Here is a 112696-nt window from a genome sequence, read left to right as displayed (position 1 = left end):
ATCAGGCGCGAGCGCAACGTCCATCAGACCACCTTGCCCCCGGGCGCTGACTTCGGGGACGCCGGCGATGGGGGCAGAGAGCTTGCCGTCGCGTATGATGCGCAGCCGTCCCGGTCGTTCGGTAACGAGATAGGAACCATCAGGGAGCACCTCCACGGCCCAGGGGTGCTCGAGGCCTGTTGCAATGGTGTCGACTTGAACCTCGACCGTCTTCGTCTTGACGATGTCGGCAGAAAAGCTTGGGGAGGCGGCCAATACCGCGGTTGCGAGAAAGAAGCCGAATGGAAGCCGTGCAAGTGTCGTCATGGTCTGTCCCAATGCCTATCGTCTGGTCAACGTGGAGCGTCGTCCACCGGCTTCAACCTCATTCGCGTGGGATAACGGCTTTGTGTTTGCCGATGGCGAGGCGACGATCGGTCGCGGGTAGACGAGTGGGGACCTCTGCTTCGGTGGCGAGATCCGCCCACGGTCAAGGCCTGGTGTCTTCGCCACGAAGTTCGGCGGCAAAGGAGTGCTGCGAGAGAATTTGCGACAGTTCGGCCTTGGCCTTGATATAGAGCCCGCCGGCGATCAGCACCGTTCCGTAAAGCGCAAGAGCGGCGATGCTAACGACAATTGCCTTCTCGATGACGGAGAGACGGGGCAGGCGCATACGGTTTTCCTGCGCTGTATTCGCGTCGTAAGCGGTTGCCGCCGCCGTCGCCATGGCGAGCTCGATATAGGTCGGAAGCGGGCCGAATTCATCCGCCTCGTGGTTTCGAACTCTGGGTCCCGAATTCACGGGCGTCATTGGCTGGCTCCGGCAAAGACGCCGTGTAGTCGCCGGCGCCAGATGGCCAGCCCGCATGTCGCGACCAGTGCGGCTAGAAGCATAAGGCTGCCGCGGGTGATCCGTTCGTCAGCGCCTGTCGCCCTTTGCGGCAGCTTTACCGACACGGAATTCTGTGCGCCCAGCCCCACTGCCTTTACCGTTGGCGCGGCTGCCATGTGCGATGTGGCTGACTGTGCGGACACCTGCTGGCTTTCTTCGGCGTAGACCGTCGTTACCAGCCCGAAGGTCATAAGGATCGACGCGGCGAAAGCCACAACTGCAACCAGTAGTGAGATGGATACGCGACGGGCGCGAAGGCGCCTGATGACAAACTCGTCTTCCAGAAACATGGGTATGCCCTCAATAACCAATGCCGGATGCAACAAAATGGGGCTTCGATCTCGGCGTGCTCGCGACCGAATTGCGGCAGGCCGCGGCATTTGTTGCGACCAATTCGTGGCAAGGGGCAAAAGTGCCGAGGATTTTGATTTCCGGGCGTAAATCGCGCTCTCTTCAGAAACTGATTCAAGCACTTCGCAAAATGATTCAGCCATCCAAACGCGCGAGCTCGCGAATCAGGACGCTGGGTCAGGCGATTGATCACGAAGAATCATTGGCACCATCACGCCTTTGCGCTTGAAATGCCTGCCTACATTGGACATAGAGCTTAGCGCAGAATTCCGGTCCCGGCTTTTCTGCCCAAATCAACCGTATAGGACCGATATCATGGCCTTTCTTGCCGATGCTCTTTCCCGTGTGAAGCCTTCAGCCACCATCGCCGTTTCCCAGAAAGCGCGCGAGCTGAAAGCAAAAGGACGCGATGTGATCGGCCTCGGCGCCGGCGAGCCGGATTTCGATACGCCTGATAATATCAAGAAGGCTGCCATCGACGCGATCAACCGCGGCGAGACGAAGTACACGCCGGTCTCCGGTATCCCTGAACTCCGCAAGGCGATCGCCGCGAAGTTCAAGCGCGAGAACGGCCTGGAATATTCGTGGGAGCAGACGATCGTCGGCACCGGCGGCAAGCAGATCCTTTTCAACGCCTTCATGGCGACGCTGAACCCGGGTGATGAAGTCGTCATCCCGGCGCCGTACTGGGTATCCTATCCGGAAATGGTCTCGCTGTGCGGCGGTACGCCCGTCATCGTTTCGGCGACGCAGGAAAACAACTTCAAGCTCCAGGCCGCCGACCTCGACAAGGCGATCACGCCGAAGACGAAGTGGTTCATCTTCAACTCGCCGTCCAACCCGTCGGGTGCTGCCTATACGCATGACGAACTGAAGGCCCTGACGGACGTGCTGCTGAAGCATCCGCATGTCTGGGTGCTGACAGACGACATGTACGAGCACCTGACCTATGGCGACTTCAAGTTCGTCACGCCTGTCGAAGTCGAGCCGAAGCTCTACGACCGCACGCTGACCATGAACGGTGTTTCGAAGGCCTACGCGATGACCGGCTGGCGTATCGGCTATGCAGCAGGCCCGATCCAGCTGATCAAGGCCATGGATATGATTCAGGGCCAACAGACCTCAGGTGCGACCTCGATCGCCCAGTGGGCTGCCGTGGAAGCGCTGAACGGTACGCAGGATTTCATTCCCGCGAACAAGAAGATCTTCGAAGGCCGCCGCGACCTCGTCGTGTCGATGCTGAACCAGGCAAAGGGCATCACGTGCCCGTCGCCGGAAGGCGCCTTCTACGTCTATCCGTCCTGCGCCGGCCTGATCGGCAAGACCGCGCCGTCGGGCAAGGTGATCGAGACCGACGAAGACTTCGTTTCTGAACTGTTGGAGAGCGAAGGCGTTGCCGTCGTTCATGGCTCGGCATTCGGCCTCGGCCCGAACTTCCGCATCTCCTACGCGACGTCGGAAGCGTTGCTCGAGGAAGCCTGCAAGCGCATCCAGCGCTTCTGCGGCGCTTGCAAATAGTCAGAACTATCGTCGAAACAAAAGCCCGCCGGAGACGGCGGGTTTTTTGTTTGCAGAATTGGAGTTGGCGGTGTCAGAGATCCAGCGCCGACAGCATCAGGAACGTTGCAAAAAGGATGAAGTGCGTCATGCCTTCGATGGCGTTGGTCTCACCGTCGTTGAGGTTGATGGCCGCCGCAATCAGCGTAATCGCCACCATCACGGTCTGCACCGGCGTCATCGCCATGATGAACGGTTGGCCGGTGTAAAGGGCAATAGCCTCCATGACCGGAACCGTGAGGATGACGGTCGATAGCGACGCGCCCATGGCGATGTTCACGGTCGCTTGCATGCGGTTTCGCAGCGCCGCGCGAAGGGCCGTCAAGATCTCGGGCGACGCCGAGATCGCTGCGACAACGATGGCGGTCAGGACAACGGGAGCGCCAGAATCCCGCAGGCCTTCCGTCATGAAGGTCGACATGAATTCCGCGAGCAGGCCGATGATGACGACCCCAACCAGGATGGTTGTGATCGACGCGGTCGTGGAGTCTTCGATCGAGTGCTCATCCGGATCGCCTTTCCGCTCGCTGCGAGGATAGGCGTAGCTGAAGAAGTAACTGTGCTGACCGACCTGCATGCGCAGGAAGAGTGCGTAGAGGGCGATCATCGCCAGGATGGTGAAGGCGGAGTAGTAGTGCCACTTTTCCGCCGGCACGAATTCCGGAACGATCATCGAGATACCCATGGCGGTCAGGATCATCACGCCGTAGGTCTTGCCCGAATTGTCGTTGTACGGCTGCTCGCCGTGCTTCAAGCCGCCGAGCAGCGCGGCGAGGCCGAGTATGCCGTTGATGTCGAGCATCAGGGCTGAATAGATCGTGTCGCGCACGAGCGTCGGAGAGCTTTCGCCGGTCATCATGATCGCGAGGATGATCACTTCCACTGCAACTGCCGACAGCGTCAGGATCATCGTGCCGTAGGGGTCGCCGACCTTGATCGCGAGAATCTCCGCATGGTGGGCGACACGGATTGAGGCAAGGACGATGGTGGCGACGAGCCCGGCAGCGGCGATCAGCGATATCTCACGCCCCATTTCAAGAAATGCATGTTCCGACACATAGGCGATAGCCGCGACGCCTATCGCCAACACCAGGAACGTTTCGTCTTTCAGCCGCGACGCGATTTTCACGGAAAGCTCCGAGTTTGATTCATCCGACAAGTCTAAAACGATGATTTTGCATGGCAAGCTAGTGAGCGGAGGGAGTAAGTTTGCAGTCTTGAGAATTTAATGGAATACTAACGCATCGGTCAGCCGGAAGCATATCGCGGCGCCCTCTCGTTTCCTCCAACGCGGCCCGCGCACTGGATGCCATCCGGTCAGTATTCGAGCGCGAAACAAGAAGAAGAGGAGTGAGAGGCATGGTCAAGGTGGTCTACGAGGTCGTTCCTCACGACGGAGGCTGGGCCTACCGGTTGGGCGGTGTCTACTCCGAAGCATTCCCGACACACTCCGAAGCGCTTGAGGCAGCCCGTATCGTTGCAGCTGAACAGCAGGTTGGCGGTGATTCCGCCGAGATCAGCTGGCAGGATGACAAAGGTAAATGGCATGAGGAGTATGCCGAAGGCGGAGACCGGCCGGAGACTGAGGTTGTCGACGGCACCTGGAAAAGCCATTCCAGCGAAGCCTCGCCGCGCGCATGAGCACAGGGGTCATCATCCATGTGATGATCAACCCCGGCGTTTATGCACAGTTCCCTTGGTGTAATTCAACAGGCCGTCTACCAGCGCGTCGAACGTGACGCGGTAGCGGCGTGCCGTTTTGATCCCTTCGTGCATGACGACCCACGTGTCGAGGGGTATCCGGAAAAGTTCGGGCAGAACCGGCAACAGATCTGGGTCCTGCGCGGCGATGCCCATCTGGCAGATTCCAATCCCCAGACCCGCACGAATGGCCGAGATTTGCGCGAGCGGGTTGTCGCTCTTGAACGCAAAGACGAGATTGTCTGGCAATGGAAAGCGCGCCATCATGGTCCTGATATAGGCTGTCTGCCGGTCGAAGCCGACGAGGCGATGTCGTGCGAGGTCGGCCATCCCCAGTGGTGCGCCGTGTTGCGCCAGGTAGCGCCGGTGGGCGTGAAAGCCGAGCGGTATCTCTCCGATGCGGCGGCCGACAAGATGATCCTGGGTCGGCTCTGCCATCCGGACGGCAATATCCGCCTCCCGATTGAGAAGGTCCTCGATCGCGTCGGACGCCGAAAGCTCGATGTTGAGATCGGGATGGGCAGCCATCAGCGGTGCAAGGATGGGAGGCAGTACCTCGACGCCGATGACCTCGCTGGCGCTTATCCGGACGGTGCCGGCAACCTGATCTCGATGTCCCGAGGCAGTTCGCAGCAGGGCGGCGGATGTCGCTGCGAGCGTTTGGGCATAGGGTTTCAGTTCAAGGGCTGCATCGGTTGGCAAGAGACCGTTCGGCGAGCGGACGAAGAGTTGCGAGCCGATTGAATTCTCGAGCGCATCGATGTGCCGTCCGACGGTCGGCTGCGTCAGGCCGAGGTCACGTGCCGCCGCAGAAAGCGACCCGTGTTCCAGCACAGCCAATAGCGTCCGGTAGAAATGCCAGTCCGGTTCTCTCCTCATGCATTTATGTATATCTGCGACACGAGATTCGTCAATTTCGTTTATCTGAAAATGCCCGCATGATTGGCTCAGTTCAAATTGACGGAGATCATCATGACTGGGCAGAACGGACAGGTTGCTCTGGTACTGGGTGCAACAGGCGGGATCGGAGGGGAGGTCGCTCGGAAGCTCGCCGCGTGCGGTTGGCATGTGAGGGCGCTGAACCGCGATGCAGCGAAGGCTCGCGCGAAAGCGCCCGACTTCGAGTGGGTCCAAGGCGACGCGATGAACGCCGAGGATCTCGTGACCGGGGCGCGCGGCGTCAGCCTTATCATTCATGCTGTCAATCCGCCGGGCTACCGCGATTGGGAAAAGCTCGTTCTCCCGATGCTCGACAACACCATCGCCGCTGCACATTCGGTTGGTGCGCGCATCGTTCTGCCGGGCACGGTCTATAATTTTGGACCGGATGCCTTTCCGGTTCTTCGGGAGGATAGTCCACAGCAGCCCGTGACGATGAAGGGAGCGATCCGCGCCGAAATGGAACGGCGACTGGAGATTGCCTCGCGCAGTGGTGCGCGCGTCATCATCGTTCGGGCCGGCGACTACTTCGGGCCGGGGGCTGCCAACAGCTGGTTTTCGCAAGGCATGGTCACGCCGGGAAAGTCGGTCGAGGCCGTCAAGAACCCGGCCCGGCCGGGTGTCGGACACCAGTGGGCGTACCTGCCCGATGTTGCTGAGACGATGATCCGTCTGGTCGAGCGTGGTGATCGCCTTCCGCCCTTCGCCGTGTATCACATGGATGGCTTCTGGGATGCCGATGGCAGCCAGATGGCCGCTGCAATCAAGCGGGTTGTCGGCAGTAGGATAAAGACGCGGGCCTTCCCGTGGTGGATCGTGCCTCTGGCCGCCCCGTTCGTCACCTTCATGCGCGAGTTGAAGGAAATGCGGTACCTTTGGCGCGAGCCGCTGCGGATGTCGAACGAACGATTGGTTGCCGAACTCGGCAGCGAGCCTCATACCCCGATCGACGACGCTGTTCGTAGCTCCCTGGTCGCACTCGGGTGTCTGGCGGCTGAGCCGAACGAACTCGAGGCTCGCGCGTCCGCGCAGGCGGTGTATTAGTGTTGTTTTTGCCTGCCTCGGCGAGGCTCCTACGGCGTGCCTATCCCTGCTGTAGTTCGGCAAGCGCAATGCGCGCGACTGCGAGGGGGCTTTGGGCCAGTTCCGTCGATCCGCCGCCCAGAAACCAGGCCGCCGACAAGCCGGAATAGGCGACTATCCATTGCAGCAGCCGTTTCGGCTCTAGGCCAGTTTCGGTCGCGACGATCCGGAGTTGCCTCTGCAGACGGCCCGGGGAAGTGACTGTCGGAAGATCTGGGTTGGCGAAGATGTTGGCGTAGTCGAAGCCACGCTCGCCGATGAGGCCTTTGGGGTCGATTGCCAGCCAGCCGTCCTCGCCGAAATCGAGGATGTTGCTGTGGTGAATGTCGCCGTGCAGGACCACGGGATCGCTGATATTTCCAAGCAGTATTCCAGCGATGTGGTTGCACTCGGCCAGAATGCCGTCATGGGCACGTGCTGCCGGCTCCAGGTCACGAAACCAGCGGGCCAGTGGAATGAGGTCCGGCAAAGGCTGTTCGCGTGGGGCGTGAAGTTCTGCGACGGTGCGGCACATGATGCGGGTCGCCGTATCGTCCGCGCCGTCCATTGCCATTCCCAACAGCGAGCGATGGCCCATTGCACGCTCGAGCAGAACTGCCTCGTTGTCGTGGGCGTAGACTTTCGCTGCCCCGATGCCGCCCCACCATTGCATCAAAGCGCCGCCAGCCCGCTCGGCCTCGTCCTTGGAGATTTTCAACATGGCGGGTTTGCCGTCCCGGAGAACGGGCAGGAGGTGGCTGGAATGAGTGATGATCGGTTCGCCGTCGACGGTCAGTCGCCAGCGCTTGATGTACGACTCGAACATGCCGCCATGTTAGCTAGGCGCTAGAAGAAGAAAATCCCGCCGAATGGCGGGATTCCGTTGGCACTTGATGGTTCAGGCGGCCTTTTCGATCACGGGATAGTCGATGTAACCCTTTGGTCCGCCGCCGTAGAAGGTGGCCTGCACGGGCGTATTCAGTGGCAGGTTCTTTTCCAGACGTCCCACGAGATCCGGATTGGCGATGAATGGCTTTCCGAAAGCGACGAGATCGGCGCGGCCGCTCTCGACGGCATCAATCGCCAGGTCCCGGTCGTAGCCGTTGTTGACCATCCACTTCGCCTTGCCGCCAGCCTTTTCATAGGCCTGGCGCAGAGCCTTATAGTCGAAGGCGGCGTTGGTGCCCTGCTTGAAGTCGCGGTCGCCGCCGGTCTGGCCTTCGATGACGTGAATATAGGCAAGATCATATTTCGCCAGGCCTTCGATGACATGGGTGAAGAGCGCTTGCGGGTTGGAGTCGTAGCTCTCGCCCGAAGGCGTGACAGGCGAAATGCGAATGGCTGTACGGCCTGCGCCGATTTCCTTGGTCACGGCGTCTACCACTTCGAAAGTGAAGCGGGCGCGGTTTTCGATCGAGCCACCATACTGATCGGTGCGGTCGTTGACGCCGTCGCGCAGGAACTGGTCGAGCAGGTAGCCATTTGCACCGTGAATTTCCACACCGTCAAAGCCAGCGTCGATCGCGGCGCGCGCGGCTTTGCGGTAATCCTCGATGATGCCCGGGATTTCCGAGGTTTGAAGGGCGCGCGGCTCGGAGGTATCGGTAAAGGCGCCAGTGCCATCGTCATTGACGAGGTACGTCTTGGCCTTGGCGATGCGGTTCGTCGAAGAGACGGGCTTTCCGCCGTTCGGCTGCAGCGTCGTATGCGAGATACGGCCGACATGCCACATCTGCACGACGATCTTGCCTCCTGCTGCGTGGACGGCATCAGTCACTCGCTTCCAGCCGTCGAGCGCTTCCTTCTTGTAAAGCCCGGGAACGTCCGCGTAACCCTGACCCTGATGTGTGATGGCCGTTGCCTCGGTGATGATGAGGCCGGCCGTCGCACGCTGGCGGTAGTATTCGACGTTCAGGTCGTTCGGAACGGCACCCGGCGAGCGGTTGCGCGTCAGCGGCGCCATCACGATATGGTTCTTGATGGCAATGTCGCCAACCTTTGTCGGTTCGAAAAGCTTGCTCATGAGAGTCCTTTCTTGGTGCGGGAGGATCACTCGGCCGAGGCCGAAGATGGGGGAGGAGGTTACGATGCGAGCCCAATTAGGGCCGCAGCCGCATACGCTACAGATCCTTCGAAAGTTGCTTGAGGAAAGCCGCGATGGTCTCCTCATTGCGCTTGTAGAAGATCCACTGGCCAACGCGTCTCGTCGTCACAAGCCCTGCTCTGTTCAGGGTCGCGAGATGCGCTGATACGGTCGACTGAGACAGGCCGCAGCGCTCAAACTGGCTGGCGCAGACGCCCATCTCAAACGGATGTTCCTGTGTGGAGAAATGCTCCTCAGGTTTCTTCAGCCAGTTCAGAATTTCCATCCGGGTCGGATGGGCGATCGCCTTCAGGATCTCGTCTTTTTCCATCGTCGTTCTTCGAATTATAAATCGTCCGTAGACGATATATGGATCGGCAACAGTCGATATGCAAGACACGACGGCGTGATTTGCTGCTCTTTCGGATCTGGCTAAATTCTGGGCAAAAAAAGAGGGCCGCCGAAAAATCGGGGCCCTTTAAAGGTGTGAAGGTCAATAAACCTCCAGAGGGGAACAGCTAACGCGGTGGCACTGGGAGAGAAGCCACGAAATGCATCAGCTGAGTGGGATATGCTGCTTCAAGAGGCAGATTGCAATGCATGTTTGCGCATGCCTGCTATGCGCTGCACAATTTTCTGCTGCAATGCAAAAAAATCGGGCAAAAAAAGAGGGCCGCCGAAAGATCGGGGCCCTTATAGGTGTGAAGGTCAAAACCTCCAGAGGGGAACAGCTAATGCGGTGGAACTGGGAGGAAAAGCCACCGTGTGCATCAGCTATGTGCGATATGGTGCTTTAATGAGCAAACGGCAACCCCAGTTTATGCATGCCAGACATGCGCATATTGCACAGCTTGTATTTCTAGGGTGAGCAACTAGAAGTTCCAGTTGCGTGCCTTGCTGACGATGAAGTCGCGGAAAGCCTTCAGCTTGGCGGCATTTTTCATTTCGTCAGGATAGCAGAAGTACGTATCAAACGACGGAACGTCAGCGTTAATCGGCAGCTGGATGAGGCCAGGATCTCGTCCGACGATGTAGTCGGGCATACAGGCAACGCCCATGCCGAGCAGGCACGCGCGCTTGATCGAGGTCTGGCTGTTGATCTGCAGATGCGGGATGCGCTTGTTGTCGGACGAGCGTCCGGCGACCTCAAGCCAGTTGACATCGAGCAGGTAGCTCGGCGCGGGCTCGCCAAAGGTAATGATGCGATGGTTGTCGAGGTCCTCGACCGTCTGCGGCTCGCCATGGCGGTTGATGTAGGAGGGGGCCGCATAGACGTGCATGTGAACGGTGAACAGCTTGCGCTGGATCAAGTCGGATTGCACCGGCTGGCGCAGGCGGATGGCGCAATCCGCGTAGCGCATGTTCACATCCACTTCCTCGTTGTCGAGGATCAACTGGATCTGGACATCCGGGTAGAGCTGCATGAACTCCTGGATCTTGTCGGTCAGCCAACCCTGGCCAAGGCCGACCGTCGTCGTTACGCGCAGCTTTCCGGTCGGCGTTTCCGTCGTCTCGGTTAGCTGCATCTTCACGGTTTCGAGCTTCAGGAGCACGTCGTGGGCGGTGCGATAAAGCAGTTCGCCCTGTTCCGTCAGAATCAGACCGCGCGCATGGCGGTGAAAGAGCTTTGTGCCGACATCCTGCTCGAGTGCGCTGACCTGACGGCTGATCGCGGACTGGGACAGATGCAGTTTATCCGCCGCATGCGTGAACGAACCCGCTTCGGCAGCTGCGTGAAAGATACGCAGCTTGTCCCAATCCAATGGCATTCCCCCACCCCTCATAGCCGGTCCTACTCTGCGGCCACGGCGACGGGCATATGGCCCGTCAGATATCGTTCGGCTTCGAGAGCTGCCATGCATCCCAAGCCGGCGGCGGTGATCGCCTGGCGGAACGTGTCGTCGGTCACGTCACCGGCGGCATAAACGCCTTCGAGGCTGGTCGCCGTCGAATCCGGTGCGGTCCAGAGATAGCCATTATCCTTCAGCTTCAGCTTGCCCTTGAAGAGCTCGGTTGCCGGGGCGTGGCCAATAGCAACAAAGACGCCGTCGACCGCAACCTCGGTGATCGCACCCGTGCGCGTGTCGCGCAGGCGAGCGCCCGTAACGGACGGCGGCATGGGCGGCTTGGCCGGCGTGCCGGTGATTTCAGCTACCTCGGTGTTCCAGAGGACCTTGATGTTCTCCTTCGAGAACAGCCGTTCCTGGAGGATTTTCTCCGAACGGAAGCTGTCGCGGCGGTGAACGACCGTCACCGACTTCGCGATGTTGGAGAGGTATAGCGCTTCCTCCACGGCACTGTTGCCGCCGCCGACGACGATGACGTCCTTGTTTCGGTAGAAGAAACCGTCGCAGGTCGCGCAGGCCGAGACGCCGAAGCCCTGGAAATGCTGCTCGCTCTCGATGCCCAGCCACTTTGCCTTGGCGCCGGTCGCGATGATCAGGGTATCGGCGGTCCAGACTTGGCCGCTGTCGGTGCGGGCCACGAACGGGCGCTGGTTCATCTCGACTTCGGTGACGATGTCGTTGACGATTTCGGCGCCGACATGCTTTGCCTGCTGCAGCATCTGATCCATCAGCCAAGGTCCCTGGATGGGATCGGCAAAGCCCGGATAATTCTCCACATCCGTGGTGATCATCAGCTGTCCGCCTTGCTCCATGCCGGCGATCAGCACTGGCTTCAGCATTGCACGGGCTGCATAGACGGCAGCCGTGTAGCCGGCAGGGCCGGAGCCGATAATGAGCACCTTGGTGTGGCGGGCGGACATGGGTATTTCCTTTCGACTGTCGGGAGAGCGGCGGCTAAGAGGCGAATGAGGCCGTTTCGCGATCCATTCGCCATTTATGAACGTCCAGTGCTTTTATTCAAGGGTAGCCCTGCGTTACCAACAAGGCTTTCTCGGCGCGCTGTGCAACAATCCATCGCCGTGTTGAAACTTTCTTGCGAATTCCGTCGCTTTATATAGAAGCTGGCGATCAGGAATTAAAGGAAGGGCAGGATTGTGCTTCGCGCCGAACTCGATGCCATCGATATAAAGATACTGCGTGAGCTGCAGGCAGACGGACGTATGACCAATGTCGAGCTCGCCGACCGCGTCGGGATTTCGGCGCCCCCGTGCCTGCGTCGCGTGCGGAAGCTCGAAGAGACTGGCGTCATCGAAGGCTATCACGCGATGTTGAACAGCCCGAAGCTCGGCTTCGACCTTGTCGCCTTCTGCATGGTCGGCCTCAAGCATCAGTCGGAAGCCAACCTCAAGGCTTTTGCCGCCGCCACCGCGCAGTGGCCTCTCGTACGGCAGGCCTGGATGGTTTCCGGGGATAGCGATTTCCTTCTGCACTGTGTTGCAGAGAACCTGACGCGCTTCCAGGATTTCGTTATCGAGGTACTGACGGCGAATGAGCATGTGGATACCGTGCGGACGATGCTGACGATCCGACAGGTCAAGCGGGTGGGCCTGGTCGAAGTCTGAGCGGCCAAGAGAAGCAGCAATGCTCTATGAATGAAACGGCTTATGCCGTAGTGAAGGCGCTTTGCTAGCTGTGCCGCGGACAAAGACACGAAGATCATTCCAATGACCAAATTGCCCATTTCCGCGTTCATTATTTGCTTGAACGAAGAAGCGTATCTCGGCAATTGCATCGAGAGCCTGGATAAGTGCGCGGAGATTGTGGTCGTTGACTCCGGTTCGACGGACGGGACGATTGCTCTGCTGGAGTCCTATATCGAGAATGGCTGGCCGATCCGGGTGTTTCACGAGAATTGGCGCGGTTACGCAGGGCAGAAGCAATTCGCACTCGATCAGTGTACGCAGCCTTGGCGCTTGAATATCGATTCCGATGAACGGCTCGATGCACCCCTGCGGAAGCTTTTGCCGGAGCTCATTGCCGCTTCCGAGGCTATTGTCGGGTGGCGGCTGGCGCGTCGCCCCTATCTGGTCGGTTACGGCTACACCCCTGTGCACGTGCACGAGCGCAGGAACCTGCGGCTGATCCGCAAGGGCAGGGGCGCATATGATCTCACGCAAGCTGTTCATGAAGGCATAGTGCCGACGGGGCGTGTCGAGGACGCAAAGTCCGGCAGCCTTCTTCATTACCGGCCACTGATCATCGATGATCAGATCCTCAAGGAAAACAAGTATTCGACCCTGAAGGCCGATCAGCACTTCGCCTTAGGCGAGGGGACGACCTTCCTCAGACTGATTTTCAGCCCGGTGCTCTATTTCTGGCGCCTTTATTTTCATAACGGTCTATGGCGTTGCGGGCCGTCGGGCTTCATAGAAGCTATGACAGGTGCTGTGTACGCCTTTCTGACGCAGGCGAAGCTGTATCAGCGTAAGGCAGCCGAGCGGTATCCGAATTTTGATGATGCGGGAAGGCACTAAGGTCCAAAGGTTCAATCATGAAAGTGATGCATTATCATTTCGGCAAGGATGGCGGTGCTGAGCGTTTCTTTGTTCATCTGGTCAACGCCCTGGCACGCCGGGGCGTCGAGCAAACCGCGGTCATCCGTCCGAACCGGCTATGGCGGAAGGACATCGAGCAGTCGTCGCGCATCATCGAAAGCAAGTTTCGAAATCTCTCACCCGACAGGATCCTATTGCCTTTGCGGGTCAAACACATGGCGCGTATGGAGAAGCCCGATGCGCTGTTTTCTTGGGCGACCCGTGGCAGCCGACTGATGCCGAACTATAAGGGATGTATCAAGCTCTCCCGTCTTGGGGATTACCCGACAAACCTCAGCTACTTTAAAAACTCCGACATTCTCGTTTGCAATACGCCTGGTATCGGCGAGCATGTGCGTAATAAGCTGGGCTGGACACGCGGCGTCGAGGTGATCTCGAACTTCACGAATACTGAACAAGTGGCGCCCGTCGATCGCGCGTCGCTGAACACGCCGGTTGATGCGCCCGTCGTGATGTCGATGGGCCGTTTCGTACCACGCAAGGAATTTGCCTTGCTGACGGCGGCGGTGGCGAAGCTGCCTGATGTCTATTTGTGGCTTGCGGGCGAAGGCGAAGAATTGGAGAACGTCAAGAAGGTCGCAGCCGACCTTGGCGTTACGGACCGCGTACGTTTTCTCGGTTGGCAGAAGGATACGCGGCCGTTCGTCGCCGCTGCCGATATTTTCGTGATGCCGTCAAAGCACGAGCCGCTTGGCAATGTCATTCTAGAGGCCTGGGCGCAGGGCAAGCCTGTTGTCTCCAGCCGCTCCGAGGGACCCTCGTGGTTCATGCGTGACTGTGACAATGGGCTACTGGTTGACATCGGCGATGCCGATGGTTTCTCGCACGCCATCGAACGGCTGATCAACGATCCGGTACTGGCCGCGAAGGTTGCTGCGGGGGGGCGGGAGACGCTGATGAAGCAGTTCTCCGAAGACGCAGTTGCCAACGCCTATCTCGAGCTTTTCAAGCGCAAGCCTTGATGTCGTCGCTTAAAGCGACCGATAAATGGCGCCAAGCTTCCGTGCTTCGCCTTCGATACTGAAGGTATTCATCGCATGAGTTCGGGAGCGGGCCGATGCCTGCTGTCGGCGGCTTTCGTCATCCATGAAGAGACTGGACGCTTGAACCATTGTACCGAGATCGTCGCGCGGGACGATGAGGCCGGTTTCGTTGGCGCCCGTTACCAGCAGTTCAGGAAACGCACCGACGTCGGTAGCGACCACGGGTACCGCCGTTGCCATCGCTTCGAGCGGTGTCAGACCAAAGCCTTCCCAGCGTTGTGGAGCAATGAAGAGGTCGAGCGTCCGATACCAGTCATTGATATTGGTGTGCTCGCCGACGAATAGAATGCGATCGGCCAGGCCCGCGGCTGCAGCGCGCGCCTTCAGCTCCTTCTCGAACTCGACGTGCTGGGATGTTGCGCGTCCGGCAATAACGGCGATCCAGTCCGGTCGGGTCGGCAGCAGGCGGATCATGCTGTCGACAAAAAGATCCGTGCCCTTCTGGTGACGAACGCGACCGAAACAGCCGGCGATCCTCTTCGTGGCGTCAAGACCAAGCAGCTGTTTGGCTGTTGCCTTGTCTTCCGCCGGAGAGAAGCGGGCCGTGTCTATTCCGTGCAGAACAACGGTGTTCGGCACTTCTAGATAGTTTGCCGTCTTGCCGCTCGTCGCGATCACGGCGTCCATTCTAGAGATAAGCCATTTCGTCCAGCCGGTGTGGCGGCGCTGAGAGGCCGACGTGAAGACAATCTTCAGGGGCATGCGCAGGACATCGCGCATGAGAATGGCCGGCAGCATCTCGATGTTGCGGCGGGCGTGCCATATGCGGAAGGGCTGACTGCGCGGCGCGCGCCAAAGCTTCGGCAGGTCGCGAAAGCGAATGTGCGGCAGAGATGCTGGAAGGCCCGGTCCGAGGGTCGCAATCTTCTCGCCGAGTACGCGCTGGACCGGGATCAGCTGAATGATGGTGGAGGTGACGCCGGAGAGCCGTTTTTTGAAGTTCGGCGCAATAATCTCGACGTCACTGACATTGACGATAGCCGGTTGGCCGCGACTTTCCACGGATCAATCAGCCCCAGGAAATGGAAAGGACTTCGTAGGCCTTGGAGCCGCCGGGTGCGTTGACTTCGATCGAGTCGCCGACTTCCTTGCCGATCAGCGCGCGAGCGATCGGCGACGAGATGGAGATCCGGCCGGCCTTAACATCGGCTTCCTGATCGCCGACGATCTGATAGGTCTTTTCTTCTTCAGTGTCTTCGTCGACGAGCTTCACCTTCGCGCCGAACTTGATCTTGTCACCGGACATCTTCGACAGGTCGATGACCTCCGCGCGTGCGGTCAGGTCTTCAAGCTCGCTGATGCGGCCTTCGTTGTGGCTCTGCGCTTCCTTGGCCGCATGGTATTCGGCGTTTTCCGAGAGGTCACCATGGGCACGGGCCTCGGCGATTGCCTCGATGATGCGGGGGCGCTCCTCCTGCTGACGCCAGCGCAGTTCTTCCTGCAGCTTGACGAAACCACCCTGCGTCATCGGTACCTTATCAACCATTTTTCTGTCCTTCACTCCCCGTGTCCGCTTAGCCGCAGACACAAAAGAAAACAGGTCCCGAAGGGGAACTTCGGAACCGTGTAACAATCCTAACTGTTGTGGTTATAGCAGATCGCCACCGCTGATTTCCATAAAATTCGTATCGCTACCCGGAGGCGCTCCGTTACGACCGCAAACCTGAGCAATATTGACTTTGAGGTAGACGGTTCGCTGAGAACGCCTCTGAAGGACTGACTGGCAATTCTCTCGATGGCGCAAAAAATGATGCATATTTCGCCGTTCCCTCGGGATCGCAAAGCGTGATTCGACCGTTGGTACAGGCTCCAATGGGCTGAGGCGTCGTTGTTGGCTCTATCGCCGTCAGGAAGAACGCCGGCCGAGATATTGCCCGCATCGGCGCTGCATTGGCGTCTTTGGGTTGAATCTGTAAGCTGATACGATCGTCTTGGGCGTAGGGCTTGTTGGCGCAGGAGGGGAAGATGGGCGACAACTACATCATCAGTGCCAGAAAGCGAACGGGTGATGCATTGATCGCGGAACCCGGGCCGATCAAGTTCCTGAAGGTGCCTGATGTGCTCGACAGCTACGATGCGCGCCAGGCAGTATCGAGTGCGAAGGATTGGGTCGCCGAGGTGCAGGGGCTCGCGGATGGCGACGAGAATCCGAATTCGATCGGTCCGCGGGGCGATGTGCTTATTTTTGTGCATGGCTACAACAATGACATTCCGACCGTTCTAAAGCGCATCAGGCAGTTGCGTGCGGACATGCGAGCAGAGGGTTGGCGTGGTGAGATCGTTGCCTTCGACTGGCCGAGCGACAACCAGACGCTCAACTATCTCGAGGATCGCTCGGATGCGGCGGCTGTTGCACGCGAACTCGTGACGAAGGGTATTCGACTTCTGAAGCAGAGCCAGCAGGCCGGCTGCGAAACCAATGTGCACCTGCTTGGTCATTCTACAGGCTGCTATGTGATCATGGATGCCTTTGCGCAGTCGGACAAGCAGGGCGATCTCTTCAAGGCGGACTGGCGCGTCGGCCAGGTGTCGTTCATCGGCGGCGATGTGTCCACGGATAGCCTGTCGCTTGCGAGCGACTGGAATCAGCCGATGTTCCGCCGGATCATGCGGCTCACCAACTACTCCAATCCTTTCGATTCCGTCCTTGCCGTATCCAACGCGAAGAGGCTCGGCGTTGCGCCGCGCGTCGGTCGCGTTGGGCTGCCGGCGTTGGTCAACGCTAAAGCGGTCGACGTCAATTGCGGGGAGTATTTCAATACGGTCGATCCAGCTTCGCAGCCCCAGATTGGTTCATGGACCCACTCATGGCATATCGGCAATCGGGTTTTCGCCCGCGACCTTGCGATGACTCTGGAAGGCGCTATCGATCGTCACGCCATTCCGACGCGGCGTGAAGAAGGCGGAAAGCTGATTTTGCAGGATCGGCGGCGACCGGCCTTTCAGGATGCCTGGAACGTCAAGGCGGACGCGCAGGATGCAAGGGCGCGAATCTAACGGCTCCGACGCCTCGAGAGCGGACCGGCGCGGATGGCGCGCCGGTCCAATTCTTTATTAGAAGTAGCTTTGCAGCGGACGAACTTCGAGGTTGCCAGCCCGCAGCGCCTTGATCGCCTGGGCGGCCGCCTCGGCGCCGGCCATCGTGGTGTAGTAGGGGACCTTCTGCATCAGCGTTGCGCGGCGCAGCGACTTGGAGTCGGAGATCGCCTTGTTGCCGTCCGTCGTATTGATCACGAGCTGGACCTGGCGGTTGCGGATCGCATCTTCGATGTGTGGGCGACCTTCCAGGACCTTGTTGATCTTCGTAGCCGCGATGCCGTTCTCAGCCAGGAAGCGCTGCGTGCCCCCGGTTGCCAGAACCTTGAAGCCTTCGCCGACGAGAACGCGGATGGCCGGCAGAACGCGCGGCTTGTCCTCGTCGCGGACCGATACGAAGACCGTTCCGTCACGCGGCAGTTCAACGCCGGCGCCGAGCTGCGACTTCGCAAAGGCCAGCGCGAAATCGGTGTCGAGGCCGATGACTTCGCCGGTCGAGCGCATTTCCGGGCCGAGCAGCGTGTCGACGCCGGGGAAGCGGGCAAACGGGAAGACGGCTTCCTTGACGGCGATATGCTTGAGGTTGCGCGGATCCGGCTTCTGGCCGTAGGTCGAGAACAGCGCGTCGAGCTTCTCGCCGGCCATGGCGCGGGCGGCGATCTTGGCGATTGGGGCGCCGATGGTCTTGGCGACGAAGGGAACGGTACGTGAGGCGCGCGGGTTCACTTCCAGCACGTAGACGGTGCCGTCCTTGATGGCGAACTGTACGTTCATCAGACCAACGACGTTCAGCGCCTTGGCCATCGACTTTGCCTGACGCTCGAGTTCGTCGATCATCTCGTTCGAAAGGGTGCGCGGCGGCAGTGAGCAGGCGCTATCGCCCGAATGGATGCCAGCTTCCTCGATGTGTTCCATGATGCCGGCGATGAAGGCGTCGTTGCCGTCGGAGAGGCAGTCGACGTCGACTTCGATGGCGTTCGAGAGATAGCTGTCAAACAGCAGCGGGTTCTTACCGAGCAGGGTGTTGATCTGGCCGGTCTTGTCGTTCGGGTAGCGCTGCTTGATGTCTTCGGGCACCAGTTCCGGCACGGTGTCGAGCAGGTAGGTCTGCAGCTGGCCTTCCGAATGCAGGATCTGCATGGCGCGGCCGCCGAGAACGTAGGACGGGCGCACGACCAGCGGGAAGCCGATCTCGGTGGCGACCAGGCGAGCCTGCTCGACCGAGTAGGCGATGCCGTTGTTCGGCTGGGTCAGGTCGAGCTTGATCAGGAGCTTCTGGAAGCGGTCGCGGTCTTCGGCAAGGTCGATCATGTCGGGCGCAGTGCCGAGGATCGGGATGCCGTTCTTCTCAAGCGCTTCGGCAAGCTTCAGCGGGGTCTGGCCGCCGAACTGGACGATGACGCCGACGACTTCGCCCTTTTCCTGCTCCGTGCGGAGGATCTCGATCACGTCTTCAGCCGTGAGGGGCTCGAAATAGAGGCGATCCGACGTGTCGTAGTCGGTCGAGACCGTTTCCGGGTTGCAGTTGATCATGATAGCTTCGTAGCCGGCGTCACGCAGCGCGAAGGCGGCATGGCAGCAGCAGTAGTCAAACTCGATGCCCTGGCCGATGCGGTTCGGACCGCCGCCGAGGATGACGACCTTCTTGGCGGCCGAGACTTCGGCTTCAGAGCGCAGTTCACCGACAAAAGGCGTTTCGTAGGTCGAGTACATGTAGGCGGTCGGCGAGGCGAACTCGGCAGCGCAGGTATCGATGCGCTTGAAGACCGGGCGGACGTTCAGGCTGTTGCGCAGCTCGGCGACTTCCTTCGGGCGCTTGCCCGTCAGCGTGGCGAGGCGGGCGTCGGAGAAGCCCATTGCCTTCAGCGTGCGCAGGTTCGTGGCGTCTGTCGGCAGGCCATGCTCGCGGATGCGGGCTTCCGTATCGACGATCGCCTTGAACTGGGCGATGAACCAAGGGTCGATCTTGCAGCCCTCGTGAACCTCTTCGGGGCTCATGCCCTGGCGAAGCGCCTGGGCCACCATGCGCAGGCGATCCGGCGTCGGCGTGCCGATCGCGGCGCGGATGGCGTTCTGGCTGGATTCACCTTCTTCAACACCGGGGATTTCGATTTCATCGAGGCCGGTCAGGCCGGTTTCGAGGCCGCGCAGCGCCTTCTGCAACGATTCGGCGAAGGTGCGGCCGATCGCCATGACTTCACCGACCGACTTCATGGCGGTGGTGAGAACCGGCGAGGCGCCCGGGAACTTCTCGAAGGCGAAACGCGGGATCTTGGTGACGACGTAGTCGATCGACGGTTCGAAGGAGGCGGGCGTCGCGCCGCCGGTGATGTCGTTGTCGAGCTCGTCGAGCGTGTAGCCGATGGCGAGCTTGGCGGCGACCTTGGCGATCGGGAAGCCGGTGGCCTTCGAGGCAAGCGCCGACGAACGCGAGACGCGCGGATTCATTTCGATGACGACGAGGCGGCCGTCCTTCGGGTTGACGGCGAACTGGACGTTCGAGCCGCCGGTTTCCACGCCAATCTCGCGCAGGACCGCGATCGAGGCGTTGCGCATCATCTGGTATTCCTTGTCGGTCAGCGTCAAAGCTGGCGCGACGGTGATCGAGTCGCCCGTGTGGACGCCCATCGGGTCGATGTTTTCGATCGAGCAGATGATGATGCAGTTGTCCGCCTTGTCGCGGACGACTTCCATTTCGTATTCCTTCCAGCCGAGAACCGATTCCTCGATCAGAACTTCGGTCGTTGGGGAGGCATCGAGGCCACCCCCGATGATTTCGAAGAACTCCGAGCGGTTGTAGGCAATGCCACCGCCGGTGCCGCCCATGGTGAAGGAGGGGCGGATGATGGCGGGCAGGCCGACGACGTCGATCGCCTGGGCGGCAATCGCCATGGCGTGGCTGATGTAGCGCTGCTTGCGGTCGGTCTCGCCGAGGTTCCACTGGTTTTCCAGTTCGTCGAGCGCCTTGTCGAGTTCGGCGCCGGAGAGGCTTTCCTTCAGCTTGTTGCGCTCGGCTTCATGCGTCTTGCGGTCGGCATCCTTGATGTCGGTGGCGTTGGCGAGCATCGAGCGCGGGGTTTCGAGGCCGATCTTTTCCATCGCCTCGCGGAACAGGGCGCGGTCTTCGGCCTTGTCGATAGCGGCGGGCTTGGCGCCGATCATTTCGACATTGTAACGGTCCAGGACGCCCATTCTCTTCAGGGAAAGCGCGGTGTTGAGCGCGGTCTGGCCGCCCATGGTCGGCAGCAGCGCGTCGGGGCGCTCCTTGGCGATGATCTTGGCGACGACTTCGGGGGTGATCGGCTCGACGTAGGTGGCGTCGGCGAGGCCCGGGTCGGTCATGATCGTCGCCGGGTTGGAGTTGACGAGGATGACGCGGTAGCCTTCCTCCTTCAGCGCCTTGCAGGCCTGGGTGCCGGAGTAGTCGAATTCGCAAGCCTGGCCAATGACGATCGGTCCTGCGCCGATGATGAGGATCGATTTGATATCTTGGCGCTTCGGCATGGGCGTTTTCCGTTTCCTAGCTGCGCAGAAAGCCGGCCAGGGTGGGAGGCACCGGCCGGGTCGCGCATATGATGGTCTTTTCAGGCTAGAAGCGGCTTATAGGCAAATGTATTTGTAAACGGAACCCCATAATTTGCGGAATCGACAGGAATTGGCAGCTCTTGTGAGAGCCTAGTCGATGCCCGGTACGACAAGTGCCCGGATCTCGCCTTTCCGGGCGGGATTAGAGATCGCTTCCACGCCCTCCTTGAAACCGATCCGGCGGGAGATCAGTGGCTCGACTTGGATCGTTCCCGACGCGATCAGTTCGGCCGCCCGCCGGTGAGTGAACGGGTTGATAAATGAGCTTACCAGCTTGATCTCTCGGAAGAGGAGATCGAACGGCTCGATTGCGACCTTCACACCCTGCGGCATGACTCCGAGGATCACGACCGTGCCGCCGCGCCGCGCAAGCCCAGGTGCCTGTTCGATCGTTTCCGCGACGCCCGCGCATTCGATGACGACATCGGCGCCTCCCGGCAACAAACCGTCGTGCGCGGTCAAGCGGGACACGATATCGCCGACCGAGGGATCCGCATTCGCGGTCGCTCCCAGCCTTTCGGCGACCCTCCGCTTCTCTTCGCTGCGGGTAACGAGAACAACCTTTGTCGCTCCCGCCAGGCGGGCCAACTGGACGACCAGCAAGCCGATCACGCCGCCGCCAAGGACGACAACCGACGAGCCCGTTCGGATTTCCGCAAGGTCGACACCGTGGATGCAGCAGGCGAGAGGTTCGCAGAAGGCGCCATGCAGAGGCGGCAGTGCCAAGGGCAGCTCGAAAGCCTTCTGCTGCGGGATGCAGACATATTCCGCAAAGCCACCGTCGCGATGGATGCCGGTCGCCTGCAGGTTATGGCAGAGATTGACGCGGCCGCGCTGGCATTCTGGACACTGACCGCATGCGATATTCGGATCGCCGGTGACGCGCATGCCTTCGCGAAAGCCGCTCACGCCATCGCCCACTCTTTCGATGATGCCGCAGAACTCATGGCCGAGCGTAACGGGCGGCTTGGAAGGAAACTCTCCGAGGAACAGATGCCGGTCGGTGCCGCAAATGCCACAAGCCTCCACACGAACCAGCAACTCGCCAACACCCGGGTCGGGACGCTCTACCTCGCGCAGAGCCAGCTTGCCCGTCGCTTCGAGCCGAAGTGCCTTCATGTCTCTCCTCCTCAGACTTCGTCTCGCAAGGAGGCCCGAATGTCGATGTCTCGTCAAGCTGGTCCACAGTGGTGTACGGGTTCTCTCAGGTTAACTGGAATTTCCCGATCATCGAGATATATACCTACCGATCGAAGGTTTAGCCCAGGGGAACCGTCATGGAGTGGAAAGGCCGGCGTCAGTCCGACAACATCGAGGATCGTCGTGGCGATCCTTCCATGGGCGGATTGGGCAGAAGTGGAGGCTTCGGCTTTCCTACCGGCGGCGGCATGGGCCGGCGCGGCGGCGGCCTGAGCATCGGCACCATCATCTTTCTTGTTGTCATCTATTTTATCCTCAAGGCCATGGGCATAGACCTGCTGCAGGTTATGGATGGCGGCATGACGACCAACGGCCCCGGCTATGAGCAAAGCGAATCGGGAAGTCAGACACCTGCCAACGATGAAATGACCGCATTCGTTCGTACCGTTCTTGCCGAGACCGAGGACACGTGGAACGGGATCTTCAAGTCCCTTGGTCGTCAGTACGAAGAGCCTCGCCTCGTTCTCTTTTCCGGACAGACGCAGTCTGCCTGCGGCTTTGCCTCGGCGGCGACCGGTCCTTTCTACTGCCCGAGCGACCACAAGGTCTATCTCGACACTGCCTTCTTCAACCAGCTCAGCCGCCAGTTCGGCGCCTCCGGCGATTTCGCCGAAGCCTACGTCGTTGCGCATGAAGTCGGCCATCATGTTCAGAACTTGCTCGGCATCCTGCCGAAATTCAACGAGGCGCGTCAGCGGATGAGCGAGGCGGAGGCCAACAAGATGTCCGTCCGCGTTGAACTGCAGGCCGACTGCTTCGCCGGCATCTGGGGCAAATTTACCGATCAGAAGGGCATTCTCGAAGCCGGTGATCTGGAGGAGGCGCTGAACGCAGCCCAGCAGATTGGCGACGACAGGCTGCAGAAGCGCAGCCAGGGCTACGTCGTGCCCGAGAGTTTCAACCACGGCACTTCGGAGCAGCGGGCGCGTTGGTTCAAGCGCGGCTTCGACAGCGGGCAGTTGTCGGCCTGCGATACCTTCTCAGGCCCCGTGTGATTTGAGGCAGCCTCTCCTTATGTGGAGAGGCTGGCCAGCATCACTTTTCACTGTCCATATGTCTGATCTGTGCGTCAGGGTAGCGTGCACCCGCCGCGGCGTCCTTCGGCACGGCGCGTTCGATGGCCGCCATATCCTCGGTGGACAATTGCACAGAGCGCGAACCGAGCGCTTCGGTAAGCTGGTCACGTCGGCGCGCGCCGACGAGGGGCACGATGTCCTGCCCGCGGGCCGCCACCCAGGCGATGGCGATCTGAGCGACAGATACCCGCTTCTCGTCCGCGATCTTTCGCAGTTCCTCGACGAGCGCGAGGTTCTGATCGATGTTGCTGTCCTGGAAGCGCGGGCTCATGCCGCGGAAATCACCGGAGCCGGTTGCCTGTCCCTTATGCCAATGTCCGCTGATCAGGCCGCGGGAGAGAACACCGTAGGCGGTGATTGAAATCCCGAGCTCACGGCAGGTTGGCAGGATCTGGTTCTCGATGCCGCGCGAGATCAGTGAATACTCGATCTGCAGATCGCAAATCGGATGGGCGCTGGCTGCGCGGCGTATGGTATCTGCGCCGACTTCCGAAAGGCCGACATGCCTGACGTACCCTGCCTTGATCATGTCACCGATCGTGCCCACCGTTTCCTCGATGGGAACGTTGGGATCCAGGCGGGCGGGGCGGTAGATGTCGATGTAGTCGACGTCGAGACGCTTCAGCGTGTAGGCGAGGAAGTTCTTGATCGCGGCGGGCCGGGAGTCGTAGCCGCTCCAGTTGCCGGCTGGATCGCGCAGGGCGCCGAACTTGACGCTGATGACGACGTCGTCCCGCTTGCGGCCCTTCAACGCTTCGCCGATCAGCATCTCGTTGTGGCCCATGCCGTAGAAGTCGCCGGTGTCGAGCAGGTTGATGCCGACGTCGAGAGCAGCATGAATCGTGGCAATGCTCTCGCTGCGGTCGGATGGCCCGTACATGCCGGACATGCCCATGCAGCCGAGGCCGATGGCCGATACCATTGGGCCGGTTTCTCCCAAACGATGCTTTTCCATTTCGTTCTCCTTCGTCACGCCGATGTTGATCGCCGGGAATAGTTTTATCGCGCCCCGGCCTCGTGCGATAATCCATATGAATGCGAACGAGCTGTACGGGGAAATGCACAATGGAAGACCTTCCTCTCAATGATCTGGATGCCTTCACGGCCATTGCAAGGGAGCGCAGCTTTCGCGCCGCTGCCCGCAAGCGCGGTGTCTCCGCTTCTTCACTGAGCGACTCGCTGCGGCGGCTGGAGGAGCATGTCGGTGTTCGCCTGCTCAACCGGACGACCCGCAGCGTCACGCCGACGGAGGCTGGGGAGCGGCTGCTCCAACGCCTGACACCTGCGCTTAGCGAAATCTCCTTGGCGCTCCAGCAACTCGACGTTTTCCGTGATAGCCCGAGCGGAACCCTCCGCCTCAATGTGCCGATCATCGCCACGCGGCTTTTCCTGCCTGATCTCGCCAGCCGTTTTCTGAAGCGTTACCCGCGGATCTCGCTCGAGATCGTCGGAGAGGATACGTTCGTCGATGTGCTCGCAGCCGGGTATGACGCCGGCATCCGCTATGACGAGCGGCTTGATCGCGACATGATCGCAGTGCCGATCGGGCCGCGCCGTCAAAGATATGTCACGGCGGCCGCGCCTGACTACCTCGAGCGCCGCGGTATCCCTGGTCACCCGCGCGACCTGCTCGAGCATGAGTGTATCAGGCATCGTTTCCTCAGCGGAGCTGCGTTGCCCTGGGAGTTCGAGCGGGCAGACGAGACTCTAGTGATTACGCCGAAGGGGCCGATCATCGCCAACACGATCGAAATGCAAGTCTCGGCTGCGGTCACCGGGCTCGGCATCATCAGGACCTTCGAGGAGGTTCTGATGCCCGCCATCGAGAGGGGAGAATTGGTGCCGATCCTCGATGATTGGGTGACGGAATTCTCAGGTCCGTTTCTCTACTATGCGAGCCGCAAACACATGCCGCCTGCGCTTCGGGCGTTCGTCGACTTCGTCAAAGGCGAACCGCGGAAAGAGGGGTAGAATCCCCGTTTGTTCCGGTTCTCGATCAACTTAACTCGTGAGCCTATCAAAAGATTTGAAATGTTCACGGATTGTTTCGCTAATATACGTGAGCTATGTAACAAATGCCGGCGACGAGATCGTCTTTTCAGAAATAGCCTGCTGTAGAGATGCCTCATGCTTGATCCGAAATTCGTTCGTCGCGGCTTGTTCCTTGTCTTCATGATCCTGTTTCTCGACGTGATCGGGATCGCGATCATCATGCCTGTGCTGCCCGCTTATCTTGAGCAATTGACCGGTGGGTCCGTGAGCGATGCAGCTCTCGATGGTGGCTGGCTGCTTGTCGTCTATGCGGTCATGCAGTTCCTGTTTGCGCCGTTCCTGGGCAATCTCAGCGACCGCTTCGGGCGGCGCCCCATTCTGCTTCTGTCGGTGCTGACCTTTGCGATCGACAACTTCATCTGCGCAGTGGCGACGAGCTTCTGGATGCTTTTTATCGGTCGTGCGCTGGCTGGCTTCAGCGGCGGCAGCTTTGCGACCTGTTCCGCCTACATCGCCGACATCAGCAATGATGACAATCGGGCCAAGAATTTCGGCCTGATCGGCATTGCGTTTGGCGTCGGTTTCACGATCGGCCCTGTCATCGGCGGCTTCCTCGGCGAGTTCGGCCCCCGGGTACCGTTTTTTGGGGCAGCGGCGCTCTCGTTCCTCAATTTCGTTGCCGCCCATTTCATGCTTCCCGAGACATTGGAGGCAAAGAATCGCCGGACGTTTGAGTGGAAGCGTGCCAATCCTCTTGGCGCGCTGAAGCAGATGCGAAACTACCCCGGTATTGGGTCAATCTGTGCGGTCATGTTCCTTTTCTGGCTGGCGCATGCCGTCTATCCGGCGGTCTGGGCCTTCGTATCGACTTTCCGTTATGGCTGGAGCGAGGGCCAGATCGGCCTGTCTCTCGGCATCTACGGCATCGGCGCAGCCTTTGTCATGGGCGTCATTCTGCCGAAGATCGTGCCGGTACTCGGCGAGTGGAAGACGGCAGTGCTGGGCTTGTGTTTTTCCGTCGTCGGACTGACGGGTTACGCCTTCGCCTGGGAGGGCTGGATGGTCTACACGATCATCGTGCTGACGGTGATGGAAAATGTCGCCGATCCGCCGCTGCGAAGCATAGCAGTCGCCAAGGTGCCCCCCTCTGCTCAAGGAGAATTGCAAGGGGCGCTCACCAGCCTCAGCAGCATCACCACGATCGTCGGGCCGCTGATCTTTACGCAGCTGTTCGGCTACTTCACTGGACCCGAGGCGCCGGTGCGTTTCGCCGGGGCGCCATACCTGCTGTCGGCCATCATCATCCTGATCGCGGCCATTGTGTTCTTGACGAAGGTACGCACGGTCAAGGTCGCAGATGCCGTCGAGCAGCCGGCCGAGTGAGCCATCAGAATTCGTGATGCGATGATGAATTTTTCATCATTTGCCTAGTTTTGAATGGCTCTTTGCGGAGCTTTGATCTAATTCCTCTTGATGTTTTGCCGCAACTTGCGGCCGTCAGCGATTCAATCACAGGACTGGTGTCATGGACACGCCGATCGACGCGCGCAAGCTAGCGCCGAAAAACGATAACCATTGGGCTGCGCATTTCCGCGCCACGCTGGCGCTCGGAGTCCCGTTGATTGGCGCGCAGCTGGCCCAGCTCGGCATCAACACGACCGACGTGATGATTGTCGGCCGTCTCGGTGCTGAAAACCTCGCTGCCATGGTGCTATCGGCGCAGTTCCTGTTCACGATCCTCGTTTTCGGCTCGGGTTTCGCCATCGCGGTCATACCTATGGTTGCGCAGGCCTACGGGAAGGGCGACGTCGTCAGCGTGCGCCGGTCGCTGCGCATGGGCCTTTGGGTCGTGCTGGCCTATTGGGTGATCATGCTGCCAGCGTTCTTCAATTCCGAGCGGATCCTGCTTGCCGCTGGACAGAAGCCCGAAGTGGCTGCACTCGCGCATGGCTACATATTGATCGGTCAATTCGGCGTGCTGCCGGGGCTGCTTTACAATGTCATGCGTGCGCTGGTCAGCGCGATCGGCCGCGCGGCGGTCATTCTCAACGTGACGATCGCGATGCTGGTGCTGAACGCCTTCTTCGCATATGCGCTGGTGCTCGGCCATTTCGGCTTCCCGGCAATGGGCCTAGAGGGAGCGGCGATCGTTTCGGTCGTCGTGCAGGCCGCCGGCTTCCTGTTTATCATTGGCTATGTGCAGAGCAGGGCGGAGACGCGGCGCTACGAGATATTCGTCCGGTTCTGGCGTCCCGACTGGAAGGCCTTCTGGGAAGTCGTGCGTCTCGGCCTGCCGATCAGCGTGACGATCCTCGCCGAAGTGAGCCTCTTTACCGTTGCCTCGCTGCTGATGGGGCAAATCGGAACGATCGAGCTCGCCGCTCACGGCATCGCGCTGCAATGGGCGTCGATTGCCTTCATGATCCCGCTTGGCCTGTCGCAGGCGGCCACCGTTCGGGTCGGCGTCGCGCACGGGCAGGGCGACTACACCGCAGTCGTTCGGGCTTCGATCGCTGTCGTCGTCATCGCCTGCCTGATCGCGGCGGCCGGCAGCATTCTGTTTGCTGCCGTTCCCGAGTTCCTGGGAAGCTGGTTCCTTGATACGACCCTGCCGGAGGCACCTCAGGTGCTTGCCTATGCTGGGCCGCTGATCGTTGTGGCAGGGCTCTTCCAGTTGGTCGATGGCTTGCAGGCAATCGCCAATGGCCTGCTGCGCGGCTTGAAGGATGCGCGGGTACCGATGATCCTGGCGCTGATCGCCTATTGGCCGATTGGCTTCTTCCTCGCCTGGGCCTTTGCGTTCCCGCTTGGCTTCGGTGGAATCGGCATCTGGTTCGGCTTCTTGGTCGGGCTGGCGGCGGCAGCCGTGATGCTTTGCGGACGCTTCTACCTGCTTGTCCGCCGCGAAAAGAACATGGCCGGCGTCTAGCCGGCCATTCGGATCAAGCCGCGATCGGCTTGTAGTTGGCAATGTCGGCGCGAATGCCTAGGCGTTCGAACAGCGCCTGCGGATCGAAGTTTCTGGCGCGATGGGCTGCCTGCACCACCGCTTTGACCCGGTCGATCACCTCGGCACTTTCCCATTGCGCGATCGTCACGAAGTTGAACTCGCCAGGCCCTGAAACCTGCTCCAGCACCTGATGGCTGATGAAGCCCTCCTGCGCCTGCAAGACCTCGTGCGTCTTCAGCACGTTCATGAGGAATTCCTCCCGCGCAGCCTCCGGAACAGCAAACTTGTCGATCCGGTAAAACGCTCCGTTCATCCCTGTCTCCTTTGCTTTGGATGTCACAAGCACGGGTGTAATTCCTCAAGTTAAGTTGAGGTCAATAGGTCGACACAAATGGCCACTGTAGGTGACCCGTGGGTGGTTAGGGCCGGTCTGCCTTGTGCGTAGAGGTTGGAAGGGAGCTCTAATTTGGTCGCACCAACCAAGCGACGTCAGATTGTAAGCAAATTCATTTCTGCGTAGCATCGGTCGGACCGTTGTGAGGAACTTGGGAGGAGGTCCTGCAGCATGTCCAAGCTCGTGTTCGCTTTGAACCAGTCCCTGGATGGTTATGTCGACCATATGGAATTTGGGCCGCCCGATCCCGTGCTCTTTCGTCATTTCATCGACGACGTGCGCGGCCTTGCCGGAAGCGTATACGGTCGCCGCATGTACGAGGCGATGCGGTATTGGGACGAAGACCATGCCGAATGGGACGAGGCGGAGCGCGACTACGCAGCGGCGTGGCGGCGCCAACCGAAATGGGTCGTGTCGCGCTCGCTGCAATCAGTCGGCCCGAACGCCACGCTTGTCGCGGACGACATCGAAGCGACCATCCGCGGGTTGAAGGCTCAGCTGGACGGAGTGATTGAAGTTTCCGGACCTGAACTGGCGCGAAGTCTTGGTGACCTCGGTCTGGTCGATGAGTATCGAATGTATCTCCATCCCGTCGTGCTTGGTCGCGGCAAGCCGTTCTTCGCCGGCCCGCGGCCGCCGCTGCGCCTCGTGGCGAGCGATCGAATTGGCGGGGACGTGATCAGGTTGACATACGTTCTGGCATAGTCGCGCGACCGACCCGCCTCAGTCCGGCGGTGGCCGCGCGCTTATAATCTGCGACCTAGTAATTATACATCGACATTGGATCGTTGATGCAGGCGTAGTCCAGGAGGCACTGCTTGCCCGTACGGTCACGCAAGCTGGCGGTGCTCAGCTTGTCGCCTGGGCCGCATTGAGCTGGCGGATAGCGAAAGTTGCGGCCTCCGAAGCCGAGGCGGACATAGACCTTCTTGGATTGGCGGATAATCTGCGCGAGCTGTGCGCAGCTGTAGTCTTTCGCATCGACCTTCACAGGCCCGGCGGCAAAGGATACCGTCGGGAGCAAGCACGCAACGACTAGAACCAAGCATCTCATGGCTGGCGGCCTCCTGACCGAAACTCAGTAAATCAGCACTCTCGACGCTATTCAAACGGATATCGCGTGGCGGCAGCCGCGGATGCGCGCAATAGCTAAAAACGAGAAAAGCCCGCTGGGAAGCGGGCTTTCGAATTGCGTGAAGGGATCCGTCTCAGCGCTCGGCGAGAGCTTCCTCGCCCTTCTTCGCGCGCACCAGATTGATGAAGCGACGGAAGAGGTAGTGGCTGTCCTGCGGGCCGGGGGAGGCTTCCGGGTGATGCTGCACCGAGAAGATCGGCTTACCAGCGACACGCAGGCCGCAGTTGGTGCCGTCGAAGAGGGAAACGTGAGTCTCTTCAACGCCATGGGGCAGAGACTTCGTGTCGACCGCGAAGCCGTGGTTCATCGAGACGATCTCGACCTTGCCTGTGGTGTGATCCTTGACGGGGTGGTTGGCGCCATGATGGCCCTGGTGCATCTTTTCGGTCTTGGCGCCGAGCGCGAGGCCGAGCATCTGGTGACCGAGGCAGATGCCGAAGACCGGGATGTCGGTCTTGATCAGCTTCTGGATAACAGGAACGGCGTATTCGCCTGTTGCGGCCGGGTCGCCCGGGCCGTTCGACAGGAAGATGCCGTCGGGCTGCATGGCAAGCACATCCTCGGCACTCGTCGTTGCCGGCATGACGGTGACCTTGCAGTCGAGGCCGGCAAAGAGGCGCAGGATGTTGCGCTTGACGCCGTAGTCGAGGCAGACGACGTGATACGTCGCATTTTCCGGGGTAAGCTCGCCGTAACCTTCGTTCCAGATCCACGGGGTCTGCGCCCACTGCGACGTTTGGCCTGACGAAGCGATCTTGGCGAGGTCGAGGCCTTCGAGGCCGCTCCACGCCTTGGCTTCCGCCTTCAGCGTCTCAACGTCGAACACACCGTTGGGGTCATGGGCGATAACGGCGTTCGGCGAGCCGTTTTCGCGGATCCAAGCCGTCAGCGCGCGTGTGTCGACACCGCAGAGGCCGATGATGCCGCGAGCCTTCAGCCAGGCATCGAGGTGCTTGACGGCGCGGTAGTTGGACGGATCGGTGATATCGGCCTTGAAGATGACGCCGACGGCGCCGTGGCGTGCTGCTGGCGTCAGGTCCTCGATGTCTTCGTCGTTGGTGCCGATGTTGCCGATATGCGGGAAGGTAAAGGTGACAATCTGGCCGAGATAGGAGGGGTCCGTCAAAATCTCTTCGTAGCCAGTCAGCGCCGTGTTGAAGACCACCTCAGCCTGGACCTTGCCGGTCGCGCCGATGCCCTTGCCTTCGATGACGGTTCCGTCTGCAAGAACGAGCAGGGCAGTCGGCTTTTCGGTTGTCCAGGGTGCTGTCGCGGTCATCTTCATCCCGTTTCCGGCAGCCACACGTCCTTGGGCAACGTTGGCCGGCCATTTGGTTCGCAAGCATATGCGCGCGGCAAGGCGCGCGCTCTCAGGCCTGATCACGAATTTTGGTGCAGGTGGCGGTAAATAGCCATGCTGTTGCGCGAGGTCAATCTTTGTAGCGCACATTCTGCGGGTTTTCTCGCGCTTTCTGCCGTCATTTTCCGCAATTTATTTGATCCCATGCATTCGCGTGGTTTATGAAGCGGCATTCAAACAGGAGTGATTATGATGTTGCGCGATCAACTCGCCGCCGCCCTCAAGGATGCCATGAAGTCCAAGAATGCCGAGCGGCTCTCGACCGTTCGCCTGATTCAGGCCGCCATCAAGGACCGGGATATTGCCAATCGTGGCGCCGGCAAGGAAGAAGCGAGCGACGACGAAGTCCTGCAGATCCTCGCCAAGATGGTGAAGCAGCGCGACGAATCGGCGAAGATCTACGAAGAAAACGCGCGCCCCGAACTGGCCGCTAAAGAGCGTGCCGAAATTGCGGTGCTCCATGATTTCCTGCCGAAACAGCTTTCGGATGCGGAGGTTCGCAGCAACATCGCCGCGATCATCGCGGAAATCGGCGCCGCCGGCCCGAAGGACATGGGCAAGGTGATGGCCGTCCTGAAGGAGCGCTATGCCGGCCAGATGGATTTCTCCAAGGCCTCCGGCGCCGTCAAGGAACAGCTGAACTAATCAGCGCAGGCTCGCCGTCTTTCTGGCGGCGAGCCCCAGAACCGCTTCTGCGGCAGCATCGACAATGGCGAATTTCGCGGCCTGATAACCCCAATACTCCATGATAAACGCGCGCGAAATCCAGGTGTCGCCCTTATAGGGCGGTTGTGTCCAACCCACGCTTCCCATTTCGGATGCCGTCGTCAGCAGGCGCTTCAAATGCGTGTTGGAGATCATGAACTGGTCACGGATTTCCTTGAGCGACACGGGGCCGATGTGGGCCCGTTCCGAGTTGCGATCGAAGTTGTCGATACTGATCATAAGGTAGTCCATGATCAGGCCGCCGGAGTTTGCCCAGTTGAACAGATTGTATGTAGCGCCTGGGTCGCGCACGGCATCGCTATCGATAATCCCCTTGGAGATCAGCGGCTGCATCCTCGAGAAGGCCGAGGGGTCGGCATTCATCCGGTCCAGCCGATTGCCGCCGTCAAGACTGTCGAGAATAAAAAGGTGGGTGGCGAGCCACCTGTAAAAGTGTTCGTGAGCGGTTTCCGTCGGCTCCAACAGGCGCGTGCGCTTGTCGCTGGTACTCAAGACCGGACTAAGGAACCGGTAGGCTAGCATTTCCTGGATAAAGGCTGCGGCGGTATTGCGGCTCGCAATCTTGTTCGCAACGGCAAAGGCGATGAAACGGCGCGAATAAAGGCCGAGCTTCGGTTCGCCGGGATAGCCGAAGTGGAGTGCAAAGCCGGCATGGGCCATCAACCAGCGTTGCTGCGCGGCAAAGATCGATGCGATGCGCGGGCTCTCGCGGTAGATCGTCAGCATTTCGCGGGCGCAGTTCAGCACGGCCACGAAAAAGGCGTCGCTTTCTAAAAAATCCTCAACTCTATGTGGCATTCGATGATCCCGGTAGGATACTTTCATTGGGCATCGAAGGAGAACTGTCAATGCCATCCACTGCCCGCAGCGGACATGAAGACATCGAAGATAAAACTTTAGGTGAAATTATAGAAGGCAGGAGCTGGGGGTGCTCCTGCCTTCTTGCTCTTTGCTTCCGGTGGCGACGCAGGACCGAGATCCAAGCCACCGGTTACTCGCAAAGACACCCTTGCGAGGCGGCGCCGGGGGTAGGGATGGTGCCTCGCTTGGGGATCGCTTCTTTCCCATTGAAGTTATTGCGACGCGGCAACTGATTCAAATTACAAAAAAATAATGATTGGCGACGGGGCTGCCTTAGGTGTGGCAACCGCGATGGAGGCTACTGCGCGCCGACATGAAATTCGTCGGTCGGAGCAAGTCGGAAGCCGTTGTTCCGAAATCGGTTTTTGACGATAGTCAGAACTGAGACGGTCGGGACGCCTGCTTGCATACACGCAAAACGTGGGGTTATTGCCATCAGTGTCGCACCCCCTGTCGCAGGGGCGGTAACGCAATTTTGAACACTCATTTCGGGAGAATTTTGAGCAGGCAATGGTCCTGTGAATAGCGCGGCTTTCGCCCAAATGCCGTGGCATGTGCGGATGAACCTGCTTATATGGACCCAATCAAGAGGTTCACATGCGCTTTTCCAATTCCTTTCTCGACGAGATACGCGATCGCGTGCCGATTTCGGACGTGATTGGCCGTCGTGTGAGCTGGGACAAGCGCAAGACCAACGTGTCGCGCGGCGACTATTGGGCCTGCTGCCCGTTTCACGGCGAGAAGTCGCCGAGCTTCCACTGCGAGGACCGAAAGGGGCGCTACCACTGCTTCGGCTGCGGCGTCACCGGCGATCACTTCCGCTTTCTCACAGATCTGGAAGGGTTGAATTTTCCGGAGGCGGTGCAGCAGATCGCCGACATGGCGGGCGTTGCCATGCCGGTTGCCGATCCGGTTATGGAGAAGCGCGAGAAGGAGCGCACTTCGCTTCTCGACGTGATGGAGCTTGCGACCAAGTACTTTCAGGATCAGTTGCAGACGGCAAACGGCGCGCGGGCGCGGGCTTATCTTCGCGACCGCGGGCTGACGGGACGCACGATCGAGACCTTCCGGCTCGGCTTTGCCCCCGATAGCCGAAACGCACTCAAGGAGTTTCTGGCGGGCAAGGGCATTGCCAAGGAACAGATCGAAGCATGTGGGCTCGTGGTCCATGGTCCCGAGGTGCCGGTCTCCTACGATCGCTTCCGCGACCGCATCATGTTCCCGATCCTGTCATCTCGCGAGAAGGTAATTGCGTTCGGGGGGCGTGCCATGTCGCCTGATGCGCCCGCGAAGTATCTCAATTCCAACGAGACAGAGCTCTTCCACAAAGGCAATGTGCTCTACAATTTCGCACGCGCCCGCCGGGCGACGCAGGGTGCGAACGGCGAGGGCACGATCATCGCCGTCGAAGGCTATATGGACGTGATCGCGCTGCATCAGGCTGGCGTCGAGAATGCCGTGGCGCCGCTCGGCACGGCATTGACCGAGAACCAGCTTGAACTCCTCTGGAAGATGACGCCGCAGCCCGTGCTTTGCTTCGATGGCGACGGCGCCGGCATTCGCGCCGCCAATCGCGCTGCCGATCTGGCGCTTCCGCATATCAAGCCGGGGCGCACCGTGCGCTTTGCCCTGTTGCCCGACGGCAAGGACCCGGACGATTTGGTGCGCAACGAAGGCCGTGCGCCCTTCGACAAGGTGATGAGCCAGGCCAAGCCGCTGGCAGAGATGATCTGGGGCCGTGAGATCAACACCGGGCAGTTCGAGACGCCTGAAGCGAAGGCCGAGCTCGAAGCGCGGTTGAAGCAGCTGGTTGGTGTCATTGCCGATGAGAATGTGCGCCGTCACTACCAGCAGGATATGCGCGACCGCCTGAACGGCTTCTTCCAGCCGCAATTCCAGAATCGCGGCAATGAGCGGCGAAGCTTTGATCGTGGCGGTGGACAATCCCGTGGCCGTGGCAACGAGGGGCCACGCGGCCCGCGCCTTTCCGGCGGAGGCATTTCCGATCGGCTCGCCCGCTCCGGTCTGGTTCGAGGCCACCAGGAGACGCCTGCCTTGCGCGAGAGCGTTCTGGCGCTGACAGTTATCAATCATCCGGCCTTGATGCAGGACGAGTACGACGAAATCGCCTCGATCGACTACGACAATCGCGAGCTTCAGCGGCTCTGGTCTGTCATGCTCGGCGCCGCCGCGGCCGTGGCCGGCCCGCACCTCACGCGAGAGCACCTGCTGGAGCGCATGGAAGAGCAAGGCTTCGGCTCATTGCTACAGGGGCTCGAGCAGCAGATCCGCAATGCCCGCCTTTGGATCGCTACATCGGAGGCTGCGATGGAGGATGCGCGCGAAGGCTACCGGCAGGCGCTCGCCTTCCACAAACGCGCCAAAGCGCTGCGTTTCCAGAAGATCGAGCTCGAACGCGAGATCGCCGAGGCAACCGAGGCCGGCAACGGCGAGGTGATCGATCAGTTGATGCGCGCATTGCAGGAGGTTCATTTCGAGGGGCTTCGCTTAGAGAACCAGGAAGCGATCATCGATGGATTCGGCGTGCTCTCCGGCCGCGTCAAGGGAGCGGCTAGCCATTGAGGGATTCTACAGTGCAACTTTCTGCCGGCGATGCGCTGTTCGGTGCGGAGCGCTCGCCTCTTGGCATTCTTAACCGTGTCTATGGCTATCCGGCCTTCCGCGGCAAGCAGCAGCAGGTGGTGGAGCATGTCGTCGCCGGCGGCGATGCCGTCGTTCTCTTTCCGACGGGGGCCGGCAAATCGCTCTGCTTCCAGATTCCGGCGCTCTGCCGCGAAGGTGTCGGCATTGTCGTTTCGCCGCTGATTGCGCTGATGCGCGATCAGGTGGAGGCGATGAAGCAGCTCGGCATCAGGGCCGCGGCACTGAACTCGGCGCTGTCACGCGAGGAGTTCATCGAGGTTCGTCGCGCGATTGCCGCAGGCAAGCTCGATCTCCTTTACGTGACGCCGGAGCGCATTCTCATGGATGGCTTCCGCGACACGATCGGTAACGCGCGGATCTCGCTCTTCGCCATCGACGAGGCGCATTGTGTTTCCCAATGGGGCCATGACTTCCGCCCCGAGTATCGCGAGCTTGGCAAGCTGGCGGAGCACTACCCGGGTGTGCCGCGCATTGCGCTGACGGCGACGGCCGACTCGCACACCCGCGACGATATCGTCGAACGGTTGGCGCTGAACAATGCCCAGGTCTTTACGACCAGCTTCGATCGCCCGAACATTTCCTACGAAATCGTCGAGCGCGATCAGCCGCGCCAGCAGTTGCTGCGGTTTCTTTCCGGACACAAAGGCAACAGCGGTATCGTCTACTGTCTGTCCCGCGCCAAGGTCGAGGATACGGCCGAGTGGCTGAACGGGCAGGGCATTCGGGCGCTTCCCTATCACGCCGGCATGGACAGGGTGCTTCGCGATGCAAATCAGGATGCCTTTCTGAAAGAGGATGAGCTTTGCCTTGTCGCCACCGTCGCCTTCGGCATGGGGATCGACAAGCCGAATGTGCGCTACGTCGCGCATCTCGATCTGCCGGGCTCGGTCGAGGCGTACTACCAGGAGACGGGCCGCGCCGGGCGCGACGGCCTGCCTTCCGAAGTCTGGATGGCCTACGGCATGGCCGACGTCATCCAGCGCCGCCGGATGATCGACGACGGTGGTGCGGCCGACGAGATCAAACGCGTTGAGCGCTCCAAGCTGAACGCGCTGCTGGCGATCTGCGAAACCGCCTCGTGCCGCCGTCAGGCAATCCTTGCGCATTTCGGCGAGGCGCATGCCGGCAAGTGCGGTGGCTGCGATACCTGCCTGAAGCCGGTCGAGACCTGGGACGGGACGGAGGCAGCCATCAAGGCGCTTGCCGCGATCTACCGGACCGGCGAGCGGTTCGGCACCGGGCATGTCGTGGATGTGCTGCTCGGCAACGTCAACGAGAAGACTGAACGCTTCGGCCACACGACAATGCCGGTCTTTGGCGCCGGAAATGATCTGCCGGCCCGCACGTGGCAATCGGTATTCCGGCAATTGCTTGCGATGGGATTGGTCCGCGTCGACAATGAAGCGTTCGGCGCCCTGAAGCTCGAGGCGGAGGCCCGCGCCGTCTTCAAGCGCGAACGCCCGGTTTTCTTCCGCAAGGATCGTCCGGTTGCGGAACGACGTTCGAAACGAACGGCGCAGGTCGAGCGGCGCTCCGTTCTTTCAGGCGGAGACGGCGTGCTCTTTGAAGCCTTGCGCGCGGAGCGGACGGCGATCGCGCGCTCGCTCGGCGTGCCGCCCTATGTTGTCTTCCCCGATACGACACTCATCGCCTTCGCGGCCGAGCGGCCGCGGACGCACAAGGAGATGCTCAACATCTCGGGGGTGGGCCAGTCGAAGCTCGAGCGCTACGGTGATGCGTTTCTGGATGTGATCCTCGGTCACGATGACTAGGCTGCGCCGAGGGTGACGGTTGGATCGGGCATGACATGCTGACGCTTTCAAGGTCTTTAGGATCCAAAGCCCCCCGTCTCGAGCCACGCGTTTTACCAACTTTACCGAGATAGAAACATCGGAACGGTGCTGTCTTTCAGCATGGACTGTGTTACGCCACCGAAGAGGCGTTGCTGCAGGCGTGGGTGGTTATAGGCACCCATCACGATGAGATCTGCCGCGACATCGAGGGCGTGCTGCCTCAATGCCTCGTCCACCCGCCGTCCGCCGCTGGGCACGCGGTCAACCTCGACATTGATCCCATGCCGCGCAAGATAGGCCGCGATGTCGGCTCCAGGTTCCTCACCGTTTGCTGTTGCTGAAGAGACCGGATCAATAAGTGTCACGTGAACCGTGTCGCTGGCTTTCAGGAGGTCCAGGGATTGCCGCGCCGCGCGGGCGGCTTCGTTGCTGGAGTCCCAAGCAAGCAATACCGACTTCGGAGACGTCGTCATCGATTTCTTGGCGGGATTGATCAAAATCGGGGTCGGCGATTGAAAGAGTGCTCCGTCGATAACGCGTTTTCGCAGGGGCTCGTTGCGCGCCGTCTGAGCCTCGACAAGAACCAGGTCCGCATAAAGGGAACGTTCGGCGATGTCGTCATCGACCCAGGCGAACTCTGTGTAGATTTCCTGCACATCGCTTGAAAGATCGGCGTTCCGCAGTTCCGCTTTGACTGCCGCAGCTTCTTCGCCGAGGTGTTCGATTTCGCGCTGCTGCTCGTCGAGCCACGCTGTGGAGATCGCCTGGTATGTTGCGATCGCGGGCACGGCACCCATGCTCATCACAAGCGCTGTCAGATGTGCGTCGTGACCCTCGCAGAACTTCACGGCGTTGCTGAGGTCGTCGGCCCAATGGTCGACGCCGAGAACAGCTAGAACGGTTTTGATCGTCATTTTGACCCGCCTTTCTGTTGGATGAAGCCGATTCTACTCCTTTCGCGCTGACCTGCATTGATCTCTGTCAAAATCGTACCGCGGATATGCTTTGGCGAACTATGGCGGCGAAATCCGGCGTTGACGACGGCAAGACAGGCTCTTGGCTATGTGCTAGTGCAGGGCATCGGGAAACATCACAAGAAGGGCATTCAATGACCTCGGAATTCCTCTCCTACCTCCGCACCGAACTTGCCGCACTGAAGGATGCCGGACTTTACAAGTCCGAGCGCGTCATCACCTCCAAGCAGGCAGGCGAGATTGCCGTTGCCTCCGGCGAGCGCGTGCTGAACTTCTGCGCCAACAACTATCTCGGGCTCGCTGATAATGAGGAGCTTGTCGAAGCGGGGAAGAAGGCGCTCGACCGCTATGGTTACGGCATGGCGTCGGTGCGCTTCATCTGCGGTACACAGGAAGAGCACAAACAGCTCGAGGCCCGCATTTCCTCCTTCCTCGGCATGGAAGACACGATCCTCTATTCCTCTTGTTTCGACGCCAATGGCGGTCTCTTCGAGACGCTGCTCGGCGAGGAGGATGCAATCATCTCCGACGCGCTGAACCACGCCTCGATCATCGATGGCGTGCGTCTCTCCAAGGCGAAGCGCTTCCGCTATGCCAACAACGACATGACGGCGCTGGAGGAAGAGCTGAAGAAGGCGGAAGGCAGCCGCTTCAAGCTGATCGCTACTGATGGTGTCTTCTCGATGGACGGCATTATTGCCAACCTGCAGGGCGTCTGCGACCTCGCCGAGAAATATGGTGCGATGGTCATGGTCGACGACAGCCACGCCGTCGGCTTCGTCGGGAAGCATGGGCGCGGGTCAGCCGAGCATTGCGGGGTTGAGGGCCGGGTCGACATCATCACCGGCACGCTCGGGAAGGCGCTCGGCGGTGCCTCGGGCGGCTATACTTCGGCAAAGGCGGAAATCGTCGACTGGCTGCGGCAGCGGTCGCGCCCCTATCTGTTCTCGAACACGCTGGCACCGGTAATTGCGGCTGCGTCGCTCAAGGTCTTCGATCTCATCGAGAACGGTGATGCGCTGCGCGAGCGGTTGGCAGCCAATGCGGCGCTGTTCCGCTCCGAAATGACGAAGCTCGGCTTCACCATGGCGGGCGAGGGGCATCCGATCATTCCTGTCATGCTCGGCGACGCCAAGCTGGCGCAGGACATGGCGGCGCTCATGTTGAAGAAGGGCGTCTATGTGATCGGCTTCTCTTTCCCTGTCGTGCCAAAGGGACAGGCGCGCATCCGCACGCAGATGTCGGCGGCGCATTCACGTGCAGATGTCGAGCGGACGATTGCGGCCTTTGCCGAAGCCGGCCGCGAACTCGGTGTCATTTAAAGGGTTTGGGAGAGTTAGATCATGTCGAACATGATGAAGGCGCTGGTCAAGGCGAAGCCGGAGGTGGGGCTTTGGATGGAACATGTCCCGGTTCCCGAGGTCGGACCGAACGACGTGTTGATCAAGGTGAAGAAATCCGCGATCTGCGGTACCGATGTCCATATCTGGAACTGGGACCAGTGGGCGCAGAAGACCATTCCTGTGCCGATGGTCGTCGGCCATGAATTCTGCGGCGAGATCGCTGAGATCGGCTCGGCGGTTACGAAATACCATGTCGGTGAACGTGTTTCCGGTGAGGGGCATATCGTCTGCGGCAAGTGCCGCAACTGTCGTGCGGGCAGGGGCCACCTCTGCCGCAACACGCTCGGCGTCGGCGTCAACCGCCCCGGCTCGTTCGGAGAGTTCGTCTGCATTCCCGAGGCGAATGTGGTGCCGATTCCGGACGATATTTCCGATGAGATCGCCGCGATCTTCGACCCGTTTGGCAACGCGGTGCATACAGCTCTTTCCTTCGATCTCGTCGGCGAGGATGTGCTTGTCACCGGCGCGGGCCCGATCGGCATCATGGGGGCGCTGGTCGCCAAACGATCGGGCGCCCGCAAGGTGGTCATAACAGACATCAACCCGCATCGGCTTGATCTCGCCCGCAAGCTCGGCATCGATTATGTCGTCGATGCCTCGAAGGAGAACCTCACCGACGTGATGAAGTCGATCGGAATGACCGAGGGCTTCGACGTCGGGCTTGAAATGTCCGGCGCTGCGCCGGCCTTTCGCGACATGATCGACAAGATGAACAATGGCGGCAAGATCGCGATCCTCGGCATTGCGCCTGCCGGTTTCGAGATCGACTGGAACAAAGTCATCTTCAAGATGCTTAACCTAAAGGGCATCTACGGTCGCGAGATGTTCGAGACTTGGTACAAGATGATTGCTTTCGTGCAGGGCGGGCTGGATTTGTCGCCCGTTATCACGCACCGAATCGGGATCGATGAGTTCCGGGAGGGATTCGAGGCAATGCGCTCGGGCAATTCAGGCAAGGTGGTTATGGACTGGAACTGAGGAGGATCGATGCAGTACGAAGGAAGCTGCCATTGCGGCAACATCGCATTTGAGGTGGAGGGGAGTTCACCTCCGCCCTTGATTGCAATTGTTCGCTATGCCGACGGCGCGGAGGGCTGCTCGCCTTCGTTCCCCGCGACAAGTTCACCCTGAGAACGCCGCGTGAGAAGCTGTCCACCTATCCGTTCAATACCCACACGATCCAGCACCGCTTTTGCGGCACTTGCGGCATCGCTCCCTTCGCGGAAGCTAAGATGCCTGACGGTGCCGAGATGGCCTGCATCAACGTTCGATGCATTCCCGCTGTTGATCTTGCAAGTCTGGAGATCCAGCCCTGGGATGGGCAGTCGCATTAAGCTTCGACGGAGGTCGAACAAAACAAACAGCGGGCACGTCGAATCTTGGCGGCGACTTGGCTGTTCAGGAAGAATGCCTGCTGCTCTTGTCTTCTCGTGGTGACATCCTATTTATGGTTGGCAATCGCTTGGGCGGTTCCGGGCCTGTGGATAAGGCTTTTTCCGGGTTTTGTGAGGCTTTTTTGCTAGAAAAGCTTGACGAGAACAAAAAATGTGGGAATCACCGTTCGACTTGGAAAGCGGTGAACTGGGTCAAGGGCGGATCGCACAACCATGGCCGGACATTTGATGACAATGAAGCTCTGTCGTCCGGCGCCGGCAATCGTGGTTAATCAGGCATTAAATCTCATCCCGTTAGGTGAGACTAGGTGATTCGAGACGGTCGTTTGCGGCGTATCGGCTGCGTGCGGCCGTTCACTGCGACGAGTTTGAATAGCGTCAGGAAGGCGACGACATAAATGGCAACCAAGGTCAAAGAAAACGAAGAAGCGGAAGTCGAACGCGACGGCGGCACCGACGGCCCTCTTCTCGATCTTTCCGATGACGCGGTCAAGAAGATGATCAAGGCCGCGAAGAAGCGCGGCTATGTAACGATGGACGAGTTGAACGCCGTCCTGCCGTCAGAAGAAGTGACGTCCGAGCAGATCGAAGACACGATGTCGATGTTGTCGGACATGGGCATCAACGTCATCGAAGACGAAGAAGCCGAGGAAGCCACGGCCGGCGGCGACGATGATGATTCCGGCTCCGACGACGAGAGCGAAGGCGGCGAGCTCGCACCTTCCGGCGGCACTGCCCTTGCGACCGCCAAGAAGAAGGAACCGACCGACCGCACCGACGATCCGGTTCGCATGTATCTGCGCGAAATGGGCTCGGTGGAGCTGCTGTCGCGCGAAGGCGAAATTGCGATCGCAAAGCGCATCGAGGCCGGCCGCGAAACCATGATCGGCGGCCTCTGCGAAAGCCCGCTGACGTTCCAGGCGCTGATCATCTGGCGCGATGAGCTCAACGAAGGCACGACGCTGCTTCGCGAGATCATCGACCTCGAAACCACCTATTCCGGCCCGGAAGCCAAGGCTGCACCGCAGTTCCAAAGCCCCGAGAAGATCGAGGCTGACCGCAAGGCCGCCGAAGAGAAGGAAAAGACGCGCCGCGTCCGTTCTGGCGACGACGACATCACCAATGTCGGCGGCGAAGGCCTTCCTCCGGAAGAGGAAGAAGAAGACGAAGACGAGTCCAACCTGTCGCTCGCCGCTATGGAAGCGGAACTGCGCCCGCAGGTCATGGAAACGCTCGACATCATCGCCGAGACGTACAAGAAGCTGCGCAAGCTTCAGGACCAGCAGGTCGAGCAGCGGCTCGCTGCCACCGGCACGCTGTCGTCTGCCCAGGAGCGCCGGTACAAGGAGCTCAAGGATGAGCTCATCAAGGCCGTCAAGTCTCTGTCGCTGAACCAGAACCGCATCGACGCCCTCGTCGAGCAGCTTTACGACATTAACAAGCGCCTCGTTCAGAACGAAGGCCGCCTGCTCCGTCTCGCTGAATCCTACGGCGTCAAGCGCGACTCGTTCCTCGAGCAGTATCAGGGCGCCGAACTCGATCCGAACTGGATGAAGTCGATCGGCAATCTGGCGGCACGCGGCTGGAAGGAATTCGCCAAGGGCGAAAACACGACGATCCGCGACATCCGCCAGGAGATCCAGAATCTCGCAACGGAAACCGGCATCTCGATCTCGGAATTCCGCCGCATCGTGCACATGGTGCAGAAGGGCGAGCGCGAAGCCCGCATCGCCAAGAAGGAAATGGTCGAAGCGAACCTTCGCCTCGTCATCTCCATCGCCAAGAAGTACACGAACCGTGGTCTGCAGTTCCTCGACCTCATTCAGGAGGGCAACATCGGCCTGATGAAGGCGGTCGACAAGTTCGAATACCGCCGCGGCTACAAGTTCTCGACTTACGCGACGTGGTGGATCCGTCAGGCGATCACCCGTTCCATCGCCGACCAGGCCCGCACGATCCGTATTCCGGTGCATATGATCGAAACGATCAACAAGATCGTCCGCACGTCGCGCCAGATGCTGCACGAAATCGGTCGCGAGCCGACGCCGGAAGAACTGGCCGAAAAGCTTGCCATGCCGCTCGAAAAGGTCCGCAAGGTCCTGAAGATCGCCAAGGAGCCGATCTCGCTCGAAACCCCTGTCGGTGACGAAGAGGATTCACACCTCGGCGATTTCATCGAGGACAAGAACGCGCTGCTGCCGATCGACGCCGCCATCCAGGCGAATCTGCGCGAAACGACGACCCGCGTTCTGGCATCACTGACGCCGCGCGAAGAGCGCGTGCTGCGCATGCGTTTCGGCATCGGCATGAACACCGATCATACGCTCGAGGAAGTCGGTCAGCAGTTCTCGGTTACCCGCGAACGTATCCGTCAGATCGAAGCGAAGGCGCTGCGCAAGCTGAAGCACCCGAGCCGTTCGAGAAAGCTTCGCAGCTTCCTGGACAGCTAAGCTTCCACCTTCGACTGGAAACATCCAAGAGCCGGGCCCTGTGCCCGGCTTTTGCCTTTCTGGCACCCTTGCGGGCCGTGGCATTTCTTGTTGTCGCATAGGGACAGGAGTAAGGTAGACACTACGGGGGACAGGACCGACCACAGCGCGTGAGCGAAGGTCGCCATAGCCTGTTGCGTAGGGCCAAGACCCTCCGGTGGGAGGTGTGCAATGACCACTTACATCGTGCTTATTAATTGGACGGATCAGGGCATTCGCAACGTTCGCGACTCGGCAAAGCGCCTGGACGCGGCAAAGAAGCTGCTTGGCGACATGGGCGGCTCCTTCCAGAATTTCTTCCTTACCTTGGGCGATCACGACATGGTTGCTGTCTGCGAGGCGCCTGACGATGCTGTCATGGCGCGCTTCGGGCTGTCGCTTGGGATGGCGGGTAATGTGCGCACCAAGACGCTAAAGGCGTTTCCGGAGGCTGCCTATCGCGAGATCATAGGCTCGCTCGGATAGCCCTTGACCTTCTCGCAGAGGCGAATATGCGCAAACATGTGGAGGACGTGCCGCGCGAAAACGGTTGCGTTCGCGTGGCACGAGGCTTTTTTGTTTTACGGCTTGATGATGCCTTCTTAAAAGGCCACATCGGTAGCGTGGCGCAGGGCATCGTTCATAGGCATGCAGCAGACTTCGGGAAAGAAATGGGGAGCATTCGGCTGGGGCATCTTTGCCTCCGTTCTGCTGCACCTTGCCGTCGTCGGCTTCTTTCTCGTGAAGCTGCCCGTACCTGCGCCTCAGCCGGAGGAGGAAACCGTCAGCGTCGACCTCGTGCCACCGCCAGAAGAAAAGAAACCAGAGGAAAAGAAACCCGAGGAGAAGCCGCCGGAATTGAAGATGCCGGAAGAGCCCAAGCCAGAGGAGCCGAAACCCGAGGAGAAGAAGGCGGAGGAAAAGCCGGCCGAGAAGCCGCCGGAACCGCCGAAGCAAGAGAAGGCCGACCAGCCGCCGCCTCCGCCACCACCGCCTCCGCCGCCGGAGCAGGCAAAGGCGCCGGAAGAGAAACCGCCGGAAAAGCCACCGGAAGCAGCAGCTGCAGAGGATGCCAAGTCCAAGGAGCAGTCTGGCAAGGGGCAGCCGCTGCCGGTGCTGCGCCCGGTGACGGAATTTGGCGACAAGGATACCGGCCCGGAGAAATCGACCGAGGGGGATGCTTCCGTCGCGGGTGTAAAGTCTGATACGCCGAAGCCTTCACCTGAACCCAAGCCTGAAACCCAGGAAGATCAGGTGAAACCGGAGCAAACGACAGAGGCAGCCAAGACACCTGAAAGCAAGGAACCGCCGGCCAATCCGGTCCCTGATGATGTCGACCTGCCGCGGGTCGACCTGGCGGAAAGCCATGCCGAGAAGAACGGTCCAGCCGCCGGCGCCGAAAGCGAGGCCAAGACCAGCTTTGAGCAGGGCAAACCGCCCAATGCAACGAAGCCCGATGCGACGGCAACCGCACAGGCGGACAAGCCCGTCGAGCTGACGGAGGCGAAGACATTGTTCTCGCAGAATATGACGAATGATCCAGTGGCGAGAACCGCAATGGGCGATCTGCCGCGGAGTGTTCGTGTCGACCAACTCTGCGGCACGGAGCTTCGGCAGCAGCTGATGCATGGTTCCCCGTCATATCGGCCTGAACTCCTGCCATCCTACCGCTTGTCAAAGGGCACCGTTCTCCAGGTCCGGAAAGGCGCATTTCGGGCTGCGGGCCGCTGGTATGATGTCAGTTTCCGTTGCGAGGTGGACGATGGGGCCACGAAAATCCAATCGTTCAGCTTTGCCGTCGGCAATCCGGTTCCAAGGAGCGAATGGGCGAGCCGCCGTTTCCCGATGGACTAGCGTTCACCAGTTCGGCGCAAGACAGTCCCTTTAACCCTTTCCCATCGCCACATGTCGGTGGCGTGTGAAAGGACAATGAGATGTCGAACGAAATCGAGCGCTTCTTCGAACTACAGGATGAAGCGACCAAGGCTGCCTTTTTCGAGAATCGCGGAGACGAGCTCACCGATATCCTGGTTGCCGCGCTCGATGATGTCTGGGCGATTCTGGCAGACAAGGATCTGGGCGAAACGCTCCATTGAGCACTTTGGCCAGCATGATCGCTTGAGGCGATGGGCAGCGAGGGGTGTCGTTTGCCGTTGTTTTCGGTGGCTTCGGCTGGCACTATGCGGCTTCATCTCTGAAAGCCCACTCATGGCCCGCAGTCAATTTCGCATGTTCAGGTCGGCGGTTGCCGGCATTGAGGCCGTGGCTGCCAGTAGCGGCCGGAGCTTCGCGCGCCATACTCATGAGCAGTTCGGCATCGGGCTGGTTTCGTCAGGTGCGCAGAAATCGCTGAGCGGGCGTGGGATGGTCGAGGCTGGTGCCGGCGACATCATCACGGTCAATCCGAACGAAGTGCATGATGGCACGCCGATCGGTGAGGGCAGGTCGTGGCGAATCCTCTACTTCGACCCTGCGGTGATCACTGCCAACCTCTCCGAAGTTACAGGGGGACGACGATCGGCGGTCGAGATTGCGCATCCGGTGCTGCATGACACGGCGATCGCGGCGCACTTCGAGGCAGTTTTTGCGCTCTTGACCAACGAGGGAGGGCGGCAACTGCAGCTGGAGCAAGCCCTGCTTGAACTCGTCGCCCGCGTCTTTGCGGAGGCCGTCCCGAACGATCGGCCGGGTGCACCCCAGGCCATTCGGACCGCGCAGGAAATGATCGACTGCGATCCTACGGCGGCAATCTCTCTGTCCGACCTGGCCCGTGCGAGCCGGCTCAGCCGGTTTCAGGTATTGCGGGGTTTCGCGAAAGCAACCGGCATGACGCCACATGCCTATCTGGTCCAGCGCCGCATCCATCTTGCGCGGCGTCTGATCGCGGGCGGCGCACCCTTGGCGGAGGCTGCCATTGCCAGCGGCTTCGTCGACCAAAGCCACATGACGCGCGTGTTTGTGCGGAAGTATGGGGTCTCTCCGCGCGCCTATGCCAATGCGGTCGCCTGACTGCGCTGCAATTTCATACAAGATCGCGAGATAATTATGGTGTTTCTTCTGCGCAAACAGGAGAAGGCGATGCAGCGACATTTGCAAGGTTACCTCTATCTGACTCTGGCGATGATCACGGTTGGCAGCACCGTTATCGCAAGCCGGGTCATTGCGTCAGGCATGCCGCCGTTCACGGCGACAGCTCTGCGCTTCGCCGCTGCCTTCCCGTTCTTCCTGCTTTTGATGGGTATGACCGGGACCCGCCTGCCAAGCTTGCCGCTTCGCGACTGGATCATCGTCTTCGTTCAGGCCGGTGCGGGCAGTGTTGGCTACACGACCTTGCTGATCTCAGGCCTGAAGCTGACCACCGCGGCCGACGCGGGCGTCATCATCGGGACGTTGCCGGTTGTCGCCGGGGCGCTTTCCGTCGTTGTTCTGCGCGAAAAGCCTCGTTCGTCGATGGTGTTGGCGATCGTGCTGGCGACAACCGGCGTTTTGTTCATCGCGCTTTCACCCGATGCCGGAAGTGGATCCCTGCCTGGCAACGCACTGGTTTTCGGAGCCGTGATCTGCGAAAGCCTGTTCATACTCCTGAACAAGAACCTCAGCACACCGATCTCGGCGCTGACGCAGTCTGCATTGATGACGGGGATTGGCTTCGGCGTCGCCATGGTGGCGGCCGTCTTGGCAGAAGGTGTGCCACGGGAATTCTCGGCAGGTGCGATGTCGGCAGTGATCTACTACGCGCTGGTGCCGACCGTTGTCGGTTTCATCCTTTGGTATGCCGGGGCGGAGCGTGTGAGCGGCGTCGAGGCGTCGCTTTTCACCGCAGTCGCACCGGTTTCCGCGTTATTGATGGCCTTCGTGATACTCGGTGAGCCGCTGCATTCCAACCAAGTCGCCGGCGTCGGCTGCGTGCTGGCGGCTGTCCTAGGACTCGGCTTGTTTCAGCGACGGGCGATGGCGGCAAAGTAGCGTTGTTTGCCGGTGCCGTTCACGGGCGGCGGAAGCGAGGACCCGCCACGGCCGCTCCTGCAATTTGATGGCGCGGCTCCTATATCTGAGTTCTGGCCGAAGGAGCTGCCGATGTCTGCACAATCGATGAAGATACCCGGTCCCGATCACCCGATTACCGTCACGCCCAATCCTGCGCGCGTCGTCATAAAGCTGCGCGGGCAGGCTATTGCCGATAGTCGCAATGCGTTGTCGCTGAAGGAAGCGTCCTATCCTGCCGTTCAGTACATACCGCGCGCTGATGTCGATATGGCGCTTCTCACCCGGAGTGATCACCATACCTACTGCCCGTATAAGGGCGAGGCGTCGTATTTCAACATCGTTTTGGGCGGTGCGGAGGTCGTGAATGCGATCTGGACCTATGAAAGTCCGTATGCCGCTGTCAGCGAGATCAAGGAGCACCTCGCTTTCTATCCCGATCGGGTCGACTCGGTTGAGGAGTTGCCGGGCTAGTGCAGCTCATGGGCGAAACGCCGAATAAGGTAGTGTTCGCCGCGGAGCCGCGGATTCTTGGGAGGAAACAAGGACGGTCCGGCAGGGAAACCGGACCAGTCCCCGTAACTGATCGGAGGTCAATCGGATCAGAAAACGCAGTACCAGGCGGCGCCCTAGGTTGATCCAGGGCGCCGGGGAGTTTGATTAGAACGCGCGCTGCAGGCGGAAGAAGCCCTTCGTTACTTCGTCAGCGTCGTCCGGATCGGTGTAGTCGACGGTTGCCTTGGCATAGAGATTGTCGACGATCTGGTAGTCGACCGTGATGCCGACCTTCCAGGCATCGCCGAGGCCGTCGAACGAGTTGCCGTGGAAGGTGTCGAGATCGGGAACGTAGTTGCCGAAGTACTGGGCCATCGGGGTGATGGTCCACTTGTCGGTCGCCTTGATCGCGTATTCTGCCGCAACAGTCCATTCCGACTGAGAGTAGTAGGAGTTCGGACCTGATGCATAGACACCTGCCAGGCCGAGGGTGCCAGGGCCGATATCAGCGAAGATCATGCCTCGAACAGCGCCTTCTTCGTTGTCGGTGTCGTAGCCGCCGATGAGCTGGTAGCTGACTACGCCAGCCTTGCCGCCAACGCCGAGGGCGACGCCAACGTTGTTCGGGTTTTCACCGTCCTTGAAGTAGCCGTCTTCCAGTTCGTCTACGCTGATGCCGGCGTAGAAATCGCCGTTTTCATACTGGTAGCGAATGGAGTTGTGCAGGGTTTCAAAGCTGGAGAGAACGTCCGGCTCGCCGGAAAGGTCGTCATCCCACCAGCTGTAGAACAGACCAGCGCGGAAGCCGGCGATGTCGATATATGCCGAGTCCAGGGTCGAGTTGGTCGAAGCGTTGTCGCCGTTGTTACGGAGAACGATAACGCCGGTGAGCGGACCATACTCGGTGTCGCTCTTGGCGGTAAACTGAACCTGAGCGCGCGTACGGGCGTTCCAGTCCGAGGTGCCCTTCTGATCCGGGCCGCCATAGACTTCAAAACGCAGGTAACCGCTGACCTTGAGGCAGGTTTCGGTGCCCGGGATGTAGAAGTAGCCCGTGCCGTACGCGTCGCAGACGCGGACGTATTCAACTGGCTCGGGTTCAGCTGCGACGATTGCGTCAGCAGCAAAGACCGGCGTGGACGCAGCAGCAAATGCTGCGGCGGAGGTCAGCAAAGCCATCCGTATGTTCATTTGAAAATCCATTTCCTTTTCGAGTGAACTGCCACCGTGGGAGACGGAGCGGTTCCGATAGTCTGCCTTTCGGCTGGCGGATCAGCGAACCGCCGAAGCCTTAATTTCATCCTTGATTAAATCTATCAATTCTCTCGGTAGGAAAATCCCTCGTTGAGACAGCCGTTTGGCTCTTTGTGTGGTTTTTATGTAACAACATCAATCACTTAGGCGAAAATACACCTTGCGCCGCAACTCTGCGGGGCATCGCGGTGGCCGGTGCTGTTTTCGGAGGCTCGTGGGAGCGCGTCTGGCGCCATCATTGCAATGGCGCCAAAGGAAATCTCCCCGCAGATAGTCCCGCCGCCGGTCGAATTGAAGGGCGCTGATTGGAACGCAGTGTTCCAAATTTGGAACGAAATCTTGTTCGTGGCGGTTGGCATCATCTGCCGGGACAGGTAAGCGATAACGGGCCGCCGGCCTGTCGTGCTTACTGAAAGGGGTGCCCCATGCTCAATGCAGAGGGTGTTTTCCAGGATCTAAACGATTTCGTTTATTTTGCCGCAGTTGTTCGTCACAACGGCTTTTCCGCCGCCGGGCGGGTGCTGAACATGCCGAAATCAAAGCTCAGCCGGCACATCACTGCGCTGGAGACGCGGCTTGGTGTCAGGCTGCTCGAGCGAACGGTCAACCGGTTCCGGGTGACGGAAATCGGACGCGCCTTCTACAATCACTGCGAAAACATGCTGCGCGAAGCCGATCGCGCCGCCAAGGCGATCAACGATGCAACCGGCGAGCCACAGGGGCAAATCCGCATAAGCGTGCCGCACGGATTGCTGGACGGCTCTCTTGGCACCATGATCCCGGAGTTTCTCAATAGATACCCCAAGGTGCAGCTGCAGATACTCACCACGGATCGGCGAGTCGACATCATCGATGAGCGCCTTGATCTTGCAGTTCGGGCGCAATTGACCGAGGAGACCGATTCTGAACTGACGATGCGAGTGCTCAGCAAGGTGGATTTGATCCTTGTGGCCAACCAGAAGGTTGCGAGCTCGCTGCCGTCGATCGAAGGCGTCGAATGTCTTGCCGATGCACCAACGGTATCGTTTGCCGGGCCGATGACGGAGTGGCAGGACTTGGATGTCTGGGAATTCACCGGACCGGATGGCACTCGATACCGGCACCAGCACAAGCCACGCATGAGTTGCCGCAGCGTGTCGGCGATTCTAGAGGCTATCTATGCCGGGGTCGGGGTAGGGCTTTTGCCCGACCACATCTGCGCCGAGGGGATACGCGACGGCCGGTTGGTCCGCCTTCTGCCGGATTACCGGATGTCGCAGGCCACGATCTATCTCGTCTTTACGGCCTCTCGAGGACTGCCGACTGCGGTTCGGGCGCTCGTCGACTTTCTCGTGGAACAGTTCCGAACGCTGCGCGTCACCACGCAGTGCCAGGAGGCCGACATGCAGGCGCAGCGGCTTATCGAGTTGTCCGGCGCTTAGCCCGCGCCCGAGCGCAGCGACGCCGATCTTCGCCATTCGCCGCGCCCTAGAGAAGCTGTCGACAGTCGGCTCGAAATTATTCCCGGCGGCCATTCTCTTGCCTATCGCCGATCCTGCCTAATCTTAAGTTGAAGAGGGATGTCGGTCCAAGCCGCCTCCGTTCGTCCTTGGACGCGCAACAACGCTAAGGGAGAAAAACATGTCCTATGTCGATGGGTTCGTCGTGGCTGTGCCGCAGAAGAACATCGAGGCGTACAAGGCCTTTTCCGCCACCACCGGCGCAGTCTGGAAGTCCTATGGGGCCAAGGAATATGTCGAATGCATCGCCGATGATGTGCCATATGGGGAACTGACCTCGTTTCCCCGTGCGGTCCAGGCGGCAGATGATGAAGTCGTGATCTTTTCCTGGATCGTCTATAGCTCACGCCAGGACCGCGACGACATCATGAAGAAGGTGATGGCAGACCCGCGCCTTCAAGGCGACGCGTGGAAGTCCATCTTCGATGGCAAACGGATGATTTTCGGTGGATTCGTTCCCTTCCTGCAGCTTTGAGAGTTCGGAGGAAATGCGGTACTGACATAAGGTCAGCCGAACGTCTCGTCTCGCAAGAGATATGCAAGTGGAACATCGTTCATGCCCCAGAAGGTCATCAGCATTTCCACCAGGGGGCAAGGATTTTACGAGTTTACAGCAGAAGCAGCATCTTTCGTTCGCGCCACTGGCGCGGCCGAAGGGCTGCTGACGGTTTTCGTGCGCCACACCTCATGCTCGCTGCTCATCCAGGAAAACGCCGACCCGGATGTTCGCACCGACCTCGACGGATTCTTCCGTCGATTGGTGCCACCCAGTTCCGATCCTTCGATGCGTTGGATTGTCCATACGACGGAGGGTCCCGACGATATGCCCGCGCATATCAAGGCCGCGTTGACGCAGGTTTCCATCGGCGTTCCGGTTATCGGCGGTCGGCTCGCACTCGGCACATGGCAAGGAATCTACCTGTTCGAACACCGCGACAGGCCGCATCGGCGCGAGATCGTGCTGCATCTCGGCGGCTGAACCTGAACTGAACGGCCAGTTCGAAGATCATTCATTTTCATAGGGTTATGGTCTGCACAATCCCGTACGGGAGATGTAAGCAACCATTTAGAGAGCCGTATCATGACCCATTTCATCACCAAGGCTTCCTTTGCCGCTCTTATCGCATTGGCCTCGATTCCGTTCGCTACGCCGAATGCCTCGGCTTCGGAATGGGGACGTCCACCAGTCCATGTTCAGCACCGTCCAATGCACGCCTGCTCGCCCGTGCAGGCGGTTCAGAAGGCACGTTGGTCGGGTTTGCGCTCAGCGCGCGTCACCAACGTTACGCCACGCCGTGTCGTCGTTTCGGGCCGCGACCATCGCGGCTGGGACCAGATGGTCTTCGCCAACGTTCGCAGTTGCCCCGTGATCCGCCGCTAAATGACTTCGTCCACAATGGCGCCCTCGGCTTGCCTTGCCCGCGCCATTTTCGGCCTGCTCTGTGCGAATCGCATATGAATGCGCAAATCCGGAAGGGTTGGACCTGACCTTGCCGGCAAGAGTGTAGCGAATGGGGAAGGCCTTTGCCGTACCCGAGGGAGAATTTCGATGATGCAATTTCTGGCCAAGGCCGGCCTTGCGACGTTGCTCGTTGTCGGCACGGTCGCCGGGGTGACTGCGCCGGCTTCCGCCCAGGTAGACGTCTATATTGGTAGTGGCCGCCCGCCACCGCCTCCGGGTTACTACCGGCCGCCACCGCCCGACTATAACCGCCCGCCGCCGCGTGGCCGCGGCTGTGACCCGCGGCTGGCAGAAGACATCGCACGTGACTACGGCTTCCGTCGTGCACGTGTGGTCGACGTCACGCCTCGCCGTGTGATCGTCGAGGGCTGGACGCGCCGCGGCGCGGACGAAATCAGCTTCGCCAACGCCCGCGGCTGCCCGGTCCTGCGCCGCTGACGGCGACGATCGCCAGACCCTGAGAAAATAGAAAACCGCCTTCGCCAACGTCTTTCGACTTCGGCAAGGGCGGTTTCTTTTTAGGCTTGAGGAATCGCGTGCGAAGCCGTTTGAGCCGGTTGCTCATTGTCGCCGGTCTCGTCGGTTGAGGTCGCAAGCGACGCCTGATTGTCAGCGGAAACGACCGCCCGCGGCAGCGGCGTGCCGCGTTTCTTTTCACGAGCCAGCGTCAGCAAGCCCGAGCAGATGATGAGAACGATGCCGGCAGCCATAGCAAGGTCGATGGCGTCGTCGAAGATCAAATATCCGAACGCGATGGCCCAAAGCATCTGGCTATACTGCGGAGGGGCAACGAGATTGGCCGGCGCTAGCCGGGCCGCGGTCATCAGCATCACGTTGCCCGCCCCACCAAGCAGGCCGTAGCTTGCAATAAACAGCCACTGGCGCGGGGTTGGAACGACCATCTCTGAAAGCATCAGTATGCCGCTGACGGCAAGTGTGCCAAGCAGCGCTGCACCGTACAGCGACAGGCGCTTTTCGGCAGGCCCCATCTTTCGCATGATGACGATCGAGATTGCCGCAACCAGGCCGCCGATTGCCGCCGCAAGGTGACCAGCGGACAACTCGCGAAAACCCGGACGCAGCACGATCAGAACGCCGATGAAACCGACGACCACGGCCGCCCAGCGCTGCCAGCGCACATCTTCGCCGAGAAAGATGACTGACAGAATAGTTACGAAGGACGGCAGAAGAAACAGCAGACAGAAAGCCTCGGCCATCGGGAGCTTTGTGAATGTAATGATCGAAGCTATTGCTCCTATCGCGCCGCAAAAGAATCTCATCAGCCACAGAGTACGGTTCGTGCTCCGGACGATATCGAGCCAGGAATCATCCCTGCCTTTGATGAAGGGGAGCGCGGCGCAACCGAACAGCGCGCCGATGAAGGCGATCTGATAGGCGGGTACGCCGCCATGCAGGATCTTGATCGATGCGTCACTGAACGCGAACACGGCATAGGCGCCAAACGCGATGAGAACACCGCGCGTTGCTGAAGAGAGGGCTGTCATGAATCAGATTCGTCCGGGAGGAGAGTCTTCCAACTTTTACGGACAGCTGGCGGCAAAGCGATTGCCGATTGCGAATAGCTGCCATGCGCAATCGCAAGCCCAGGCTCTCACCGGCCTTCAGGTCGCATATACCTCCAGCGGGCTCTGCAACCGCCGTCGAAGGAAATCCGCGAGCAGCGGTTGCTGCCCTTTCAGGATCTTTTGCTCCGCATCCGGTAGTGTGAACCATTCGGCTCGGTCGACTTCGGGAAATTCCACCATCACGCCGGAGCGCGGCGGCCACTCCATCTGAAAGTGATTGCTGGCGATGGCTTTGAGATCGGTGTCGGCCTCGATGGCCCAGGCGACGACAATCTTGCCACCGGGTTGTTTGTATTCCCCGAGATGGTGAAAACTGCCTTCGACGTCTACGCCTAACTCCTCGCGGGTTTCACGTCTTGCGGCATCAAGCTCATCTTCGTCCTCTTCCACGAGGCCCTTGGGGATCGACCACGCGCCGATGTCCTTCTTAGCCCAGTAGGGGCCTCCGGGATGAACCAGGAGGACCTCGTAGCTACCATCGCGGAGGCGGTAGATCAGCAGGCCTGCACTCCGCTTGGCCATCTCGACTGCATCCTTTTGCTCTGGGAGGAACGCTGGGCGTGAAGGCCCAGCGTGCTGCTTTTAATTTGGGGTCTGGCGAAGGGCCACGCCATAGTCGCGGTAAACGCTCAGGCAATCGGTATAGCTAAGCGAGCCGTTCTCGCCGTAAATGACATGGGCGCTGGACGCGCTGGTTGCCGCTTCCTCCGATACGAAAAGGATCGCCTCGCCAAGTGATTTTCCCGTGATCGGGAGTTCGGTGCCATCTTCCTGCATGATACCTTCAATGATTGCCGCTATCTGGCGGTGGCTAAAGACCGCCCGTCTGTCTTCCGGTGTCATCGTTCTTACCTCTGCTTGAAATCAATGGATCTATCTGCCCAGCCTAGCGGTTTCATGACTTCGTGCGCAGCTCTGGTCGACATAGCTGCTCCGCTCGTCGGAATGCCCTAACAATGAGGGGCGGCAGGCGCGTTACCTGACCATCGCCCGATATCGCCGTGTGCGCAAACCGCAGCTGCCGGCCGACTTAGGTCACGACCGCAATAGGTCGTGATAGGGAACTAGATAGAGTCGGATCATCGACCGACAAGGTGGGTGGCGATAACTATCACCATCTAGTGACACAGTGCTCCGTCCCGGCCATCACGATTGCGTTTGGCAATCGGCATGCGTGTCACTATATCGACGCTCACCACAAAAACAGAAGCGACACGGACATGTTTCAAGCTGCGACCATTAATTCCGCCAACAAGGCCGATTTTTACGGGGAGCTCAGCCAGCAACTGAAGGGCTTGCTGCACGGTGAAAGCGATACGATCGCCAACGCCGCGAACACCTCGGCTCTCATGTTCGAAATGATGCCGGATCTGAATTGGGCTGGCTTCTACTTCCTGAGGTCGGACAGCGAGCTGGTCCTCGGGCCGTTCCAGGGCAAGGCGGCATGTGTCCGCATTGCCGTTGGCCGGGGAGTTTGCGGATCGGCTGTGGAGAAGGGGACTTCGATCCTCGTGGAGGACGTGCATGCATTTCCCGGGCATATCGCCTGCGATGCTGCGTCCCGTTCGGAACTCGTCGTGCCGCTCCATCACAACGGCAAGATCCTCGGTGTCATCGATCTCGACAGCCCGACTGCGTCCCGCTTCGACGCTGAAGATCAGGCCGGTGTCGAGGCTATAGCGCGGATTTTCGTCGAGGCGAGCTACTGAACCCTTTCGGGCTCAGTGATATTTCTCCCGCTCGCGAACGAGGATTGCCGGAGCATTCAGCCCGGCAATCGGTTGGTTGACATCCGCCGGGATATCTCCTGTCAGCTGGAGATCGAGGTAACGCGCGCAGCACACCCTCAGGAAAGACGTGAAGTTCCCGAGATCGTGGCCGGCATCGATGGATTCGTGATGCAACCTGGTAATCAGCTGCGTAACGTTCATGCGGTCTCGCCTGGCGATCTCTTCCAGTTTCGACCAGAAGAAGTTTTCCAGTCGAACGCTTGTCACCATGCCATCAATCCGCAACGATCGCGTCGTGCTCTCCCAGAGCTTCGCGTCCGCCTTGATGAACAGCTCGCACATCTCGTCTCTCCCTCCGTCTCCTCAGGCGGCGTCCGTTTGTAGCAGCGCCGATGCGTCCAGCACAGCCATGAATTGCCGTAACCAGGAGGGATGTGCCGGCCATGCCGGTGCGGTGACGAGGTTGCGGTCCGAGACCGCGTCGCTGATGGCGATATCCGCGTAAATGCCGCCGGCGAGTTCGACTTCCGGGCGGCAAGCGGGATAGGCCGAGCAGGTGCGGCCCTTGAGGACACCGGCTGCGGCAAGGAGTTGAGCGCCGTGGCAGATCGCCGCTACAGGCTTGCCGGCCTCGAAGAAGTGCCGGACGGCTTTGATGACATCAGGGTTGAGGCGCAGATACTCGGGCGCGCGACCGCCAGGGATCACGAGCGCGTCGTAATCTTCAGCGCGAATACTGGAGAAGGTTGCGTTGAGCGCGAAGTTGTGACCGCGCTTCTCGGAATAGGTCTGATCGCCTTCGAAATCATGGATAGCGGTCGCGACTGTCTCGCCGGCATTCTTGCCGGGGCACGCAGCGTGAACCGTATAGCCGCAGGCGAGCAGCGTCTGGAATGGGACCATCGTTTCATAGTCCTCGGTGAAGTCGCCGGTAATCATCAGAATCTTCGAAGCTGGCATCTGTTTCCTCCCAAAACCAACGGGAGGAGCTTAGCAAGGCAGGCGAGCGAACGGGTACTAAGGGAATACTACAGCCGAGATTCCGATGAGGCCGCGCACGCAAAAGCAAAGGGGAAGCACCGGTCGAGCGCGTCCCCGTCTGTTCTACTGCGAGGCAGACAAAAAAAGTCGCTATTGCTTCTTCTTTTTTGCCTCGTCGTCCATCAGTTCATACCACATGGCGTTGAGGACGGCGAAGGCGGCGGCCAGAGGCAAGCCGAGGATCCATGCGAAGTACCACATCGTCTTTCTCCTTTAATAAGCGTGGCCGCTCTTGTCGTTGACCGTCCCTTCATCGACCTTGCCCCAGAGAACTTTGTAGACCCAGGAAGTGTAGGCGATGATTATCGGCAGAAAAATCAGCGACACGACAAGCATGACGAATAGCGTCGTGTGGCTCGACGAGGCATCCCACACCGTCAGGCTCGAGTTTGGCTCGAGCGAGGAGGGCAGGATAAACGGGAACATCGAGAGACCGACGGTCGAGATGATTCCGAAGATCGAGAGCTTGCTGAAAAGCAGCGTTGCGACTTCCCACTTCGCCCGCATGGCGACAAACGCTGCTGCGGCTCCAAGGAAGCCCAGGGCCGGCGCAATCATCATCCACGGGTAGGTGCCGTAATTGGCCAACCAAGAGCCGTCATGCGCTGCCGTCTTGAGGAGCGGATTCGACGGACCGGCCGGATCGATCTCGCTGGTGATGTTGTAGCCGTTTACACCAAGCGCCAAAAAGATTCCGCCGAGCGCGAAGAGGGCGATCACGCCAAGCGCGGCCAGGCTGCCGTAGCTTCTTGCACGCTCCGCGACCGGACCGCTGGCTTTCAGGACCAGCCAGGCTGCGCCGTGCATGACGAGCATTGCGACCGAAAGCAGGCCGCAAAGCAGCGCGTATGGGTTCAGCAACCCGAAGAACGACCCCTCGTAGAAGATGCGCATGTCAGCCGGATCGAAGCGGAACGGCACGCCCTGCAGCACGTTGCCGACGGCTAGGCCGAAGATCAGCGACGGAACGAAACCGCCGATGAACAGCGCCCAGTCCCAGTTGTTGCGCCAGCGGGCGCTCTCGCGCTTCGAGCGATATTTGAAGCCGACCGGCCTCAGGATGAGCGCGAGGAGGATCGCGAACATGGCGAGGTAAAAGCCGGAGAACGAGACCGCGTAAAGCGGCGGCCAGGCAGCGAAGATCGCGCCGCCGCCGAGGATCAGCCAGACCTGGTTTCCTTCCCAGACAGGGCCGATCGTGTTGATGGCAATACGGCGCTCCGTATCCGTCTTTGCGACGAAGGGCAACAACGTGCCGACGCCAAGGTCGAAGCCATCCGTGGCGGCAAAGCCGATCAGGATCACGCCAAGAAGCAGCCACCAGATCAAGCGGAGGATTTCGTAGTCTATGAGTTCGTGCAGGATCATGATCGTTACTCCGCGGCTGGAACGAGGGTTTCGGAGATCAGCTCGGCTTCCGGCTCATTGTCCGGCTCAGGTCCCTTTTGGATGGCTCTGATCATCAGCGTCATCTCGACGACGATCAGCACTGTATAGAGCGCGGCAAAGCCGCAGATCGTCAGCAGAACCGTGCTTGCGCCAAGGCTCGACACGGCCATTGCGGTCGGCAGCACACCTTCAATGACCCATGGCTGGCGGCCGATCTCGGCGACGACCCAGCCTGCTTCAATGGCAAGCCAGGGAAGCGGGATGGCGAAGACGGCGATCATCAGCAGCAGTGGATACTTATCCAGGTGGCGCCGTGCCGACAGCCAGAAGAAGGTCGCCGTCAGGACGATGAAGAACATGCCGAGCCCGACCATGACGCGGAACGACCAGAAGAGCGTCGGCACATGCGGAACGGTGTCGCGCGCGGCCTGGGTGATCTGCGCGTCAGTCGCCTGGCGCGGATCGTCGACATAGCGCTTCAGAAGAAGGGCATAGCCAAGCTCGTGCCCCAGTTCCTCGAAGGAGGTGCGGAGTTGAGGTGCAACCGCGTCCGGCGTTGCGGCGGCACGGATCTGCATCAGCGCGTCGTAAGCCTTGATGCCGTCGCGGATACGCCCTTCAGCCTCCCGTTCCAGCTGGTCGATACCGGGTATTTCCGTCGTCAGCGAGCGTGTGCCGATCAGACCCATGACCCAGGGAATGTGAACGGCGAAATGTGTCTCGCGCGCGTCCTGATCGGGGAAGCCGAAGGCAGTGAAGGCGGCAGGCGCCGGTTCCGTCTTCCACATTGCCTCGATGGCGGCGAGCTTCATCTTCTGGTTTTCGGTTGCGAGGTAACCGCTTTCATCGCCGAGGACGACGACCGACAGTGCCGAGGCAAGGCCGAAGGATGCGGCAACCGTCATAGAGCGCTTCGCCATTTCGAGGTGGCGGCCCTTGAGGAGGTACCAGGCCGAAACACCGAGAACGAAGATCGACGCGCAGACATAGCCGGCCGAGACGGTATGGACGAACTTCGCCTGGGCGACGGGGTTGAAGACCACGTCGAAGAAGCTGGTGATTTCCATGCGCATTGTCTGCGGATTGAGCGCCGAGCCGACCGGGTTCTGCATCCAGCCGTTGGCGACGAGAATCCATAGCGCCGAGAAATTGGAACCGAGTGCCACACACCATGTCGCCATTAGGTGACCGACCCTCGACAGCTTGTCCCATCCGAAGAAAAACAGGCCAACGAAGGTTGCCTCAAGGAAGAAGGCCATCAGCCCCTCGATTGCGAGCGGGGCACCAAAGATATCGCCGACATAGTAGCTGTAATAGCTCCAGTTCATCCCAAACTGGAATTCCATGACGATGCCGGTGGCGACACCGATCGCGAAGTTGATGCCGAAGAGTATGCCCCAGAACTTCGTCATCTGTCGCCAGATGTGGCGGCCCGTCATGACGTAGACGGTCTCCATGATGGCGAGCAGCACGGAGAGTCCGAGCGTCAAGGGTACGAATAAAAAGTGGTAAAGCGCGGTCAGCGCGAATTGGAAGCGCGATAGCGCGACGATGTCTAGTTCCATTGTTTTTCTCCCACGGCCCCATGGGGTATGAAGAGTTTCCGCCAAACCGGATTGCCTGGCGGCCATGTCGTGTGACTCAGTCCGGTCTCAGCCGGTTCAAAGCCTTTTCGAACGCCGTCTCTCCACGGCGTGAAACTTCTGTGATGCGACCATCCTCCATGACCGCGATGGCATCGGCTATCGCGGCTTCGCGACGGATATGTGTGGCGATGACGAGCGAGCGTCCGTTCGCCTTCTCCACCAGACGGCGGATGACGTCGCGCGCGGTGGCGCCATCGAGACCTTCCGTCGGCTCATCCAGCAGCCAGAGCGGCGTGTCGCGCAGGAAGAGGCGGGCGAGGGCAAGGCGGCGCGACTGACCACCCGAGAGCCCCATGCCGCCTTCGCCAAGCGGCGTGTCGAGGCCGCGCGGCAAAGCTGCGACATCCTGCAAGAGGCCCGCCGCGGCGAGCGCCTCGCGCAGGGCGGTGTCTGGTGCATCGGGGCTTGCAAGCAGGAGATTGCCGCGAAGGCTATCTTGGAAAAGCTCCGTTCGCTGCGTCAGCAGGGTGGCGTCGAGGCATTCGACGCTTCCTTGGCTGGCGCGCATTTCGGCTGCGAGAAGGGAAAGAAGTGTTGATTTTCCGGCGCCGCTGGTGCCAACCAGGGCGAGCCTCTCCCCCAATTGCAGATCGAGATCGATATTGTGAAGCACGGGTGTTTCCGTGTCGTGTCCCGCGCTGACGCGGCTCAGGCGAAGCGCAAAGCCGGGAAGTGGCGCGGCGCTGTGGTGTAGTTCTTCATCATCTGCCGACAGGCGGGGCGCGATGCGGCGGGCAGCCACAAGCGTACGGCCAAGTTCCATCGCCCCAAGGCGCAAGGCACCAAAGGGCTCGACAGCGGCGAAGGCGATCAGGATCCCAAGCACGGCGACTGGTGGGCTGACTGCGCCCCCATGGGCCAATGCCGCGACTGCCAGCAGCGCACCGGTCAGCAAAGCAGTGGCGGTGAAACCGAGGCCGATTGTGATGCCGGCTTCGATGCGGTTTAGGCGGTCGTCGGCGGCAGCGGCGTAGTGGTCGGCATCGGCAATCGCCGTACGCTGCGCGTCAAGGCGTCCGGCCATCAGCAAGTCGGTCTGCCCGGCAACGAGATCGATGGTGCGGGCGCGAATGGCTTCGATGCCGTGGGTGCGTCGACGGGCGTGCTTCGTTGCCCGGCGTCCAGCAAACAGCGGAATGCCGAGACCTGCGACGAGCAAGACACTGCCGGCAGCCAGTCCAAAAAGCCGATCCATGAGACCAAGCGCGACGCTTGTTGCAAACGCTGCGACAATAGCGACGCCCGCGGGTACCAGCACGCGCAGGTAAAGGGAATCGAGTGCATCAATGTCGCCCGTCAGGCGGAAGAGCAGGCGGGCCGGTCGGCGTGCGAGCTCGCGTGCGGCACCGGGCGCGGCCCATCCACGGAACAGCCGTTCGCGCAGAGCTGCGAGGACGCTCAGCGTTGCGTCATGAGTGGCTAGCCGTTCGCCGTAGCGTGAGGCGGTTCGGCCGAGTGCAAGCAGGCGAATGCCGGCCGACGGCATGAAGATGTCGAAGGTGGCAATCGTTGCGGCCGAAAGTCCGGCGATGCCGGTTGCGGTGATGAACCAGCCGGAGAGGCCGAGCAGGGCAATCCCCGCGGAAACGGTGGTCGCGGAAAGTGCGGCCCCAAGAAGCAGACCGCGGCGGCGTGCGGTCAGGAAAAGCCTAACGATCGGCTTGAGGCTGGAAAGCGATGTGCTCACTCGGCGGCCTCCCGTGCAATTTCGCGATCAAGGACGACCGTCCGGCCCATGCGTGCGGCAAGCTGTGGGTCATGGGTTGCGACGACAAGGGTGCGGCCCTTGGCCAGAGCGAGCAGGCTCTCGGTGATGTCGCGTGCGGTTTCGGCGTCGAGATGGGCGGTCGGCTCGTCCGCAAGTACGATGCAGCCCTCCGCATTACAGGCGGCGCGGGCGATGGCGATGCGCAGGGCTTCGCCGCCGGACACTCCCGTGCCTCCATCGCCAAGCGGACGGCGAGCGTGGCTGCGGGCGAAGCGGCCGAGCTTTGCGAGATCAAGGGCTCTTGCCACGGCCTGCATGGAGACGCCGGGCCGGCCGAGCGAAATGTTACCGGCGACCGTGCCGGCAAAAATATGCGGCTTCTGGCCGACCCAGGAGATCTTGGCCTGAAGGGCGGGGCTGGCTGGTTGTCCGTCGAGGGTGACGCCGCCGGTCTCACAGGCGGCGTGGCCGGCGATCAGTGCGAGCAGGGTCGATTTGCCGGAGCCGCTGGGGCCGAGCAGCGCAACGTGCTCACCGGGGCGAATGCTCAAATTGAAGGTATCGATGGCGGCGTTGCTGCCCTCGCTGTAGCGGAAGCCGATATTCTCCAAGCGGATGGCACCAGCTGCAGTTTGGGGTGCGGATGTATCGCTTACGATGGGCAGTTGGAGTCCATCCGCACTCAGCGCTTCGATCGCCTTGATCGCCGCTTCGCCGGCGGCACGGTCATGCCAGACAGCCGAGAGCTCGCGCAGCGGCTCGAAGAAGGCGGGTGCAAGCAGCAACACGAAGAGACCGCTCGTCAGGTCGAAACCACTGGCCCAGGCACCGAAACGGATCTCGCCGAGCAGGGAGAAGCCGACATAGACGGCGACCAGCGCGACGCCCAGCGCAGCGAAAAGCTCGAGAACCGCCGACGACAGGAAGGCGATTTTCAGAACGGCCATGGTGCGGGCCTTCAGCGAGTCTGCATCGGCTCTGAGCCTCGTCGCGGTGGCATCGACGGCACGAAGCGAACGGATCGTGGCCATGCCACGCAGGCGATCGAGGAGGAAACCGTTAAGGCCGCCAGTCGCCGCCAACTGCTTCTCACTCGCCGCCTGCGCACGCCAGCCGATCAATGCCATGAAGATCGGGATCAGCGGCATGGCAAAAAGGAGAATGAGAGCTGCAATCCAGGAAATGGGGAACACACAGGCAAGGATGACGAGCGGCACTGCACTCGCCTTGAAGCGGGCGGGTTGGAAGCGCGAGAGATAGGGAACGATCATATCGGCTTGCTCGCCGATGATGCTTGCGGCTTCGCCGGAGCTAGGTCTTGTGCTGTCGATCGGCGAACGTCGGGCGAGGGCTGCGACGGCCAGTTCACGCCGCATCGACAATTCGGCGCGCGCTGCGCGAAATGCCATGCGGCCGCCGGTGGCCTCGAGGCAGCTTTTTACTATCCCGAGCAGTGCAATATAGATGGCGAGCCACAAGACGTCGTTGAAGCCGCCACCGTTCGCGATGCGGCCGACTGCCGTTGCGAGAAGCGCTGCCTGCGGGATCCAGATGAGCGATGTCAGGGTCTGGACAGCCGCTGCCTTGCGCAGCCCACCATGTCTGGGCACAGGTTTCGACGGCTTGCCGAAAGCCTGCTTTCCGTTTGCGTCTAAGCAAGCACTTGCCATAGCGCTAACTCTTGTTCGCAGGATTGGGCCGGCGGCCGCGGCCGAGCGAAACGACTCGGTCCTTGGCCTCTAGCAGCTTCGTCACTTTCGCACCTAAGGAGAGTAACGTTGCAAGCCGCTCTGTTTCAAGTTGTTTTACGTCTTCGTACCAATGCGTTAGCTGCTCGATCAGGGCGTGCATCTCGCTCATGCGCTCTTGGGCATGGCGCTCGGCATCGCTTGCCGGGCGCTGCATCAGGATTTCCCGCAGCACCGAGAGCGTCGGATCGACCTCGCGTTTCTTGCGCTCTTCCGCCAGCGTTCGCAGGATCTGCCAAACGTCGTCCGGGGTGGTGAAGAAGTCGCGCCGGTCATCCGGCTTGTGTTTCAGCAGGACGAGGTTCCAAGTCTGCAGTTCGCGCAGGCTCATCGAGACGTTCGAGCGCGAAATGCTGAGGGCATCGGCAATTTCCTCGGCACAGAGCGGTGAAGGCGACACGTAGAGCAGGGCGTAGATCTGGCCGACCGTGCGGTTGATGCCCCAGCGCGAGCCCATTTCACCGAAATGCAGAACAAAGGATTGAACGAGCGGTGGGAGATTCATATACGGTCTCCGTAATGTCTGTAATTTCAGAAATTTCTGAAATCACTATAATCCGGTCGGCTGTCTGGGCAATCGGCAAGTGAGGCCTGCGGCAATTTGGTGCCTCGATAGGGGTCAGGAAGCAGAAGCCGGCCGATCGTTGGGGAACGGCGTAGCGCGCCGCTTCATCGTGACACTTTGACCACGATCAAGAAATTGCTGTTCTCTCGCCATGGCCGTGGTCTATGCTTTTGCGCGGAGCTGATTTTGATGCGCAAAGACATACATAATTCAAACATACCAGTGCGTTGCATGAGCTGTGAGATCCGCCACAAGGGCGTGTGCGGTGCGCTCAGCGCTGAGGAGCTGCTGATGCTTTCCGCGCATACACGCCTGGTCAATTATCAATCCGGCGACGAGCTCGCTGGTGAGAAGATGCCGGCCGAATCCTATGCCACCGTGATCCGCGGCGTCGTGAAGCTTACGAAGAGGCTGGAAGACGGACGACAGCAGATCGTCGGCCTGCAGTTCGCTCCTGACCTTCTCGGCAGGCTCAATGCGAATGAGAATGCCGTGTCGGTGGAGGCTGCCTCCGACGTCAACCTCTGTCGCATTCCGAAGGCCGCGCTGGAGCGCATGGTCAAGAGTAATACCGCACTGGCCGAGCGGCTGATGGCGCAGGCGCTGCGTGAGTTGGACGAAGCGCGGGACTGGATGGTAACGCTCGGACGCAAGACGGCCGCCGAGAAGGTTGCTAGTTTCCTGTTGCTGATCGCCACCCATCTCGATCCCGAAACTGTCGGCGAAAAGCGCCGGTTCGAGCTGCCTTTGTCGCGGGCCGACATTGCCGACTTCCTGGGGCTGACCGTCGAAACGGTTTCCCGCCAGCTGTCGAAGCTGAGAACCGACGGCGTGATCTCGATCGTCGCCAACAGGCATATCGAGGTGCCGAAGCTGTCGAAGCTCAAGGCCTGCTGCGGCTCCTGACGATCCCTGTGCGGCATTCTTGAATGCAGGTTGCCGAGCAAGCCCATTCCGTGCAGGAGTGATGGTTCACCTCGTTCGAGAAGAGATCTGCATGTCTGCCTTGGCCAATCCGCTTGTTTCCCGCCTGTCTCCGCCACCCATTCCCTCGGTTCTCGCCTGGGCTCGCGAATACAAGGGCGGCAAAGGTCCACTGGTCGATCTCTCGCAGGCGGTGCCCGGCTATCCAGCCCATCCCGAAATGTTGCGGCTGCTCGGCGAAGCGGCATCTTCGCCGAAGACGACGGGCTATGGGCCGATCGAGGGCGAGGGCGTGCTGAGAGACGCATATGCCCGGCATATGTCTGACGTCTATGGGGCGTCCGTTGCTGCCGCCAATATCCATATCACTGCGGGCTGCAACCAGGCCTTCATGTCGGTGGCCATCGCGCTCGCCGGTTCCGGCGATACCGTGGCGCTGACCAACCCGTTCTATTTCAATCAGGAGACGACGCTGTCGATGCTCGGCATCAAGCGCGTTCTCGTCGACTGCAATACGGAAAATGGCTTCCTGCCTGAGGTGCAGTCGGCCGAAAAGGCGCTCGCGGCCGGCGCCAAGGTCTTGGCGGTGGTCACGCCGAACAATCCGACGGGCGCTGTCTATCCGCCTGAATTGCTGCTGGAACTGTTTAGCCTCTGCCGCAAGCATGGGGCGTGGCTGATCGTCGACGAAACCTATCGCGACTTCCTTCCCGAAGGCTATGGCGCCCCGCATCCGTTGCTTGGCATCCCCAGCTGGGAAGACACGCTGATCCTGCTCTACAGCTTCTCGAAGTCCTTCTGCATTCCCGGCCATCGTCTCGGAGCGATCACCGCCGGCGTTAACGTCGTTGCCGAGATTACCAAGGTCATGGACAACATGCAGATCTGCGCGCCGCGCGCTGCGCAGGTTGCCGTTGCCGAGGCAATGCCGATCCTTGCGGACTGGCGGGCGGGAAATCGCCTGGAGATTGCGCGCCGCGCGGATGCGTTGCGGGCCGTCATGTCCGGATTGCCTGCCTGGGAGATCGGTGCGCTTGGCGCCTATTTCGCGTTCATCCGCCACCCGTTCGCGGAGCTCAGCTCAGCCGCTGTCGCAGAGCGTCTGGCGAAGGAGGCCGGTGTTGTTTGCCTACCTGGGAGCTATTTCGGGGAGGGGCAGGAGCACTATCTCCGCCTGGCTTTCGCCAATGCCGATGCGGCTTCGATCGGTTTGCTCGCGGATCGTCTTCGGTGATCTCGAAATGATGAAGGCCCGCGCTAGCGGGCCTGCATTGTTCAACTCCTGTGGCGTATCGAAGCGGATGTCCCATCCGTCGTCACCCCGGCCCATGAGCCAGGGTCCAGCGCGCGCAAGTCCTTGCGCGCGAAAGATCTTTTCGCACCGCGGACGCCGTGCGGCTGGATGCCGGCTCAAGGCCGGCATGACGGAGACAGTCGTATGAATGTCCGCATCAAGGTGCCTGGCTTTTTCGCAGGTGCCTTTGTCAGACCACGACGGTCAGCGGCGGTATCCGCTTGTCTGCCGGGCTATCCTGCTCGGAGGCCTCCAGCAGATTGAGCTCCCGCCGCTCCTTCTCCGACACGATCGCAAGGTCGAGGACCTTCTGCAGATTGGCGGCGTGGCGGAAGGTCGGGTCGTCCTGCTTTCCGGTTCTGACGGCTTCCGCAAAGCGCTGATAGTTGGTCAGAACAGCCGGGACCTCGACGTCGCGCCAGGTGGCGGTCTCGATATCCTCGCCGAAGCAGCCGCGCAGTTCGGAACCGTCAGGGCGATGGATGACCTCAAGGCTGCCCTTTTCGCCATAGACGCGAAGTTTCAGCTCATTGAGATGGCCGGTTGCCCAGCGGGTCGCATGGATGACGCCGAGTGCACCATTGGTGAAATCGACCGACATGGTGAAGCTGTCGTTGGCATCCAGCAGGTACTCGCCGATCTGGCCGCCCGGTGCCTTGTTAAAGGTCTTCAGGCGGGCAAAGACGTGGTCGATATCGGTCGCCGCGCCATAGGCGGCGAAGTCGAGGATGTGGATGCCGACGTCGCCGAGCACGCCGTTCGAGCCGTGACCGGTCGACAGGCGCCACAGCCAGCGCGATTCCGTGCGCCAGTCGCCCCAGGCGCGCGAGACCAGCCAGCTTTGCAGGTAGGAGGCCTCGACGTGCCTGATGGTGCCGAGTTCTCCCGCCAAGACCATTTCGCGGGCCCGCTGCAGCGGAGCGACGTTGCGATAGGTGAGGTTGACCATGTTGATGACGCCGGCAGCCTCTGCCGCTTCCGTCATCTCCAAGGCGTGGTCGTAATGCTCGGCCAGCGGCTTTTCGCAGAAGACGTGCTTGCCGGCTGATATCAGCGCCAGGCTCGTCGCGTGGTGGATGCGATCAGGCGTGACGTTGGTGGCCGCGTCGAATTCACCCCATGCGATCGCTTCCTCGAGCGTCTGGAAGCGCTTCTCGATGTGGAAGTGATCGGCAAATTCGGCGAGGCGCGCCGGGTCGGTATCGACGGCGCCGACAACTTCCACGCCGTCGATGGCGAGGAAGTTGGCAACCTGGTTTCTGGCCATCGAGCCGGTGCCAAGAATGAGTAGTCGCATATGTGTGCTCCTCAGCGGTAACCGGCTTCGCCGGCCTGATGCAGTCGCGGGCCGCGTTCGACGATCGGCTCTAGAGCCTTTTCGACCGGAACATTCGGGGCATCGGTGATGCTCTTCAGATCACCTTGCGGGTTATAGGCCCATTTCACGCCGTTGATGAGTACCTTCTGAACGTTGGCATCATGATAGGTCGGATAGGTTTCGTGGCCAGGGCGGAAGTAGAAAATGTTGCCGGCACCGCGGCGCCAGGTGAGGCCCGAACGGAAGACTTCGCCGCCCTGGAACCAGGAGATGAAGACGGTTTCCAGCGGCTCCGGCACGGAGAACTGCTCGCCGTACATTTCCTCGTTTTCGAGAACGAAGTTTTCATCGAGACCGGCGGCGATCGGGTGGCGTGGGTTGATCGTCCACAGACGCTCGCGCTCGCCGGCTTCGCGCCACTTCAGCGCGCAGGGGGTGCCCATCAGACGCTTGAAGATCTTCGAGAAGTGGCCGGAGTGCAGGACGAGAAGGCCCATGCCTTCCCAGACGCGCTTGGCGACGCGCTCGACGACAACGTCGGAGACCGCGCCGTGATCCTTGTGGCCCCACCAGGTGAGGACATCGGTTTCGGCAAGGCGGGCTTCCGTCAGGCCGTGCTCGGGCTCCTGCAGCGTGGCCGTCGTCGCCTGGATCGCCGGATCGGTATTCAGCGCGTTGGCGATGGTGGTGTGCATGCCTTCGGGATAGATGCCCCGAACGATGGCATTGGTGGTCTCGTGGATGTTTTCACCCCAGACAATGGTGCGAATAGGCAAGGTCTTGCTCCTTCATGCAGATGGTGGATCGACCTCGATGGGAGGCGAGGCGGATCCTGTGGTTTTTGGTAGATGTCAGGCCGCGCCTTTAAGGAACACCCTCTCGAGCGCGCGTCCGGATTGGTCGAAGCGATGAACACGGCCAGCCATCGGGGAAACCCCGAGTTTCTGGCCGGGCTGGTGGCCGGAGACGCCCGTTTCCCGCACGACAAGCGGCTCTGATGTGCCGATGTCGAGATAAACGAAGCTGTCGGAGCCGAGAATTTCGGAATGAATGACGGTGCCGCGCCAGGCGGCGTCCTGCTGAACGATCTCCATATGCTCGGCGCGAACGCCGATGGTGTGGGCATTGTAGGGTGCCGAGAACTCACCGGTCAGGAAGTTCATCTTCGGCGAACCGATGAAGCCGGCGACGAAAACAGAATTCGGCGTCTCGTAGAGTTCGAGTGGCGTGCCGACTTGTTCGACGACGCCGTCCCGCAGAACGCAGATGCGGTCGGCGAGCGTCATCGCCTCGACCTGGTCGTGGGTGACGTAGATCATCGTCGTGCCGTGCATGCTGCGGTGAAGCTTGGCGATCTCCAAACGCGTCGCGACGCGGAGGGCTGCGTCGAGGTTCGACAGCGGCTCGTCGAACAGGAACACCTTGGGATCGCGGACGATGGCGCGACCGATCGCGACACGCTGGCGCTGGCCGCCCGACAGTTGGCGTGGCAGACGCTCCAGGTAGGGCGACAGCTGCAGCATGCCGGCTGCTTGTTCGACACGAGCCTTGCACTCTTCCTGCGTGCGTCCCGAGAGCTTCATTCCGAAGGCCATGTTCTCGAACACGGTCATGTGCGGATAGAGCGCATAGGATTGGAAGACCATGGCGATGCCGCGCTTCGACGGCGCGTAGCGGTTGACCGCCTCGCCATCGAAGGAAAGCGTGCCCGAGGTGATGTCCTCCAGCCCGGAGATCAACCGCAGCAGTGTGGACTTACCGCAGCCGGACGGGCCGACGAAGACCATGAACTCGCCCTTGCGGATGTCGAGCGAGACGCCCCTGATGACTTCAAGCGCACCGAAGCTCTTGCGGATATTGTCGAGTCGAATCTGTGCCATATCGTGCTTTCTTCAACCTTTGACGCCGCCGGCGGTCAGGCCGGAAATGATGCGCCGCTGGAATATCAGGACCAGGACAACGACAGGGACCGTAACAATGACGGATGCTGCCATGATGTTGCCCCACGGGATTTCGAACTGGCTGCCGCCCGAAAGCAGGGCAATGGCAACCGGCACCGTTCGCTGAGCGTCCGATGAGGTGAATGTTAGGGCGAAGAGGAATTCGTTCCAGGCTGTAATGAAGGCAAGCAGACCGGTCGTGACTAGAGCCGGCCACATCAGCGGCATGAAAACCTGGGTGATGATGACCCACGGCGAGGCGCCGTCGACGATCGCCGCTTCCTCGATTTCGATCGGCAGATCGCGCATGAAGGTGGTCAGAACCCAGACCGTGAAGGGCAGGGTGAAGATCATATAGGAGAAGATCAGCGCGAAGGGCGTGTTGAAGATGCCGATCCAACGGATCAACTCGAACAGGCCAGCGAGCACGGCGATCTGCGGGAACATCGAGACCGACAGGATCGTCAGCATCAGCAGCGCGCGGCCGCGGAAATTGACGCGGGCAAGCGCATAGGATGCTGTGACGGCCAGCAGCAGCGAGGCTGCGACAACGAGGATGGCGACGAGCAGCGAGTTTCCGAGGCTGCGGATGAAGCTGCCGGTGGTCAGCACCGACGTGTAGTTGGTGAGCGAGATCGAGGTCGGCCAGTAGTTGACCTCGAAAAGGGCAGTGCCGGCTTTGAAGCTCGTCAGGATCGCATAGTAGAACGGGAAAACCGCGATTATGACGATGACGGTGACGAGCAGATAGAAGAGCGTGTTCTTGGTCAGGGTCAGCAGCATCAGCGGTCGCTCCCACCGAGTTTGACGCGACCGAGCCACATGTAGAGCACGGTGATCGTCGCGATGATAAGGAAGAGCACGGTCGACGCCGTCGCCCCATAGGCGAACTTGTCGAAGTCGAAGAGGTTTTCGCGCGCCATGACGGACATGGTCTTGGTCTGAGCATTGTTCGGCGTCAGCACATAGATCAGGTCGAAGATGCGCAGAGCGTCGAGCATGCGAAAGATCACGGCGACCATGATGGCCGGGCGGACAAGCGGCAGGGTCAGGCGCCAGAATACCTTGATCGGATTGATGCCGTCGATCTTTGCCGCCTCGTAAATATCGGCAGGTACCATCTGCAGACCGGCGAGGATGAGAAGCGCCATGAAAGGCGTCGTCTTCCAGATGTCGACGATCAGCACCGCGATCATTGCCGTCTCGGGATTGGCGGTCCAGGCGATCTTCTGGCTGATCAGGCCCATGCCGAGCAGGATGTCGTTGAGGATGCCGAACTGGTCGTTGAGCATCCAGGCCCACATCTTGGCGGAAACGATTGTCGGGATTGCCCAGGGAATGAGGATGGCGGCCCGGACGATGCCACGGCCAGGGAAATTCGCGTTCAGTACCAGGGCGACGATGAGGCCGAGGATGGTTTCGATGGTCACCGACAGGAACGCGAATTTCATCGTGTTCCAGACCGCTTTCCACCAATTCGGGTCGGCGAGCAGGCCGCTATAGACCGTGCGCCCGCTCTTCAGCGTGATCCAGGAGAGGTAGTTCTTGAAGCCGACGAACTCGGCGCCGCTGAGGTTGGTGAGCGATGCGTTCGTGAAGCTGAAATAGATCGTCCTGAAAAGGGGCCATCCGGCGACGACGGCAAGAATGAACAGGGTGGGGGCCAGGAATATCCAGGCGGAACGGATGCGCTCGGCGCGCAAGTCCGACGAGGTATTGACGGCGCGCGCTCGCGATCCGACGCTTTGGGAAACTGCGGCTTCAGTCATGTGGTACCCGCTTCTTGAGGCGATTGACGGTGGCGTCTCAGGGAAGGGCAGCGGCGGGACGTCCGCCGCTGCCGATGCCTTCGATTACCAGTTCTCGCCCTTCAGCGATGTCAGGTCGGCCTCGAGAAGCTCGAGGTTTTCTGCGGACGTGCCGTTGCCCGAAAGCGAGTTGTGAACGGCGGTCCAGAACTTCGAGGAGACTTCGTTGTACTTGACCTTGGCGGATGCCGACGGACGCGGAACGGCGTTCTGGAAGATTGGTTTCCAGTTCGGCATGAACGGCTGTGCCGCGGCGATGTCCTTGTCGTCATAGAGCGCCGACAGCGTCGGCAGGTTGGAGAGCTCGATCGCCCGCTGTTTCTGGCTCTCCTTGGAGGTCAGGAACTTGGCGAGCGCGATCGCGGCGTCCTGGTTCTCAGAGTATTTGGAGACTGCGAGATTCCAGCCGCCGAGCGTCGATGACGGCGAGTCGCCTTGCTTGGCAACCGGAAGCGTCGTTACATCGAACTTGCCCTTGACGGCACTGTCTGCGCCATTGCCGAGGGAATAGGCATAGGGCCAGTTGCGCATGAAGACGGCATTGCCGGTCTGCCAGACGCCGCGGGACTCTTCTTCCTGATAGGCGAGGACGCCGCCGGGCGAGATCGTCCCGATCCATCCCTTGGCGCGGTCAAGCGCTGCCGCGGCATTCTCGTTGTTAATGGAGATCGTGCCGTCCGGTTCGATGATCTGGCCACCGCCCGACGACTTCACCCATTCGAGCGCGTTGCAGGTCAGGCCTTCGTAGGCATTGCCCTGGAAAACATAACCCCAGAGGTCTTTCTGGCCGGCGGCGCGTTCCTTTTCCTGGATTTCCTTGGCGGTTGCCGCCATTTCGTCCCAGGTCTTCGGCGGCTGCTTGCCGTATTTGTCGAGCAGGTCCTTGCGGTAGTAGAGCGCCGGCGCGTCGGTGTAGAGCGGTAGCGCCACGAGGCGACCGTTCACGGTCTGCGAAGCGATGATCGACGGGAAGAAGTCGCCGACGACATCCTTGGCGGCATCCTTCAGGTCGACGAACTGATCCGCCAGCTGCGGCGCCCAGATGACGTCGGTCTGATAGATGTCGACGTCCTTGTTGCCGGCGGCGAGCCACAGGCGGTACTGCGAGAACTGCTCGGTCGAGGAGGACGGCATGGTCACGATGCTGACCTTGTTGCCGGTCTCCTTCTCGAAGGCGTCGAGCTGCTTGCGGAGGAGCTCCAGGTTCTTGCCTGTGGAGCTGGCGGAAATGCTGATATTTGCGGCGAAGGACGGTTGTGCGACGCCAATCAAGGCGGCCGCGACGGCGACCGCTGTGAAACGAAACTTCATATCTTCCTCCCAAAAGAACCAAACATTGGAAAAATTGAAAACGGTTTGGCTGGAAAAAGTTGTCAGAAGGTCGATATTGAGTCAAGCGGGCACTCGTGCCAAAGTCGCACAACCGCGATCACATATTGATAACAAAGCAAAATCATAGAGATGCTGCTCAATTTGGTTGTGGGTAAAGGTCGAAATACCTCTTCGGGGAATATCCAAAATTGAAAACGGTTTGGTTGCTTGTAAGCTGCTATGCTTAGGCCATAAGCAAGACCAGCACTTGGCGGCGATCAGCCAGATGGACCAGCACGAAAGACGCAATGTTGAATGAAGCTTAAAGAGTTCGCGAAACAGGTCGGATTGTCTCCAACGACAGTCAGTCGTGCGCTGAGTGGTTATCCTGAGGTGAGCGAGACCACGCGTGCACGCGTTGCGGAAGCCGCCGTCAGACTGGGCTACAGCCCGAACGTCAACGCGGTGCGGCTGAAGACGGGTCGGGCGGGCGCGATCGGCGTGGTGATGGGGCGTGCCGGCGAGTTCCACTTCGCCGAATTCATGGCCGGCATGGCGGAGCGGCTGGTGGCGGAAGAAACCGACATTCTCGTCATCCCGATGGCGGATCCGAACCAGGAAGACGAGATGCAGCTTTACCGCCGACTTGTGGAGAGCCGGCGCGTCGACGCGATCATCGTGCATTCGCCGAAACCGAATGACGAGCGCATCGCGCTGCTCCACGAGCTCGGCATGCCCTTCCTCGTGCATGGCCGGTCGGCCATTGACGTGCCGCACGCCTGGCTTGATATCGATAACGAAGCTGCGATCATGCGCGCGACCTCGCACCTGATCGATCTCGGCCATCGGCGAATTGCGATGATAAACGGTCGGCCGGGCGCGACCTATGCCCTTCACCGGGACAGCGGCTTCCGCAAGGCTCTTCAAAGCCATGGCATCGAGCCCGATCCGCAGCTGATGGCGAGCGGGAATTTCACCGACGAGCTTGGCTTCCGCTTCGCTCGATCTTTCCTCGAACAACCCAACCCGCCAACTGCCTTCGTCGCCGGATCCATGATGACGGCGCTCGGCGTCTATCGGGCGGCCCGCTCGCTCGGGCTGCAGATCGGCCGGGACGTTTCGGTCATCGCTCACGACGACGTCTTTCCGTATCTGACGGCGGACAACATGGTGCCGTCGCTTTCGGCAACGCGGTCTTCGATGCGCGCGGCAGGAACGCGATGCGCCGATCTTGTCCTGCAATTGCTGTCGGGACGGTCTCCGCTGGAGATCCACGAATTGTGGCCCGTCGAACTGATCCTGCGCGAGTCGACGGGGCCGGCCAGGCAGTCTACGTCCTGACGTCATAACTACGGATGCCGCTTCCCCCGGGACGGTTGCAGGTAGAATATCGCGCGTTTTTCCAAAACGATGGAAAGATGATTTCCGCCTCAGCGGAATTTCGGTGCCTCGTTGATTGAGCGGACGGCGCCAAAATCGCATATTGACGGCAGTTGCTCACGCATGTCGACCATCCTCCCGGTCGATGGGCAACTGTTCCCTCTGGAGGTTTTGACCTTCGAACTCCCAGCCACCGTGAATAGCGGTGGCTTTTTTTTGCCTATCGCGCCGTCGACGTGCCTCGGAACATTCGGTTGCGGCTCGTTTCCTCCGGAAGAAGAGTTGAAGGAGAGCGTCATGCAGGTCGTCGGCACGCAGGTCATTCCCGAGAAGGGTGGCAAACTCGGTTTCACAATTGAATTCGTGGGCGATGGAGGGGAGATCGTTTCCGTCCAATTGCGCAATGACGAGAAGCAAACCCTCAACTCAAGGAACGCGGTTGAACGAGCCCAGGCTGTCATGGCGGAGATGGCTACGGCCGACACGGAAGAGGCCAGCGTCGGCCGATTGAAGGCACGGCCGAGCGCTCGTGCCGCCGGCGATCAGACCGCAATGGAAGAACAGCTGGACGAGGGATTGGAATGCACATTTCCAGCCAGCGACCCAGTTTCGGCAACTGGTTCCAGCATTCCGACCGGATCGGCAAAACACTGAGGACAGCGCCTGAAGGGCGTCGGCGGTTCCGCTTTGGCCCGATCAGGTTGCAAACGAGGAAAAAATCTGGCGCTCGCGGCGGTGCGCCGGAACTTTTTCGCTTCCAATCCATTGAATCCCTTCGTTGCCGAAGCAGGCGGGTGATCAGGTGCCTCAGATCCGGAAAATTGATCGCAAGAGCAAGCAGGTGGATGCCCGGGATAGGCTGATCATCGCGCTTTATGCTCAGCTCAAGGCCGAGCGTCAGACTCGCGAGACGCTGGAATGGGTTATTCGGAATGGGGGACTCTCGGACGAAGTCCTGGAGGCGATCGCGTCCGATCCGGTTCCAGTCGTCACCAGCGACGACATCGCCTCCGTCGAGAAGATCATAGCCATTGACCAGCGACGCAAACGCAAACTGCAAAACCACAACTGAGGGGGAATGTCATGGCAGCGCGGGCAAGCTGGAAAGGCCATCTCAAGGTCGGAGACCTTGTCTGCAGCGTAGGATTATATACGGCGGTTTCGACCTCGGACCGCATCTCGTTCAATATCATCAACCGGAAGACCGGCCATCGGGTGGAACGGCAGTTCGTCGATAGCGAGACGGGCAAGGCGGTTGAGCGGGATGACCAGGTCAAGGGATACCAGCTGGACAATGGCGAATACATCGTCATCGAGGGCGAGGAGATGGCTGGCGTCATGCCGGAAAGCGACAAGGTCCTCAACGTCCAGAATTTCGTACCCTACAGCGAGATCAACAAGCTCTATTTCGACAAGCCCTACTACCTGGCGCCCGTCAGCGAGGATGATGAGGAGGCGCTCGGTCTGATCGCCCGCGCCATGCGCGATCAGAAGGTCGCCGCGATCGCGGAAGCAGTGCTCTTCCGCCGCAACCGTACCGTCCTGATCCGGCCGCAGGACGACTATATCATCGCAACGACGCTGAGCTTCGATTACGAGGTGCGCAAGCCGGAGACGGTCTTCAAGGACATTCCGGAGATGAAATTCGACAAGGAAATGCTCGAACTGGCCGGGCACATCATCGGCACAAAGAAGGGCACCTTCGTTCCACAGGAATACGAGGATCGATACGAGATGGCGCTCTCGGAGCTGGTCAAGGCGAAGATCGAGGGCAGGGAGCTACCGAAGGCCAAGCCGAAGCCGCAGGGCAAGGTCATCGATCTCATGGACGCTCTGCGCCAGAGCGCCAAGCTGAGCGCCAAGCCGCGAGCCGGAAAGGCAGCGCGGGCAGATAGCGGACAGACGAAGGCGAGCTGACGATGGCTCTCCAGGCCTATCAAGCCAAACGCAATTTCAAGGTAACACCGGAGCCGCGCGGGAGCAGGCGTGTCGGCAAGCCTCCAGCGCAGGCCGCGCTCAGTTTTGTCATTCAGAAGCACGACGCGTCGAGGCTCCACTATGACTTCCGGCTCGAGCTCGACGGCGTGCTGAAAAGCTGGGCCGTTACGCGCGGTCCAAGCCTCAACCCCGATGAAAAGCGCCTTGCCGTCCATGTCGAGGACCACCCGCTTGATTATGGCGACTTCGAAGGCATCATCCCGAAGGGCCAGTACGGAGGCGGCACGGTGCTGGTTTGGGATCGCGGCACATGGACGCCAAATGGCGATCCGCACAGGGGCTATAAGAAGGGCCATCTCGAATTCGACCTTGACGGCGAGAAACTGAGCGGCCGCTGGCATCTGGTCCGCATGCATGGCAAGCCGGGTGAACGCCAGGAAAACTGGTTGCTGATCAAGGCTGATGATGCCGAGGCCAGCCACAAGGGCGACATTCTCAAGCAGCGACCTGAATCGGTGAAAACGGGCCGCAAGATCGAGGAGGTGGCGAAGCACCCTGACGCCACCTGGAACTCCCATCCCAAGGGAGCGTTAAAGTCCGCCTCTTCAAAGCCCGCAGCGAATCAAGCAAGACCGAAACGTCAGGTGTGGCCGAAGGGGGCCGAGAAGGCGGCGTTGCCTGCCTTCATCGAGCCTGAACTTGCCAAGCTCAAGGCCAAGCCTCCGTCGGGAGAAGGGTGGATTCACGAGATCAAGTTCGATGGGTACCGGTTGCAGGTTCGGCTTGAGAAGGGCAAAGCCACTCTGCTGACCCGCAGCGGGCTCGACTGGACCGACAAATTTGGCCCGGAAATCGTCGCGGCCTTCACGGCACTGCCGGCGAAGGCCGCGATCCTCGACGGTGAAATCGTCGTCGAGCGTGAAACCGGCGCCTCGGACTTTTCGGCCTTGCAGAATGACCTTAGCAAAGCCCGGCACGATCGGTTCGTGTTCTATGCCTTCGATCTGCTTTACCTCGATGGATACGACCTGCAGCAAGTGTCACTGACCAATCGCAAGGCCTTGCTCGCGGACCTGCTCGCCGACGTCGACGCGCGACTTCGCTATAGCGAGCATTTTACCGAGAAGGGTGCCGTTGTGCTGGAACACGCGCGCCAGCTCGGGCTCGAAGGCATTATCTCGAAACTGGCTGACAGCGAGTACGTGTCGGGACGTACCAGCGACTGGGTCAAATCGAAATGCCTGCAACGGCAGGAGCTGGTGATCGGCGGCTATGTGCCTTCGAGTGCGATGAACAACGCGATTGGCTCGCTGGCAATGGGCGTTTACCGCAAGGGAAAGCTGGAGCATGTTGGCCGGGTCGGAACGGGCTTCAGCGTCAATGTCGCGCACGAACTCTATGACACGCTGTCGGCGATGGAGCAGACGGAGAGTTCTTTCGACGACGAGCTCACCCCCGAGGAGCGTCGCGGGCTGGTCTATGTGAAACCGAAGCTTGTTGCCGAGGTTGAGTTTCAGGCATGGTCGGCGGACAACAAGTTGCGGCACGCCGCGTTTCGCGGGTTGAGAGAAGACAAGGCGCCAGAAGAAGTTATGCCCGAAGCAACAACGACGACTGCGCAGGAACTGCCTCAATCCAGCGTCACGCTCACCCATCCCGATCGGATCTATTGGCCGGAGGAGGGGATCACCAAACAGGGACTGGTCAGCTATTACGCACGGGTATGGCGCTTCATTGAGCCCTATGTGACCAAGCGGCCATTGGCATTATTGCGTTGCCCCGACGGCATTGCCGGCCATCAGCGGTTTTTCCAGAAGCATGCCTGGAAAGGCATGAACGCCAATATCGAGCAGATCACCGATCCGAAGGACAGGGGCGGCGAGAAGTTGCTGCGCATCACCGACTTCGACGGGATGGTCGCGCTCGTCCAATCGGCCGTGCTGGAGATCCATCCCTGGGGGGCGACGACGGCGAGTTGGGAGCGACCGGACATGATCACGATGGACCTTGACCCGGCCGAAGACGTTAGCTGGGCCGAGGTGATCGCCGCTGCCTACGAATTGAAGGAGCATTTGGAAGCCGCGGGCCTGGCGGCCTTTGTCAAAACCTCCGGCGGCAAGGGGCTGCACGTCGTAAGCCCGCTCAAACCGAAGGCCGGCTGGGCGCCGGTCAAGACTTTCGCCAAGGCGCTGGCCGACGGCATGTCCAGGGATCACCCCGACAAGTATCTCGCGACCGCCACGAAGGCGAAGCGGAACGGCAAGATCTTCATCGATTATCTGCGCAACGGTCGCGGCAACACGGCCGTCGCCGCCTATTCGACGCGTGCGCGGCCCGGCGCTGCTGTTTCGATGCCGCTTGAGTGGAACGAACTGACCGATGAAATCGGTCCGGCCTATTTCACGGTCGACAACGCTCCGGCACGTCTCGATGCCTTGCGCAGCGATCCATGGGCGGATTTCTTTGCCGCCGCCGTTCCCCTTGAGAAGCGAAAGTAGCGGAGGCGGCTGCGGTCTCTCAACGAGATTTCGGGCGTCCCGTTTCCTTGGCGAGGCTCTTTTTCAGGGCGTCCATGATGTTGACGACATTGCCCGTCGGCTTGGATGCCGGCCGCTTGGATGAAGGCGGTGTGGCTTTGACAAGGCTCTTCTGCTTCGCACGGATCATGGCTCGCAAGCGCTTCTGGATCGGATCCTGCACCATGGCGGGCTGCCAATCCTCCGTTCGATCCTTGACCAGCTTCTTCATCATGGAGAGCACCGTGTCATCCACTTTGCCGTGGCTATCCAGTGTCGCGGCCGGCGGGCGAACTTCGTCGCCGAAATGCAGTGTCCAGAGGATGATGCCCTTGCCCTGCGGCTCCAGGAGGACGGCGCGCTCACGTCGGTAGAGAACAAGTCGCGCAACGCCGACGACATCGTTTGCCTTCATCGATTCGCGGATCACGCAGAAGGCTTCGGTGCCGACCTTGTCCTCCGGCGTCAGAAAATGTGGTTTGTCGTACCAGATCCAATCGATCGAGCCGCGCGGCACGAAAGTGTCGATGTCGATCGTCTTCGTGCTTTCGAGCCCGACTCCATCGAGTTCCTTGTCCTCGAGGATCACATAGTCGTCCTCGCCACGCGGATAACCTCGGGCCTGATCCTTGTCGGCGATCGGCTTGTGCGTGACGCCGTCGACGTAGCGGCTTTCGACGCGGTTCTTCGTCTTTCGGTTCAGGACGTGAAATCGAAGCTGGTTGCTGTCCGTCGTCGCCGGTGTCAGGGACACTGCGGCCGTGACGAGTGACAGTTTGAGATAACCCTTCCAATACGTCTGACGTGCCATTCGCGCCCTGGCGCCCTGGCGCCATCTCCCGTGGCCGCATTCGCGGCAATCCTCCATAACGGTGTGAGCAGCCGTTTGGTTCCATTGCGCGCGGACAGATAGAGTCAGTGCCCATTGAGCGCCTTGAGCCAGCGGAGCACGGCGATCTCCTCCTGATTCATCCAGCGCAGCAGTCGCACGCTTCGGCTCGGTCGGGCGTTGGCGAGACTGGCAAGGTCGCCGGTCTCAAAGCTTTCGAATATCTTTGGATGGATATAGGACGACCGGCATACTGCGCGCGTGTTGACCAGGCGCGCGGCAATTGCGTCGATGACTTCATTCACCTGCCGGGCGCGCCCTCGCTGGCTTTCGTGTGGTTCAAGCGAAGCCAGCCCGGTCGCAGCCATTTGCGTTGCTCCCCAAGTGCGGAATTGGCGGGACGTGAAATCGGCTCCGGATGCTTGCCGTATGTAGCTGTTGACGTCCTGTGATTGGATGGGGTGGCAGACACCATCGTCATCGATGTACTGGAAAAGCTGTTGCCCGGGCAGCTCCTGGAGCATCTGCACGGCGCGCGTGATGCGACGGTCGCTATGACTGAGGCGCCATTCCTTTCCTGACTTGCCCTTGAAGCGGAAGTGAATGCTCGACCCTGATATTTTCACATGCTTGTTGCGCAGCGTCGTCAGGCCATAGGACGCGTTCTCCGCGGCGTAGCTCGCATTGCCGACGCGGATGAAGAGGTTATCGAGCAGCCAGACGATTGTTGCGAGCGCCTTGTCGATGTTGGGTGCCCGGCGCCGGAGGTCTGAATCCACCTTCTTCCGGATCGCGGGAAGCGCCGAGCCGAAGTCGGCAAGCCGCTCGAATTTGCTCTTTTCCCGCTCGGCAGTCCATTTGGGATGGTAGCGGTATTGCTTGCGGCCGCGAGCGTCGCGGCCAGTGGCCTGCAGGTGGGAATGGGGGTCGGCAGAAATCAGGACCTCGGTATAGGCCGGGGGAATGGCAAGCGCGGAGATGCGATCGAGCTCCGATGGCTCCGTGATACGGATGCCACCGGCGTCGTAATAGACAAATCCCTTTTTGCCCGCCTGCCTGCTGATGCCGGTCTCCAGGCTCGCTATGAAAACCAAGCCGTCGGCAGTCGACGCCCCATTAAGTTGCGACGTCGCCGGTTCGTTGCGGGGTTGCGATTTATGAGTCGTTCTCTGATCCACAGTGAGCACGAAACGTCGTTGTCGTCGCTAGGTTCCGCTGCCGGCTAGGTAAGACGGCGGAACGGCGGCGAACGCGGCATTGAGTGAAGGTGGCGCGCTTGGCCCGGATTACCAATAGGACTTGGTATCTGGCTATAATCTCCCTCTACTTTCAAGGGCTTCGGTGCGCCGGGTGTGACCGACGCGCGGCACTGCCGATTCGATTCGCAAGATGGCGGCGAATTCGTCAGACCTAAGTCCAACTACCCAAGCACTGGGCCAGCGCTAACTGACCCTTGTCCTTCTGCCCCGAAGGATGAGGGAGGCTTTAGGATGTCGCGGACCAACCCTCCTGCAGCCTCCCTCCTTCCGATCGGACCTTGGTCCAACTTTCCAAGCGGGCATGCTCTGTCTAAGTTGTTCTCGTCCTTCCGCCAAAAAGGACACGCAAGGGCGCCTTCGGGCTCCCCGAGGGCTCGAGAGGATCACCAACGGGTAGGCTGACCTCTCGGCTCTCCCGTGTGAGGCAAGAGCTTCCTGCTTGACCCGGCCTGATGGCATTTGAGACTGGTGGGCAGGAGGGAAGACCCCGATGACGCCACGCAGCACGAGATTGTGCTTAGGTACCCACTCGCCTCGTCGGTTCTCCCGCACACGGCCTTGTCGAAGCGCCCAGCGACGGCCGCTACGTGATTGAGCACCCAACCGGCGACATGGAGGTGTTCCTCGATATAGGCCCAGACGGCAGAGTGAAGGGCGCAGGGACGATCAGGACGTCAAGGAAGCTTTTTGACGGCATTGTCTTCCCCAGTTGATACTGACAAGCTTCGAAGAAGGCCGCCCAACGGTAAACCCAGACACCAGACGGTGAGCGGAAAACCGCGATCACTCTTGCGCGCCCTTCTTTAGCCGAAGCCAAGAACACGGCGGGTCGAGCATCAAAACCCTCATGAACTTAACTAACGTGCCAACCTGGGCGCTCGCCATTTATTGCGTCAGCTAAAGGGTTTTGGCTGGTTTGCTTGTAGCCCAACCCGATTAAGAGCCAGACAAACAAGGGAGCTAACCTATCGGCGATAGGCCGGCCGACAACGTGCCTAACGGAATTTCTTTACGACCTCGTACTTCCCGGCTTCCCAAGCTCTCATCTCGCCACCTTCGCAAGAGTAGTTTTCGTCAGTCTCCGCTATCCCGATCCCAATGCCCTCAACCTGGGGATCGTCGAAGGTGACGTATATGTCCGCCTTCTTGATCTTCCGCTCTTGAAAGTCCTCCAAGATTTCCTTGTAGCACGCGACATTGGGTTTCAGATTGTCGCGTAGAATTCGGGCTTCGGTTTTCTTGGTTATCTCTGAGAGCGGGCGTGTCTCAGCGAGAGCAGTAGGAGAAACTGACAGCGCCAACAACAAAGTAGGCGCAAGGGCCAAAAGAAGCTTGCTCATCTCATCGTCCGTTTGACGTCACAAAGCTGGGCATAAGGGCCGCGTCCATGAAGTGAGCCGCGCGGCGATTGTGCATATCATCACAGAGATAGCTAGGGTAGTGCATAGCCCAAGCCGCGCAAGAACGAGACATCGGTCTGGTGCACGACGGATGCTGGCCTTGCGGTAGCCGTTCAGTCTACTGCGCGCCGATCACGATGTCGTCGCGGATCAGGTCCGAAAGTTCCCGTTCATCCGTGACGCCGAGTTCGATCCATTGGAGCAAGCTGTTTGCCTTTCGGCGTGCTTCAACACTTCCGGTGTGATGTCCATGTTCGTCGCACCAGCACTCCAGGATGCGATCGATCAGGTCGGTGATTTTCGATGTCAGCATCGGTCGGTGCCACGAAATCCATTGCATCGGCCCGTCTCCCTTCGAGACTGGAGCCTATGTGCAGCTGCATCGGCGTGGCAACCTCTCTAATATAAGAATCCACTCATATTGCGCTCCTAAACGCCGCTGCGTTGCAAAATGGCAATAGTCGGTGCGTCGGACTAGCGCCGAAAAGGATCAAATTTCGGCTCTCCGAGGCTCGGAAACGTCGTTGAAATCGAGGCCAACGGTGTGCGATTGTGGAAGGGAGATATGTCGGCGGATGGGATCGGAAGATGCCCGACCTGAGAGATAGGTGACGTTTTGTACCGGAGACATGGGTAACACTTTTCGCTTTTGGCGGGAGGTGTTGATGCCGTGGAGAGAGACTTCGGTGATGGAGGAACGTCTACGATTTGTCGCCTGCCTGCTGGAGGGCGAAGGCATAAGCGATGTGTGCCGGGAGTTCGGCATCTCGCGCAAGACCGGCTACAAAATCTTCAATCGCTACGAGGACGACGGCCTGGAGGCGCTGACGGATCGGTCTCGACGGCCGGTGCGTTACGCCAACCAGTTGCCCGAGCCGGTCGAGGCAATGATCGTGCGGCTCAAGAAGGAGAAGCCGCATTGGGGTGCCAGGAAGATCAGAGAACTGCTGGTGAAGCGTCTGGCCGGCAATGTGCGCGTGCCGTCGAAGAGCGGTGCTTGACCGGCACGGGCTGGTCGCTCATGCCCGCCAGCGGCACCGTTATCGGGCAGAAGGAACGGCCTTATCACGGGCCCTTTCGCCGAACGACCTGTGGTGCGCCGACTTCAAGGGCGAGTTCAAACTCGGCGATGGCCGCTACTGTTACCCGCTGACGGTCACCGACCAGGCGTCACGCTACCTGCTTGCCTGTGAAGCCTTCGAATCGACAAAGGAGGTGGGGGTGTTCGAGGCGTTCCGCCGATTGTTTGCCGAACATGGCCTGCCAAGCGCGATCCGCAGTGACAACGGCCTGCCGTTCGCCAACCCCAACGGCCCCTACAATCTGTCGAAGCTGTCAGTCTGGTGGCTGCGGCTCGGCATCGCGCTCGAGCGCATCAGGCCGGGCCATCCGCAAGAGAATGGCCGGCATGAGCGCATGCACCTGACGCTGAAGAAAGAGGCGACCAGGCCACCTGGCAGAAATATCCTGCAGCAACAGGCCCGCTTCGATGCGTTCGTCAGCGAATTCAATACCGAGCGGCCGCATGAAGCCCTGGCGATGAAGGTGCCGCTCGATCTCTACACGCCATCGGCGCGCCGATATAACGGGCTGCCGGAGATCGATTATCCGTTCCACGACCGTGACGCGCTGATGACCCATTGCGGCCGCATCTGCATCTACCGCAAGACGATCAACATCTCGACCGTGCCGGCCGGACAGAAACTGGGAATCAAGGAGGTCGACGACGGCATTTGGCTCGTCAGCTTCATGCACTATGATCTCGGATATATCGACCTCGAGCAGAGGACCTTGCAAACCATCGGCAACCCGTTCGGCACGAGGTTGTCACCCATGTGGTAGGTACGTTTTGTTACCTATGTCTCCGGGCTGGACAAGAAAGAACTGGTGGGCCCGGAGGGACTCGAACCCCCAACCAAGCGGTTATGAGCCGCCGGCTCTAACCATTGAGCTACAGGCCCGGCGACAGCATGGCTGCCGTGTCCGGCGCAATGGTTCCCCGGAACGGGTTTCGCTCTAACGCAATTCTTGAGCGCTCACAAGGGACTGCCGCAATAGCTTCACAATCAATCGGCAAGACGGCAATCGAGACTTCACAATCAGGGAGTTAAACACCGTGCTGCCGAACACCAGAACCATTGCCTTCAGCCTTTTGCTTGGCCTTCCGATCGCCACCATCGCGTTGCCGACACTGGCTGCTGATTCGCAGCCGCGCGAGGCCGTGATCTCCGTCAGTGGCGAGGGACAGGCGAGCGTCGCGCCCGACATGGCGGTGCTCAACCTTTCCGTCGTGAAGCAGGCAAAGACCGCACGCGAAGCGCTCGACGAAAACAACAAGTCGATGACGGATGTCTTGGCGGCGCTGAAAAAGGCAGGCATCGCCGAGCGCGATCTCCAGACGTCGGGCTTTTCAGTGCAGCCGCAATTCACCTACCCGCAATCCAACGATGGTCAGCCACAGCAGCCGCAGTTGGTCGCTTACCAGGTCTCCAACTCCCTGAGCGTGCGCGTCCGCGACCTGTCCAAGCTGGGCGCCATCCTCGACGAAGCCGTCACGCTCGGTGTCAATCAGGGTGGCGACATTCAATTCACCAACGACAAACCGGAAAAGGTGATGGAGGAGGCTCGCAAGAATGCCGTCGCCAATGCCATCGAGAAGGCGAAGACGCTGGCCGGGGCAGCTGGCGTGAAGCTCGGGCGCGTGATCGAGATCAGCGAGACGTCGCCGCGTCCACAGCCGGTGCCGGTCGCTCGGGCCGCCATGATGAAGGCCGCGGCAGACTCAGCCGTCCCGGTCCAGGGCGGTGAAACCAGCTACAACATCACCGTCAACATGACGTTCTCGATCACGCAGTGATCCTCCAACAGTTCAGAAATCTCTAATTTTGACGCCGGGTGGCCGTTGATATTCTCTGCAATATCAATGGCCTGTTTGTTTCTTGTCGGGCGCGGTGGAGCCGATGCGCCGATAAAGGGCTTTATCACGCGTATATTACACTATAACATCGATCGTGTTTTCGGCCTCGCAGGGGAATCTTGAGTTCTGTTTCCCGAGCTCTGCCGGCCGAAGAGGAGGAATGGCACTAGCCCCCAAAGAGGAGACAGACATGACGAATGCCTTGCCGCCGCTTCACGATGGACATGCCCCGTTCACCCTTCAGGAACTCTTCCGCGAAGCACTCTACGCCTTCGAAGAGTGGGATACGGAGCTCACCGAGCCGATTGTCACTTTCGAGGGACGTGTTGTTCCCATCAGCCAGGTCTTCGAGGCGATGCGCCACTGCGACGACATCGTTCCGATGAACATCGTCGGAGCCGTCACAGAACGGCTTACCAAACCCTGGGAGGGCGAAGGACCGCTCGACCAGATGAGTTTTTCGACGGCTGCCCGCGTCATGGGCGTCCTCGTCCGCAAGCGTCTGCTTGCCAATGGCACGGCTGACATTGTCGCCGTTGCAGAACAGCCAGCCGAGCGCCGCTCCGGCAACTGAACGGTTGGATTGCGATCGTAGGGCCGCAATCCCGCTTCCCGTATAAAACTTGCTATGGTTCGAAGGCTTCCTTGAGGCCGACGCTCTTGCGTTCGCGCAGGTCGAGATCGGCCTCGATATGCGCAATGTGGTGCAGCATCAGCCTGCATGCCTCGTCGAGATCGCTCCGCTCGATCGCGACGAGGATGTCGCCGTGCTCGGAATGGCCGCAACTCGATATGGTCGATTGGCCGTAGAGGGCGATCACCAGCGATGAGCGGGCAACAAGCTCATCCATGAAACGCTGCATGATGGCGTTGCCGGATATGGCAGCAAGCGTCAGATGGAAGTCGCCTGATGCCTTGATCTCGGCACGCCGGGCCGTCTGGCCGCGCTCGCCCATCAGGCGGCCTTCCTCGAGCAGCAATTGCTTCAGATGCTGGATTTGCGAAGGCGTGACTCTGGCCGCGGCCTCCCGCAAGATCCCGGGCTCCACGAGACGGCGGGCGGCAAAGATCTGGCGCGCCTCATCGGGCGAGGGGTAGGCGACGAAGGCGCCACGATTCTTTTCGACGCTGACCAGACCTTCATAGGAAAGAGCCTGCAAGGCGGCGCGCGCAAGCGTGCGACTGACATTGAACAAGTTGCCGACATCGCTTTCAGACAGCTTCGTTCCCGGTGACAGACGCCGCTCGACGATCGCATCGCGGATCGCGTCGCGGATTTTTTGTGTGCCTGTATCGGCTGGATCCTCTGCAGTCTGCAGGGCCGTTGCGGTGGGCTTCATGAACACAAATACCTTTTGACCGGGAAATGATATCTGCGTTTCCCGTAAAAGTTAAACGGAATTTGCGCGCAAAGTGAAGGCTAAATTGTATACGATATTTTGCACGAATTGCAGACGATGGCCTATTTTGTGTGCATGTGACGCCGCTGCCTGAATTTTGATATATGGCGTTGCATCGATCGGAAGTCTTTGATTTCCGGACGTTTTGTGCGCCGCAAAAGAAACTGGCACGGCAGATGCATTGTCTTTCTCAAACAGGGGAAGACCAATGTCGAAAGCCGCAGAGATCGATATCGTATCCGTTTCCAAGGTGTATGGCACCACGACGGCGGTCCATTCCATCAGCCTGAAGATTCCGGCCGGCTCCTACTGCTGCTTTCTCGGGCCTTCCGGCTGCGGCAAGACCTCGACGCTGCGCATGATCGCCGGGCACGAAAGCATTTCCTCAGGCGATATCAGGCTCGGGAATACCGTCGTCACCGATTTTCCGCCGGCCAAGCGCGGTACCGCGATGATGTTCCAGTCCTATGCGCTCTTCCCGCATCTTGATCTCATCGACAACGTCGCCTTCAGCCTGAAAATGAAGGGCGTCGAGAAGGAGGACCGGCGCGCCAAGGCGCTTGACATGTTGAAGCTGATGCAGATGGACGCCTATGCGACGAGGCGACCGGCACAGCTCTCTGGCGGCCAGCAACAGCGTGTGGCGCTGGCGCGCGCGCTGATCACAGATCCCGAAGCGCTGCTGCTCGATGAACCGCTCTCAGCCCTCGATCCCTTCCTGAAGATCCGCATGCGTGCGGAGCTGAAGAAGCTGCAGAAGAGTCTCGGCATCACCTTTGTGCACGTGACGCACAGCCAGGAAGAGGCGATGGCGCTCGCCGATATCATCGTCATCATGAACGACGGCAAGATCGAGCAGGCGGCAACGCCGCGCAAGGTCTTCGAGGAGCCGGCCACCGCCTTCGTCGCTCGCTTCATGGGCGATCACAATGTTCTTTCCGGCCGCGTTGTGTCTTCAAATGGCGGTGTCACTACGCTCGAGGTTCCGGAAGGGCAGACCTTCTCGGTGCGCGGCAACGGCAAGCATGCCGGCGAGAGCGTCGATATCGGCGTCCGCACGGATCGTGTGCGCCTCGAAAAGGCTTCCGACAAGACGCTCGGCTTCAACGGTGTCGTCTCCAATATCGAATATCGCGGCGCCTCGGTGAAGCTCACGGTGGCCGGCGCGGGCAGTGACGACTTCACTGTTATCGCGAGTGACGGCGATTATTTCGCCAAACCCGTATCGGTCGGCGATGCGGTGTCTCTGAGATGGGCTCTGGAGGACGCGGTCCTCCTCGGCCGTGCATGAACCTCACCAGCAAAAAGAAGGGGAACTGACATGACAACTGAAAAGAAGACGACGAAGACTGAGGTCGGGATTTCCCGCCGCAGCCTGCTGAAAACTGGCGCCGCCGCGCTCGGCGCTGCTGCAGGCTCGGGCCTCATCACCGGCTTCCCGACGATCTGGGCGCAGTCCAACATCACGCTACGCCAGTTCGGCACCGGTGTTTCCAACATTAACGCCATTGCCGAGCAGTGCAAGAAGGACCTCGGCATCACGCTGGAGATGACGGCGACCGATTCCGACGCCGCCGCCCAGCGCGCCGTGACGCAGCCTGACAGCTATGACATCGCCGACATCGAATACTGGATCCTGAAGAAGGTTTACCCGACCGGCGTCATCCAGCCGATGGATGTGAAGAAGCTGAAGTACTACGACAAGGTCGTTCCGTTGTTCAAGAACGGCAAGCTGAAGCCGGACAGCGTCATCGCGCAGGGCACGGCGCCGCACACGGTCGGCTATGTCGAGAGCGCGGACGCCAAGACCTTCGCCAAGGGCGAAACCGAACTCTTCACCATGATGCCGACGATCTACAATGCCGATACGCTCGGCATTCGTCCGGATCTCGTCGGTCGCGATATCACCACTTGGGCCGATATCATGGACCCGAAGTTCAAGGGCAAGACCTCGATCCTCAACATTCCGTCGATCGGCATCATGGATGCCGCGATGATCATGGAAGCGCTCGGCAACATCAAATACGCCGACAAGGGCAACATGACCAAGGAAGAGATCGACAAGACGATCGAGTTCCTCATCAAGGCCAAGCAGGACGGCCAGTTCCGCGCCTTCTGGAAGAGCTTCGACGAGTCGGTCAACCTGATGGCCTCCGGCGAAGTCGTCATCCAGTCCATGGGGTCGCCGGCTGTCGCGGCCGTCCGCTCCAAGGGCATCGCCTGCAAGTATCAGCCGCTCAAGGAAGGCTACCGCTCGTGGGGCGGCGGTCTCGGCCTTGCCTCGCACCTCAAGGGCGCGCAGCTCGACGCGGCCTATGAATACATCAACTGGTACACGTCGGGCTGGGTCGGCGGCTACCTCAACCGCCAGGGCTACTACTCGGCCTGCATGGACACCGCCAAGAACTTCATGACGGCTGACGAGTGGGGCTACTGGATCGAAGGCAAGGCCGCCCAGGGCGATATCCTCTCGCCTGAGGGCAAGGTCATGGAGAAGGCCGGCGCCGTTCGCGACGGTGGTTCGTTCGAAGAGCGCATGGGTCATGTGGCGTGCTGGAACTCCGTCATGGACGAAGACCGCTACATGGTTCGCCGCTGGAACGAGTTCATCGCTGCCTAAGGCAACCGCTTCTGCCAGGTCCTCTCCCCAGTTCCTTTGGGGGGAGGGCGTCTATAACGGAGAGACCGGAAACATGGCGACGATCGCGTCTTCGCAGGCCGAGCACCAATCGGAACAGACAAGCCGCCGACGGATCGGATGGCCGACATGGGCAGCCTCTTATCTGCAGGCGACGCCGCTAATCCTCATTCTCGGTTTCTTCTTCATCCTGCCGATCGCCATGATCGCCGTCGTTAGTTTCTGGGACTACGACTTCGCCGGTCTCTACCCTGATTTCCTGACCATGAACTACACCGACACGCTCGGTTCATGGGTCACCTGGAAGACCTATCTCAACACATTGAAATTCACGGTGATCGTCTGGAGCCTGACACTCTTCATCGGCTTCTGGGTCGCCTATTTCCTCGCCTTTCATATCCGGCGCACGTCGACGCAGATGATCCTGTTTCTGGTCTGCACAGTGCCGTTCATGACCTCCAACATCATCCGCATGATCTCGTGGATCCCGGTGCTCGGCCGCAACGGTCTGGTCAACTCCGCGCTGGTGCAGATGGGCATCGTGCCGCAGCCGATCGAATGGCTGCTCTATTCCGATTTCGCCGTGGTTCTCGCCATGGTGCATCTCTACACACTCTTCATGGTGACGCCGATCTTCAACACGCTGATGCGCATCGACCGGTCGCTGTTCGAGGCGGCGCGAGACGCCGGGGCCACGGGCTGGCAGATCCTCTGGAATGTCGTGTTGCCGCTGGCAAAGCCCGGTATCGCGATCGGTTCGATCTTCGTCGTCACCCTCGTCATGGCCGACTTTTCGACCGTGCAGGTCATGTCCGGTGGCCAGAGCGCTTCGGTCGCGCTGATGATGAAGAACCAGATGTCGCTGCTGCAGTATCCGGCCGCTGCCGCGAATGCCGTCGTGCTTCTGATCGTTGTCCTGATGATGGTCGCCGCCATCCTGCGCGTCGTCGATATTCGGAAGGAGCTTTGAGATGAACCACGAGAAGCGCACCTTTGAATTCTACGTGCTCGCTGCCTTCTTCCTTGTCTTCGTGCTGTTCCTCTACGGACCACTCTCGGCGGTCCTGATCCTGTCCTTCCAGGGGCCAGACGGGGGCCTAACATTCCCGCTGAATGGCGTTTCCGTTCACTGGTTCTACAATCTCTTCGAGAAGCAGGCAGTCGGGGATTTCGGCGCATCCTTCCGCCGCTCGTTCACGCTCGGGCTGATGGTGATGGTGGTCACCGTAGTCGTCTCGCTGTTGGCCGGCCTGGCGTTCCGCCGCCGCTTCCGGGGCGCGACCGTGCTCTTCTACGCAACGGTCGCGAGCCTGGTGGTTCCGTCGATCATCATTTCGCTCGGGATCGGCGTGGTCTTCCAGCAGGGCGGCCTTAAGCCTGCCTGGTACTCGTCCGCCTTCGGCGCGCACCTGACATGGACGCTGCCCTTTGGCGTGCTGATCATGTTTGCCGTCTTCAACCGGTTTTCGCCAGCCTACGAAGAAGCTGCGCGCGATCTTGGCGCGAATTCGTGGCAGACCTTTCGTCATGTCGTGTTGCCGATGATTGCCCCCAGCCTGATCGGTGTCGGCCTGTTCGGGTTCACGCTCTCTTACGACGAGTTCGCCCGCACGCTGATGACGTCAGGAAGTTACAACACGTTGCCGCTCGAAATCTACGGCATGACCACCAACGTCACCACGCCGGTGCTCTATGCGCTCGGCACGGTCACGACGTTGTTTTCCTTCACCATCATCCTCGTCGCGCTCGGCATCATGCTCATGCTGCGTCGGCGCCAGGCAAAGGTAAGCTAACCCCTAATGCGCATTCTTCTGGTTAATCCCAATACGACTGAAACCATGACCGACAAGGCCGCCTTTGCTGCCTGCGCGGTCGCGGCGTCCGGCACCGCCATCATTGCCGCCACCTCACGCATGGGGCCGGTATCGATCGAAGGACATTATGACGGAGCGCTCGCAATCCCGGGACTTCTCAGCGAACTCAAGGAGCGGGCTGGCGAATACGATGCCGCCATCATCGCCTGCTTCGACGACACGGGACTAGATGCGGCGCGCAGCTTTGCCGACGTGCCGGTGCTTGGGCTCTGCGAATCTGCGGTCGCCACCGCAGGCTTCCTGGCGCAGCGATTTACCGTCGTGACGACGCTGGAGCGTTCGCGCGTCCTGATCGACAACCTCGTGCGGCGCTACGGCATGGGAGGCCGCGCGAAGGTGCGCGCCTCCGATATTCCGGTTCTTCAGCTCGAAGATCCCGCCTCGGGTGCTATCGGCAAGCTCCGGGCCGAGATCGAGCGTGCTCTTGCTGAGGATGGCGCCGAAGCGATCGTGCTTGGTTGCTCCGGGATGACTGATCTGGCTCGCGAGCTGCAGGATATCTACGGCGTGCCCGTTGTCGACGGCGTAGCCGCGGCGGTGAAGCAGGCGGAAGCGCTGGTGTCACTTGGGCTGTCGACCAGCAAGCGCGGCTCCTACGCGTCGCCGCTGGCCAAGCCCTTTACAGGCGCGATGAGTGTTTTTGCGCCGATGCGGGCAGCAGGCTGACCTGTGACGGCGATACCTGTTCGACGATCCGTGACCGTTTCGAAATGCTGACGCCCCAATTGTAAGCTTCCGGGCAGCGCCACGATTCCGCTTTACTTTTCACCTCCGCTTGCATTTGTTCAAACAAAAGCATTGCAGGAGAGGAAGCACACGTGACCATGCCGGACGACGACCTTAAGCGGATTGCAGAACAGGAGAAGGTGCTGAGTTTCGACACCTTCGATCTCACGACAGCATGGCAGCTCGGCAGGCTCCTGCAGGAACTTGGAACCGAGCGCGGCCTCGGGATCGCGATCGACATTACGCTGCATTCGATGCCCGTCTTCTATGCGGCACTGCCCGGTGTCACGCCCGACAACGTCCAGTGGGTGCGGCGCAAGCGCAATCTGGTGCTGCGCTACTTCAAGAGCAGCTACGCGATCGGTCTCGATCTTAAGGAGAAGGGCAAGACGGTTGCCGACAATGGTCTTTCGGATGCCGACTATGCGCCGCATGGCGGCAGCTTTCCGATCAATGTGAAGGGCACCGGCTGCATTGGCGCGGTCACCGTATCCGGCTTGCCGCAGCGAGACGACCACAATCTTGCGGTCGAGGCGCTGGCATTGATGCTGGCGAAAGACATCGACGCCCTTCGCCTGGCGTGATTGCTGTTTCACTTGGCGTGTCTTGGCACGCCAGGTTTACGCTGCGAGCGATCGGATGGGGAGGACGGCTTCAGTTGGACCCAATCGAGGTATGCGAAGCCCCCATCAACGGCAGCCGCTCAGTTCGAGCCGAAGACAACGTCTTCCAACCACGGGTTAGAGAACCTCCGTTCCGGATCCATCCTGTCGCGAAGACGGACAAACTCGGCAAGCTTTTCATATTTGGCGCCGATGTTGCGCTCCGTAAAGACCTTGCCCCAATGCGGCAGGGCTGCGAAGGGCGAGAGTGCCTGCTCGATATGCCCCACGGCCGCATTCACGGCCTCCTGATCCCGAACCCAGGTAAAGTGGAACGACAGCGTATCGCGGTGATACTGAGGACTGAGCCATAGCTCGTCCGCCGCGACAGTCCGGAGTTCGCCCGCTTGCACCAAGTGGGCAAATTTATCGCGGATCGACAGCAGCGCTTCGATCGCTGCCGCGCCGTGTTTGCGTGGAAGGTGGAACTCGGACTGTATCTCTTCGCCATTGCTGGGCGTGAAGCCCATTTTGAAGTGCGGGAGCCTGTCGGACCAGCGGCCATATTGCCCCAACTGATCCGTGGAGTTTTGCGCGTCCAATTCGCTTATGGGGTGCCTGTTGACCATCGCGCGTGTTGCGCCGTGGATGTCGGCCGGCCAGTCCTCGGCGGACGCAGTTCTCTTGACCCAAATCGATCCTGCTTGTTGACCCCATTGCGTGAACACGCTGACGCTGTAGCCCAAGGCCATTATCTCATCGAGGTTGGCCAAAAGCTTGTCCCAGGCCAATCCTTCGTAGACGCACTGTGCGACCTGAAACTCCGGCTGAACGTCAAGCGTCACGCGCGTTACGACGCCAAGCGCGCCCAAATGCACCAAGATGCCCGCGAAATCGGCATCGCCGCGGGTCACCTTCACGAGGCGGCCGTCGCCTGAGACGATTTCCAATCCCGAGACCGCTGTCGCCAGATTGCCGTTCCGGTCGCCTGAGCCATGCGTTGCCGTGGCAATCGCGCCAGCAATGGAGATGTGGGGTAGGGAGGCTAGATTGTGTACGGCAAGACCATGGCCATGGAGGAAAAGCGCAAGCTCGCCATAGGTGCAATGACCGCCAACGGAAACCTGTCTCCCATCGCCTTCGATGACGGGGTCGATTGGCACATCGGCAAGCGACAGGGCAACTTCGCCATCGGCGATCGCATTGAATGAGTGGCTTGACCCCACCGTCTTTATCTTTGGCGCTCGCATCACGACTTCGCGGACCGCTTCCACCGAAGACGGATAGAGGCAGTCTCGAAAGCCATAGTGAAAGCTTCCCGCCCAGTTAGCCTTTGGAACCCGCGTCATAACAAAACCTCGCGCTTCTCTATCGCACAGCCATTCCAACGACGTACTTTGCGCCGCTGTGCCGGGTCTCCGCTCAAGTTACGGCGTCGACGCGACGCCACTTGATGATCGAGCGCCACTGAAGCGGCGCTCGCTCTATATCAGATCTTGCCGCCCGCCTCGGGAATGACCTTGGTTAGGCTTCCCGTTGCGGGGAAGAGGGGGATCAGGCAGGCCTGCAGGGCGTGGTAGATGTCGCCCTTGCCGGGGAACAGGCTGTGTGAGGGTACCAGATTTTCCGTCAGCTCCTCGTGCCAACCGCCATTCTTGTGGTCGATGAAGGCGCGTTCGATCACGTTCCAGATCCTGCGGTAATATTCCTCGTGGTAGTCGCTTGGCAGGTGCTCATTGAGGAAGTGCGCGGCGGCAGCGCCCTCGCAGGCCGGCCACCACAGCTTGTTGCGCTTGGCCGGCTTGTCTTCCCAGTCGAGTGTATAGAAGAAGCCGCCCTTGTCGTCGTCCCAACCGAGGGCGATCGACTGCGAGAACAGGCTCTTCGCCGCATCTGGCATCCACTCCTGCTTCTTGCCGCCAAGCACCCAGAGTTGGAGAAGGAGGCGCGCCCACTCCAGCCAATGACCAGGAGTAGTGCCTGCCGGGCGGAACATTTCGTTCGGATGATAGTAATCCTTGTCGAGGCCCCAATCGGTGGTGAAGTGCTCGGCAACGCGCCAACCGACGGAGCCGGCGGCTCGACGAATGACGAGATCAGCAATGCTTTCAGCCTTGGCGAGATAGTCGCGGTCGCCGGTTGCCTCGAAGGCCGCCATCAGCGCTTCGGTCAAATGCATGTTGGAGTTCTGGCCACGGTAGTTGCCGCCGTCGAGAGCCTGCCAGTCGGCGGTGAACTCTTCGGCAATGGCGCCGTGCTTGGCTTCCCAGAACTTGGTATTCAGGACCTCGGCAATATCGGCAAGCATGCCGTCGGCAAGCGGATGGCCGACCGTCTTGGCGGAGGACGCTGCGAGCAGGACGAAGGCGTGGCCATAACCCTGCTTGTTTGAATCGACGGGGCCCTTGTCATCGAGCGACCAGAAGTAACCGCCGTTCTTGGTGTCACGGTGATGGTTCCAGATGTACTGCATGCCATGATCCACGACGTCGGAGGCGCCGGGACGGCCGAGCAGCGTGCCGATCGCAAAGCAATGAACGGCGCGTGAGGCTATGTGGATCGGACGGACCTGACCGGCGGCATTGAGCGGTTTGCCGGCATCGTCGAGATCGAAGAAGCCGCCTTTCGGGTTGACGGAGTTGTGCTGGAAGAAATCGAAAAGGCCGTTTGCCTGTGCGAGAAGCCAATTGCGGTGGTAGGCGCGGGTGGTCCAGTTTCCAAGCGCGGCGTCGCCGATTGCTAGTACCATGATACTCCTCCAATTTCGTGCACAAAGCCTTCGTAACCGCCTATATAGGGGTCGCCCGAGTCTGTCATCTGCCCAGCGCCGCAAAGGCGCCACATGATGGGCATATATTGACATAAAGATATCTTTATGTGATTTGACCAATTGGCCTGTAACGACGTCAAGGAGTCCGCCCGTGTTTGATACTCTGTTTAGTTCCGAAGGGACAAAGCGCGACGGTAGCGAAGTGTTTGCGGCGCTCAAGAAAGCTGCCAGTGAACGTATCCTCGTTCTTGACGGCGCCATGGGCACGCAGATCCAGGGGCTTGGCTTCGACGAAGACCATTTTCGTGGTGATCGCTTCATCGGTTGTGCCTGCCATCAGAAGGGCAACAACGACCTGCTGATCCTGACGCAGCCGGATGCGATCGAAGAGATCCATTACAAATACGCAAAGGCCGGCGCCGATATTCTGGAGACCAACACCTTTTCGTCGACCCGCATCGCACAGGCCGACTATGCGATGGAAAGCGAAGTCTATGCGCTTAACAAGGAGGGCGCCGAGATCGTGCGCCGCGCCGCGATCCGTGCTGAGCGCGAGGACGGCCGTCGTCGTTTCGTCGCCGGTGCCATCGGCCCGACGAACCGCACCGCGTCGATTTCGCCCGACGTCAACAATCCGGGCTTCCGCGCCGTCAGCTTCGACGACCTGCGCATCGCTTATGGCGAGCAGATCGACGGCCTGATCGATGGTGGCGCCGATATCATCCTCATCGAGACGATCTTCGACACCTTGAATGCGAAGGCCGCGATCTTTGCTTGCGAGGAGCGCTTCGAGGCGAAGGGCATCCGCCTGCCGGTCATGATCTCGGGCACGATCACCGATCTTTCTGGCCGTACCCTGTCCGGCCAGACGCCGTCGGCGTTCTGGAACTCGGTGCGGCACGCCAACCCGTTTACGATCGGCCTGAATTGCGCACTCGGCGCCAACGCCATGCGTCCGCACTTGCAGGAGCTGTCGGGCGTTGCCGATACCTTCATCTGCGCCTATCCGAATGCTGGCCTGCCGAACGAGTTCGGCCAGTATGACGAGACGCCGGAACTGATGGCGGCGCAGATCGACGAGTTTGCACGCGAAGGCCTCGTCAACATCGTTGGCGGCTGCTGCGGCTCGACGCCTGAACATATCAAGGCGATCGCTGAGGTGGTGGCGAAGTACAAGCCACGCCCGATTCCCGAGCATCGCCCCTTCATGTCGCTGTCGGGTCTCGAACCGTTCGAGCTGACCAAGGACATTCCCTTCGTCAACGTCGGTGAGCGCACCAACGTCACGGGCTCCGCCAAGTTCCGCAAGCTGATCACCAATGCCGACTACACGGCAGCGCTCGATGTGGCACGCGACCAAGTTGAAAACGGCGCGCAGATCATCGACATCAACATGGACGAGGGCTTGATCGATTCCGAAAAGGCGATGATCGAGTTTCTGAACCTGATCGCCGCCGAACCGGATATCGCTCGCGTGCCTGTGATGATCGACTCCTCGAAGTTCTCGATCATCGAGTCCGGCCTGAAGCGTGTCCAGGGTAAGCCGATCGTCAACTCGATCTCGCTCAAGGAAGGCGAAGAGAACTTCCTGGCGCAGGCGAAGCTGCTGCACGCTTATGGCGCGGCCGTCGTGGTCATGGCCTTCGATGAGACGGGGCAGGCAGACAGCTACGAGCGCAAGGTCGAGATCTGCACGCGCGCCTACAAGATCCTGACTGAAAAGGCGGGCTTCCCGCCTGAGGACATCATCTTCGATCCGAACGTCTTTGCTGTCGCGACCGGCATCGAGGAGCACAACAACTATGGCGTCGACTTCATCGAGGCGACGCGGACGATCCGTAAGACGATGCCGCTGGTGCATATTTCGGGCGGCGTCTCGAACCTGTCCTTCTCGTTCCGTGGCAACGAGCCGGTGCGCGAGGCGATGCACGCCGTGTTCCTTTACCACGCCATCCAGGCGGGGATGGACATGGGCATCGTCAATGCCGGTCAGCTGGCGGTCTATGACAATATCGACCCGGAGCTGCGCGAAGCCTGCGAAGACGTCGTGCTGAACCGCCGCGCCGACGCGACCGAGCGGCTGCTTGAAGTGGCAGAGCGTTATCGTGGTGCCGGCACCCGGGAAGCGAAGGTGCAGGATCTCACCTGGCGCGAATGGCCGGTCGCAAAGCGGCTGGAGCATGCGCTGGTCAACGGTATCACCGAATATATCGAAGCCGACACCGAGGAAGCCCGTCAGCAAGCGGAGCGGCCGTTGCATGTCATCGAAGGCCCGCTGATGGCCGGCATGAACGTGGTCGGCGATCTCTTCGGCTCCGGCAAGATGTTCCTGCCGCAGGTCGTCAAGTCGGCGCGCGTGATGAAACAGGCGGTCGCGGTACTCCTTCCCTACATGGAAGAGGAGAAGCGACTGAACGGCGGCGACGAGCGCAAGGCTGCCGGCAAGATCCTGATGGCGACCGTGAAGGGCGACGTCCACGATATCGGCAAGAACATCGTCGGTGTCGTTCTCGCCTGCAACAATTACGAGATCATCGATCTCGGTGTCATGGTGCCGGCAACGAAGATCCTCGAGACTGCCGTCGCCGAGCAGGTGGATGTCATCGGCCTCTCAGGCCTGATTACCCCGTCGCTCGACGAAATGGTGCATGTCGCCGCTGAAATGGAACGTCAGGGACTGGACCTGCCGCTCTTGATCGGTGGCGCGACGACCAGCCGTGTCCACACGGCGGTCAAGATCCACCCGGGCTACAACAAGGGCCAGACCGTCTATGTGACGGATGCCAGCCGCGCGGTCGGCGTCGTTTCCTCGCTGTTGTCACCTGAAGGTCGCGACGGTTATGTGGCCGACATCCGCGCCGAATATGCGAAGGTCGCTGCAGCGCACGCCCGCAGCGAGGCGGAGAAGGTGCGCCTGCCGCTGGCACGTGCCCGTGAAAATGCCGCTGCGGTCGACTGGGCGGCCTACAAGCCGACAAAGCCGAGCTTCCTCGGCACCAAGGTATTCGACGGCTACGATCTTGCCGAGATCGCCAAGTACATCGACTGGACGCCGTTCTTCCAGACCTGGGAGCTGCGTGGGCGGTTCCCGGCAATTCTCGAAGACGAAAAGCAGGGCGAGGCGGCTCGCGCGCTGTGGGCCGACGCGCAGGCCATGCTGAAGAAGATCATCGACGAGAAGTGGTTCAACCCGCGCGCCGTCATCGGCTTCTGGCCGGCGAACGCGGTCGGCGACGATATCCGGCTGTTCAAGGACGATAGCCGCAAGGAGGAGCTTGCCACCTTCTTTACGCTGCGCCAGCAGCTTTCGAAGCGCGATGGCCGGCCGAACGTCGCATTGTCGGACTTCGTGGCGCAAGCCGACAGCGGCATTCACGACTATGTCGGCGGCTTCGTCGTTTCAGCCGGTATCGAAGAGATCGCTATCGCGGAACGCTTCGAACGTGCGAACGACGACTATTCGTCGATCCTCCTGAAGGCGCTGGCCGATCGCTTCGCGGAGGCCTTTGCGGAATGCATGCACGAGCAGGTTCGTCGCGAATATTGGGGTTATGCCAAGGATGAGCATTTCTCCAACGAGCAGCTGATCAGCGAGGAATATGCCGGTATCCGTCCGGCGCCGGGCTATCCGGCGCAGCCCGATCACACCGAGAAGAAGACGCTGTTTGCTCTGCTCGATGCCGAAAAGGCTGCCGGCGTGCAGCTCACCGAGAGTTATGCGATGTGGCCGGGTTCGTCTGTCTCCGGCATCTACATCGGCCATCCCGAATCCTACTACTTCGGCGTCGCCAAGGTGGAGCGGGACCAGGTCGAGGACTACGCAGCCCGGAAGGGCATGGACGTAGCCGAGGTCGAACGTTGGCTTGGACCGGTCCTCAACTACGTACCGCGCAAGCGTGACGAGGAAATCGAGGACGCTGCCTGATCGGCGGCGTCTTCAGTATTTGATTCAAGGACCAGATGGATTGATTCAGCTCTTGGTCGCAATGCGCTGAATCTGAATCGAAAATCGCCTCAGGCGCTGGGTGTCAACTCGACAAGCAACGCCGTGGTGTCGTCGCTCTGCTTGTAGCGTGGATAGCGGAGCCCTTCGGGATCAATCGCGCGTTCGAAGCGCCGAAGTTCGTCGAGCATCGGTCGCAGACCCTTGGCGAGTGCAGTGCGCACCAAGCTTGTAGAATCATAGGTCGCGTAAAGGACCGCGAGGTCTGAAAAACCGTCGCTGCAGACGATGGCGTGCGCTTTGCGCCTGATATCCAGCCGCTCTGAAACCAGATGATCGGCCGCCTCCGGCACGAGGCCGAGGGTCCAGACGCCGCTTGCCGGCGTGTTCTGGCGCTCTCGGTGCTGGCGCAATAGGGCGAGCGTTTCGGAATTGCCGAGCGCGCCACCTTCCTTGGTAATGCCGCCCGTGCGTGCAATGTGCTTTCGCGCCTGGTTCTGTTCATACTCATAGGCACCGGGAATCGCCATGTGCATCGCTGCCGAGCCGTCTTCCTGCAACAGAAAGAGGCAGGAGTCGCCAAGGCCGACGAAGTGGAAACCGTCGCGCGTGTGGTGCAACATGGCAAAGGCGGTCAGCGGCCACGCGTAGCGTGGGACGCTCTCGTTGTGGGCTAAGAACTCCGTGCGGGCTGCCAGAGACAGGCTGCGAGCAATCTCCGAGACGCTGCTGTCACGGGTAATCCGATCCTGAAAGCCACGGGCGAAGTGCTGGGCGATCCAGGCGGCGTCGCTACCTCCCTCATCCATATATTGGCGATCGCCGAGGCCCGTCGCACCGTCGATTACGAAAGCGCAGGCGTCGTTATGGCCGAAGCTGTCGTCGTTCGGCTTTGCGGGATTGCCGGGATCGGAGATGGTGTCGAGGATCGTGATGCGACTTGTCATGGGTGCCATCAATAGACGGGCATTGCCGTCCATTCAATGCGACAAGGAATCACGACGGACCGATCGTCAGTTCGGCGACAAAATCATAGGCATCCCCGCGGTAGAGCGAGCGGGTGAATTCGACCGCGCGTCCCGAACCAAGGTATGAAATACGCTCGATCGACAGCCCTGCGGCGCCGACGGGAACGCCGAGAAGATGAGCATCGACCTCTTTCATGTTGGTCGCCGAAATTCTCTGCACCGCGCGGACGGGCCGGACCTGGCGACGCTCGAGCTCCTCATAGAGCGACGTTGTCACCACGAAAGGATCGGGCAGGAACTCGCCGGAAACACTGGCATTTTCGATGGCCAGCGGCTGGTCGTCGGCGATGCGCAATCGGCTGAGGCGTGAGACCCTGACATCGGTCGCGAGACCGAGAATCATCATTTCGTCGGGAGAGGGCGTGTGGATGCCCTTGTGCAGCCATTCGGAGCGGGAGGTCATGCCGCGACGGGCCATATCCTCCGTAAAGGAGGTGAGCTGCGAGAGGCGCTGTTCGACCTTCGATACCGGCTTTGTCACGAAGGTGCCGGAACCGTGGCGGCGGATGAGCAACCCGTCCGCGACAAGCTCATCGATCGCTTTGCGCACGGTCACCCGGCTGACGGTCGCCAGTTCCGCGATGTCGCGCTCAGGCGGCAGGGCATCGCCATGACTGAGCGTGCCAGTGCGAATGGCATCTTCCAGCGTGCGGCGCAGCTTTACATAAAGCGGGCCTGTGCCGCCGGCTTGAAGACGTTCGGGGGAAAGGAGGCTTGCAAAATCGTCGGTCATGCCGCGCCTCTTCCTTCCTCGTGGAGAAACTTCACTGCGAGATCAATGGCGCCCTGCAGGACGTCGCCCTTCGGCTCACGCAGCAGGACAGCGTGACGTTCAGCAAGCCATGGACGATAGGCCTTTGCCAGTCCGCCCAACAGGCAGATCACCTCGCATTCCGGCCAGAGCAACGCATCCAGGCTCTCGCCGATCGAGGCTGCTGCGTTCTGCACGATCGCCGTCGCGACCGAGTCGCCCTTGGCAGCGGCCTCGAACACAACGGGCGCGTAGCGGGCGAAGTCATTCGGGCGGGAGACGTGGGCGAACTCGACGACGCGCTCAGGATCGTCGCCATATTCAGCCATGACGGTCTGGGTGACCGGGGAGGAGGGGCGCACCCCGTCATGGGCCAGCAAAGACTGCTCCAGCAGGTCCCGGCCGAGGCGAGCGCCACTAGCCTGGTCGCCGATGACGAATCCCCAGCCGCCAATGCCGTAGAGCTTTCCGTTGCGGCGCGCATTGTAGACCGAGCCCGTTCCGAACGCTCCAATCACACCGTCGGAATCGCCGAGCGCTCCTTGGAGTGCCGTCGTCGCATCTGTTACGACACGGCGCCGGGCAAAAGGCAGGGCACGCTCGATGCGTTCGGCATAGTCGCCCACATTCGCGCCGGCGACGCCGACGACGGCAGAGACGCTGGAAACGGTTTCAGAGGAAAGGCCGGCGTCGTTCAACGCGTTTTCGGCTGACGCTACGATGTTGAGCAGCGAGTTTTCGAGGTCGGACAGGATGTTCGACGGGCCGGCCGTGCCACGGCCCAGAATGCGCCCTGTCGCATCCGTGACTGCGGCGCGGCAGCTGGAGCCTCCGCCGTCAATGCCGATCGCAAGTTCTGTCATTGAACCACCAAATCCGCCCATTCCGCTTGTTTTCACTACAATACCAAAAAAATACCATTTACCAAGTCAAAAGCGTGGCGAAAAATCATCTTTTTATCTATATGATTTTTATGAATAAAATTTTTTTGACGACTTTTCTGTCGTTCGAGTGTTAAAATCGGCTGGACAATTGGTATTTTTTTGGCCTTAATTCAACTCAAGGGAACAGCGCATCGAGCAGCGATAAACGGCAGGATAGAGATAAGCCGGGTCACTCGATGAAATGCAGATCCGGCCGTAGCGACGCCGTCGCTCTCGATCCGTTCATTTGCCGTCAGCTTTCCCTTTCATGGCTGCGCCGGATCGGTTTCTTGTTCGGGTGCGCCGTCTGGTCGACAGGTGTTATCTGTCGCGCCGATTTTGAGCTTTCGGGCCGGCAGCTGCTGACGGCTCTCGAGTGGCGTTGCGTGTCACCTCATGCACGCGAACGCTGGTTTCAGGTCAGGAACAGCGCCTCACCGGCGCATAAAACAGGAGAGGGAAATGAAGAACACCGCACTTAGAGGCTTCCTGCTGGCGTCCAGCCTGCTGACATCAGTGGGCTTTGCTCATGCCGCCGACGTTACGCTGACGGTCGAGAGCTGGCGTAACGACGACCTGCAGATCTGGCAGGAAAAGATTATCCCGGCGTTCGAAGCCAAGAACCCCGGCATCAAGATCGTCTTCTCGCCGACCGCGCCGACCGAGTACAACGCTTCGCTGAACGCCAAGCTCGATGCCGGCTCCGCCGGTGATATCATCACCTGCCGGCCGTTCGACCCTTCGCTCGGAATCTTTGATAAGAAGCAGCTCGCCGATCTGACGAGCCTGCCGGGCATGGAGAACTTCTCGCCCGTCGCCAAGGCCGCCTGGACAACCGATGACGGCAAGTCCACCTTCTGTGTGCCGATGGCCTCGGTCATCCATGGCTTCATTTACAACAAGGATGCCTTCGACAAGCTCGGCATCTCCGTTCCGAAGACCGAAGAGGAATTCTTCGCCGCCCTCGACAAGATCAAGGCGGACGGCACCTACATTCCGCTCGCCATGGGCACGAAGGATCTCTGGGAAGCCGCAACCATGGGCTACCAGAACATCGGTCCGAACTACTGGAAGGGCGAAGACGGTCGTCTGGCGCTGATCTCAGGCAAGCAGAAGCTGACCGATCCGGAATGGGTCCAGCCTTTCGAACAAATCGCCAAGTGGAAGCCCTATCTCGGTGACGGTTTCGAAGCCCAGACCTATTCGGACAGCCAGAACCTCTTTACGCTCGGCCGCGCCGCCATCTACCCGGCCGGTTCCTGGGAAATCTCGCTGTTCAACAGCCAGGCCCAGTTCAAGATGGGCGCTTTCCCGCCGCCGGTTCCGAAAGCTGGCGACCAGGGCTACATCTCCGACCATCCGGATATCGCTGTCGGCCTGAACGCCAAGAGCACCCATGCCGAGGAAGCCAAGAAGTTCCTCACCTGGGTCGCCTCGCCGGAATTCGCCGAAATCTACGCCAACTCGTTGCCGGGCTTCTTCAGCCTGAACTCGACGCCGGTGAAGATGGCTGATCCGCTGGCCCAGGAATTCGTTTCCTGGCGCGGCCCGTTCAAGTCGACGATCCGCTCGACGTACCAGATTCTGTCGCGCGGTACGCCGAACCTCGAAAACGAAACCTGGGTTGCTTCGGCGAACGTCGTCAACGGCACCGTGACGCCAGCCGATGCCGCCAAGAAGCTGCAGGACGGCCTCGACAGCTGGTTCAAGCCTGCCAAGTGATTGAGATGTGAGGGGCGGCGTTAGCCGTCCCTCATTCCGGCTCAAAGCCAATTTCGTATCCGCTCTTTTTCTCCCCGCCGCCTTCGAAAGCCGAAGGGCGGGGAGATGACTAGAGGGAAAGGGCGTTCTGCCCGTTGTGTCAGACGCGCTGCGCCATAGGTGCAGCTAAGAAGAACAGGCAAAAGCCATGAGCGTAGCCGAATCCGCTGTCGATGTTGTTCCCATCAAGCGCCCTGTGCGCTGGCACGTCGGCGTCTTTCTCTTCCCGGCATTTGTCGTTTATTCGGCGATCATGATCCTGCCGCTGATCGAAACGCTGAGGCTTTCGTTCTACAACACTGTCGACGGTGCGCCTGTCTTCGTCGGGCTCGCGAACTACAAGGTGTTGTTTGGCGATGCGCGCTGGGCACACGACTTCTGGAACGCGCTGGTCAACAACTTCATATTCTTCGTCATTCACATGTGCGTGCAGAACCCGATCGGCATCGCGCTGGCGGCGCTGCTGTCGACGCCACGGCTGCGGTTCGTCGCGTTCTACCGCACCGCAATCTTCCTGCCGACGCTGCTTTCCTTCGTGATCGTCGGCTTCATTTGGAAGCTCATCCTTTCGCCGATCTGGGGCGTTGCCCCGTGGCTGATGAGCCTTGTCGGCATGAAGAGCCTGTTCGCGCCGTGGCTAGGGCAGTCCGGGTCGGCGCTGATTGCCGTGTCGCTGATCTCGAATTGGCAGTACATCGGCATTCCGATGATGCTGATTTACGCTGCGCTGCTCAGTATCCCGGAAGAGGTGATCGAAGCTGCCGAATGCGACGGCATCACCGGCTGGGCTCAGTTCTGGAAGATCAAGCTACCGCTCATCCTGCCCGCCATAGGCATCATCTCGATCCTGACTTTTGTCGGCAACTTCAACGCCTTCGACCTGATCTACACCGTGCAGGGCGCACTTGCCGGGCCTGACATGTCCACCGACATCCTGGGTACGCTCCTCTACCGCACCTTCTTCGGTTTCCAGCTGCAGCTCGGCGACCGCTCGATGGGCGCCACGATCGCGACGGTGATGTTCCTGATCATCCTCGCCGGCGTGTCGTTCTACCTTTTTGCCATCCAGCGGCGCATGCGCCGGTACCAGTTCTGAGGAGTGTGCCATGTCGAACAGAGCACGCACATCCCCCATCCGCACCGGCTTCGTCCACCTGGCGCTCATCGGCTATACGCTGGTTGCCATCTTTCCGGTGTTCCTGACGATCATCAACTCGTTCAAGGACCGTAACGCGATCTTCCGCTCGCCGATGCAGGTGCCGACGCCCTCGACGTTCAGTCTTGTCGGTTATCGAACGGTGCTGGGGCAGGGTGACTTCGCCACCTACTTCCAGAACAGCTTCATCGTCACCATCGTTTCGATCGCGCTGGTATTGCTCTTCGGCGCGATGGCCGCCTTCGCGCTCTCCGAATACCGTTTCCGCGGCAACACGTTGACCGGCCTCTATATGGCGATCGGCATCATGATCCCGATCCGCCTTGGTACGGTCGCGATCCTGCAGGGCATGGTGGCCGCCGGTCTCGTGAATACGCTGACGGCGCTGATCCTCGTCTATACGGCGCAGGGGATTCCGCTGGCAATCTTCATCCTGTCGGAATTCATGCGTACCGTCTCGGATGACCTCAAGAATGCAGGCCGCATCGACGGACTGTCGGAATATGCGATCTTCTTCCGGCTCGTCATTCCGCTGGTGCGCCCGGCCATGGCCACGGTCGCCGTCTTCACGATGATCCCGATCTGGAACGACCTCTGGTTTCCGCTGATCCTGGCGCCCGCTGAGGCGACGAAGACCGTCACCCTCGGGTCGCAGATCTTCATCGGGCAGTTCGTGACCAATTGGAACGCCGTGCTTGCCGCGCTTTCGCTGGCGATCCTGCCGATCCTCGTTCTCTACGTCATCTTCTCGCGGCAGCTCATCCGCGGCATTACTTCGGGAGCGGTCAAGTGAGTTCGTCCGACAAGCCAATCCGCGTTCTCGTTGCCGGCCTCGGCAACATGGGACGCAGCCATGCACTGGCCTATCACAACAATCCGGGTTTCGAGATTGTCGGGCTGGTCAATCGCTCGACGCCTGATCTGCCGGAGGAACTACGGGGCTACAAGATCTATTCGGATTTCAAGGCAGCCCTTGCCGAATTGACGCCGGATCTCTGTGCGGTCTGCACCTATTCGGACACGCATGCGGACTATGCGGTCGCTGCCTTCGAGGCTGGTTGCGACGTTTTCGTCGAGAAGCCGCTCGCAACAACCGTTGCGGATGCGGAGCGCGTCGTGGTGGCGGCGAAGAAGGCCGGCCGGAAATTGGTGATCGGCTATATCCTTCGCCACCATCCATCCTGGATGCGGCTGATCGAAGAGGCGCGCAAGCTCGGTGGGCCGTATGTGTTCCGCATGAATCTCAATCAGCAGTCCAGCGGTCTGACCTGGGAAACACATAAGTCGTTGATGCAGACGACCTCTCCGATCGTCGATTGCGGTGTGCATTATGTCGACGTCATGTGCCAGATCACGGACGCTAAACCGGTGGAAGTGCGCGGCATGGGACTGCGTCTATCGGACGAAATCGCGCCCGATATGTATAATTACGGCCAGCTCCAGGTGCTTTTCGAGGATGGTTCAGTCGGCTGGTACGAGGCCGGCTGGGGCCCGATGATCTCCGAGACGGCGTTTTTCGTGAAGGACATCATGTCGCCGAAGGGATCGGTCTCGATCGTGATGGATCCGAACGCCAAGTCCGACGATATCGACGCTCACACCAAGACTTCGGTCATTCGCCTGCACACGGCGGAGACAGGAACCGACGGCAAGTTCATACGGCCGGACCAGGACATAACGATGGCGGGAGAACCAGGCCATCAGGAACTCTGCGACCGCGAGCAGGCCTTCATGCTGAAGGCCATTCGCGAGGATATCGACCTTAACCGCCACATGGCAGACGCCGTCGCTTCGCTGCGCATCTGCCTCGCCGCCGACGAAAGCGTGCGTACCGGCCAAGCCGTCAAGCTCCAAGAGCCGGTCAAACTGTAAGGATTACGACTAGTGGGATCGCTTCAACTCAAATCCATCCGCAAGACCTACGGCACGCATGAGGTGCTGAAGGGCATCGACCTAGAGGTCAAGGACGGCGAGTTCGTCATTTTTGTCGGACCTTCGGGCTGCGGCAAGTCAACCCTCCTGCGCAGCATTGCGGGATTGGAGGATGTCACCTCGGGCGCCGTTTTCATCAATGGCAAGGAAGAGACGCTGACGCCTCCCGCCAACCGTGGCATCGCGATGGTGTTCCAATCCTATGCGCTCTACCCGCACCTGACGGTCAAGGACAACATGGGCCTCGGCTTGAAGCAGGCCGGCACGCCGAAAAATGAGATCGACAAGCGGGTCACCAAGGCATCGTCGATGCTGTCGCTCGAGCCCTATCTGGCGCGGCGCCCGGCGGAGCTTTCCGGTGGTCAGCGCCAGCGCGTCGCCATTGGCCGCGCGATCGTGCGCGAGCCGGCGCTCTTCCTCTTCGACGAGCCGCTGTCTAACCTCGACGCAGCCTTGCGCGTTCAGACGCGTCTTGAGATCGCGCGTCTGCACCGCAGCCTCAAGGCAACGATGATCTATGTCACCCACGACCAGGTCGAGGCGATGACGCTTGCCGACAAGATCGTGGTGCTGAATGCAGGTGCGGTCGAGCAGGTCGGTTCGCCGATGGAGCTCTACAACCGCCCTGCAAACACCTTCGTTGCCGGCTTCATCGGTTCGCCGATGATGAACTTTATTCCTGGAGACAAGGTTGGAGACGCCGGCGCAAAGACCGTCGGCGTGCGCCCGGAGCATCTGACCCTTTCGCGCGAGCAGGGCACGTGGCGGGCGAAGGTCGTCCACGTCGAACATCTCGGCGCGGACACGATCATCTATCTCGAATCCGAGCAGTGCGGCCTGATCACCGCGCGCCTTTTCGGTGAGCATCAGTACGAGCCCGACGAGATCGTCTATGCGACGCCGGACATGGCCCACATGCATCGGTTCGATGCCAATGACAAGGCAATCCGCTAGAGCCCGACTTCAAACTGAAAGCCCCGCCATAGAGCGGGCCCGCCATAGAGCGGGGCTTTCCATTTCTATCGATCAGCCAAGGACAGGGCGCATGAAACTGCGCTCGTAGCTGATGATGCTGCGATTTCGTTTGTCGAGATCGAACGCGGCCTGGCATTCGGGTTCGCTTGCCATGCGCGTGCGATAGTCTTCGTAGGCCGCGAGGCTCGGAAACGAAAACAGCGCAATGGCAATGTTGTTCGCGCCCTCGGACGGCAGGAAATAGCCGTGATGCGTGCCTCCCATTCGATTGACGATCGGAATCCAGAGGCGCGCATACTCCTCGAATTCGGCCACCTTGTGTGGGTCGATCGTGTAACGCAGATAGCAGATAATCATTGAAGCATTCCTTTGAAGCAAAGCCGGACGGCGGCCACACGCCTCCGATAGCTAGGCGGCGAGGCGCTCGGTGAGTTCCTCGATGCCGACGTCTGCCTCGACGCTGTCTCCCTTGGCGATCAGATAGAGCCCTAGCACGAAGGCGAGGGCGGCGATGAAGAGCAGGTAGTAGGCATGAGCCATCGGATTGATTGGCAGCAGCGATGCGACTGCAAGAGGCGTCAGGCCGCCGAAAATCGCGTAGGAGACGTTGTAGGAGAAGGAGAGGCCGCTAAAGCGAACGCGGGCCGGGAAGGCGCGGACCATTACGTAGGGCACAGCTCCAACCATACCGACCGATAGCCCCATGATCGCATAGAGCACGAAAAGAACGGTCAGCGAAACGGCGGCATAACTGTAGAACGCGAAGGTCGCAGCACCAAAGAAGATACTTGAGACAACGAAGAAGCGGCCTGAGCCAACGCGATCGACGATCGCGCCGGCGGCGGCAGTTCCGAAGATCAGGAACAGCGTGCCGAAACTGGTGGCGGCAAGCGACTGCTGCGCGGTGTAGCCATAGAGCTTCTGCAGGAAGGTTGCCGTCATCAGTGTCGTCACGACGATGCCGGCCGACAGGATCCAAGTCAGCAGCATGGAGATGATGACGCCACGCGGGTAGTCGCGCAGCACGGCCTTCAGCGGCAGTTCCGGCGCAAGCGAGCGGGCCTGTTTCATTTCTGCGAAGACGGGCGTCTCCTGCAGCCAGCGGCGGAGGTAGACGGCAACGAGGCCGAAGATGCCGCCGAGGAAGAACGGGATGCGCCATGCATAGGCGGCGACATCATCTTGCGTGAAGACGGAGTTGATGATCGTCGCGATGAAGGATCCGAGCAGGATGCCGAGGGTCAGGCCGGAGCAGAGGAAGCCGCAGGCAAAGCCGACGCGGCGGAAGGGGACGTGTTCGGCCACGAAGGTCCAGGCGCCGGGAACTTCACCGCCGATCGCCGCGCCTTGCAGAATGCGCATGAGCACAAGGAGGATTGGAGCGGCAACGCCGATGGTAGCATAGGTCGGCATCGCCGCCATGCCGAGCGTTGAGAGCGCCATCAGCAGGATCGAGAAAGCAAAAACGCGCTTGCGGCCAAAGAGGTCGCCGAAATGGGCGAGGACGATGCCACCGAGCGGGCGAACCAGATAGCCGGCGGCAAAGATCCCGAAGGTCTGGATGGTCACCAGCCACTCCGGCATATCGGGCGGAAAGAACAGCTTGCCGATTACCGCCGCGAAGAAGACGAAGATGATGAAGTCGTAGAACTCAAGCGCACCGCCGAGGGCCGAGAGGCCAAGGGTGCGGAAATCCTGCGAGGTGAGGCGGCGGGGCGGTACAGCTGTTGTGGTAGGGGACATGATGCTGACTTTGCTGAATAAAAACGCTTCAGCCGTCGTTGCGCATCGAGGTCGCACTTTCAAGCAATTTCCGGCGCCGTAGAGTGGGGCGCCGGAAATGCGGAGGAAAGTGTGGCAAAGCCGCAAACGTGAGTGTGGCGCTGCCGCGATCAATCGCGGATGACAAGGAGGTCGGCTGCCATGAAGCGAAGCGTGACGGTCTCGCCAGCCGCTGGCGGGATTACGCCCGGGCTGTTGAACATGTCGAAGGAAATGACATTGCCGCCGACGTTCATGCGCGTGCGGATGACAGAACCAAGGAAGTGGGCGGATACGACCTGACCGGTCAGCTTCGTGTCGCATGGCGCGCTCTCGGCCAGCGATCCTGCCTCCGGACGCAGGGCCAGCGAGACCGTATCACCCGCCTTGAAGGCGGCGACGGACTGCTTCAGCGTCACGCCCTGGTCACCGATCTGGATACGGTTGGCCGAGGGGTCGACAACCTTCGCCTCGATCATGTTGAGCGTGCCGACGAAGGAAGCGACGAAGCGCGTAGCCGGCGTGTTGTAGATTTCGAACGGCGTTCCGATTTGGTCGGCGCGACCGGCGTTCATGACGACGATGCGGTCGGAGATCGAGAGGGCTTCTTCCTGGTCGTGCGTCACGAAGACGGTGGTAATGCCAAGTTTCTGCTGGATGGCGCGGATTTCCTCGCGCAGCGACACGCGGATCTTGGCGTCGAGGGCAGACAGCGGCTCGTCGAGCAACAGGACCTGCGGCCGGACTGCCAGCGCGCGGGCAAGCGCCACGCGCTGCTGCTGGCCGCCGGAGAGCTGATAGGGATAGCGATCCGCGAGGTGGTCGAGCTTGATCAGCCCGAGCATTTCCTTGACGCGAGCGTCAATCTCCGAAGGCTGCGTGCCGGCGACCTTAAGGCCGAAGGCAACATTGTCGTGCACGGTCATGTTGGGAAACAGCGCGTAGGCCTGGAAGACCATGCCGATGTTGCGCTTGTTCGGCTTCAGATTGTTTTGCTCCTTGCCGCCGATGGCGATGCGGCCGGCGGAGGGCGTTTCGAAGCCCGCGATCATGCGCAGGACAGTCGTCTTGCCGCAGCCCGACGGGCCAAGGAAAGAGATGAATTCACCCTTCTCGATCTGCATGTTGAAGTCATGCACGACCTGCGTGTTGCCGAAGGATTTCTTGAGGTTTGCGAGTTCGAGAAAGGCCATGAAAACCAGATACCTTACGACTTAGCCGGAGCGGCTTTGTGGAAGCGGGAGACAAGTTGCAACAGGCCCATGCTGAGCCAGGTAATCGAGAAGGCGATGACCGCCAGGGCCGACGGCTCGTAGGCGCGGTTGGCGCCAACCAGCTGCAGGTAAGGCCCGAAGGCTGGGCGATTGAGGAGCGCCGCCATGGTGAATTCGCCCATGACGATCGCGAGCGTGATGAAAGCGCCCGAGAGTACACCGCTCATGACGTTCGGGAAAATGCACTTGAACAAGATCGTCGCCCAGCCGGCGCCAAGGCTTTCCGCAGCTTCCGTCAAGGTGCGGACATCGATGGCACGCATTGCGGTGTCGACGGCGCGGTACATGTAGGGCAGGGACAGCGTTATGTATGAAAGGACGAGCAGGATGTTCGTGCCCGTGGTCGATCCAGTCAGCGGCAGGATCGAGGACGAGTTGTACATTCTGAGATAACCGAAGACGATCACGATTGCCGGGATGACGAGCGGCAGCAGCGTGATGAACTCGACAATCGGACGGATCTGCGGCAGGCGCAGGCGCACCCAATACGCCGTAGGCACGACGAGCAGCATGCCGAAGACGATCGTCAGAAGCGCCATCAGCATCGAATAACCGAAGGTCTCGCGGAACTGCGCCTCGGAGAAAACCGAGGCATAGGCGTCAAAACTGTATGCGCCGCGCCGCATGCGCAGCGAAAATTCGACGGTGGCGATGAGCGGCAGGACGAAATAGATCGCGCCAAATCCGATCGATATCCAGGCTCCAAGGCGTGAAGTCTTCATTTTTGCCACCGTTCAGCGCGCATGCGCAGCAGGATGTAAAGGAGGTTGGACAGGCCGGTGATGACGATCATGCCGAGTGCCAGCGCATAGCCGAGGTTGGCGTTATGAAGCACGTCGCCGCGGATCTGCGCGTAGAGCAGGATCGGCACGATGTTGAGCGAGCTACCCGTCAAGGCGTAGGCGGTGGCGATAGCGCCGAAGGCGTTCGCAAAGAGAAGCAGCGTCGTGCCCATGAGGCTCGGCCAGAGGATCGGGAAAGCGACCATGCGCCAGTATTGGCCGTTGGTGGCGCCGAGAATGAGCGCGGCTTCCTTCCACTCCTTCTTCATCCCGTCGAGCGCCGGCGTCAGGATCAGCACCATCAGCGGGATCTGGAAGTACATGTAGGTGAGCGTGAGCCCGAAGAAGCTCAAGAGGTTGAAACCGGTGGAATAGAGATTGAAGCCCAGCCAATCACGCATCAAGACGGTCACGAGACCGGTGCGTCCGAGCGTGGCGAGAAAAGCGAAGGCGAGCGGTACGCCCGCGAAATTCGAGGCAACACCGGAAAAGGTCAGGAGGCCCGAACGAACCCAGGTCGGGAGTCCGCCGAGCACGACAGCCCAGGCGAGAAGGGAGCCGATCACCGCGCCACCGAGGGCTGAAACCACCGACACCTTTATACTGACCCAGTAGGCGCTAAGGATCGACGGCGTGAACAGGTCGGAAATGTTCTTGAGGGTGAGTTCGCCTTCCGGGGTCAGGAATGCGCCTGCGACCAGATAAAGCGTCGGTATGATCAGGAACATCGCGGCAAAGATCATGAAGGGCGCGATGCCGAGCCAGTCTACGATCCTGTCGCGGTTTATCATGGGCGTGGCCGTAGCCACGGATGTTGAAACAGTGCTCATAGACGACGGCCTTATCGGGGCAATGAAAAATGAGACCTCTCCGCCCACGGAGGCGGAGAGGTCTTGCGTCAGATATTACTTGACGTTGGCGCCAACGACGCTGTCCCACTTCGTCGTGATGGCGGCCTTGCCGGCAGGCTGCTCGTCGAGGGTGGGGAATACGGCCTTTTCGTAAGCAGCGGCCGGCGGCAGCTTGTCGAGGAGCTCCTGGGGGACCTTCTTGTTCTTCGCCAGATCGTTGAAGCGGATCGGGTGGCAATAGCCCTTCAGCCAGCCGAGCTGACCTTCGTCGGAGTAGAGGTATTCCATCCAGAGCTTTGCAGCGTTCGGGTGCGGAGCGAAGGCCGAGATCGCCTGAACGTAGACGCCAGCGACAACGCCCGAAGCCGGAACGACGACTTCAGCCGGTGGGTTGCCCTTCAGGGTATCGCGCCAGGAGAGACCATTGTAGTCCCAGGCAACGACGATGGGGGTCGAGCCCTGAGCGAGCGAAGCGGACTTGCCGATCACAGGAACGAGGTTTCCAGCCTTGTTGAGCTCGGCGAAATACGCGAGACCAGCTTCGCCAGCCTTGGTCGCGTCCTTTTCACCAGCTGCGATGCCGGCTGCGTAGACGGCCTGGACAGCCTGGTTAGAAGCGCGCGGGTCGCCAGCGAGCGCGATGCTGTTGGCGTAGTCGGACTTCTTCAGGTCGGCCCAGTCCTTCGGAACGTCCTTGACGATGTCGGTGTTCACGACGAAGGAGAGAACGCCGTAGTAGTCGCCGTACCAGAAGCCATCGGCATCCTTGGCGCTGTCAGGAATGGAATCCCAGGTCGACACCTTGTAGGGCTGGATCAGGCCATCGGCCTTTGCGGAGGGGCCGAAGGAAAGACCGACGTCGATAACGTCAGGAGCCTGCGGTCCGGTGTTGCCCTTGTTGGCCTTGATGGCTTCGATCTCGTCGCCCGAGCCCGCGTCGGGGTTCAGTTCGTTGACTTCGAGGCCGTACTTGGCCTTGAAGCCGGCGATGACGTCGCCGTAGCCGCACCAGTCGTGCGGAAGCGCGATGGTCGTCAGCGTGCCTTCCTTCTTGGCGGCAGCGATAAGTTCAGCGCTTGGTTCGGCAGCTGCGATTGCAGTCGAAGCAACAACAATTGCAGTAGAAAGCGAAAGCATTTTCGAAATATTAGAGATCACTGTTGTTCTCCTTCGGGTTTTCAGTGTCCGACGATGCTGTTACTTACGTTACGTGAAGCTTTCGTGACAGTATCATGACCTTCTTTTTTCTTTGTATAGCAGGCAGTTGGCGGCGATGTTTCATTTACGACACATTATTCGCTCAAGCGCCGAACGTCATCTCACTGTCGTATTTTCCCTCCTAACTGAGTTTGCGGAATAGCCTGGTCTGTTCGAACAGGCCCTCCAGGGTTTTCATGCGTTCTTTCGTCTCATCCCAGGTCGAGCTTTGAACGGCCTCGATCAGGGCTTCGACGATGAAGAGAGTGACGACGGACGAGTCCCAGGCCGATGGCGCCTCGATCTGCACACGGAACGTGTGACGCGCGAG

Annotated in this window: 107 protein-coding genes, 1 tRNA gene and 4 pseudogenes (2 of these 112 only partly in view); 56 read left to right on the top strand and 56 right to left on the bottom strand. The window is 60.2% G+C overall.

The annotated features are described in order from the left end of the window. The 3 genes and pseudogenes from AS026_RS26290 to AS026_RS26280 form a co-directional block, all read right to left on the bottom strand. Positions 1-306, bottom strand: the 5' end (the start) of a protein-coding gene (locus AS026_RS26290; protein ID WP_025661728.1) for a PQQ-dependent sugar dehydrogenase. The gene continues 843 nt to the left of window position 1, outside the view; the window shows 306 of its 1149 coding nt (coding positions 1-306); its start codon is at positions 304-306; its stop codon lies off the left edge, out of view. Positions 307-472: 166 nt separating this feature from the next. Beyond that, positions 473-790 (bottom strand): annotated as a pseudogene (locus AS026_RS26285) (class GN sortase); the annotation flags it as partial. Beyond that, the gene (locus AS026_RS26280; protein ID WP_025661729.1) at positions 787-1161 is read right to left on the bottom strand and encodes a hypothetical protein; all 375 of its coding nucleotides are present in this window, start codon (positions 1159-1161) and stop codon (positions 787-789) included. The pseudogene AS026_RS26285 and the gene AS026_RS26280, both read right to left, overlap by 4 nt. A 20-nt stretch (positions 1162-1181) precedes the next feature. On the opposite strand from AS026_RS26280, the gene AS026_RS26275 reads away from it, so the two are divergent. Beyond that, entirely contained in the window at positions 1182-1451 is a 270-nt protein-coding gene (locus AS026_RS26275; RefSeq protein ID WP_062372818.1) for a hypothetical protein, read from the top strand. A gap of 86 nt (positions 1452-1537) precedes the next feature. Next, on the top strand, positions 1538-2740 hold the full coding sequence (locus tag AS026_RS26270) for a pyridoxal phosphate-dependent aminotransferase (RefSeq protein ID WP_025661730.1): 1203 nt from the start codon (positions 1538-1540) through the stop codon (positions 2738-2740). Positions 2741-2813: 73 nt separating this feature from the next. Here AS026_RS26270 and AS026_RS26265 read toward each other — a convergent pair whose 3' ends face one another. Beyond that, positions 2814-3908: a calcium:cation antiporter gene (locus AS026_RS26265; RefSeq protein ID WP_025661731.1), complete on the bottom strand. Its 1095-nt coding sequence runs from the start codon at positions 3906-3908 to the stop codon at positions 2814-2816. Positions 3909-4138: 230 nt separating this feature from the next. Here AS026_RS26265 and AS026_RS26260 point away from each other — a divergent pair, with 230 nt between their 5' ends. Further along, entirely contained in the window at positions 4139-4420 is a 282-nt protein-coding gene (locus AS026_RS26260) for a DUF2188 domain-containing protein (protein ID WP_007534149.1), read from the top strand. 27 nt (positions 4421-4447) lie between these two features. Here AS026_RS26260 and AS026_RS26255 read toward each other — a convergent pair whose 3' ends face one another. After that, a complete protein-coding gene (locus AS026_RS26255; RefSeq protein WP_062372814.1) occupies positions 4448-5359 on the bottom strand; it encodes a LysR family transcriptional regulator in 912 nt (303 codons plus the stop codon). 93 nt (positions 5360-5452) lie between these two features. On the opposite strand from AS026_RS26255, the gene AS026_RS26250 reads away from it, so the two are divergent. Then, complete coding sequence (locus AS026_RS26250; protein WP_062372892.1) at positions 5453-6463, top strand: NAD-dependent epimerase/dehydratase family protein; 1011 nt, start codon at positions 5453-5455, stop codon at positions 6461-6463. 40 nt (positions 6464-6503) lie between these two features. Here the strand turns inward: AS026_RS26250 and AS026_RS26245 are convergent, their stop codons facing one another. The 5 genes from AS026_RS26245 to trxB all read right to left on the bottom strand — a co-directional run bounded on the left by AS026_RS26245 (position 6504) and on the right by trxB (position 11331). Then, positions 6504-7307 carry an aminoglycoside phosphotransferase family protein gene (locus AS026_RS26245; protein ID WP_062372811.1) on the bottom strand — a complete coding sequence of 268 codons (804 nt, stop codon included), beginning with the start codon at positions 7305-7307 and terminating at the stop codon, positions 6504-6506. A 72-nt stretch (positions 7308-7379) separates the two neighbouring features. Continuing rightward, complete coding sequence (locus AS026_RS26240) at positions 7380-8504, bottom strand: alkene reductase (protein WP_062372807.1); 1125 nt, start codon at positions 8502-8504, stop codon at positions 7380-7382. Between the two features lie 97 nt (positions 8505-8601). Further along, a complete protein-coding gene (locus AS026_RS26235) occupies positions 8602-8895 on the bottom strand; it encodes an ArsR/SmtB family transcription factor (protein WP_018857200.1) in 294 nt (97 codons plus the stop codon). 541 nt (positions 8896-9436) lie between these two features. Then, positions 9437-10333 (bottom strand): LysR family transcriptional regulator VtlR, encoded by an 897-nt coding sequence (locus tag AS026_RS26225; RefSeq protein ID WP_018857199.1) that lies wholly within the window; start codon positions 10331-10333, stop codon positions 9437-9439. Between the two features lie 23 nt (positions 10334-10356). Continuing rightward, entirely contained in the window at positions 10357-11331 is a 975-nt protein-coding gene (trxB, locus tag AS026_RS26220) for a thioredoxin-disulfide reductase (protein ID WP_025661736.1), read from the bottom strand. 234 nt (positions 11332-11565) lie between these two features. Here trxB and AS026_RS26215 point away from each other — a divergent pair, with 234 nt between their 5' ends. From AS026_RS26215 to AS026_RS26205, 3 genes are all read left to right on the top strand, one after another. After that, positions 11566-12033, top strand: a complete 468-nt coding sequence (locus tag AS026_RS26215) for an Lrp/AsnC family transcriptional regulator (protein ID WP_007534169.1) — start codon at positions 11566-11568, stop codon at positions 12031-12033. Positions 12034-12135: 102 nt separating this feature from the next. Next, positions 12136-12945, top strand: coding sequence for a glycosyltransferase family 2 protein (locus tag AS026_RS26210; protein ID WP_062372801.1), 810 nt, complete (start codon positions 12136-12138; stop codon positions 12943-12945). A gap of 17 nt (positions 12946-12962) precedes the next feature. Further along, the gene (locus AS026_RS26205; protein ID WP_025661738.1) at positions 12963-13988 is read left to right on the top strand and encodes a glycosyltransferase; all 1026 of its coding nucleotides are present in this window, start codon (positions 12963-12965) and stop codon (positions 13986-13988) included. A 9-nt stretch (positions 13989-13997) separates the two neighbouring features. Here AS026_RS26205 and AS026_RS26200 read toward each other — a convergent pair whose 3' ends face one another. Both AS026_RS26200 and greA read right to left on the bottom strand, forming a co-directional pair. Next, the gene (locus AS026_RS26200) at positions 13998-15047 is read right to left on the bottom strand and encodes a glycosyltransferase family 4 protein (protein ID WP_025661739.1); all 1050 of its coding nucleotides are present in this window, start codon (positions 15045-15047) and stop codon (positions 13998-14000) included. Positions 15048-15078: 31 nt separating this feature from the next. Further along, positions 15079-15555 (bottom strand): transcription elongation factor GreA, encoded by a 477-nt coding sequence (greA, locus tag AS026_RS26195; RefSeq protein ID WP_018857193.1) that lies wholly within the window; start codon positions 15553-15555, stop codon positions 15079-15081. A gap of 479 nt (positions 15556-16034) precedes the next feature. Here greA and AS026_RS26190 point away from each other — a divergent pair, with 479 nt between their 5' ends. Beyond that, positions 16035-17066: an alpha/beta fold hydrolase gene (locus tag AS026_RS26190; protein WP_062372790.1), complete on the top strand. Its 1032-nt coding sequence runs from the start codon at positions 16035-16037 to the stop codon at positions 17064-17066. Positions 17067-17123: 57 nt separating this feature from the next. Here AS026_RS26190 and carB read toward each other — a convergent pair whose 3' ends face one another. Beyond that, on the bottom strand, positions 17124-20609 hold the full coding sequence (carB, locus tag AS026_RS26185) for a carbamoyl-phosphate synthase large subunit (protein WP_062372787.1): 3486 nt from the start codon (positions 20607-20609) through the stop codon (positions 17124-17126). A 171-nt stretch (positions 20610-20780) separates the two neighbouring features. After that, entirely contained in the window at positions 20781-21809 is a 1029-nt protein-coding gene (locus AS026_RS26180) for a zinc-dependent alcohol dehydrogenase family protein (protein WP_062372783.1), read from the bottom strand. Positions 21810-21967: 158 nt separating this feature from the next. On the opposite strand from AS026_RS26180, the gene ypfJ reads away from it, so the two are divergent. Further along, a complete protein-coding gene (gene ypfJ, locus AS026_RS26175) occupies positions 21968-22885 on the top strand; it encodes a KPN_02809 family neutral zinc metallopeptidase (protein ID WP_062372780.1) in 918 nt (305 codons plus the stop codon). Between the two features lie 40 nt (positions 22886-22925). Here ypfJ and AS026_RS26170 read toward each other — a convergent pair whose 3' ends face one another. After that, entirely contained in the window at positions 22926-23921 is a 996-nt protein-coding gene (locus AS026_RS26170; protein ID WP_062372890.1) for an aldo/keto reductase, read from the bottom strand. A gap of 110 nt (positions 23922-24031) precedes the next feature. Here AS026_RS26170 and AS026_RS26165 point away from each other — a divergent pair, with 110 nt between their 5' ends. The 3 genes from AS026_RS26165 to AS026_RS26155 all read left to right on the top strand — a co-directional run bounded on the left by AS026_RS26165 (position 24032) and on the right by AS026_RS26155 (position 27887). Beyond that, positions 24032-24937, top strand: coding sequence for a LysR family transcriptional regulator (locus AS026_RS26165; RefSeq protein ID WP_062372777.1), 906 nt, complete (start codon positions 24032-24034; stop codon positions 24935-24937). 156 nt (positions 24938-25093) lie between these two features. Next, positions 25094-26341 carry a TCR/Tet family MFS transporter gene (locus AS026_RS26160; RefSeq protein ID WP_062372774.1) on the top strand — a complete coding sequence of 416 codons (1248 nt, stop codon included), beginning with the start codon at positions 25094-25096 and terminating at the stop codon, positions 26339-26341. A 142-nt stretch (positions 26342-26483) separates the two neighbouring features. Continuing rightward, the gene (locus AS026_RS26155) at positions 26484-27887 is read left to right on the top strand and encodes an MATE family efflux transporter (RefSeq protein ID WP_062372771.1); all 1404 of its coding nucleotides are present in this window, start codon (positions 26484-26486) and stop codon (positions 27885-27887) included. 13 nt (positions 27888-27900) lie between these two features. On the opposite strand, the gene AS026_RS26150 is transcribed toward AS026_RS26155, so the two are convergent. Next, complete coding sequence (locus tag AS026_RS26150) at positions 27901-28221, bottom strand: antibiotic biosynthesis monooxygenase family protein (RefSeq protein WP_018857184.1); 321 nt, start codon at positions 28219-28221, stop codon at positions 27901-27903. Positions 28222-28473: 252 nt separating this feature from the next. Here AS026_RS26150 and AS026_RS26145 point away from each other — a divergent pair, with 252 nt between their 5' ends. Next, positions 28474-29007 (top strand): dihydrofolate reductase family protein, encoded by a 534-nt coding sequence (locus AS026_RS26145; protein ID WP_025662828.1) that lies wholly within the window; start codon positions 28474-28476, stop codon positions 29005-29007. A 55-nt stretch (positions 29008-29062) separates the two neighbouring features. Here the strand turns inward: AS026_RS26145 and AS026_RS26140 are convergent, their stop codons facing one another. Then, positions 29063-29356: a hypothetical protein gene (locus AS026_RS26140; RefSeq protein WP_018857182.1), complete on the bottom strand. Its 294-nt coding sequence runs from the start codon at positions 29354-29356 to the stop codon at positions 29063-29065. A 154-nt stretch (positions 29357-29510) separates the two neighbouring features. Then, a complete protein-coding gene (carA, locus tag AS026_RS26135) occupies positions 29511-30716 on the bottom strand; it encodes a glutamine-hydrolyzing carbamoyl-phosphate synthase small subunit (RefSeq protein ID WP_025659294.1) in 1206 nt (401 codons plus the stop codon). 273 nt (positions 30717-30989) lie between these two features. On the opposite strand from carA, the gene AS026_RS26130 reads away from it, so the two are divergent. After that, positions 30990-31442 (top strand): GatB/YqeY domain-containing protein, encoded by a 453-nt coding sequence (locus AS026_RS26130; RefSeq protein WP_062372887.1) that lies wholly within the window; start codon positions 30990-30992, stop codon positions 31440-31442. Here the strand turns inward: AS026_RS26130 and AS026_RS26125 are convergent, their stop codons facing one another. After that, positions 31443-32321, bottom strand: coding sequence for a hypothetical protein (locus AS026_RS26125; protein ID WP_018857179.1), 879 nt, complete (start codon positions 32319-32321; stop codon positions 31443-31445). 660 nt (positions 32322-32981) lie between these two features. On the opposite strand from AS026_RS26125, the gene dnaG reads away from it, so the two are divergent. Beyond that, positions 32982-34967, top strand: coding sequence for a DNA primase (dnaG, locus tag AS026_RS26120; protein ID WP_018857178.1), 1986 nt, complete (start codon positions 32982-32984; stop codon positions 34965-34967). An 11-nt stretch (positions 34968-34978) separates the two neighbouring features. Next, positions 34979-36820, top strand: a complete 1842-nt coding sequence (recQ, locus tag AS026_RS26115) for a DNA helicase RecQ (protein ID WP_245307633.1) — start codon at positions 34979-34981, stop codon at positions 36818-36820. Between the two features lie 101 nt (positions 36821-36921). On the opposite strand, the gene AS026_RS26110 is transcribed toward recQ, so the two are convergent. Continuing rightward, complete coding sequence (locus tag AS026_RS26110; protein WP_062372765.1) at positions 36922-37755, bottom strand: universal stress protein; 834 nt, start codon at positions 37753-37755, stop codon at positions 36922-36924. Positions 37756-37949: 194 nt separating this feature from the next. Here AS026_RS26110 and AS026_RS26105 point away from each other — a divergent pair, with 194 nt between their 5' ends. From AS026_RS26105 to AS026_RS26065, 11 genes and pseudogenes are all read left to right on the top strand, one after another. Continuing rightward, positions 37950-39137 (top strand): glycine C-acetyltransferase, encoded by a 1188-nt coding sequence (locus tag AS026_RS26105; protein ID WP_025659298.1) that lies wholly within the window; start codon positions 37950-37952, stop codon positions 39135-39137. 21 nt (positions 39138-39158) lie between these two features. Further along, the gene (gene tdh / locus AS026_RS26100; RefSeq protein ID WP_018116225.1) at positions 39159-40196 is read left to right on the top strand and encodes an L-threonine 3-dehydrogenase; all 1038 of its coding nucleotides are present in this window, start codon (positions 39159-39161) and stop codon (positions 40194-40196) included. 9 nt (positions 40197-40205) lie between these two features. Beyond that, positions 40206-40552 (top strand): annotated as a pseudogene (locus tag AS026_RS40500) (GFA family protein). 56 nt (positions 40553-40608) lie between these two features. Next, positions 40609-40884 (top strand): hypothetical protein, encoded by a 276-nt coding sequence (locus AS026_RS41765; RefSeq protein WP_131815344.1) that lies wholly within the window; start codon positions 40609-40611, stop codon positions 40882-40884. Between the two features lie 126 nt (positions 40885-41010). Continuing rightward, the gene (gene rpoD / locus AS026_RS26090; RefSeq protein ID WP_007534225.1) at positions 41011-43062 is read left to right on the top strand and encodes an RNA polymerase sigma factor RpoD; all 2052 of its coding nucleotides are present in this window, start codon (positions 41011-41013) and stop codon (positions 43060-43062) included. Between the two features lie 210 nt (positions 43063-43272). Next, positions 43273-43566 (top strand): GYD domain-containing protein, encoded by a 294-nt coding sequence (locus AS026_RS26085; protein ID WP_018116303.1) that lies wholly within the window; start codon positions 43273-43275, stop codon positions 43564-43566. 162 nt (positions 43567-43728) lie between these two features. Next, a complete protein-coding gene (locus tag AS026_RS26080; protein WP_062372761.1) occupies positions 43729-44934 on the top strand; it encodes a DUF930 domain-containing protein in 1206 nt (401 codons plus the stop codon). A gap of 80 nt (positions 44935-45014) precedes the next feature. Then, complete coding sequence (locus AS026_RS42455) at positions 45015-45176, top strand: hypothetical protein (RefSeq protein WP_018116301.1); 162 nt, start codon at positions 45015-45017, stop codon at positions 45174-45176. Between the two features lie 112 nt (positions 45177-45288). Beyond that, a complete protein-coding gene (locus AS026_RS26075; protein ID WP_062372757.1) occupies positions 45289-46089 on the top strand; it encodes an AraC family transcriptional regulator in 801 nt (266 codons plus the stop codon). A 69-nt stretch (positions 46090-46158) separates the two neighbouring features. After that, complete coding sequence (locus AS026_RS26070) at positions 46159-47046, top strand: DMT family transporter (protein WP_025659302.1); 888 nt, start codon at positions 46159-46161, stop codon at positions 47044-47046. A gap of 111 nt (positions 47047-47157) precedes the next feature. Continuing rightward, complete coding sequence (locus AS026_RS26065; protein WP_025659303.1) at positions 47158-47538, top strand: DUF427 domain-containing protein; 381 nt, start codon at positions 47158-47160, stop codon at positions 47536-47538. Between the two features lie 186 nt (positions 47539-47724). On the opposite strand, the gene AS026_RS26060 is transcribed toward AS026_RS26065, so the two are convergent. Continuing rightward, positions 47725-48750, bottom strand: coding sequence for a porin (locus tag AS026_RS26060; protein WP_025659304.1), 1026 nt, complete (start codon positions 48748-48750; stop codon positions 47725-47727). Between the two features lie 488 nt (positions 48751-49238). Between AS026_RS26060 and AS026_RS26055 the strand changes: the two genes are divergently transcribed. The 5 genes from AS026_RS26055 (at position 49239) to AS026_RS26035 (ending at position 52212) form a co-directional block, all read left to right on the top strand. Continuing rightward, on the top strand, positions 49239-50234 hold the full coding sequence (locus tag AS026_RS26055; protein ID WP_018857168.1) for a LysR substrate-binding domain-containing protein: 996 nt from the start codon (positions 49239-49241) through the stop codon (positions 50232-50234). A 199-nt stretch (positions 50235-50433) separates the two neighbouring features. Then, positions 50434-50787, top strand: coding sequence for a DUF1428 domain-containing protein (locus AS026_RS26050; RefSeq protein WP_018857167.1), 354 nt, complete (start codon positions 50434-50436; stop codon positions 50785-50787). An 81-nt stretch (positions 50788-50868) separates the two neighbouring features. Next, positions 50869-51291 carry a secondary thiamine-phosphate synthase enzyme YjbQ gene (locus AS026_RS26045; RefSeq protein WP_062372756.1) on the top strand — a complete coding sequence of 141 codons (423 nt, stop codon included), beginning with the start codon at positions 50869-50871 and terminating at the stop codon, positions 51289-51291. Between the two features lie 102 nt (positions 51292-51393). Further along, complete coding sequence (locus AS026_RS26040; RefSeq protein WP_062372753.1) at positions 51394-51693, top strand: hypothetical protein; 300 nt, start codon at positions 51394-51396, stop codon at positions 51691-51693. A 168-nt stretch (positions 51694-51861) separates the two neighbouring features. Next, on the top strand, positions 51862-52212 hold the full coding sequence (locus AS026_RS26035; RefSeq protein ID WP_018116228.1) for a hypothetical protein: 351 nt from the start codon (positions 51862-51864) through the stop codon (positions 52210-52212). An 80-nt stretch (positions 52213-52292) separates the two neighbouring features. Here AS026_RS26035 and AS026_RS26030 read toward each other — a convergent pair whose 3' ends face one another. From AS026_RS26030 to AS026_RS26020, 3 genes are all read right to left on the bottom strand, one after another. Then, positions 52293-53279: a DMT family transporter gene (locus tag AS026_RS26030; RefSeq protein WP_025659308.1), complete on the bottom strand. Its 987-nt coding sequence runs from the start codon at positions 53277-53279 to the stop codon at positions 52293-52295. A 117-nt stretch (positions 53280-53396) separates the two neighbouring features. Next, the gene (locus AS026_RS26025) at positions 53397-53882 is read right to left on the bottom strand and encodes an NUDIX hydrolase (protein ID WP_062372751.1); all 486 of its coding nucleotides are present in this window, start codon (positions 53880-53882) and stop codon (positions 53397-53399) included. Between the two features lie 60 nt (positions 53883-53942). Then, a complete protein-coding gene (locus AS026_RS26020; protein ID WP_018116204.1) occupies positions 53943-54203 on the bottom strand; it encodes a hypothetical protein in 261 nt (86 codons plus the stop codon). 377 nt (positions 54204-54580) lie between these two features. Between AS026_RS26020 and AS026_RS26015 the strand changes: the two genes are divergently transcribed. Then, positions 54581-55069 carry a GAF domain-containing protein gene (locus AS026_RS26015; RefSeq protein WP_025659310.1) on the top strand — a complete coding sequence of 163 codons (489 nt, stop codon included), beginning with the start codon at positions 54581-54583 and terminating at the stop codon, positions 55067-55069. A 12-nt stretch (positions 55070-55081) separates the two neighbouring features. On the opposite strand, the gene AS026_RS26010 is transcribed toward AS026_RS26015, so the two are convergent. The 8 genes from AS026_RS26010 to AS026_RS25975 all read right to left on the bottom strand — a co-directional run bounded on the left by AS026_RS26010 (position 55082) and on the right by AS026_RS25975 (position 63127). Continuing rightward, on the bottom strand, positions 55082-55432 hold the full coding sequence (locus tag AS026_RS26010; protein ID WP_018116210.1) for a ribbon-helix-helix domain-containing protein: 351 nt from the start codon (positions 55430-55432) through the stop codon (positions 55082-55084). Between the two features lie 21 nt (positions 55433-55453). After that, positions 55454-56050, bottom strand: a complete 597-nt coding sequence (locus AS026_RS26005; RefSeq protein WP_025659311.1) for a DJ-1/PfpI family protein — start codon at positions 56048-56050, stop codon at positions 55454-55456. Between the two features lie 171 nt (positions 56051-56221). Next, positions 56222-56332: a cytochrome bd-I oxidase subunit CydX gene (gene cydX, locus AS026_RS26000; protein ID WP_018857158.1), complete on the bottom strand. Its 111-nt coding sequence runs from the start codon at positions 56330-56332 to the stop codon at positions 56222-56224. Positions 56333-56344: 12 nt separating this feature from the next. Next, positions 56345-57499, bottom strand: coding sequence for a cytochrome d ubiquinol oxidase subunit II (gene cydB / locus AS026_RS25995; protein ID WP_062372748.1), 1155 nt, complete (start codon positions 57497-57499; stop codon positions 56345-56347). A gap of 5 nt (positions 57500-57504) precedes the next feature. After that, on the bottom strand, positions 57505-59085 hold the full coding sequence (locus AS026_RS25990) for a cytochrome ubiquinol oxidase subunit I (RefSeq protein WP_025659313.1): 1581 nt from the start codon (positions 59083-59085) through the stop codon (positions 57505-57507). A gap of 76 nt (positions 59086-59161) precedes the next feature. Further along, complete coding sequence (cydC, locus tag AS026_RS25985) at positions 59162-60853, bottom strand: thiol reductant ABC exporter subunit CydC (RefSeq protein WP_062372745.1); 1692 nt, start codon at positions 60851-60853, stop codon at positions 59162-59164. After that, positions 60850-62544, bottom strand: coding sequence for a thiol reductant ABC exporter subunit CydD (gene cydD, locus AS026_RS25980; protein WP_062372742.1), 1695 nt, complete (start codon positions 62542-62544; stop codon positions 60850-60852). Before cydD ends, cydC begins: the two co-directional genes overlap by 4 nt. A gap of 4 nt (positions 62545-62548) precedes the next feature. Beyond that, on the bottom strand, positions 62549-63127 hold the full coding sequence (locus AS026_RS25975; protein WP_018857153.1) for a GbsR/MarR family transcriptional regulator: 579 nt from the start codon (positions 63125-63127) through the stop codon (positions 62549-62551). 291 nt (positions 63128-63418) lie between these two features. On the opposite strand from AS026_RS25975, the gene AS026_RS25970 reads away from it, so the two are divergent. Together AS026_RS25970 and AS026_RS25965 are read left to right on the top strand one after the other, a co-directional pair. Then, positions 63419-64093 carry a Crp/Fnr family transcriptional regulator gene (locus AS026_RS25970; protein ID WP_082728607.1) on the top strand — a complete coding sequence of 225 codons (675 nt, stop codon included), beginning with the start codon at positions 63419-63421 and terminating at the stop codon, positions 64091-64093. 91 nt (positions 64094-64184) lie between these two features. Beyond that, positions 64185-65345 carry an aminotransferase gene (locus AS026_RS25965; protein ID WP_062372739.1) on the top strand — a complete coding sequence of 387 codons (1161 nt, stop codon included), beginning with the start codon at positions 64185-64187 and terminating at the stop codon, positions 65343-65345. 250 nt (positions 65346-65595) lie between these two features. Here AS026_RS25965 and AS026_RS25960 read toward each other — a convergent pair whose 3' ends face one another. The 6 genes from AS026_RS25960 to AS026_RS25935 form a co-directional block, all read right to left on the bottom strand. Then, on the bottom strand, positions 65596-66702 hold the full coding sequence (locus AS026_RS25960) for a Gfo/Idh/MocA family protein (RefSeq protein ID WP_062372735.1): 1107 nt from the start codon (positions 66700-66702) through the stop codon (positions 65596-65598). A gap of 11 nt (positions 66703-66713) precedes the next feature. Beyond that, positions 66714-67499: a ThuA domain-containing protein gene (locus AS026_RS25955; RefSeq protein WP_025659319.1), complete on the bottom strand. Its 786-nt coding sequence runs from the start codon at positions 67497-67499 to the stop codon at positions 66714-66716. Between the two features lie 75 nt (positions 67500-67574). Then, on the bottom strand, positions 67575-68603 hold the full coding sequence (locus AS026_RS25950; RefSeq protein ID WP_062372731.1) for an ABC transporter ATP-binding protein: 1029 nt from the start codon (positions 68601-68603) through the stop codon (positions 67575-67577). Between the two features lie 12 nt (positions 68604-68615). After that, a complete protein-coding gene (locus tag AS026_RS25945; RefSeq protein ID WP_018116605.1) occupies positions 68616-69446 on the bottom strand; it encodes a carbohydrate ABC transporter permease in 831 nt (276 codons plus the stop codon). Then, positions 69446-70432 carry a carbohydrate ABC transporter permease gene (locus AS026_RS25940; protein ID WP_018857147.1) on the bottom strand — a complete coding sequence of 329 codons (987 nt, stop codon included), beginning with the start codon at positions 70430-70432 and terminating at the stop codon, positions 69446-69448. The genes AS026_RS25945 and AS026_RS25940 overlap by 1 nt, the downstream gene beginning before the upstream one ends. Positions 70433-70516: 84 nt before the next feature. After that, positions 70517-71782: an ABC transporter substrate-binding protein gene (locus AS026_RS25935; protein ID WP_025659323.1), complete on the bottom strand. Its 1266-nt coding sequence runs from the start codon at positions 71780-71782 to the stop codon at positions 70517-70519. Between the two features lie 315 nt (positions 71783-72097). On the opposite strand from AS026_RS25935, the gene AS026_RS25930 reads away from it, so the two are divergent. The 5 genes from AS026_RS25930 to ligD all read left to right on the top strand — a co-directional run bounded on the left by AS026_RS25930 (position 72098) and on the right by ligD (position 77598). Continuing rightward, complete coding sequence (locus AS026_RS25930) at positions 72098-73123, top strand: substrate-binding domain-containing protein (protein WP_018857145.1); 1026 nt, start codon at positions 72098-72100, stop codon at positions 73121-73123. A 336-nt stretch (positions 73124-73459) separates the two neighbouring features. Next, positions 73460-73816, top strand: a complete 357-nt coding sequence (locus tag AS026_RS25925; protein WP_205634490.1) for a hypothetical protein — start codon at positions 73460-73462, stop codon at positions 73814-73816. Positions 73817-73964: 148 nt separating this feature from the next. Further along, positions 73965-74234 carry a hypothetical protein gene (locus AS026_RS25920; RefSeq protein WP_025659324.1) on the top strand — a complete coding sequence of 90 codons (270 nt, stop codon included), beginning with the start codon at positions 73965-73967 and terminating at the stop codon, positions 74232-74234. Between the two features lie 11 nt (positions 74235-74245). Further along, a complete protein-coding gene (gene ku, locus AS026_RS25915) occupies positions 74246-75079 on the top strand; it encodes a non-homologous end joining protein Ku (protein ID WP_018857143.1) in 834 nt (277 codons plus the stop codon). A gap of 2 nt (positions 75080-75081) precedes the next feature. Then, positions 75082-77598 (top strand): DNA ligase D, encoded by a 2517-nt coding sequence (gene ligD / locus AS026_RS25910; RefSeq protein WP_062372722.1) that lies wholly within the window; start codon positions 75082-75084, stop codon positions 77596-77598. A gap of 19 nt (positions 77599-77617) precedes the next feature. On the opposite strand, the gene ku (AS026_RS25905) is transcribed toward ligD, so the two are convergent. The 4 genes from ku (AS026_RS25905) to AS026_RS25890 form a co-directional block, all read right to left on the bottom strand. Then, the gene (gene ku / locus AS026_RS25905) at positions 77618-78427 is read right to left on the bottom strand and encodes a non-homologous end joining protein Ku (RefSeq protein ID WP_025659326.1); all 810 of its coding nucleotides are present in this window, start codon (positions 78425-78427) and stop codon (positions 77618-77620) included. 104 nt (positions 78428-78531) lie between these two features. Then, entirely contained in the window at positions 78532-79539 is a 1008-nt protein-coding gene (locus tag AS026_RS25900; protein ID WP_062372719.1) for a DNA topoisomerase IB, read from the bottom strand. Between the two features lie 1160 nt (positions 79540-80699). Continuing rightward, entirely contained in the window at positions 80700-81044 is a 345-nt protein-coding gene (locus AS026_RS25895; protein ID WP_018857139.1) for a hypothetical protein, read from the bottom strand. Between the two features lie 178 nt (positions 81045-81222). Next, positions 81223-81444 carry a hypothetical protein gene (locus tag AS026_RS25890; protein ID WP_018116593.1) on the bottom strand — a complete coding sequence of 74 codons (222 nt, stop codon included), beginning with the start codon at positions 81442-81444 and terminating at the stop codon, positions 81223-81225. Between the two features lie 325 nt (positions 81445-81769). Here AS026_RS25890 and AS026_RS25885 point away from each other — a divergent pair. Further along, positions 81770-82946, top strand: a pseudogene (locus tag AS026_RS25885) (integrase core domain-containing protein). Between the two features lie 43 nt (positions 82947-82989). Here AS026_RS25885 and AS026_RS25880 read toward each other — a convergent pair. Then, positions 82990-83065, bottom strand: a tRNA-Ile gene (locus AS026_RS25880). A 155-nt stretch (positions 83066-83220) separates the two neighbouring features. On the opposite strand from AS026_RS25880, the gene AS026_RS25875 reads away from it, so the two are divergent. After that, entirely contained in the window at positions 83221-83961 is a 741-nt protein-coding gene (locus AS026_RS25875) for an SIMPL domain-containing protein (RefSeq protein ID WP_062372715.1), read from the top strand. 250 nt (positions 83962-84211) lie between these two features. Further along, positions 84212-84595 carry a BRA0787 family protein gene (locus AS026_RS25870; protein WP_018116585.1) on the top strand — a complete coding sequence of 128 codons (384 nt, stop codon included), beginning with the start codon at positions 84212-84214 and terminating at the stop codon, positions 84593-84595. 52 nt (positions 84596-84647) lie between these two features. Here AS026_RS25870 and AS026_RS25865 read toward each other — a convergent pair whose 3' ends face one another. After that, entirely contained in the window at positions 84648-85361 is a 714-nt protein-coding gene (locus tag AS026_RS25865; RefSeq protein WP_062372883.1) for a GntR family transcriptional regulator, read from the bottom strand. A 268-nt stretch (positions 85362-85629) separates the two neighbouring features. Between AS026_RS25865 and AS026_RS25860 the strand changes: the two genes are divergently transcribed. The 7 genes and pseudogenes from AS026_RS25860 to AS026_RS25835 all read left to right on the top strand — a co-directional run bounded on the left by AS026_RS25860 (position 85630) and on the right by AS026_RS25835 (position 91243). After that, positions 85630-86712 (top strand): ABC transporter ATP-binding protein, encoded by a 1083-nt coding sequence (locus AS026_RS25860; RefSeq protein ID WP_062372712.1) that lies wholly within the window; start codon positions 85630-85632, stop codon positions 86710-86712. A gap of 30 nt (positions 86713-86742) precedes the next feature. Further along, positions 86743-88041: an ABC transporter substrate-binding protein gene (locus AS026_RS25855; protein ID WP_062372708.1), complete on the top strand. Its 1299-nt coding sequence runs from the start codon at positions 86743-86745 to the stop codon at positions 88039-88041. Positions 88042-88114: 73 nt separating this feature from the next. Further along, positions 88115-89029 carry an ABC transporter permease gene (locus AS026_RS25850; RefSeq protein ID WP_018116581.1) on the top strand — a complete coding sequence of 305 codons (915 nt, stop codon included), beginning with the start codon at positions 88115-88117 and terminating at the stop codon, positions 89027-89029. 1 nt (position 89030) lies between these two features. After that, positions 89031-89852, top strand: coding sequence for an ABC transporter permease (locus AS026_RS25845; RefSeq protein WP_018116580.1), 822 nt, complete (start codon positions 89031-89033; stop codon positions 89850-89852). Positions 89853-89858: 6 nt separating this feature from the next. Next, positions 89859-90599, top strand: coding sequence for an aspartate/glutamate racemase family protein (locus AS026_RS25840; RefSeq protein WP_025659330.1), 741 nt, complete (start codon positions 89859-89861; stop codon positions 90597-90599). Then, positions 90581-90664, top strand: a pseudogene (locus AS026_RS43690) (flavin reductase family protein); the annotation flags it as partial. The gene AS026_RS25840 and the pseudogene AS026_RS43690, both read left to right, overlap by 19 nt. 93 nt (positions 90665-90757) lie before the next feature. Then, positions 90758-91243, top strand: coding sequence for a heme-degrading domain-containing protein (locus AS026_RS25835; RefSeq protein WP_018116576.1), 486 nt, complete (start codon positions 90758-90760; stop codon positions 91241-91243). Between the two features lie 119 nt (positions 91244-91362). Here AS026_RS25835 and AS026_RS25830 read toward each other — a convergent pair whose 3' ends face one another. Continuing rightward, positions 91363-92610 (bottom strand): D-arabinono-1,4-lactone oxidase, encoded by a 1248-nt coding sequence (locus tag AS026_RS25830; RefSeq protein WP_062372692.1) that lies wholly within the window; start codon positions 92608-92610, stop codon positions 91363-91365. Between the two features lie 140 nt (positions 92611-92750). Next, complete coding sequence (locus AS026_RS25825) at positions 92751-94010, bottom strand: AGE family epimerase/isomerase (protein ID WP_025659333.1); 1260 nt, start codon at positions 94008-94010, stop codon at positions 92751-92753. Positions 94011-94182: 172 nt separating this feature from the next. Between AS026_RS25825 and metH the strand changes: the two genes are divergently transcribed. Beyond that, positions 94183-97956, top strand: coding sequence for a methionine synthase (gene metH, locus AS026_RS25820; RefSeq protein ID WP_062372688.1), 3774 nt, complete (start codon positions 94183-94185; stop codon positions 97954-97956). Between the two features lie 89 nt (positions 97957-98045). On the opposite strand, the gene AS026_RS25815 is transcribed toward metH, so the two are convergent. Genes AS026_RS25815 through AS026_RS25805 form a run of 3 tightly spaced genes read right to left on the bottom strand, consistent with a single transcriptional unit; the run spans position 98046 to position 100616 of the window. After that, a complete protein-coding gene (locus AS026_RS25815; RefSeq protein WP_062372684.1) occupies positions 98046-98921 on the bottom strand; it encodes a protein phosphatase 2C domain-containing protein in 876 nt (291 codons plus the stop codon). Positions 98922-98970: 49 nt separating this feature from the next. Beyond that, the gene (locus AS026_RS25810) at positions 98971-99735 is read right to left on the bottom strand and encodes a GntR family transcriptional regulator (protein WP_018857128.1); all 765 of its coding nucleotides are present in this window, start codon (positions 99733-99735) and stop codon (positions 98971-98973) included. After that, the gene (locus AS026_RS25805; protein WP_025659336.1) at positions 99732-100616 is read right to left on the bottom strand and encodes a glucosamine kinase nucleotide-binding domain-containing protein; all 885 of its coding nucleotides are present in this window, start codon (positions 100614-100616) and stop codon (positions 99732-99734) included. Before AS026_RS25805 ends, AS026_RS25810 begins: the two co-directional genes overlap by 4 nt. Positions 100617-101138: 522 nt before the next feature. Here AS026_RS25805 and AS026_RS25800 point away from each other — a divergent pair. The 5 genes from AS026_RS25800 to AS026_RS25780 all read left to right on the top strand — a co-directional run bounded on the left by AS026_RS25800 (position 101139) and on the right by AS026_RS25780 (position 106479). After that, on the top strand, positions 101139-102398 hold the full coding sequence (locus tag AS026_RS25800) for an ABC transporter substrate-binding protein (protein WP_025659337.1): 1260 nt from the start codon (positions 101139-101141) through the stop codon (positions 102396-102398). A 187-nt stretch (positions 102399-102585) separates the two neighbouring features. Beyond that, positions 102586-103533, top strand: a complete 948-nt coding sequence (locus AS026_RS25795; protein WP_018116212.1) for a carbohydrate ABC transporter permease — start codon at positions 102586-102588, stop codon at positions 103531-103533. Between the two features lie 10 nt (positions 103534-103543). After that, entirely contained in the window at positions 103544-104386 is an 843-nt protein-coding gene (locus AS026_RS25790; RefSeq protein WP_062372679.1) for a carbohydrate ABC transporter permease, read from the top strand. Next, the gene (locus AS026_RS25785; RefSeq protein ID WP_062372675.1) at positions 104383-105465 is read left to right on the top strand and encodes a Gfo/Idh/MocA family protein; all 1083 of its coding nucleotides are present in this window, start codon (positions 104383-104385) and stop codon (positions 105463-105465) included. Before AS026_RS25790 ends, AS026_RS25785 begins: the two co-directional genes overlap by 4 nt. 12 nt (positions 105466-105477) lie before the next feature. Further along, a complete protein-coding gene (locus tag AS026_RS25780; RefSeq protein WP_062372671.1) occupies positions 105478-106479 on the top strand; it encodes an ABC transporter ATP-binding protein in 1002 nt (333 codons plus the stop codon). 72 nt (positions 106480-106551) lie between these two features. On the opposite strand, the gene AS026_RS25775 is transcribed toward AS026_RS25780, so the two are convergent. The 7 genes from AS026_RS25775 to AS026_RS25745 form a co-directional block, all read right to left on the bottom strand. Then, complete coding sequence (locus AS026_RS25775) at positions 106552-106857, bottom strand: NIPSNAP family protein (RefSeq protein ID WP_062372667.1); 306 nt, start codon at positions 106855-106857, stop codon at positions 106552-106554. 51 nt (positions 106858-106908) lie between these two features. Then, on the bottom strand, positions 106909-108243 hold the full coding sequence (locus tag AS026_RS25770) for an MFS transporter (protein WP_062372664.1): 1335 nt from the start codon (positions 108241-108243) through the stop codon (positions 106909-106911). 149 nt (positions 108244-108392) lie between these two features. Then, complete coding sequence (locus AS026_RS25765) at positions 108393-109454, bottom strand: ABC transporter ATP-binding protein (protein WP_025659339.1); 1062 nt, start codon at positions 109452-109454, stop codon at positions 108393-108395. Between the two features lie 14 nt (positions 109455-109468). Continuing rightward, complete coding sequence (locus AS026_RS25760; protein WP_018116406.1) at positions 109469-110257, bottom strand: ABC transporter permease; 789 nt, start codon at positions 110255-110257, stop codon at positions 109469-109471. After that, on the bottom strand, positions 110254-111147 hold the full coding sequence (locus AS026_RS25755) for an ABC transporter permease (RefSeq protein WP_025659340.1): 894 nt from the start codon (positions 111145-111147) through the stop codon (positions 110254-110256). The genes AS026_RS25760 and AS026_RS25755 overlap by 4 nt, the downstream gene beginning before the upstream one ends. A 75-nt stretch (positions 111148-111222) precedes the next feature. Next, positions 111223-112305 (bottom strand): ABC transporter substrate-binding protein, encoded by a 1083-nt coding sequence (locus AS026_RS25750; protein WP_425349831.1) that lies wholly within the window; start codon positions 112303-112305, stop codon positions 111223-111225. 202 nt (positions 112306-112507) lie between these two features. Beyond that, positions 112508-112696 carry the final stretch of a MurR/RpiR family transcriptional regulator gene (locus tag AS026_RS25745; RefSeq protein WP_025659342.1) on the bottom strand. 684 nt of this gene lie beyond the right edge of the window, so only the last 189 of its 873 coding nucleotides appear in the window; the start codon falls outside the window, past its right edge — the gene reads right to left on this strand; the stop codon is at positions 112508-112510.

Source organism: Rhizobium altiplani (assembly GCF_001542405.1).
GTDB classification, from domain to species: domain Bacteria; phylum Pseudomonadota; class Alphaproteobacteria; order Rhizobiales; family Rhizobiaceae; genus Rhizobium; species Rhizobium altiplani.
The sequence above is the reverse complement of the archived record's forward strand: the minus strand, read 5'-3'. Positions and strand labels throughout refer to the sequence as shown.

Bases quoted from the DNA above. Each gene is read 5' to 3' on its own strand.
- AS026_RS26280 (WP_025661729.1), bottom strand. From the start codon at position 1,161: ATGTTTCTGGAAGACGAGTTTGTCATCAGGCGCCTTCGCGCCCGTCGC.
- AS026_RS26275 (WP_062372818.1), top strand. From the start codon at position 1,182: ATGCCGGATGCAACAAAATGGGGCTTCGATCTCGGCGTGCTCGCGACC.
- AS026_RS26270 (WP_025661730.1), top strand. From the start codon at position 1,538: ATGGCCTTTCTTGCCGATGCTCTTTCCCGTGTGAAGCCTTCAGCCACC.
- AS026_RS26260 (WP_007534149.1), top strand. From the start codon at position 4,139: ATGGTCAAGGTGGTCTACGAGGTCGTTCCTCACGACGGAGGCTGGGCC.
- AS026_RS26255 (WP_062372814.1), bottom strand. From the start codon at position 5,359: ATGAGGAGAGAACCGGACTGGCATTTCTACCGGACGCTATTGGCTGTG.
- AS026_RS26250 (WP_062372892.1), top strand. From the start codon at position 5,453: ATGACTGGGCAGAACGGACAGGTTGCTCTGGTACTGGGTGCAACAGGC.
- AS026_RS26245 (WP_062372811.1), bottom strand. From the start codon at position 7,307: ATGTTCGAGTCGTACATCAAGCGCTGGCGACTGACCGTCGACGGCGAA.
- AS026_RS26240 (WP_062372807.1), bottom strand. From the start codon at position 8,504: ATGAGCAAGCTTTTCGAACCGACAAAGGTTGGCGACATTGCCATCAAG.
- AS026_RS26235 (WP_018857200.1), bottom strand. From the start codon at position 8,895: ATGGAAAAAGACGAGATCCTGAAGGCGATCGCCCATCCGACCCGGATG.
- AS026_RS26225 (WP_018857199.1), bottom strand. From the start codon at position 10,333: ATGCCATTGGATTGGGACAAGCTGCGTATCTTTCACGCAGCTGCCGAA.
- trxB (WP_025661736.1), bottom strand. From the start codon at position 11,331: ATGTCCGCCCGCCACACCAAGGTGCTCATTATCGGCTCCGGCCCTGCC.
- AS026_RS26210 (WP_062372801.1), top strand. From the start codon at position 12,136: ATGACCAAATTGCCCATTTCCGCGTTCATTATTTGCTTGAACGAAGAA.
- AS026_RS26205 (WP_025661738.1), top strand. From the start codon at position 12,963: ATGAAAGTGATGCATTATCATTTCGGCAAGGATGGCGGTGCTGAGCGT.
- greA (WP_018857193.1), bottom strand. From the start codon at position 15,555: ATGGTTGATAAGGTACCGATGACGCAGGGTGGTTTCGTCAAGCTGCAG.
- AS026_RS26190 (WP_062372790.1), top strand. From the start codon at position 16,035: ATGGGCGACAACTACATCATCAGTGCCAGAAAGCGAACGGGTGATGCA.
- carB (WP_062372787.1), bottom strand. From the start codon at position 20,609: ATGCCGAAGCGCCAAGATATCAAATCGATCCTCATCATCGGCGCAGGA.
- AS026_RS26180 (WP_062372783.1), bottom strand. From the start codon at position 21,809: ATGAAGGCACTTCGGCTCGAAGCGACGGGCAAGCTGGCTCTGCGCGAG.
- ypfJ (WP_062372780.1), top strand. From the start codon at position 21,968: ATGGAGTGGAAAGGCCGGCGTCAGTCCGACAACATCGAGGATCGTCGT.
- AS026_RS26170 (WP_062372890.1), bottom strand. From the start codon at position 23,921: ATGGAAAAGCATCGTTTGGGAGAAACCGGCCCAATGGTATCGGCCATC.
- AS026_RS26165 (WP_062372777.1), top strand. From the start codon at position 24,032: ATGGAAGACCTTCCTCTCAATGATCTGGATGCCTTCACGGCCATTGCA.
- AS026_RS26160 (WP_062372774.1), top strand. From the start codon at position 25,094: ATGCTTGATCCGAAATTCGTTCGTCGCGGCTTGTTCCTTGTCTTCATG.
- AS026_RS26155 (WP_062372771.1), top strand. From the start codon at position 26,484: ATGGACACGCCGATCGACGCGCGCAAGCTAGCGCCGAAAAACGATAAC.
- AS026_RS26150 (WP_018857184.1), bottom strand. From the start codon at position 28,221: ATGAACGGAGCGTTTTACCGGATCGACAAGTTTGCTGTTCCGGAGGCT.
- AS026_RS26145 (WP_025662828.1), top strand. From the start codon at position 28,474: ATGTCCAAGCTCGTGTTCGCTTTGAACCAGTCCCTGGATGGTTATGTC.
- AS026_RS26140 (WP_018857182.1), bottom strand. From the start codon at position 29,356: ATGAGATGCTTGGTTCTAGTCGTTGCGTGCTTGCTCCCGACGGTATCC.
- carA (WP_025659294.1), bottom strand. From the start codon at position 30,716: ATGACCGCGACAGCACCCTGGACAACCGAAAAGCCGACTGCCCTGCTC.
- AS026_RS26130 (WP_062372887.1), top strand. From the start codon at position 30,990: ATGTTGCGCGATCAACTCGCCGCCGCCCTCAAGGATGCCATGAAGTCC.
- AS026_RS26125 (WP_018857179.1), bottom strand. From the start codon at position 32,321: ATGCCACATAGAGTTGAGGATTTTTTAGAAAGCGACGCCTTTTTCGTG.
- dnaG (WP_018857178.1), top strand. From the start codon at position 32,982: ATGCGCTTTTCCAATTCCTTTCTCGACGAGATACGCGATCGCGTGCCG.
- AS026_RS26110 (WP_062372765.1), bottom strand. From the start codon at position 37,755: ATGACGATCAAAACCGTTCTAGCTGTTCTCGGCGTCGACCATTGGGCC.
- AS026_RS26105 (WP_025659298.1), top strand. From the start codon at position 37,950: ATGACCTCGGAATTCCTCTCCTACCTCCGCACCGAACTTGCCGCACTG.
- tdh (WP_018116225.1), top strand. From the start codon at position 39,159: ATGTCGAACATGATGAAGGCGCTGGTCAAGGCGAAGCCGGAGGTGGGG.
- rpoD (WP_007534225.1), top strand. From the start codon at position 41,011: ATGGCAACCAAGGTCAAAGAAAACGAAGAAGCGGAAGTCGAACGCGAC.
- AS026_RS26085 (WP_018116303.1), top strand. From the start codon at position 43,273: ATGACCACTTACATCGTGCTTATTAATTGGACGGATCAGGGCATTCGC.
- AS026_RS26080 (WP_062372761.1), top strand. From the start codon at position 43,729: ATGCAGCAGACTTCGGGAAAGAAATGGGGAGCATTCGGCTGGGGCATC.
- AS026_RS42455 (WP_018116301.1), top strand. From the start codon at position 45,015: ATGTCGAACGAAATCGAGCGCTTCTTCGAACTACAGGATGAAGCGACC.
- AS026_RS26075 (WP_062372757.1), top strand. From the start codon at position 45,289: ATGGCCCGCAGTCAATTTCGCATGTTCAGGTCGGCGGTTGCCGGCATT.
- AS026_RS26070 (WP_025659302.1), top strand. From the start codon at position 46,159: ATGCAGCGACATTTGCAAGGTTACCTCTATCTGACTCTGGCGATGATC.
- AS026_RS26065 (WP_025659303.1), top strand. From the start codon at position 47,158: ATGTCTGCACAATCGATGAAGATACCCGGTCCCGATCACCCGATTACC.
- AS026_RS26060 (WP_025659304.1), bottom strand. From the start codon at position 48,750: ATGAACATACGGATGGCTTTGCTGACCTCCGCCGCAGCATTTGCTGCT.
- AS026_RS26055 (WP_018857168.1), top strand. From the start codon at position 49,239: ATGCTCAATGCAGAGGGTGTTTTCCAGGATCTAAACGATTTCGTTTAT.
- AS026_RS26050 (WP_018857167.1), top strand. From the start codon at position 50,434: ATGTCCTATGTCGATGGGTTCGTCGTGGCTGTGCCGCAGAAGAACATC.
- AS026_RS26045 (WP_062372756.1), top strand. From the start codon at position 50,869: ATGCCCCAGAAGGTCATCAGCATTTCCACCAGGGGGCAAGGATTTTAC.
- AS026_RS26040 (WP_062372753.1), top strand. From the start codon at position 51,394: ATGACCCATTTCATCACCAAGGCTTCCTTTGCCGCTCTTATCGCATTG.
- AS026_RS26035 (WP_018116228.1), top strand. From the start codon at position 51,862: ATGATGCAATTTCTGGCCAAGGCCGGCCTTGCGACGTTGCTCGTTGTC.
- AS026_RS26030 (WP_025659308.1), bottom strand. From the start codon at position 53,279: ATGACAGCCCTCTCTTCAGCAACGCGCGGTGTTCTCATCGCGTTTGGC.
- AS026_RS26025 (WP_062372751.1), bottom strand. From the start codon at position 53,882: ATGGCCAAGCGGAGTGCAGGCCTGCTGATCTACCGCCTCCGCGATGGT.
- AS026_RS26020 (WP_018116204.1), bottom strand. From the start codon at position 54,203: ATGACACCGGAAGACAGACGGGCGGTCTTTAGCCACCGCCAGATAGCG.
- AS026_RS26015 (WP_025659310.1), top strand. From the start codon at position 54,581: ATGTTTCAAGCTGCGACCATTAATTCCGCCAACAAGGCCGATTTTTAC.
- AS026_RS26010 (WP_018116210.1), bottom strand. From the start codon at position 55,432: ATGTGCGAGCTGTTCATCAAGGCGGACGCGAAGCTCTGGGAGAGCACG.
- AS026_RS26005 (WP_025659311.1), bottom strand. From the start codon at position 56,050: ATGCCAGCTTCGAAGATTCTGATGATTACCGGCGACTTCACCGAGGAC.
- cydX (WP_018857158.1), bottom strand. From the start codon at position 56,332: ATGTGGTACTTCGCATGGATCCTCGGCTTGCCTCTGGCCGCCGCCTTC.
- cydB (WP_062372748.1), bottom strand. From the start codon at position 57,499: ATGATCCTGCACGAACTCATAGACTACGAAATCCTCCGCTTGATCTGG.
- AS026_RS25990 (WP_025659313.1), bottom strand. From the start codon at position 59,085: ATGGAACTAGACATCGTCGCGCTATCGCGCTTCCAATTCGCGCTGACC.
- cydD (WP_062372742.1), bottom strand. From the start codon at position 62,544: ATGGCAAGTGCTTGCTTAGACGCAAACGGAAAGCAGGCTTTCGGCAAG.
- AS026_RS25975 (WP_018857153.1), bottom strand. From the start codon at position 63,127: ATGAATCTCCCACCGCTCGTTCAATCCTTTGTTCTGCATTTCGGTGAA.
- AS026_RS25970 (WP_082728607.1), top strand. From the start codon at position 63,419: ATGAGCTGTGAGATCCGCCACAAGGGCGTGTGCGGTGCGCTCAGCGCT.
- AS026_RS25965 (WP_062372739.1), top strand. From the start codon at position 64,185: ATGTCTGCCTTGGCCAATCCGCTTGTTTCCCGCCTGTCTCCGCCACCC.
- AS026_RS25960 (WP_062372735.1), bottom strand. From the start codon at position 66,702: ATGCGACTACTCATTCTTGGCACCGGCTCGATGGCCAGAAACCAGGTT.
- AS026_RS25950 (WP_062372731.1), bottom strand. From the start codon at position 68,603: ATGGCACAGATTCGACTCGACAATATCCGCAAGAGCTTCGGTGCGCTT.
- AS026_RS25945 (WP_018116605.1), bottom strand. From the start codon at position 69,446: ATGCTGCTGACCCTGACCAAGAACACGCTCTTCTATCTGCTCGTCACC.
- AS026_RS25940 (WP_018857147.1), bottom strand. From the start codon at position 70,432: ATGACTGAAGCCGCAGTTTCCCAAAGCGTCGGATCGCGAGCGCGCGCC.
- AS026_RS25935 (WP_025659323.1), bottom strand. From the start codon at position 71,782: ATGAAGTTTCGTTTCACAGCGGTCGCCGTCGCGGCCGCCTTGATTGGC.
- AS026_RS25930 (WP_018857145.1), top strand. From the start codon at position 72,098: ATGAAGCTTAAAGAGTTCGCGAAACAGGTCGGATTGTCTCCAACGACA.
- AS026_RS25925 (WP_205634490.1), top strand. From the start codon at position 73,460: ATGCAGGTCGTCGGCACGCAGGTCATTCCCGAGAAGGGTGGCAAACTC.
- ku (WP_018857143.1), top strand. From the start codon at position 74,246: ATGGCAGCGCGGGCAAGCTGGAAAGGCCATCTCAAGGTCGGAGACCTT.
- ligD (WP_062372722.1), top strand. From the start codon at position 75,082: ATGGCTCTCCAGGCCTATCAAGCCAAACGCAATTTCAAGGTAACACCG.
- ku (WP_025659326.1), bottom strand. From the start codon at position 78,427: ATGGCACGTCAGACGTATTGGAAGGGTTATCTCAAACTGTCACTCGTC.
- AS026_RS25895 (WP_018857139.1), bottom strand. From the start codon at position 81,044: ATGAGCAAGCTTCTTTTGGCCCTTGCGCCTACTTTGTTGTTGGCGCTG.
- AS026_RS25890 (WP_018116593.1), bottom strand. From the start codon at position 81,444: ATGCAATGGATTTCGTGGCACCGACCGATGCTGACATCGAAAATCACC.
- AS026_RS25870 (WP_018116585.1), top strand. From the start codon at position 84,212: ATGACGAATGCCTTGCCGCCGCTTCACGATGGACATGCCCCGTTCACC.
- AS026_RS25865 (WP_062372883.1), bottom strand. From the start codon at position 85,361: ATGAAGCCCACCGCAACGGCCCTGCAGACTGCAGAGGATCCAGCCGAT.
- AS026_RS25860 (WP_062372712.1), top strand. From the start codon at position 85,630: ATGTCGAAAGCCGCAGAGATCGATATCGTATCCGTTTCCAAGGTGTAT.
- AS026_RS25855 (WP_062372708.1), top strand. From the start codon at position 86,743: ATGACAACTGAAAAGAAGACGACGAAGACTGAGGTCGGGATTTCCCGC.
- AS026_RS25850 (WP_018116581.1), top strand. From the start codon at position 88,115: ATGGCGACGATCGCGTCTTCGCAGGCCGAGCACCAATCGGAACAGACA.
- AS026_RS25845 (WP_018116580.1), top strand. From the start codon at position 89,031: ATGAACCACGAGAAGCGCACCTTTGAATTCTACGTGCTCGCTGCCTTC.
- AS026_RS25840 (WP_025659330.1), top strand. From the start codon at position 89,859: ATGCGCATTCTTCTGGTTAATCCCAATACGACTGAAACCATGACCGAC.
- AS026_RS25835 (WP_018116576.1), top strand. From the start codon at position 90,758: ATGCCGGACGACGACCTTAAGCGGATTGCAGAACAGGAGAAGGTGCTG.
- AS026_RS25830 (WP_062372692.1), bottom strand. From the start codon at position 92,610: ATGACGCGGGTTCCAAAGGCTAACTGGGCGGGAAGCTTTCACTATGGC.
- AS026_RS25825 (WP_025659333.1), bottom strand. From the start codon at position 94,010: ATGGTACTAGCAATCGGCGACGCCGCGCTTGGAAACTGGACCACCCGC.
- AS026_RS25815 (WP_062372684.1), bottom strand. From the start codon at position 98,921: ATGACAAGTCGCATCACGATCCTCGACACCATCTCCGATCCCGGCAAT.
- AS026_RS25810 (WP_018857128.1), bottom strand. From the start codon at position 99,735: ATGACCGACGATTTTGCAAGCCTCCTTTCCCCCGAACGTCTTCAAGCC.
- AS026_RS25805 (WP_025659336.1), bottom strand. From the start codon at position 100,616: ATGACAGAACTTGCGATCGGCATTGACGGCGGAGGCTCCAGCTGCCGC.
- AS026_RS25800 (WP_025659337.1), top strand. From the start codon at position 101,139: ATGAAGAACACCGCACTTAGAGGCTTCCTGCTGGCGTCCAGCCTGCTG.
- AS026_RS25795 (WP_018116212.1), top strand. From the start codon at position 102,586: ATGAGCGTAGCCGAATCCGCTGTCGATGTTGTTCCCATCAAGCGCCCT.
- AS026_RS25790 (WP_062372679.1), top strand. From the start codon at position 103,544: ATGTCGAACAGAGCACGCACATCCCCCATCCGCACCGGCTTCGTCCAC.
- AS026_RS25775 (WP_062372667.1), bottom strand. From the start codon at position 106,857: ATGATTATCTGCTATCTGCGTTACACGATCGACCCACACAAGGTGGCC.
- AS026_RS25770 (WP_062372664.1), bottom strand. From the start codon at position 108,243: ATGTCCCCTACCACAACAGCTGTACCGCCCCGCCGCCTCACCTCGCAG.
- AS026_RS25765 (WP_025659339.1), bottom strand. From the start codon at position 109,454: ATGGCCTTTCTCGAACTCGCAAACCTCAAGAAATCCTTCGGCAACACG.
- AS026_RS25760 (WP_018116406.1), bottom strand. From the start codon at position 110,257: ATGAAGACTTCACGCCTTGGAGCCTGGATATCGATCGGATTTGGCGCG.
- AS026_RS25755 (WP_025659340.1), bottom strand. From the start codon at position 111,147: ATGAGCACTGTTTCAACATCCGTGGCTACGGCCACGCCCATGATAAAC.
- AS026_RS25750 (WP_425349831.1), bottom strand. From the start codon at position 112,305: ATGCTTTCGCTTTCTACTGCAATTGTTGTTGCTTCGACTGCAATCGCA.